We start from the raw sequence: 115,343 nt of genomic DNA, 5'->3' as shown, positions 1-115,343 counted from the left end.
AACTGACCGAGGCCCCCGACGCCGACGCCCCCTACCGTCCGGCGCCCGTGACCGCCGACACCCTCGCCTACGTCATCTACACCTCCGGCTCCACCGGCCGCCCCAAGGGCGTCGAGATCGGCCGGGGCGCCGCCTCGCTGCTCCTCGCCGAACTGGAGGGTGTCGGCGCCGCCACCGGCGAGGCCCGCCGCGTCGGCTGGAACGCCTCCCCGTCCTTCGACGCCTCCGTGCAGCAGTGGGTACGCCTCTGCCGCGGCGACACCCTCGTCATGATCGACGAGGAGACCCGCCGCGACCCGTCCCTGCTGGCCGCCTTCATCGACGCGCAGGGCCTCACCGACCTCGACATCACCCCCTCCCACGCCGACCCCCTGCTCGACCTGCTCACCCCCGACGGCGGCCCCCGACCGCTGACCCTGCTCGTCGGCGGCGAGGCCATCAGCCCCGCCCTGTGGGACCGCCTGGCCGCCGCCCACACCTCCGGCCTGCTGCGCGCCCTCAACGTGTACGGCCCGACCGAGACCACCGTCGACGCCACCGCCGGCTGGATCGACCGGCCCGGCCTGACACACATCGGCACCGTCCTGCCCGGCCTGCGGATGCGCCTCCTCGACGAGAAGCTGACCCCCGTCGCCCCCGGCGAGGCGGGCGAGCTGTACCTCGCCGGACCGCGCGTCGCCCGCGGCTACCGCAACCGGCCCGTCCTCACGGCCGAACGCTTCGTCGCCGACCCCGCCACCGACTCCGGCGACGGCGGCCGCATGTACCGCACCGGCGACCGCTGCCGCCTCCTCCCGGACGGCCGGCTCGCCTACCTCGGCCGCGCCGACGGCCAGATCAAGCTGCGCGGCCACCGCATCGAACTCCCCGAGATCGAGGCGGCCCTCGCCCGCCAGGACGGCGTCGCCGAAGCCGCCGTCGTCCTCGGCGAGGACGCCTCCGGCAGCCCGGCCCTGATCGCCTACCACCGGGGCGGCGACCCCGAGGCCCTCCGCACCGGCCTCACCGCCACCCTCCCCGCGTACATGCTGCCCGCGGCCTTCGTCCCGGTGGAGCGCTTCGCCACCACCCCCAGCGGCAAGCTGGACCGTTCCGTCCTGCCGACCCGCATCGAGGCGCCCGCCGCCGCCGCGGAGGACACCGCCCCCGGCACGGCTCTGGAAGGCCGCGCCGAGGAGCTGATCGGCCGCGTGTGGAAGGAAGTCCTCGGCGCCGCCTCCATCGGCCCCGACGACAACTTCTTCAAGCTGGGCGGCCACTCCCTGCTCGCCATCAAGCTGGTCTCCCGGGTCCGCGCCGAACTCTCCGTCGCCCTGCCGGTCAAGGCCGTCTACGCCAACCCCCGGCTGCGCGACCTCGCCGCCCACATCGAGGAACTGACGGCCGCGCGGGACGCCTGACCGCCGGCCCGACCGGCGCCCCGGCCCTCCGTCACCGGCCCACCCCACCCGTTCCGCCATACACGAGGAGCAGCAACCGTGATCCCCCTGTCCTATGCCCAGCGTCGGCTGTGGTTCCTGAACCGCCTGGAGGGTTCTTCGGCGGCCTACAACGCGCCTGTGGTGCTCCGGCTCGATGGGCGGCCGGTGGCCTCGGTGGTGGAGGCGGCGTTGCGGGATGTGGTGGAGCGGCACGAGGTGCTGCGGACGGTGTATCCGGCGGTGGACGGGGAGCCGTATCAGGAGATCGTGGCGGACGCGGTGGTGCCGGTGGAGGTCGTCGGTGTCACGGCGGACGAGATCGACGCCCGGGTGACGGAGTTCGCGCGGCTGCCGATCGACATCACCCGCGAACTACCGCTGCGTGTACGTCTCTTCGAGAGTGGCGGTGGGGGTGTCGGCGAGACCGCCGGTGAGCGTGTCGCCGAGAGCGACGGCGAGGGCTCCGGCGGTGCCGTCCTGGTGCTGTCCGTGCACCACATCGCCACCGACGGCTGGTCCGTGGGCTTCCTCCTCCGTGACCTCGACACCGCGTACACCGCCCGATCCGAGGGCCGAGCCCCCGAGTGGGAGCCGCTGCCGGTCCAGTACGCCGACTACGCCCTCTGGCAGCACGACATGCTCGGCGACCCCGCCGACCCCGACAGCACCGCCCACGAGCAGCTCGCCCACTGGCGCGGCGCCCTGGCCGGCATCCCCGACGAGACACTGCTCCCCGCCGACCGCCCCCGCACCGCCGAACCGACCCACGAGGGCGCCGCGGTGACGGCGGAACTCGACGCGGACGTCCACCGCGCGCTGGCCGGTGTCGCGAAGGACCAGCGGGCCTCCTTCTTCATGGTCGTCCGGGCCGCCCTGGCCCTCGCCCTGCGGGCCGCCGGAGCCGGCACCGACCTCGTCGTCGGCACGGCCGTCGCGGGCCGCCCCGAGGAGGACCTGCACGAACTGGTCGGCTTCTTCGTCAACACGCTCGCCCTGCGCACCGACCTGTCCGGCGACCCCACCCTCGCCGAACTGCTCGGCCGGATCCGGGACACCGACCTCGCCGCGTTCGCCCACGAGGACCTGCCCTTCGACCTCCTGGTCGAGGACCTCAACCCCGAGCGTTCCCTCGGGCGGCACCCCTTCTTCCAGGTCATGGTCAGCGCCCAGACCCACCAGGAGAAGGCCCTGGAACTCGGCGGCATCCCCGCCACCCTCATGGAAGCCGACCTGGCCACCGCCAAGTTCGACCTCAGCTTCCACTGCCTGGAGCGGAGCGACGCCACCGGCGACCCCGGCGGGCTCACGCTCGTACTCCAGTACGCCACCGAGCGGTACGACGAGCCCACCGCCCACCTCCTCCTCGGCCTCTTCGGGCGCGCGCTCACCACGCTCGCCGAACGGCCCGAGCACACCCGGCTGAGCGACATCGCCCTGCCGACGGAGGACGAGCGCACAGGACTCGACCGCCGCCACCGGGCCCTGGTCGAAGCCGCCACCGCGGCCGAGGCCAGGGCGGAGGCCGAAGCGGAGGCCCTTCGCCTCCGGGGCGACAGCGCCCGGACCAAGGGCTCCGGTCCCCGGACCGCCGACCCCCGGGTGGAGATCCTGCGCGGCCTGTTCGCCGAGGTGCTGGGGCGGGACGAGGTCCTGGAGGGCGACAACTTCTTCAAGCTGGGCGGGCATTCGCTCCTCGCGGGGAAGCTGACGAACCGGATCCGCGGTGCCCTCGGGCTCCAGGCGACCATCAAGGACGTGTTCCTCGCGTCGACGCCGGGGCAGTTGCTGCGCCGGCTCGACGAGCGGATCGGCGGTCCCGCCCGGCCGGCCCTCCGCCCCGTACCGGAGGCCCTGCGTCCGGCCCGGATCCCGCTCTCCTATGCCCAGCGTCGGCTGTGGTTCCTGAACCGCCTGGAGGGTTCTTCGGCGGCCTACAACGCGCCTGTGGTGCTCCGGCTCGATGGGCGGCCGGTGGCCTCGGTGGTGGAGGCGGCGTTGCGGGATGTGGTGGAGCGGCACGAGGTGCTGCGGACGGTGTATCCGGCGGTGGACGGGGAGCCGTATCAGGAGATCGTGGCGGACGCGGTGGTGCCGGTGGAGGTCGTCGGTGTCACGGCGGACGAGATCGACGCCCGGGTGACGGAGTTCGCGCGGCTGCCGATCGACATCACCCGCGAACTACCGCTGCGTGTACGTTTCTTCGAGAGCGACGGCGAGAGCGACGGCGAGGGTTCCAGCGGAGCCGTCCTGGTGCTGTCCGTCCACCACATCGCCACCGACGGCTGGTCCATCGCCGGCCTCCTCGGCGACCTCGACACCGCGTACACGGCGCGCGCCGAGGGCCGTGCCCCCGAGTGGGAGCCGCTGCCGGTCCAGTACACCGACTACACCCTCTGGCAGCGCGACCTCCTCGACGGCGAACACGGCCTCAAGGAAGCGCAGTTGGAACACTGGCGGAAGGCGCTGGACGGCATCCCCGGCGAGACCCGGCTCCCCGCCGACCGGCCCAGGCCCACCGAGCCGAGCAACCGGGGCGCCGTCGTCACAGACGAGCTCGACGCGGCGGCCCACCGGGCGCTCGCCGGTGTCGCGAAGGAGCAGCGGGCCACCTTCTTCATGGTCGTCCGGGCCGCCCTGGCCCTCGCCCTGCGGGCCGCCGGAGCCGGCACCGACCTCGTCGTCGGCACGCCCGTCGCCGGACGGTCCGAGGAGGCGCTGCACGACCTCGTCGGCTTCTTCGTCAACACGCTCGCCCTGCGCACCGACCTGTCCGGCGACCCCACCCTCGGCGAGCTGGTGCGCCGGATCCGGGACGCCGACCTCGCCGCCTTCGCCCACGACGACCTCCCCTTCGACCTCCTCGTCGAGGACCTCAACCCCGAGCGCACGCTGGGCCGTCACCCCTTCTTCCAGGTCATGGTCAGCGCCCAGGACGCCGAGGGCGACAGCACGGTCACCCTCGGCGGGATCCCCGGCACGCTCGACGGCGCCGACCTCGGCAGCGCCAAGTTCGACCTCGCGTTCCACTGCGCCGGCACCCAGGGCGCCGAGGGCGAGGCCGGACCGCTGCTCATCGGACTCCAGTACGCCACCGACCTGTACGACGAGCCCACCGCCCAGCTCCTGCTCGGGCTCTTCCGACGGGCTCTCGCCACCCTCGCCCGGGAGGACGGCGACACGCCGCTGAGCGCGGTGCCGTGGGCGACCGACGAGGAGCGGAAGGCCCTCGACGCCCGCCACGAGAGCCTCGCCCGGACGGCCGCCACCGCGCCCCCGGCGGGCGACCGGCAGCGGGGGAGCGGCCCCGGTACGGCGACCGCCGACCCCCGCGAGGAGATCCTGCGCGGCCTGTTCGCCGAGATCCTGGGACGGGACGAGGTCCTGGAGGGCGACAACTTCTTCAAGCTGGGCGGGCATTCGCTGCTCGCGGGGAAACTGACCAACAGGATCCGCGGTGCCCTCGGGCTCCAGGCCGCCATCAAGGACGTGTTCCTCGCGCCGACACCCGGCCAGCTGCTGCGCCGGCTCGACGAGCAGGGCGGCGGACCCGCCCGGCCCGCGCTCCGCCCCGTACCGCAGGCCCTGCGGCCCGCCCGGATCCCGCTCTCCTACGCCCAGCGCCGCCTCTGGTTCGTCAACCGGCTCGAAGGGCCCTCCGCCACCTACAACATCCCCGTCGTCACCCGGCTGCGGCGCCCCGTCGAACCCGACCCGCTCGACGCCGCCCTCGCCGACGTCGCCGCGCGCCACGAGGTGCTCCGCACCGTCTACCGGGCGGCGGACGGCGAGCCGTACCAGCTGGTGCTCGACGACGCCCGTCCCGTACTCGACCGGATCCTGGCCACCGGGGACACCGAGGTGCGGTCGGCCGTCGACAGCGCCGTCGGACACGTCTTCGACCTCTCCGCCGAACTCCCCTTCCGCGCCACGCTCGTCACCGGCGACGACCGGCAGCAGACCCTGGTGCTGCTGACCCACCACATCGCCGGCGACGGCTGGTCCACGCCGTGCCTGCTCGCCGACCTCGACACCGCGTACACCGCCCGCGCCGAGGGCCGTGCCCCCGAGTGGGAGCCGCTGCCCGTCCAGTACACCGACTACACCCTCTGGCAGCACGACCTCCTCGACGGCACCCACGGACTCGCCGAGGCCCAACTCGCCCACTGGCGCACCGCCCTCGCCGGGATGCCGCCGCTCATCGCCCTCCCCACCGACCGGCCCCGCCCCCTGGAGAGCGACGGCTCCGGCGCCCTCACCGGCTTCGACGTCTCCGCCGCCACCCACCGGGCCCTGCTCCGCTGCGCCCGCGCCCAGGGTGCCACCCTCTTCATGGTCGTCCAGGCCGCCCTCGCCGCGCTCCTCGCCCGCCACGGCGCCGGGACCGACGTGGCCCTCGGCACCACCGTCGCCGGCCGCGCCGACGACGCCCTCCACCCGCTCGTCGGCTTCTTCGTCAACACACTGGTCCTGCGCACCGACACCTCCGGCGACCCCGCCTTCGCCGACCTCGTCCGACGGGTCCGGGAAGCCGGGCTCGCCGCCTACAGCAACCAGGACCTGCCCTTCGACCGGCTCGTCGAGGACCTGAGCCCGCAGCGGTCCGCCGCGCACGCGCCGCTGGTCCAGGTCATGCTCCAGGTCCACGCCGCCGTCACCCCGGCGGGACCCGCGGCGGCGTCGGGCGCGTCCCGCCCGTCCGCGCTGGAAGGCGAGCCGGTCGGCTTCCGGGGGACCGGCGCCAAGAGCGACCTCACCTTCGCGCTGACCGAGCGCGCCGAAGCCGACGGCACGCCCGCCGGACTCGCCGGCGCCCTGGAGTACGCCACCGCCCTCTATGACGAGGAGACCGCCCGGCTCCTGGCCCGGCGCCTCGTCGAGACGCTCGACGCCTTCGCCGCCGACCCCGGACTCGCGCTCTCCGCACCGGAGTACGCCACGCCCGCGCCGCTCGGCGCCGGGACCGTCCTCGACGAGCGCGGCCGCCGGGCGCCCGTACGGGTACCGGGCGAGGTGTACGAGCCGAACCCCGGCGGCGGGCTGCGCGCCACCGGCCGCAAGGCGTACGCCTCCGCCGACGGCTCCCTCCGTACCGTCGCCACCCTCACCGTCGCCGGATATCCGGTCGAGCCCGGCCGCGTGGAGGACGTCCTCCTCGGCCACCCGGCCGTGACCGGCGCCGTCGTGGAGGTCCGCGACGACCGCCTGTACGCCACCGTCACCCGGGCCGCCGGCGCGCGCGCCACCGGGGAGGAACTGCTCGACTGGGCCGTCGAGCGGCTGCCCGAATACCTCGCACCGGCCCGGGTCGAGTGCACCGGCGACCCGCACTCCGAGCACCCCGGGTCCGGTGCCGACGGACCCGCCGACGGGACGACCGCCGGCCCCGGTGCGGACGCCTCCGCCGAGGCGCGGGAGGAGCGGCTGCTCGGACTCTTCCGGGACGTGCTCGGCGGGCGGCCGCTCGGCAGCCACGACAACTTCTTCAAGAACGGCGGGCACTCGCTCCTCGCGGTCCGCCTCCTCAACCGCATCCGCGGCGAGTTCGGGCAGGACCTCACCCTCAGGGACGTCTTCCGCAACCCCACCGCCGCCTCCCTCGCCCGCCGCCTCGCCACCCCCGCGACCGACACGGCCCCGAGCCGCCCGGACCCGAACGACCCCAGGCCCCCGAAGCCCCTCATCCCGACCCCGGGCCGCCCCGTCCCGCCCGCCCCGGCCCTCAAGCGCCGCACGCGAGCGGGGAGCCGGCAGGGGCGCTGACCCGGGGCCGACCGCCTGAGGGCCGCAGAGCCCAGGCCCACCGCCCCGAGGCTGACCCCAGGCTCATCACCCCGAGGCCGCTGACCCCAGGGCCCATGAGGCCCGCCCGTCGACCCTTGGCCCCACCCGGCCACTGCCTGTCCCGGGCCCACGAGGCCCGCCGTCCCCCCGGCCGCATCCGGCCACTGCCCGTCCCGGGCCCACAAGGCCCGCCGCCCACCCTCCCGGCCCCACCAGGTCACCCACCCTCCCCGGACCCACAAGGCCCGGCGACTCCCGGGTCCACGCACCCCGTGGCATCCCCGCGCACCGGCAGCTCCGGGCGGCACTTCTGCCGCCCGGAGCTGCCGCGTCTACTGCCCCGGGAGCGCCCGGGTCGCACCTAGCGTGGACGGCACGGAGGCGAGAGGAACCGTTCGCCCCGGTCTCTCGGCCCCAGTCACCGGAGGAAGTCAGCATGGCCCCCAGAACGGAAGACCTGCTCGACGGCGGACCCTCTCCCGCCCCCGCCCCGCCCGTGCTCGACCTGATCGCCCGGCAGGAGCGCACCCGCCCCGACGCGGTCGCCCTCGTCCACGCCGACGCGCGGCTGACGTACGCAGAGCTCGGCGCCGCCGTCCGTGCGCGGGCCGCCCTGCTCGCCGCCGACGGCGCCGGTCCCGGCCGGCTCGTCGCCCTGCACCGGCCGCGCGGCATCGACGCGATCGTCGGCCTGCTCGCCGTCCTCGCCACCGGCGCCGCCTACCTGCCGCTCGACGTCCAGGCGCCCGACGCCCGCAACGAGGCCATCCTCAACGACGCCTGCGGCGCGGCCGCGCCCGCCCCGTCCGAGGTGGCCCGGCACGGCGAACTGGTCCTCGGCGGACCCGGCACCGACGCGGGCGCCGCCTACGTCATCTACACGTCCGGCTCCACCGGCGTCCCCAACGGCGTCGTCGTCGCCCACGACTCCCTCGCCCACTTCATCGCCGGCGCCACCCCCGCGTACGGCATCGACGCCGGCTCCGTCGTCCTCCAGTTCAGCCCGCTGCACTTCGACGCCAGCGTCCAGGAGGTCTTCGCGACGCTCGGTGCGGGCGGCACGCTCGTCCTGCGCACCGACGACATGCTCGACGTGGCCGAGCTCCTCGCCGGCTGCGCCCGGCACGGCGTCACCCTGCTCGACCTGCCCGCCGCGTACTGGCACGAGCTGGTCTACGTCCTCACCACCGGTTCGGTCCGCCTCCCGGACTGCCTGCGGACCGTCATCATCTACGGCGAGGCCGCGCTGCCCGAGCGGATCGGCCAGTGGCGCGGGCTCGTCGGCGACTCCGTACGGCTGCTCAACGCGTACGGGCCGACCGAGACGACCGTCGTCGCCACCGTCGCCGACCTCACCCGGCACGAGACCGGGCCGGTGCCGATCGGACGCCCGCTGCCCGGCGTGCGGGCCGCGATCGTCGGCGGCGAGCTGTGGCTCCTCGGCGGCGGCCTCACCCGGGGCTATCTGCACCGGCCCGAGCTGAACGCCCGCCGCTTCACCGAGCTCGACGGCGAACGCGCCTACCGCACCGGCGACCTCGTCACCCTCGGCGCGGACCGGCAGATCCTCTACCACGGGCGCCTCGACGACGAGGTGAAGATCGGCGGCCAGCGCATCGACCCCGCCGCCGTCGACTCCGTCCTCGCCGGGCACCCCGCCGTCCGGGAGGCCGCCGTCGTCGCCCAGCAGGACACCGACGGCGTCAAGCGGCTCGTCGCCTTCGTCGTCACCGAAGGCGGCACAGGCGCCGAGGAACTGCGCACCCACGTCCGGGACCGGATGCCCGCCGCGGCCGTCCCCACCGTCTCCGTCGTCGTCGCCCTGCCCCGCACCAGCTCCGGCAAGATCAACCGCAAGGTGCTGCGGACCACCGACCCCCGGCTGCCCGTCGTCCATGAGGAGCCGCTGCCCGCCGAGGACCGCGTCCCGCTCTCGCACGCCCAGCGGCGCCTGTGGCTGCTCGACCAGCTCGACGGGCCGTCCGGCGCCTACAACATGCCGATCGTCCTGCACCTGGACACGGCCCCCGACCGGGCGGCGCTCGCCGCCGCCGTCGCCGACCTCGCCGAACGGCACGAGGTGCTCCGTACGGTCTTCCTCGCCCCCGAGGACGAGCCGTACCAGCACATCCTCGCCCCCAGCGCGGTCCGGCTCCGCACGGTCGACGCCCCCTCGGCCGAACTCCCGGGCCTGATCGCCCGGTTCACCGCCGAGACCTTCGACCTCTCCCGCGAACTGCCGCTGCGCGTCGCCCTGTTCCTCCCCGAGGACGGAGCCGCCGGCGCCACCCTCGCGGTCCTGCTCCACCACGTCGCGGGCGACGGCTGGTCCCTCACCCCGCTCATGACCGACCTCGCCCGCGCCTACACGGCCCGCGCCGAGGGCCGTGCCCCCGAGTGGGAGCCGCTGCCCGTCCAGTACGCCGACTACACCCTCTGGCAGCACGACGTCCTCGGCGACGCCGACGACCCGGACTCCGTCCTCGCCCAGGGCCTCGCCCACTGGCGCGGCGCCCTCACCGGACAGCCCGCCGTCACCCCGCTGCCGCTCGACCGGCCCCGGCCCGCCGTCCGCGACCACGCGGGCGCCATGGTGGAGACCGCCCTCGACGCGGACGTCCACGCCCGCCTCGTCCACCTCGCCGAACAGCACGACGCCAGCCTCCTCATGGTCCTCCAGGCCGCCCTCGGACTGGCCCTGCGCGCCACCGGCGCGGGCGATGCCGTCGCCCTCGGCACCCCCGTCGCCGGCCGCGACGACGAAGCCCTCGACGAGCTCGTCGGCTTCTTCGTGAACACCCTCGTGCTGCCCACCGACACCTCGGGCGACCCCGCCTTCGCCACCCTCCTCGCCCGCGTCCGCGACACCGACCTGGGTGCCTTCGCCCACCAGCGGATCCCCTTCGACCTGCTCGTCGAACACCTCAACCCGCCCCGGCACCCCGGCGTCCACCCCCTCTTCCAGGTGATGCTCACCCTGAACGCCACCGGACCCGACCAGGGCGCCTTCCCGTTCGGCCCGGTCACCGGCCGGTTCGCCGAGGAGGACGGGCCCGCCACCACCAAGTTCGACCTCACCGCGGCCTGCGTCGACATCCGCGACGCCGACGGAGCCCCCGCCGGACTCCGCCTCGGCCTGGAGTACGCCCGGGACGTCTTCACCGACGAGCAGGTGCCCCGGATCCTCCTCACCGCCCTCGAACGCGCCCTGCGCACCGCCGCCGCCGACCCCGGCACCGCGCTGCCGGACGAGGCCCTCGTCCCCGCCGCCGACCGCCGCGCCCTCGACGAGCGCCGCGCCCGCGCCGGCGACACCGAGACGCCCGCCGACACCGCCGCGACCGGCGAGGGCGCCGACGCCGAACTCGTCGACACCCTGTGCGCGATGTTCGCCGAGGTCCTCGGGCTCGACCAGGTCGGCCCGCACGAAGGCTTCTTCACCATCGGCGGGCACTCCATGAGCGGCGTCCGCCTCGCCAACCGCGTCCGCGCCCGCCTCGGCGCCGACATCCAGGTCCGCGACCTGCTCCTCGCCCCCACCCCCGAAGCCCTCGCCCGCCGCATCGCCGCCGTCACCGCCCCCGCCGGCGGGTCCGCCACGGCCGACGGCGCCCCCGCCGCCCCCTCCCGGCCCCGGCCCACCCCGCGCGCCGACCGGCCCGACCGCGTCCCCCTCTCGTACGCGCAGCGCAGGCTCTGGTTCATCGACACCCTCGAAGGCCCCAGCGCCTCCTACAACATCCCGCTCGTCCTGCACCCCGCCGAGCCCCTCGACCCCGCCGTGCTCGCCGACGCCCTCGCCGACGTCTCCGACCGGCACGAGGTCCTCCGCACCCGCTACCGCGCCGTCGACGGCGAACCCCACCAGGAGATCCTGACCGGCGTCCGGCCCGCCCTCGACCGGCGCACCGTCCCCGCCGACCGCCTCGCCGACGCCGTCGCCGAAGCCGCCGGACACGTCTTCGACCTCGCCGAGGAGATCCCGCTGCGGGCCGCCCTCATCAGCCGCGAGGACACCGGCGCCGACAGGTCCGGGCAGGTCCTCGGCCGCGAGGACGACAGCACCGACGGGCCTGGGCAGGCCCTCAACCCCCAGGCCCCCGGCACCGACGCTCCCGGCCAGGTCCTCGTCCTGCTCGTCCACCACATCGCCGCCGACGGCTGGTCCACCGGGCCGCTCCTCGCCGACCTCGCCGCCGCCTACACGGCCCGCGCCGAGGGCCGAGCCCCGGAGTGGGAGCCGCTGCCCGTCCAGTACGCCGACTACACCCTCTGGCAGCACGACCTCCTCGAAGGACCCGGGGCCGACGCCCACCGCGACCACTGGCGCACCGCCCTCGCCGGCGCCCCCGCCGCCCTCGAACTGCCCGCCGCCCGCCCCCGGCCCGCCGAGGCGACCCACCGGGGCGACCGCGCCCCCGTCACCGTCGACGCCGCCACCCACGAGGCGCTGGAGAAGCTCGCCCGCGACAGCGGCGCCACCCTCTTCATGGTCCTCCAGGCCGCCCTCGCCGCCGTCCTCACCCGGCACGGCGCGGGCACCGACCTGCCGCTCGCCACCATGACCGCCGGCCGCGACGACGAACTCCTCGGCGGACTCGTCGGCTTCTTCGTCAACACCCTCGTGCTGCGCACCGACACCTCCGGCGACCCCGCCTTCACCGAGCTCCTCGACCGCGTCCGGCGCACCGACCTGGCCGCCTACGCCCACCAGGAACTCCCCTTCGACCGGGTCGTCGAGGACCTCAACCCGGTCCGCACCACCGCCCACCACCCGCTCGCGCAGATCGTCGTCCAGCTCCACCACGACTACACGCGGGGCGTCCCCGGCGCGGACACCGCCGCGCGCCTCTTCCGCGAGGACGCGCCCGACCTCCTCACCACCGTCACCACCAAGTTTGACCTCACGTTCGCCCTCGACGAGCGGCGCGACGCGGACGGCCGGCCCGCCGGTCTCGCCGGCGGACTGGAGTACGCCACCGACCTGTTCGACGCCTCCACCGCCGCCCTGCTCGCCGCCCACCTGGAGCGGACCCTGCACGCCGCCGCCGCCGACCCCGGCGTACGGATCGGGGAACTGCCCCTGCTCACCGACGCCGACCGCTTCCGGCTCGTCGCCGACTACAACGACACCGCCACCGTCCTGCCCGAACGCGGCACCGTCCACGGGCTGATCGCCCGCCGCGCCGCCCGCACCCCCGACGCGCCCGCCCTCCTCACCGACGACGAGACCCTCACGTACGCCGGTCTCGACGCCCGCGCCGACGCGCTCGCCGCCCGGCTGCGCGCCGCCGGAGTCCGGCGCGGCGACACCGTCGGCGTCCTGCTCGGCCGGGGCGTCCCGCTGATCGTGACCGCCCTCGCCGCCCTCAAGACCGGCGCCGCCTACCTGCCGCTCGACCCCCGCCTGCCCGAGGCGCGGATCCGGCTGATGCTGGAGGACAGCGGGGCGCGCCTCGTCGCCACCGACGGCGAGCACACCCCGCCGGAGGGGACGCCGGTGCTGCGCGTCGACGCGGGCGGCACCACCGACGCGGTGAGCGCGGTGGACTCGGCGGTGGACCCGTCGGAGCCCTCGGCCTCCGAGGACGACCTCATGTACGTGATGTTCACCTCCGGCTCCACCGGCCGGCCCAAGGGCGTCGGCGTCACCCACCGCAACGTCGTCGAACTCGCCGCCGACCGCGATCTCTCCCTCGGCCCGGACCGGCGCATGCTCGTCCACTCCGCGACCGGCTTCGACGCCTCCGTGTTCGAGATCTGGGCCCCGCTGCTGGGCGGCGGCAGCCTGGTCCTGCTGGCCGGCGACGGAACGGACCTCGAAGAGACCGCCCGCGCCGTCCGCCGCCACGGTGTCACCACCGCCTACTTCACCGTCGGCCTCTTCCACGTCATGGCCGACGAGGGACTCGACACCCTCCGCCGGCTGCGCGAGGTGTGGACCGGCGGCGACGTGGCCTCCCCGGCCGCCGTCCAGCGCGTCCTCACGCACTGCCCGGACACCGTCCTCGTGCACTCCTACGGCCCCACCGAGACGACCTTCGCCTCCCACAACCAGTGGTTCACGACGAAGCCCGGCGAAGGGCGCGTCCTGCGCGGCGCCGGACTCCACCTCGGGCGGCCGATGGACAACACCCGCAGCCACGTCCTCGACGAGCACCTCCGCCCCGTCCCGCCCGGCGTCCCCGGCGAGCTGTACGTGGCGGGCGGACACGTCGCGCGGGGCTACGTCGGGCGGGCCGGTCTGACCGCCGAACGGTTCGTCCCCGACCCCTTCGAGGGCGACGGCAGCCGCATGTACCGCACCGGCGACCGCGTGCTGTGGACCCCCGACGGCGAACTCCGCTTCCTCGGGCGGGCCGACGGACAGATCAAGCTCCGGGGCGTGCGCATCGAGCCCGGCGAGGTCGAGCGGGTGCTCGCCGCCCACCCGGCGGTCGGCCAGGTCCTCGCCGTCGTCCGCGAGGACCGGCCCGGCGACAAGAGCCTCGTCGGATACGTGGTCCCCCGCGCGGGCGACGCCGTCACCGAGGCCGAACTCCTCGCCGAGGCCCGCGCGCTGCTCCCCGAACACCTGGTGCCGTCGGCGGTCGTCGTCCTCGACGCCCTGCCGCTCACCGTCAACGGCAAGCCCGACCGGGCCGCCCTGCCCGCCCCGCACCGGCCCGCCGCCGACCCCGGCGGTCGCGCCCCGCGCAACGCCCGCGAGGAAGTCCTCTGCGCGCTGTTCGCCGAGATCCTCCAGGTCCCCGAAGTCGGCATCGACGACAACTTCTTCACCCTCGGCGGGCACTCCCTGCTCGGCGTCCGCCTCGTCAACCGGATGCGCGGCGTCCTCGGCGTCGAACGCACCGTCCGCGACCTGTTCCGCGCGCCCACCCCGGCCGGGCTCCTCGGCTCGCACGGGGACTCCGGTACGGGAGACGGCGACGCCTCCGCCCTCGGCGTGCTGCTCCCGCTCAGCACCCGGGGCACCCGCCGCCCGCTGTTCTGCGTGCACCCCGGCACCGGCGTCGGCTGGGCGTACGCCGGCCTCGCCCGGCACCTCGGCGACGACCAGCCGCTGTACGCCCTCCAGGCCCGCTCCCTCAGTGACCCCGGCCACCGGCCCGGCAGCATCGAGGAGATGGCCGACGCCTACCTGGAGCGGATCCGCGGCATCCAGCCCTGGGGCCCCTACCGGCTGCTCGGCTGGTCCTTCGGCGGCCTCGTCGCGCACACCGTCGCCGTACGGCTCCGCGAGGCGGGGGAGGAGGTCGAACTCCTCGCGCTCATGGACGTCCACCAGACCGGACCCGGCAGCGTCTCCGTGCTGCCGCCCGAGGAGCGCGCCGCCGCCGAGCCGCCCGCCGACCTCGCCGAGGCGATGGAGCGGATCCGCCGCGAGGACCCCGTCCTCGCCGGCTTCACCGCCTCCGAACTCCGTGCCGTGCTCCGCGCCTCGGAGACCCACGCCGGACTCATGGCCCGGCACGTCCCCGGCGTCGCCGACACCGACCTCCTGTTCTTCACCGCCCGCAGGCCGGCCGAACCGGAAGGCGCGCTCGCCGCCACCTGGATTCCCTTCACCGAGGGAATCATCGAGAACCACACCCTGGAACACGGACATCTCCAGATGGCCGAACCGGAACCACTCGCACACATCGGAAGCATTCTCGCGGAGAAGCTCTCCGCACTCCAGAAGAAAGAAATGAGGACTCAGTCATGAGCGATTCCATCAACCCGTTCGACAACGCCGAGGGCACCTTCCACGTCGTCGTCAACGACGAGGGCCAGCACTCCCTGTGGCCGACCTTCGCCTCCGTGCCGGCCGGCTGGATCAGCGTCTGGGGCCCCGGCGAGCGAGGCGAGGCCCTGGAGTTCATCAGCGTGAACTGGGACGACATCCGCCCGCGCAGCCTCGTCGCCCAGTACGCCTGACCCTGCCGTCCGCCCTCACCGAGCACGCCCCGACCAAGCTCCGAGCACGCTCCGTGCACGCCCCGAAGGCGCCGCGCCCCGCATCCCAAGAAGCGGGGCGCGGCGCCTTTTCCATGCCCTTTTCCCGAGCCTTCCCCCGGCATTTTCGGATGCGAAAGTGCCGGTCGTTGCTGCCGCTCGGACTTCCCCTTCCGGAACCTTCGGAAAATTACTCTTCAGGCATGAAGATTCTCTTGAGCGGAACCGCCTCGGATTCCCATACATGGAATCTCGTGTACCTCCGGCTCTTCCTGGAGGAACACGGCCACGAGGTCGTCGGCCTCGGCCCCTGCGTCGACGCCGAACTGCTCGCCGGCGCCTGCCTGCGGCACACCCCCGACGCGGTGGTGCTCAGCAGCGTCAACGGGCACGGCTACCGCGACGGCCTCGACGCCGTCCGCGCGCTCCGCGCCGAACCCGCCCTCGCCGCACTGCCCGTGGTCCTCGGCGGCAAGCTGGGCGTCGTCGGACGCCGCCAGGACGAAGAGCTCCAGCGCCTCCTGGACGCCGGCTGCGACGCCGTCCTCGGCGACGACACCGACGCCCTGCGCGCCTTCCTCGCCGCCCCGGCCCGCAGGGAGGTCCTGGCATGACCGCCGACGCCGCCACCGGCGCCTCCGGCGCGGGCTTCGGGGCCTTCGTCGCCGCCGCCTCCGCCGCAGGCCGGCTCGTCGTCCAGCCCCGCATGGGCTTCGGCGACCCGGAGCTCATGCGGACCGGCCTCGCCCGCACCCGCGCGGCGACCGCCCACACCGCCGGCACCCTCACCGTCGACAGCTACACCCGCGTCGGCGCCCTCGCCGCCGCCCGCGCCGCCGTCGCCGACGGAGCCCGCCTCAACGGCTACCCCATCGCCGCCCACTCCCCGGACACCACCCGCGCCGTCCTCGCCGGACTCCGCGGACCCGACTTCCCGGTCCAGGTCCGGCACGGCTCCGCCCGCCCCGAGGCCATCATCCGCGCCCTCACCGACGTCGGCCTCGACGCCACCGAAGGCGGCCCCGTCTCGTACTGCCTGCCCTACGGCCGCACCCCGCTGGGGGAGTCCGTCGCCGCCTGGGTCCGCGCCTGCGAACTCCTCGCCGAACGCAGCGCGGCCACCCCGCACCTGGAGAGCTTCGGCGGCTGCCTCCTCGGCCAGCTCTGCCCGCCCGGCCTGCTCGTCGCCATGAGCGTCCTGGAGTGCCTGTTCTTCGTCCAGCACGGGCTGCGCAGCGTCTCCCTCAGTTACGCCCAGCAGACCGACGCCACCCAGGACGAGGAGGCGCTGCGGGCCCTGCACCGGCTCGCCGCCGAGTTCCTCCCGGCCGGCGTCGAACACCACGTCGTCCTCTACACGTACATGGGCGTCTACCCCCGCACCGAGAGCGGAGCCCTCCGGCTCCTGGAAGCCTCCGCCCGCCTCGCCGTCCGCTCCGGGGCCGGGCGCCTCATCGTCAAGACCGCCGCCGAGGCCCACCGGATCCCCACCGTCGACGAGAACGTCCGCGCCCTGGAGACCGCGGCCGCCGCGGCCGCGCTCGCCGGCGCCCCCACCCCGGACACGGCCCCCGAGGACAGCGAGATCTACCAGGAGGCCCGCACCCTCGTCGAGACCGTCCTCGGCCTCCACCCCGACCTCGCCCGCGCCCTCCCCGCCGCCTTCGCCCGAGGCCTGCTCGACGTGCCCTTCTGCCTCCACCCCGACAACGCCGGCCGCTCCCTCGGCTACATCGACCCCGCGGGCCGCCTCCGCTGGGCCCGCACCGGCGCCATGCCCCTGCGCCCCGACACCGGCGCGGACACGAGCCCGTTCACTTCGGCCGGACTGCTCAAGGCCTTGCGGTACGTGGCTGATCGGTACGACGGCGACGGCGACGGCGACCGTGACCGTCGCGAGGACGCCGGCGACCGGCGCGACGGTCCGGGAGACCGCCGCGACGGCCCCGACGGCCGCCGCGACGGACCTGGCCGGCCGACCGCGACCGCGGTCACCGTCTGACCCGCACGACGCCCGACCCCTACCCGCCCCCACTCCGCCCGGCCGTGCGGCCCGACCGCCCGACCTCGGCCCCGAACTCCGCCCGACCGCCCGCACCCCCGCCCCTCCCGTACGAGATCAGGAGTCCGCCATGGACCAGCCCGCACCCTTCTCCGCCGCCCCGGCCGGCCCGCCCCCGCTCGGTGAGCACCTGCGCTCGCCCGAGCTGCGGGCCGCCATGCTCGTCCAGCAGGAGGCCCTCCAGGGCGCCCGCGACTACCTGCGCGGCCAGGGCTTCACCGAGCTGCTGCCGCCGCTCGTCGGACCCGTCACCGACCCGGGCGGGCGCGGCGCCAAGGCCCTGGACGTCGACTACTACGGGCACCCGTACAAGCTGATGACCAGCGCCATCCTCTACAAGCAGGCGTCCCTGCGCGGCTTCCCCCGGCTCTTCTACATCGCCCCCAACGTGCGCGTGGAGCCCGAGGAGACCGCCACGACCGGCCGGCACCTGGTCGAGTTCCACCAGATCGACGTCGAGATCGCCGACGCGGGCCGCGAGGAGGCCCAGGAGATCGCCGCCGGGCTCCTCACCCACGTCACCGAACACGTCTGGACGACCATCCCCGAGGTCCTCACCGGACTCGGCCGCATGGAGGCCGACTTCGGGGACATCCGCGCCGGGAAGTACGACGTGCGCACCCACGAGGAGGCCGTGACCCGGCTGCTCTCCCTCGGCCACCCGCAGAACCCCGACGGCGAGATCGACTGGGCCGGCGAGCGCATCCTCTCCCTGGAGAGCGACCGCCCGTTCTTCGTCGACGACTACCCCAAGGGCTCGCGCGGCTTCTACGACCGCGAGGACCCCGAGCGCCCCGGCGTGCTCCGCAACTTCGACCTGATCGCCCCGCACGGCTACGGCGAACTGGTCTCCGGCAGCGAGCGCGAGGCCGACTACGCCACCCTCGTCACCCGGATGCGGGAGAGCGGCGAGAACCCCGCCAAGTACGCCTGGTACCTGAAGGAGGCCCGCGAGGGCATCCCGTCCAGCGCCGGCTTCGGCATGGGCCTCCAGCGCCTGGTCCGCTTCCTCACCGGCTTCGACGCCCTGTGGCAGGTCAGCGCCTACCCGAAGCTGCCCGGAGTGGTGACCCCGTGACGATCATGATCCCGGCGGCTCCCGCCGTTCCCGCCGTTCCCGCCGTTCCCACCGTGAAGCCGATGGACGACGACTCCGCCTCGTCCGTCCCGCTCACCTCGTACGCACCGCTCACGTCCCCGGTGCTGCCCGCCCAGCCCGCCTCACGCGTCCCGTCCGTCCCGTCCGGGCTCTCCGCCCCCGGCTTCCCCGAGGAGCAGGTGCGGACGCGGGCCAGGACCGGATCCGCCGCCGTCTTCCCGGACCCCGCCGCCTACGGCGCCCGCCTCTTCGGCCCGGCACCCGCCGCCCACGGCGGGGACGCCCTGGACCGTACGCGGATCGTCCCGCCCGTCTTCATGCCGGAGCGCCTGGAGAAGCTCATCGACCTCGCCCGCGAGCCCGAGTTCGGCGACGTCGACCTCACCGCCCGCGTCGGCGGCTTCACCGCCCGGCTGCCCCTCTACCTCTCCGCGTTCGGCTCCACCCGGGCCGGCAGCGGCGACCTCGCCGTCCACGCGAGCCGCCAGGCCGCCCGCCTGGGCATCCCCATGGTCATCGGCGAGAACATGGTCCCCGTCCACGGCTACCGCAAGGCCGGCGACGCGACCCGCTCCGCCCTGCGCGCCCGCGTCGAGGCCTACCTGGAGGCCGTGCCCGACGGGGCCGGCGGCATCGTCGTCCAGCAGTCCACCGAGGACGCCGACTCCGAGGTGTGGAACCTCCTCTACAGCGACCCCGCCTTCCGCCCGCTCCTGGAGACGGGCCGTCTCGCCTTCGAGCTGAAGACCGGCCAGGGCGCCAAGCCCGGGCTCGGCGGCATGACCGTCGTCGGCCGCGCCGAGGCCGAGCAGCTCGCCCGCCGCTTCACGGTCCGGGAGGTCTTCGGCGAGGACGCGCCGCAGCGGCTCCGTTGCGCGACCCCCGGCACGTTCACCGAGGAGATCCTGCGCCAGCAGCTCCGCTTCATGCGCAACAACTTCCCCAAGGCCCGTACGTGGGTGAAGTTCCACCCCGGCCGTGACATCGACCGGGCCGCCCGTACCGCGTGGGCCGCCGGAGCGGACGCCGTCACCGTCGACGGCGCCGAGGGCGGTACCGGCTGGGCACCCGGAGTCTTCCTGGACCAGGTCGGACTGCCCCTCGCCGAGTGCCTGCGCCGGATCGGCCGCCCCGACGGCTGCCTCCTCGCCACCGGCGGCGTCTGGGAGGGCGGCCGGGCCGTCCGCGCCCTCGCCCTCGGGGCGAACGCCGTCGGCCTCGGCCGCGCCGCGCTCGTCGCCGTCGACGAGGACCCCGAGCACGGCCTGGAGCGCCTCGTCGAGGCCCTCGCCCTCGAACTCCGGCTGCTCATCAGCGCCCTCGGCAAGTACACGCCCGCCGCCCTGGCCCCGGACGACCTGTGGGACCCGGCCCAGGGAGCGGTCCCGTGTTGAGGCCGCCCCGGCGCGGCGCCTCCCGCACCGTGCACGCGCGTTTCTCGGTACGGGAGACCCCCGGCGTCACCGTCGGAGCGCCCGGCCCGCTGCCGTACGGCGTCGACGGCACCGCCCGCCGCACGGCGCAGCGCGCCCTCAGCGAGGCCGGCCGCGGCTACCTCGGCGGCCACGTCGAACTCCGCGCCCCCCGGGGCCTCGCCCCCCGCGTCCTGCGCAGGGCCACCGACCGCGCCGTGGCCCTGGCGGTGGCCGCCACCCTCCACGGCGCACCCCCGACCACCCGCATACGACTCCGACCCCGCACCTGACGGGGGGCACCTGCTCCGGCACCAACCCGGGCCTTCCTGCCCCCCAACCAACCCGGACCCCTCGCACCAACCCGGGCCCTCCTGCTCCCGCACCAAACGGGCCCCTCCCACCAACCGGTCCCCACTGCCCACCCCAGCCGGCAGCCGCCCCGCCCACAGAAAGCCGACCCCATGGCCACGCCCCTCGCCGATCCGCCCGCGCCCACCGTCGACTGGCGCCGTATCAGCAGCCTCGTCGTCGGCCAGGCAGCCGTCCAGGCGGGCAGTTTCGCGCTCCTCATCGCCATGAGCTGGACCGCCGTCCAGCTCGGCGGCCGAGGCGCCGTCACCGCCGTGACCCTCGCCGCCACCCTGCCACGCGCCCTGCTGCTCCTCTTCGGCGGCGCCCTGACCGACATCCTCGGACCGCGCGCCCTCCTGTTGCGCGCCACCAGCGTCCGCCTCCTCGTCCTGGCCGCCGGCACCGTGGTCACCGCCACCACCCACACCCTGTGGCCGCTGATCGTCATCGCCCTCGTCGACGGCATCCTGCTCGGCCTCACCGGCCCGGCCTCCGGCGTCCTGCTGCCCCACCTGGCGCCCCAGGAACAACTGGGCCGCGCCAACTCCCTCTATTCCATGGTGCTGCGCCTCGCCCCCATCGCGGGCTCCCCGCTCGGCGCCTGGCTCGTGGTGGTCGGCGGGCTGCCCGGCGCGATGACGGCCACCGCCATCGGCTGCGCCCTCTGGCTCGGCTGCGCCGCGCACGTCACGCACGACATGCGGCGGCCCGAGGCCGCAGGGAACGGCGGCCCGTCGCTGCTGAGCCGCTCGGGCGACGGCTTCCGTCTGCTCGCCGCGCACCCGCGCCTGCGCTGGATGTTCGTGGCGTGCTTCGCGATGGACCTGGCCTTCCTGTGGCCGGCGGAGGTCGCGCTGCCGCTGCGCGCCGCCGACCAGGGCTGGGGCGTGGGCGCGGTCGCGTTCGTCCTCGCCGCCTTCAGCGCGGGGGCGCTCGCCTCGGCCGCGCTCGGTGCCGCGCTCGCCCACCGCATCCCGACGCACCTCAAGCTGGTGGTGACGGGCACCGGACTGGCCCTCGGCATGGGCGCGATGGCCCTCGTTCCCTCGCCGGGGCTGCTCGCCGGGGCGGCCGCCGCCGTCGGCCTGCTCTCGGGCCTCAACGGCCCGGCCCTGGTCACGGCCTATCAGCAGGCCGTGCCCGAAGGCCGGATGGGCGCCGCGATGTCGACCTTCGCCCTGTCCGGGATCGGCGCGGCGCCGCTCTCGCTCGCCGTCTTCACCCCGGTATCGATGCACCTCGGGGTGACCGGCACCTGGCTGCTGTGCGCCGGCCTCGCCCTGGTCTCCCCGATCGCCGCCGCCTTCGCGCTGCGCGCCGACGCCACGGGGAAGGCCGCCGAACGGCGCACCGAGGACCGCATCCGTACCGCACCGGAGACCACCGCCACGTCCGTGTGAGGCAGACATGACCCCGCAGACCCCCGCAATTTCACCCACCCAGCACGCACCCGAGCCCACCCGACAGGAACCCGGGCCCACCCTGTACGCACCCGGGTCCACCCTGCACGCCCCCGGGCCCGCCCTGTACGCCCCCGGGCCCGCCGACCTCTACGTCCCTCCACCCGACCTGTCGGTTCCCTCTCCCCAACCGTCCGCCCCTTCTCCCCCTCTCCTCCGTCCGTCCCCGCTCCCGCCGCTGCCCTCGGCGCCGGTGCTGCCGCCCGGGCCCCGGGCGGGCCGCCCGCAGCTTTGGCTGGTCGCCACCGAGGTGCACGAGGACAGCGCCGCCCGCTACGCCTCCCTCGTCCTCGACGCGGAGGAGCTGGCGCGGGCAGGGGAGTTCCGGCGGCCGGGCGACCGCGCCACGTACCTGTGCGCGCACGTCGGCCTGCGCCGGCTGCTCGGCGCCCACCTCGGCGTCGCACCGCGCGGCGTCACGGTGGAACGGGCGCCCTGCCCCTGCTGCGGCGAGCCGCACGGGCGGCCGGTGCTCCCGGACGGGCGGCTGCACTTCTCGCTCTCCCACTGCGAGGGGATGAGCCTGATCGCCGTCGCGACCACCCCGGTGGGCGTGGACATCGAGCGGATCCCGGCCCCGCACCTCGTGGCCGAGCTCTCCGAGGTCCTCCACCCGGACGAGTCCGCCGAACTGGCGGCGCTCGCCCAGGACCGGCGCCCGGCGGCCTTCGCCCGGGTGTGGACGCGGAAGGAGGCGTACCTGAAGGGGACCGGGGTCGGGCTCGGCGCCGACCCCTCGGCGGAGTACGTCGGCTCGGGCCCCGTCCCGACCGCCCCGCCCGGCTGGCTCCTGGCCGACGTGGCCGTTCCGTCGGGCCACCAGGCGGCGGTGGCGGTCCGTCGGTGACGCCCCGGCGGTGACGCCGCCGGTGACCGCCGCCCCGCCGGTGGCCCCCCGGCGGGCCCCGCCCACCGGCCGTCCTGCCCATCGGCGGGGCGGCCGGGCGCGGACCCGGGCGCGCAGGGGAGCGCGGCGGCGCGCGCGGGTCGAACTCCTGACTCACGGCCGCCTGCCCGAAAGGATGAACGGCGCCCGTCGTCGGCGTTTCTCCCTGGTGCCGCCGTCACCCTGCTGACGTGCGTAAGGAGCGCGAGTACACGGTCCCGCCCCAGCGGACGAGCCGCCGCGCGGCCGTCCCTTCCCCGCCTGCCCTGGGCCCGCCCCGGTATCGGCCCGCGCCGCCGCCGCTGCGGGACCGTACGCGGTACTGGATCGACCGGACCGTGGTGAAGGGCATGACCACCGTCGCGGGCTGGCTGGCGCTGGCCTGCCTGGTCGTGGTGGCACCGGCGAGCGCCCTCCTCGTCTGGACCGACAGCCGTTCGCCCGACACGGTCCAGGGCAAGGTGGAGACCGTCTGGCGGACCGTCGGCCAGACCCTCAGGCTCGGCGGCGAGGTCGGCCCGCCGCTGCGGATCATCCTCTCCGTCCTGCTGGCCCTGGTCTCCCTGCTCTACGTCTCCACGCTCGTCGGCCTCGTCACGACCGCGATCACGGACCGCCTGACCGAGCTGCACCGGGGCCAGTCGACGGTCGTGGAACGCGGCCACTCGCTGGTCCTCGGCTGGTCCGAGCAGACCCCGACGCTCGTCGCCGAACTGCTCGCCGCGCACGCGCAGCGGCGGCACGGCGCGGTCGTGGTCCTCGCCGACCGCGACAAGCTGGACATGGAGCGGGAGTTACGGGCGGTGGTCACCGCCGTCGGCCGCCGCCGCGTGCGGCTGCTCTGCCGACGGGGCCGCCCCGCCGACCCGGCGGCCCTCGCCCGCGTCAGCCCGTCCGCCGCGGGGGCGGTCGTCGTGCTGCCGCCGGACACCCCTGAGGCCGACACCCAGGTCGTCAAGACCTTGCTCGCGCTGCGGGCCGTGGTGGGCGACGCGCGCCCGGTACGGGTCGTGGCGGCGGTCCGGCAGACCCGGCACGTGGCCACCGCCCGGCTCGCCGCCGGGCCGGGCGCGGTCGTCCTCGACGTCGACGGCATCGCGGCCCGGATCCTCGTCCAGTGCGTCCTCGAACCCGGGCTGGCGCTCGTCCTGGAGGACCTGCTCGACTTCGCCGGCGCCGAACTGCACGTCCACCGTGTTCCCGGGCTCGGCGGCCGGACCTTCGCCGAGCTGCGGGCGGCCTGCGCGGACGCGTGCGTGGTGGGTCTCGTACGCCCGGACGGCTCGCCGCTCCTCAACCCGCCGCCGCGCACCGTCCTCGCCCCCGGCGACGCCGTCGTCGTCCTGGCCGAGGACGAGACCCCACCGACCTGGACCACGACCCCGGCACCACCACCCCCGCCACCCCTTCCCGTAGAGCCGGTAATGCCCGTAGAGCCCGTAGAGCCCGTAGAGCCGGTAATGCCCGTAGAGCCCGTAGAGCCCGTAGAACCCGCAGAGCCCGTGAAGCCCACAGAGCCCCTGAAGCCGGCCAGGCCCGCGACCGGTGAAACGGCCGCGAAGCCCGCAGTCACCGGAGCCCCCGCCGGCGCCCGCGTCCCCGCCCCCCGCCGCGTCCTCGTCCTCGGCTGGAACCGGCGCGGCCCGGAGATCGTCGACGGCCTCGCCCGCAACGGCTGGGAGGCGACCCGCGCGGAGACCCTCCCCGCCCCGGACTCCGCCCCTCACGTGCTCGTCCTCGGCGGACCCGACGGGCACCCCGACCCCGACGAGCACACCCTCGTCACCCTCCTTCAACTCCGCGCCGCCGAGCGGGAGTCGGGCCGACGGGCCCCGACCGTCGCCGAACTGACGGACGCCCACCACCGTCCCCTCGCCCCGGGCGGCCGACACACGGACCTCGTGGTGGGCGGACGGCTCGTCGGCCTGCTCATGGCGCAGGTCTCGCAGACCACCGAACTCGCGTCGGCCTTCGACGAGCTGTTCTCCCCGACGGGCAACGCGGTCCGTCTCCGCCCCGCCACCGACTACGTCCCCGTCGGCACCGAGGCGTCTTTCGCCACGCTCGTCGAGGCCGCCGGCCGCCAGGGCGCCACCGCACTCGGCTACCGCACCGGCGTCTCCCGGACCCCGCTCCTCAACCCGCCGAAGACCGCGGCTCGCCGCTGGTCGCACGAGGACACCCTGATCGTCATCACACCGGCCTCTCCCTGAGCGGCGGGGAACGGCCCGGCGCGCCGCGCGTCGCCACCGGCCGCTACCGGTCCAGCAGGCCGCGGGCGGCGCGGGCGATGTGGGTGCGGGAGATGCCGGCCTCGTCGAGCAGCTCGGCCGTGGTGCCGGAGCCCGGCAGATGGGTGACCGCGAGGTGGGCGAAGGCCGGCTGGTGACCGCCCGGGGCGAGCGCGGACAGCACGGCCTCGCCGATGCCGCCCTCGGGGTGGTGGTCCTCGGCGACGACGAGGGCACCGGTCTCGCGGGCGGCCCGGACGAGGGTGTCGGTGTCGACCGGCTTGACGGAGTAGAGGTCGATGACACGCGCCTGGACGCCGTCGGCGGCCAGCTCGTCGGCGGCGGCGAGACATTCGTGCAGCGTCACGCCCGCGCCCACGAGGGTGACCCGGTCCCCTTCGTCCTGCCGCAGGGTCTTCGAGCCGCCTACCGGGAAGGTCTCGTCGGACGCGTACAGGACGGGATACGCGCCACGCGTGGTGCGCAGGTAGGAGATGCCGTCGAGGTCGGCCATGGTGGCGGTCAGGGCCGCCGCGGAGGTGGCGTCGCTGGGGTAGAGCACCGTGGAACCGAGGACGGCGCGCATCATCGCGAGGTCCTCGACGCCCATCTGAGAGGGCCCGTCCGCACCGATCTCGACGCCGCTGTGCGTCCCGCACAGCGACAGGGTGATCTGCGAGACGGCGGCCATGCGGATGAAGTCGTGGGCACGGGTGAGGAACGCGGCGAAGGTCGTGGCGTACGGGCGGAAGCCGCGCACGGCCATGCCGACGGCGTCGGCGATCATCTGCTGTTCGGCGATGTACGTCTGGAAGAAACGCTCCGGATGGGCCTTCTGGAAGTCCTCGGTGTGCGTGGAGTTGCCGACCTCGGCGTCCAGCGCGACCACCTCGGGGCGGGCGCCCAGCGCGGCGAGGGCCGCGCCGAACGCGACCCGGGTCGCGACCTTGTCCCCGACCTCGTAGCGCGGCAGCTCCACCGGCCCCGCCTCGGGCGTACCGGCGCCGGCGCGCGGGCTCGTGGCCGAGGCGGCCGGCGGCCGCGGGCCGCGTACACCCAGGTGGCGGACGCCGCCCAGCTCGGCGACGGCCCGCTCGGCCATGTCCTTGGGCAAGGGCTTGCCGTGCCAGCCGTTCTTGTCGGCGACCTCCGACACGCCACGGCCCTTGACCGTCCTGGCGACGACCACGGTGGGTGCCGTTCCGTCCGCGGCCACGGTCAGGGCCCGGTCGACCTCCGCCAGGTCGTGGCCGTCGACCACGAGAGCCCGGCAGCCGAAGGCCTCGACGCGCCGGGCGTACGCGTCGGTGTCCCACTCCAGCTCGGTGGGACCGCTCTGGCCGAGGCGGTTGACGTCGATGAGGGCGACGAAGTTCGCGAGCCGGTGGTGCCCGGCCTTGTCGAGCGCTTCCCAGACGGACCCCTCGGCCATCTCGCTGTCGCCGCACAGCACCCACACCCGGTACGGCTGCCGCTCCAGGTCCCGGCCCGCGAGCGCGATCCCCACCCCGTACGCGATGCCCTGGCCGAGGGAGCCGGTGGCCAGGTCCACCCAGGGCAGGATCGGGGTGGGGTGCCCCTGGAGGCGGTGGCCGAAGCGCCGGTAGGTCGTCATCAGCTCGTCGTCGTCGATCGCGCCGGCCGCCTTGAACATCGCGTACAGAAGGGGCGACGCGTGCCCCTTGGAGAAGATCAGGTGATCACCGGCCGGGTCGTCCGGAGCCGCCCAGTCGTAGCGGAGATGGCGGGTCATGAGCACCGCCATCAGATCGGCCGCCGACAGGCTGGACGTGGGGTGACCCGAGCCCGCCGCCGTGCTGGCGCGCACCGAGTCGACCCTGAGCTGTTGCGCCAGTTCGAAGACCTGGGTGAGGTCGCTGTCGGGTCCGAGCGTGACGGTGGGGGGCGCTGCGGTCATGACGAAGGTCCCTTCCTGCGGGGCGGGCGGGCGCGGCGAGTGGTCTTCGGCCACCGGGTCAGGGGTTCCCGGCCGCACACGGCCGATCACGCCCGGCGCGCGACTTGGGCCGCTCGGGTGCGGCGTTGACCCTTTTGCGTCTGCTCGGGGTGCTCGGGTGGTATGCCTCGCTCTTCGGCAGGAAGGCGAATGAACCACCCTTCCCGCGATGAGTTCGTGGCGTGCTACCGGTCCACCCTTCAGACCCGTCTTTCCGGAGGAACGGCAGATGACCCCCTTGACCCCTCTCGATCTCGACCTCGGACCCCAGACGCTGATCGTGGCGCGGCTCGCGGCGGGCGTTTCGGAGGTCCGGCTCGCCGACCGGACGCCCTGCCCGGAATACGCGGTGGCCGACCTGCTGGGGCACCTGACGGGCCTGTCCGTGGCCTTTCGTGACTCCGCCCGCAAGGACCTGGGCCCCAGCACGGCCGTCCCGCCCGGCAGCACCCGGCCGATCCTGCCGGCCCAGTGGCGTACGGAGCTGCCCCGGGTTCTGGCGGAGCTGGCCGAAGCCTGGAGGGATCCGGGCGCGTGGACGGGATTCACCCGCGCGGGCGGTGTGGACCTGCCCGGCGAGGTCGCGGCGATGGTGGCCGCCGACGAACTCGTGATCCACGGATGGGACCTGGCCCGGGCCACCGGTCAGGACTACGCCCCCGACCCGGCCGCGCTGCGCGCCTCGCACGCGTTCCTGCTGGCCGCGGCCGAGGAAGAGGACAGCGGCGGCATCTTCGGCCCCGTCGTGCCCGTCCCGGAACGGTCCCCGCTGTTGGACCTCACGGTGGGCCTGAGCGGCCGCGACCCGAACTGGACGCCGTCGTCCGGCGCGCGGGACGACGGCTGACGCCGTCAGGTCCCTCCGTCTCTTCGCGCGGGGAGATCGACGACGGACACGACGCACACGAACAGAGGCCCGGCACGCCGGGGGGACGGCGGCGGAGGTGATCCTGGATACGGGCGGTGTGGAAACCGTGAAGTGGGGAAAGGCGGAGTACGAGGTGCCCAGCGCGCCCGCCCATCCGTACGAGAGGAGTTCCGGGTCCATGACGGACGCCATCACCGCCGAGCGCGCGGCGCCGGAACCCGTGCTGTCGGCGAGTGCCGTGTTCGACGGCACCGCCGACGGCGGCGCGATCGGGGCCGCCCGCGCGTTCACCGTGGACTTCCTCACGGCCGCGCCGGCCGTCCGGCACCGACCGGTGACGCAGGACCGAGTCGACCTGGCCATGCTGGTGGTCAGCGAACTGGTGACCAACGCGGTCCGGCACACGTCCGGCCCCTGCCGACTCCTTCTCGAGCTGCGTCGGGACGCTCTGGAGATCTCGGTGTTCGACCGCGCGACCGCCGCTCCCGTACCCCGTGGGCACGACCCGCGCCGGATAGGTCAACACGGCCTTGAGATCGTCCTCGCCGTGTGCGAGAGCGTGGCCGTGGAGCCGGACCCGCAGGGCAAACGGGTCCGGGCCCGCCTCGCGCTGCTGCCGGCGGACGCCGGGACAGACGCCTGACGGACCGGCTCCCGACGGACGACCGAATCCCGACGGACCGGCTCCTGACGGACGACCGACGCGTGACGGACGACCGACTCCTGACGGAACGGCGCCCGCGCGCCCACGCGCGGGCACCCTCGGGGAGACGCCGTCCCCAGGTCAGCGCCGCTCGTCGGAGGTGCGGCGCACCCGCCGTCGCAGGGAACGGCGTTCGTTCTCGGTGAGGCCGCCCCACACTCCGGTCACCTGACGACGCTCACGAATCCGATACGGGATCGGCACATCCATCCCGCGCGCGCGAGGTGTGACCGGGGCGTGACGGGTCAGGTGGAGAGCGCACCGCTCGCCACGCCCCCGCAACAGGAGGACCCCATGCCCCAGCACCCCGTCACGCCGCTTCCCTCACCGCGAACCCTCAAGCGGCCCATGCCGATGGAACTCCTCACGCCGGACGCCGCGATCCCGGTCGACACCACCGTCGGCTACGCGTCCCGCGATCCCCACGCGCTGAGCATCGCCTTCCACCTCCCGGGCGCCAGTCCCCTCGTGTGGTGGCTGGACCGGGAGATGGTCCTCACCGGATCGCACACCCCCACCGGCGGGGGAGAGGTGCACCTGCGCTCCACCCCCGGCGGCGACTTCCTCATCAGGCTCGGCAACCCCGGGGACTGCGCGACGGTCCGGTGCGACCAGGACGCGCTCACCCGCTTCGTCCACGAGACCTTCGCTCTCGTCCCGCGGGGCACGGAGGACCACCACATCGACTGGCAGCCGCTGCTCGCCTCCCTGAGGGGCTGAAAACCGACGCCCCGGTCGGCGATCCCGCCCCCATCCGTAAATGATGCGCATGGTCTTCCGTTCCCCGGGTAGGCGGGCTGCCACGGCGCCGCGAATCCGGGTCGGGCTGAGGACGAGAGGGGAACGGTGTGACGGTCACCACGATGTCGACCACCAACGTTGAGGTCGGGGCGGGGACACTGCCGGCGGTCCCGGACCCGCCGTCGGTCGCGCCGAAGGACGCGCGGGCCCTGTCGAAGGTCTTCTTCCGGCGGCTCACGGTGCTGGAGGAGGGGACCCACGAGTACCAGTACGCGCGCAACACCCTCATCGAGATGAACATGAGCCTGGTCCGCTACGCGGCCGGGCGGTTCCGTCACCGCGCCGACGAGATGGAGGACATCGTCCAGGTCGGCATGATCGGCCTGATCAAGGCGATCGACCGCTTCGAGCTCTCCCGGGAGGTCGAGTTCACCACGTTCGCGGTCCCCTACATCGTCGGCGAGATCAAGAGGTTCTTCCGGGACACCTCCTGGGCGGTCCACGTGCCCCGCCGTCTGCAGGAGGCGCGTGTGGAACTGGCCAAGGCGACCGAGGAACTGAGTACGCGCCTGGGCCGGATGCCGACGGTCAAGGAACTGGCCGAACTGATGAGCCTCACGGAGGAGGAGGTAACCGAGGCGCGGCTGGCCTCCAACGGTTACAACTCCGCCTCCCTCGACGCCGCGCTGAGCGGCGAGGACGAGGCCGGGGACGCGTCGCTCGCCGACTACATCGGCAGCGAGGACCCCGCCATGGAACTGGTGGAGGACTTCCACGCCCTCGCCCCGCTCCTCGCCGACCTCGACGAGCGCGACCGGCAGATCATCCACCTGCGGTTCGTCGAGGAACGCACCCAGGCCCAGATCGGGGAACACCTGGGCTGCTCCCAGATGCACGTCTCCCGCCTGCTCTCGCGCACGCTGAACCGCCTGCGGGAGGGCATGCTCGACGGCAGCCGCTGATCAGGCGGTTCCTCGGCAGCAAGCGTCGCCACCGGTCACGCTCCGCGCATCGCAGGTCTCTCCCAGCGGTCGATTTCTTCCGCCGGCAGTGGGCAGTCGCCAAGGCGAGAGCACGACCAGACGGAGGCCGCTCATGCGTGGGAACGGCGAGGGCAGGGCGGGGTGCGACGGGCACACGCCCGGCGGCACCCGGTCCCGCCACCGGACCGGCGGTCCGCCTCGGACGGGGACGTAAGGGCGGCTCCCCATGAGCGAACGCGGACGCGGACGCCGGGGCCGGCGGCGTACGCACCCCACCTGGGCACGCTTCCGTGACGTCGGACTCTGGGAGATGGCCCTGGGTTTCGCGGCGCTCGGATTCCTGACGCTGGTGCCGCTCCTGATCGTCGTGTCCGCGGCGGACCCGTCGAGCGGGCGCGGCTTCGCGCAGTGGCTGGGCGACGGGCTGGGCGTGTCGGCGCCCGCCCGCGCCGAGATAGGGCACCTGTTCGCACCACCGGGTCAGGTGCGGCACACCACGACGGCGTTCGGCATCGCGGTGCTCGCCGTGTTCGGGGTCTCCTTCGGCACCATGGTGCAGTCCGGGTACGAGAGGGTGTGGGAGCTGCCGCCGGCCCACTGGCGCGCCAGGTGGCGACAGGCGGTGTGGCTGGCCGTCCTGATCGGGGTCCTCTTCGGGTCCGCGAACTCCCCGGTGTGGCGGGACGCCCCGGCCCGCGGTGTGGTCACCACCCTGGTCGGCACCCTCTTCTTCTGGTGGTCCCAACGGATACTCCTCGCCGGCCGGGTCGGCTGGGGTGCCCTGCTGCCCGGGGCCGTGGCCACCATGCTGGGGCTGCTCGGGCTCAGGATCTTCTCCCGGCTGGTCTTCTCACCGTTGATCGCTTCGGGCGCCGTCGCCTACGGGGCGTTCGGGACCTTCCTCGTCGTCCAGTCCTGGCTGGTGGGCGTGGGCGTCGTCGTGTTCGGCGGAGCGCTGGTGGGCGCGGTGCTCCACGACGCCGTCGTCCACGCCCCGCGTACGCCGCCGCGGCACGGGTGACCGGCGCGGACGTCCCGTACGGACACCGCTCGCCCGGGGTCCCGTACGAACACCGCTCGCCCGGGGAGAGGCCGGAGCTGTCTCAGGCGGGGTGGCCGGGGTCGAGATCCCGCACGGCCCGGTACCGGAGCAGCGGGGGAGGGGGGTCCGCCGTCGGGGGGCCCACCGCCACGGGGGCCAGGAGGAAGCCCACGTGGTCGCCGCCCTCGACCTGTGCTTCGATCCGGCCGGTGAACCAGGTGGTGAGCCCCTCGAGGACGGGGCTGTCCCCTTCTCCCGGATGCCAGGCGACCTCGGCGAACTTGTCCACCCGGTCGCCCGTCTCCCCGCCGAACAGCTCGGCCGGCGCACGGTCCTCCTCGTGGAGCAGGTGCACGGTGAGGTGCTCGGCGTCGCGGGCGACGCGGTAGGTGCGGTTGGCGGTCGACAGCCACACGACGAACCTGGGCGGGTCGATGGAACACTGCGAGGCGAACCCCACCAGGCAGCCGGCCCGCCGGCCTCCGGACGCGGCCGTGACCACGTACATCGGGCCGTCGAGCGCATCGGCGAAGTCGGAGAACCCTGCCACCGTGCCTCCTTGATGCCGAACGGGCCCGACGGGCCCGGCCGGGTCCGTCGGACGGTCCGGGTGGTCCTTGCCCCTACGAGCCCTGCCCGGCGCGGACGCCCTCGGCGATGCGCTTGCCGACACCCGCGTCGATGTTGCTCCAGTACGTGAAGGCGCGGGCCAGGACCGGTTCGCTCACGCCGTCGAGGAGGTGGCCGACCACGTTGTCCACGAGCCGGTCGCGGGCCGCGTCGTCCAGGACCTCGCGCACGAGGGTGCCGGCCTGCCCCCAGTCGTCGTCCTCGGGATGCGTGACGTACGCCGCCCGGGTGATCTCGCCGTCGGCGGTCCAGCTCGGCGGGTTTCCGTACTGGTCGGTGTCCGCGGCGGGCCCGCCCTTGGAGTTCGGCGCGTACACCGGATCGGAGGTCTTCCGGTACGCCATCGCTCCGTCCTTCGAGTACGTGTGGACGTCGACGACCGGTGCGTTCACCGGAAGCTGCTGGTAGTTGGTGCCGATGCGGGCCCGGTGGGCGTCCGCGTACGAGAAGAGCCGGCCCAGCAGCATCCGGTCCGGGCTCGGGCCGATACCGGGGACGAAGTTGTTCGGCTGGAACGCCGCCTGCTCGATCTCGGCGTGGTTGTCGGTGGGATTGCGGTCCAGGGTCATCCGGCCCACCGGGATGAGCGGGTAGTCGCCGTGCGGCCAGACCTTCGTGAGGTCGAACGGGTTGAACCGGTACCCCGCCGCGTCCTCGTACGGCATGACCTGCACGTGCAGGGTCCAGGACGGGAAGTCGCCGTCGCGGATGTGCTCGAACAGGTCCCGCATGTGGAAGTCCGAGTCGGCGCCCGCCATGCGGTCCGCCTCGGCCTGCGGGAAGAACTCGATGCCCTGGTCGGTCTTGAAGTGGTACTTCACCCAGAAGCGCTCACCGGACGCGTTGATCCACATGTACGTGTGCGAGGTGTAGCCGTTCATGTGGCGCCAGGTCCGGGGGATGCCGCGGTCTCCCATCAGCCAGGTGACCTGGTGCGCGGACTCGGGTGAGAGGGTCCAGAAGTCCCACTGCATGTCGTGGTCGCGCAGGTTGTTGTCCGCCCGGCGCTTCTGGGACCGGATGAAGTGCTGGAACTTCATCGGGTCCTTGACGAAGAACACCGGCGTGTTGTTGCCGACCATGTCGTAGTTGCCTTCGGACGTGTAGAACTTCACCGCGAAGCCGCGCGGGTCCCGCCAGGTGTCCGGGCTGCCGCGCTCGCCGGCGACCGTGGAGAACCGGGCGACCAGATCGGTGCGGGTCCCCGGCTGGAACAGCGCGGCCTTGGTGTAGCGGCTGACGTCGTGGGTGACCTCGAAACGGCCGAACGCCCCGCTGCCCTTGGCATGGGGCTGGCGCTCCGGGATGCGCTCCCGGTTGAACTGCGCCATCTGTTCGATCAGGTAGGCGTCCTGGAGGAGGACCGGACCACCCGGTCCCACGGTGAGCGAGTGTTCGTCGCTCTCCACCGGGGCACCGGAGTCGGTCGTCGTCGCGGGTCGGCTCTCGGTCATTGCTCTGCCTTTCGTCGTCACACACGCCCACCTCACCCTCGACCCGCGTGACGAAACCCGCTACCGGAGAAATCGTGCCGCGAGCCCTCCCCGCGCGGCGGGACCGAGGGGCGAGCCGGGGATCACCGCACCAGCTCGGACGCCAGCAGGTCCATGAGCAGCCCGTCGTGCCAGCCGCCGTCCGTGTCCCGCTCGTACTGCCGCATCACGCCGACGGGCCGGAATCCCGCCTTCTCGTAGCAGCGGATCGCGGCGACGTTGTCGGCCGCCGGGTCGATGACGAGCCGGTGGTGGCCGAGGTCGTCGACCAGATGGCGGGCGAGGGTGCGGACGGCGTCGGTGCCGAGGCCCTTGCCGTGCACCGAGGGGTCGAGGTAGAGGTCGATGCCCGCGTGCCGGTAGTCCGGTTCCTCCTCGGCGTACCACTGGATCATTCCGACGATCCGGCCGTGGTGGAGCACCGTCAGGCAGTGGCTGTCCGGATCCGCGAGGTCGGAGGCCACCTCCGCCGCCATGTCGTCCCCGCCGCGCCACCGTGCCCGGACCTCGGGGGTGGCCCGGATGGCGGCCAGGGCGGGGACGTCCTCGGGGCCGGAAGGGCGCAGGACGATGCCCGCACCGCGCAACTCGTTCATGCGCACCAGCCTGCCCCGGGGGCCGCCCGGTGGGCTACCCGGTTTGCGGCGGTCTCCCGGGCCGCTCGGCGGTCCGAGGGACGGCGCCGCCGCCCTGGGCGCCGGGCCCGGCCCCGCACCCGTCGTGCCGGGCGCCGCCGTGCGGGCGATCCTGGGGGCATGGGTGGCCCGTTCCCGCGACGGCTGCCGCCCGCCTACCGGGCGGCGGCGCGCGGGGCGCTGCGCGTCACGATCGCCGCCGGGGCCGGGTTCTACACGCTGCTGTACGGCTTCGACCTGGCGGTCGGCGCCACGTACGCGCTGTTCGGCGCCATCGCGATGGCCGGGCTGTCCCGTCTCCCCGGCTCCGGGCGGCAGCGGGCCATGCTGCTGGTGGGCGTGGTGCCGGTGTGCTGGGTGCTGATCACGCTCGGCACGTACCTGTCCGTGCGGACGTGGAGCGCGGTGCTCGGGATGCTGGTGGTCGGGTTCGCGCTGGCGTTCATGGCCGTCGGGGGACCGCGGTTCGCGGGCGCGGCCACGGGGCTGCAGCTGATGTACATCCTGCCGTCCTTCCCTCCGTACGACCCCGGCTCGCTGGGCGAACGACTCGCGGGCACGACGTTCGGACTCGCCCTGCTGGTCGTCGCCGAGAGGACGCTGCTGCCCGAGCCGGCGGCCCTGCCCTACCGCGAACGGGCCGCCCGGGCCGCCGACGGCGCCGCGCACTGCGCGGACCGGCTGCGCACCGCCCCGTACACCCTTCCGGAGGCCACCCTGCGCACCGCCCGGGCGCTGAGCACGGGGCTTCGCTCCTCCCAGGTACCGGAGGCGGAACGACCGGCCGGCGCGGGGCTACGGCAGCGGGCACTGGCCCACACCGGCCTCGCGACGCGCACCCTGCTCGGCAGACTGACGGTGCTGCCGCCGCCCCCTCCGGGCGCGGTGCCGCCGGCGGACGCGTCGGACGTACCGGAAGGGGCCGGTTCCGTGGTGCCGACGGGCGCGGAGGCGAAGGGACCGGACCCGTTGCGGGCGGTCGCGGACGTGGCGCGGGAGACGGCCGCCCGGCTGCGGGGCCGCGCGCCCGACGGGCGCGCGCATACCGGCTTGCGGCGGGCGCGCCAGGCGCTGACGGCGACCGAGGACGCCTCTCCCACCGCGCTGCGCCGCGACGCGGCCCTCCTGGAGGTGGCGGACGCGGCGCTCGCGATGTCGACGGCGGCCGACATCGCCGTACGGGGCCGGGCGGCCGACGCACCGGCGCCGGGCCGGTTCTGGTACGCGCGGCAACGGGCACCTCGGCTGTGGTGGCGGCGGCTGTCGGGCCACGCGGGCGGCCGGTCCGTGTTCTTCCAGAACGCCGTACGCATCAGTCTGGCCCTGGCGGCCGCCCGGCTGATCGCGGGCGTCGACACGCTCCCGCACGGCTTCTGGGTGCTGCTGGCGACCCTGACCCTGACGCGGACGACGGTCCGGGAGACCCGGACGACGGTCCGGAAGGCGCTGACCGGCACCCTCGTCGGCGCGCTGGTCGCGGCGACGCTGCTGGCAGGCGCCGGCACCGACATCGAGGTGTACGCGGTGGCGCTCCCGCCGCTGATGCTGGTCACCTTCACGCTGGGCCCGGTGAAGGGCGTCGGCTGGGCGCAGGCGCTGTTCACCGTGGTGGTCGCGCTGGTCTTCGCGCAGCTGGCACCGGCGACCTGGCAGCTCGCCGAGTTCCGGCTGCTCGACGTGCTGACCGGCAGCGCGATCGGCGCCGTCTTCGGACTGCTGGCCTGGCCGCGCGGCGCCCACGACGCCTTGCGGCGGTCGGTCGCGGTGCTGCTGCGGATCGCCGCGGAGATCGTGGTGGCCACGACGGCGCAGATCGCGGCGGGCGGGCGGCGCGAGCCGGTGGTCACGGCGCCGGGGCACCGCAGCCTGCGACACGCCCTGGTCATGGCGGAGTCGGCGTACGCGCAGTACCAGAGCGAACCCCAGGGCCCCGGCCCGCCGCCGGTCCGCCCGGACTGGCAGGCCGCGCTGATCGCCGGACACCACACGCTGTGGGGTGCCGACCGGCTTCTCGTACCGGCCGAGCCGGTCGTGATGCCGCCGCTGGCCCGGGAGGCCGCGGAGTGCGTCATCCGCGCCGGCGACCGGGTCGCGGCGGGCATGCTGCTGACCTCCGCCCGCCTGGACCCGACCGGGGACACCGCGGAGACATCGGCACCGCTCCACGCCCCGACGGCCTCCGCCACCCTGGCCGCCGACCCGCCGGGCGCACCGCGCGCGTACTACGCGACCGTGTCGTGGCTGGCCGCACTGACGACGGACCTGGACCGGCTCGCGGCGGGAACCGAGACCGAAGCCGACGCGGGTACGGGTAGCGGTACCGGTACCGACAGCCACCCCGGCAGGGCTCGCTGAGCCGCTGCTGTCCTGTTCAGGTCCCGTCGACGAGGTGCTGGATGCCGGGGGCGTAGAGGTCCGCGAGGCGTTCGGGGGTGGTGTGGGCGGTGGCGCCGTCGGGGCGATGGAGGCTCAGGGTGGCGCCCAGGCCGAGGAGTTGGCCGGCGACGAGTTCGGCGCGCAGACGGGCGTCGGGGCCGGTGAGGAGGCCGGTGAGCCGGTCGGTGACCTGCTCGCGGAAGCGGGCGCGGAGCAGGGTGCGTTCGTCCTCGATGCCGAGGGAGAACACGACGCGGAGGAGGGGGTCGCCGCGGAGCCGGTCGCGGAGGTCGACCATGGTCAGGACGAGGTGCCGACCGAGGTCGGGGAGCGGGGCGGCGAAGAGTTCGGTGGCGGCCGGGCGGAAGTCGACGACCGTGTTGAACAGGGCCTCCTTGGTGCCGAATCGTTTGACGATGAGGGACGGGCTCACCCCGGCGGCCGTGGCGATGCCGCGCATGGTGACCTCGGCGTAGGGCTTGAGCGTGAACGCCCGCCGTGCGGCGCGGATGATGGCCTCGCGTCCGGTCTCCGGGCCCGCTTCCCCCGGTTCGGCGGGGGAGTGCGCGGCATCGCCTGCGGCGGGCGTGCCGGAGGGGTCCGCTCCGTCGGTGGCCGGGGTGGTGGGCTTGTCGGCGGTGCTCATGCGTTCCCTCGGGCGGCAGGGGTGGGCGGTGACACCGGGACCGTACCGTCCGGGCGGTCGCCGTCGTGCGCGGCGTCCCGGCTCGGGCGGTCGGACGGGAGGAAGAGGGTGGCGACGAGGGCGGCGAGGGCCGCTCCGGCCGCGACCAGGAAGATCAGCAGATAGGCGTGGAGCGTCGGCGCGGTGCGGCCGGCCGTCACGAAGGTCACGTGGGCCAGTACGGCGGTGACCACGGCGCTGCAGCAGGCCTGGCCGACGGAACGCATCAGCGTGTTGAGACCGTTGGCCGAGGCGGTCTCGCTCACCGGCACGGCCCGCATCACGAGGGCGGGCAGCGCGGAGTAGGCGAGGGCGGTGCCGCAGGAGACCACGGTGGCGCCGGCGACGATCGGCCACAGGCTGTGGCTGGTGAAGAAACGCACCACGTAGCCGAGGCTCATGACGACGGCCCCGAGCGCGAGTGCCGTACGGGGGCCGTACGCGGCGGAGATCCGCGCCGAGAGCGGGGACAGGGCCACCATCGAGAGTCCGCCGGGCAGCAGGCACAGTCCGCTGACGACGATGGACGCGCCGAGGCCGTAGCCGGTGCTCGTGGGTTCCTGTACGAGCTGCGCGGTGACCAGGGAGTTGGCGTAGAACGAGAAGCCGATGAGCAGCGCCGCGAGGTTGGTGAGCAGCACGGAGGGCCGGGCGGACACCCGCAGGTCCATGATCGGGGACGCGGTGCGCAGCTCGTACCAGCCCCAGAGCAGTCCGACGGCCAGCGAGGCACCGAGCAGGCCGAGCGTCAACGGCGAGGTCCAGCCCCAGCCCGAGCCCTGGGTGATCGCCAGGAGCACACCGACCAGCAGTCCCGTGAGGCCCAGCGTGCCCGGTACGTCGAAGCGGCCGGGGGAGCGCACGGCCGACTCCGGCACGATCCACAGCACGAGGAGCAGATCGAGCAGGCCGAGCGCGGCGGATGCCCAGAACATGGCGTGCCAGTCGAAGCTCTCCGTCACGACGGCGGCCAGGGGCAGTCCGATGGCCGCGCCGATGCCGAGGGTGGAGCTCATCAGCGCGATCGAGGGCAGGACGCGTGCGGCGGGGAGCTCGTCGCGGATGATGCTGATGCCCAGCGGGATCACGGCGAGAGCCGTGCCCTGGAGGGCCCGGCCGGTGATCAGCACACCGATGTCGGAGGAAACCGCGCAGAGCACGGAGCCGAGGGTGAGCACCCCGAGCGAAGCGAGCAGCACCCGGCGCTTGCCGTACATGTCGCCGACCCGCCCGAGTACGGGGGTGAACACCGCGCCGGTGAGCAGGGTGACGGTCACGAGCCACCCCGCGGCGCCCGCGCTCGCCCCGGTCAGCTCGGGCACGTGCGGCAGGAGCGGCACGACGAGGGTCTGCATGACGGCGACGACCATGCCGCAGAAGGCGAGGACCGGGACGATGAGCCGGGAGGGGGCGGGGGCGGGCGTCGTACCGGGCGCGGATGTGGATATCGCGGGGGTCATCGTGCTCCAGAGGCGGTGCGAGAGCCGGGGAAGGGCTGGGGGTGCACATCTGTTCACCCCGAGGGTAAACAAGTGTGCACCCCCTGCCAAGCCCGACGGCCGCGGCGCCTCTGGCGCTGCCCCTCCACAACTGACGGGGACGCCCCTGACCTGCGCGTTCCTGCGGTGTCACTGGCCTCGGCCCGTGGGGCCGCGACGCGTTCGCGTCGCTGGCGTCGCTCAGGCCTCGCCGTCGACCGCGTACGCCTGCGTCCCCGCCCTCAGGTTCGCCTGGGCCTTGCGGTAGGCGCGGCGGCTGGGGACCTCGGCTTTGGCGTTCCCCTCGTCGCGCCGTGTGGTCAGGGCGGTGAGGGCCTGGCGGGCTTCTTCCGGGGTCCAGTGGTCCAGGTCGATCTCGCGGTGCTGCCGGGCGGCTGTCTGGATCTCCAGGAAGGAGTTGGCCGATGCCGCCGCCTGGGCGGTGCGTTGGGGTGCGTTCACGGTGGTCAGGACGGCGCCCAGGCCGGAGGAGAGCAGGGCGAGGATGCCGGCGGGGGTCGCTCCGGCGGAGTCGACGAGGGCCGTGGTGCCGGCGACGGCGGCGAGCAGGGTGGCGGGGATGCCGAGGAGGAGGTTCACGGCACGCCAGCGCTTCGTCTCCTCGAACTGGCACTGCGCGCTGTACATGGCGCTCTCTTCGATCCGCCGGAACTCGGCCTCGATGGCCCGACGGCGGCGCGTATCGGTGTCGGCGCCGGGGCCGACCGGATCCTCGATGTCCACAGGTCCACGCTACCGGCGGTGTCCTGCCGCCGGTGCGTAATCGCCGTCATCCCTACGGGAGTTGGAGTCAGGGGCGTCGCTCCGTGTAGGCGGTCAGGGCGGTCCGGGCCGGGTGGTGCGGGTCCAGGGGGTCGATGACCGTGTGCCATTGGGACAGTGTGACCCGTTCGTTGGCGGGGAGGGACGCCTCCAGTTCCCCCGCCGGGACGCGGTTGAGGAAGCGCAGAGGTACGGGGGGTGCGTCGAGGTCGACCTCGAAGGAGCCGGACGGTACGGGCACCGCGACGAACCCCTGGAGGGTGCCGCCGGAGGCGGTGAGGAGCATCCAGTACCGGCTGTTCGACGCGGCGGACCCGGCATCCGCGGCGCCGAGCGATCGTACGGTCACCGGCTGGCAGAGCGGGCCGTCGGTGCGGCGTCGGGCGGGTGGCGAGGGATGGTCGTCGATCTCCAGCTCGACCTGGAGCAGCCCGCTGCCGGTGACGGTGAGGGCGGCGGCCACCGGCCACGCCTCCAGGAACTCGCCCTGTTCGGAGCGCTGTTCGCCGGAGGACGCCTGGAGTGCGAAGTCGGAGTCGAGGTTCCTGCGCAGGGTGACCGGTGCGATCGGCCCCACGCCGGTGAGCCGCGCGGCTGCCAGACGCGCCGGGTGGCGCAGCGCGCGGTCCGACTCGCCCAGTGCGTCGGCCAGCTCGGCGAGGACACGCCGGGTGGTGGCGGGCAGCCGCTCGGGTTGCGCGGCGAGCAGGCCGCCGAGCAGGCTCGCGGCCTCCCGCCCGTACCAGGGGCCGGTCCGGCCGGTGCGGAGACCGGCTTCGAGGACTTGGAGGGGGCCCGCGAGCGAGGAGACGGCCGGGGTGAACCAGTGGCGCAGCTCGCCGTCGGGCGGCGGGACGGGGACGGCGGGTGTCGAAGTGCCCGTCTCCGCGTGCAGCAGGGAGAGGGCGGAGCGGGCGGCGGCGTCGACGCGCTCCCAGGGGAGGCAGTGGAAGAGCCGTGGTGGCGGTGCGGTCTCACGGCCGAGGCGGTGCAGAAGGAAGTAGCGCAGGGCGAGGCTCTCGGCGCGCAGCCCGTCGACGACGTCGGGGCCGGCCGGGGGGTCGGCCCACTGCTCCTCCAGGCGGGAGACCAGTGCGGCGCCCCGCTCCGAGACGCCCACGGGCGCGCCGAAGTCGTCGAGTTCGACGACGGTGGTCCCGTCGGGCGCCCGCAGGGCCAGGGAACGGCCGAGTGAGCCCGCCCGTTCGACGACCAGGCTGGTACGTGTCCAGGACCGGGTGCCGAACCGTGGCATCGTGCGGGCGTCGGCCCGTTCGTCCCCGTCGTTGATGCGGCCCAGGGAGGGCGGCTGCCCCGGCGCCCCGGGCCGGACCCGGGCGATCCAGTCGCTGAGGGGGCGGTGCGGGGGCGAGGTGTGCCCTTCGGGGAGCGGCGTCGTCATGACGCGGCCTCCTCGCAGCGTGCGCGGAGCGCGACGGCGACCGGGCCGAGTCTCTGGACGGCCTCGCCCACGGCGGGCGCGCCGGCGTCGGCGACGCACTGGGACCAGAGCGTCGCCAGACGGTGCCAGGCCTCCTCGTCGAGCGAAGAGACCAGATCGGCCGGCAGTGCCCGCGCCCATGCCCGCAGGGGTTCGTCGTCCACGTCCGCGCTGTCCCAGCGCAGCCGGAACTTCAGTCCACGGAGGAGGACTTCGGCGCGGACCAGGGGATCGGCCGAGGTGTTGGCGGGGACGATCCGGCGCCCGCCCCGGGCGTCGGCGAGGTCGTCGAGCGCCTGGCCCAGCGGGTCGAGGACCAGGTTCCTCCGGGGATCGTAGAGCAGCGTGTTGACGGTGAGGTCACGCTGCCTGCTGTCCTGGAGGAGGTCCGTGCCGGTGGCCGGGAGGGTGGTGCCGGCGAGGCCGAGGCCCCGGTAGTCGAGGCTCGGCCCGGCGGTGCGGGCGACCGGGTCGAGGACCGTGCAGACGAGCGTGTCGGGGCTGAACCGCTGGGGGTGTTCCGCCCCGGTGCCCTCGCTTTCCAGGACGCGCCGGGCCGTCTCGGTGAAGGCCCCGGCGGGTGCGGTGCCGGTGAGGTCCAGGTCGTTGACCTCGTGCGGGGCGCCGCCGGCCAGCAGGTCGCGAGGGGCGCCTCCGCTCACCCAGGTGTGGTGGCCGGCCTCGGCGAGGCGGGCGAGCAGGTCCGGGGCGAAGTGCGGGGCGTGGGGGCCGTGCAGCAGGGCCCGGAGACGGTCGGCCAGACCGGGCTTCAGGTCGTCGGGGCCGTGGATCCGCTCCGGGGCGACCTGCCGGCCGGGCGGCAGGCCCGTGCGGACCAGGCTCGGCTGGTCGGCGGGGGCGGTGCTCCGGTGCGGGGGACCCCCGGCGTGCTCGTCGCCGGCGAGGAGCAGCCGGTCGTCGGCCGGGGTGGGCGCCGCCGTGGCGGTGCACAGGAAGCCGAGCACGCGTCGGCCTTCGACGGTGTCCCCGGTCAGGATCGGCCGGGCGGACGCGCCGGCGGGTGCCTGCTGGGGGAGTGTGGGCGTGGGGCACGTCACCCCGCGCCGATCCCGGTCCATCGTGCGGTGCCTCCTTCGATGCGCAGGGTGAGCGGTACGCGGACGGCCCCGCCGAGGGAGTAGGAGCGGCCGAGGCCCGATTTGGCCTTCGGGCCCAGGACGGCGGCGTCCTGGAGCTGCTGCGGTGTGCAGGGCGTGGCCTGGCCGGGATCGTCCGCGCACTCGCCGAGGCTCGGGTAGACCAGTTCGCCGCCGGTGGACAGCCGCATGGGGTGGGTGCGGATGGCGCGCAGGACGGTCCGGGTGCCGTCGGCGGCGCGGATCCAGGCGTGTTCGGCCGCGCTGCACGGGTCGCAGAGCGCGACGAGGCGGTCGGTGTCGCCCCGCAGCGCCGCTTCCTCGATGCCGCGGGCCAGCTCACGTACGGCCGTGGGCAGTTCGACGCCGTGGTCGTCCTCTCCTCTCACACCCTCCGCCGGCTGCGGGGCCGCTGCCGGGGGAGGCCCGGCGGCGGCGGATTCGGCGGGGGTGAGGGCGAAGTGGCTCACGCCACGGCCCAGGACGTGCTTCCGGCCGCCGGAGGTGAGGGTGAGCGTGCCGGTGCCGGGCTGGGAGTGGTCGCCGGAGGAGTAGTCCGGGTACACGGGCTCTTCGAGACGGACGACCCTGCCGGAGGCCCCCAACGCGATGCCGAGCATGCCGCTGCCGAGGTAGGTCCACCGCCCGTCGCGCAGATAGTAGGAGGCGGTCCGTTCCGGGTACATGACGTTGCACCCCGGCAACGCGCCATAGGTGACGGTCAGTCCGTCGCCGGCCCACTCCAGCGAGTTCACCTGGCGTCCCTCGGACACCAGCGTGTGCCGGAACGCCGTGTCGGAGGGAATGGCACGGCGGGGTGCGGCGGTGGTGACGTCCTCGGTGAAGACGTTCTCCATGCCCCCACAGACCCCGCCCGAATCGTGGTTCGCCCAGGCCAGGCCCCTGCCGCCGGGCTGCCGCCGCGCCTGGGTGAGGGTGGTGCGCCCCCTGTCCGGCAGCAGGGGCCGGACGGTGCCGTGCCGGTCCGCGATGCCGAGGGTGCCTTGCCCGCGGAGGACGTCCGGCGCGTCGGGGAGGTGTGAGAACAGGGTGACGTCGTCGGTCCCGCCGGCCGCCAGTTTCGAGTACGGGTGCTGGCGTTCGGACAACGCGATGCGCCGTGGGTTGCCCTGGGGCGGGAAGAGCAGCAGGGAACTGCCGTCGTTGCTGAGGCTGACGGCGTCGTCGCCCAGGAAGCCGATCCCGCTGCACGGGCAGGGCCGTTCGGTCTTCCGCCCGCTGCGCACGTCGAGGAGGTGGATCTGCCCCGTGTCGTACGACATGTCGGAGTCGATCCACGCCAGGCGGCTCGCGTCGGGCGACCAGACGAGCCGGGACGGCCAGGACCGGCTGCCCGCGACGGGCGAGTCGACGGGCGTCGCCTCGGCGGCCCGCCACGTCCGGCCGGCGGAGTCCGCCAGCATGACCGCCATGGCCGAGGGCTTCTCGTACCGCAGGTAGGCGAGCACGGGGTGCTGCCGGTCGGGCTCCCGGCCGGCGGGGGCCGACGACGTGGCGGAGGGGGCGGGGGGTGCGCCGCCGCCGGAGGTGCACCCGGCGGCGGCGAGGAGCGCGGCCAGCACACAGGGCAGGATCCTGCGGGGGCGGTGTCCGGTGCGGGGCATGGGGCGGCTCACTTCGTCTCGGCGCAGAGGTCGACGTAGGGGTGGCGGTCACCGATGTGGGCCTGCCATTCCTGGGGGCTGAGGTCGGCGCCGCCGGTCCACCGGCAGATCTGCTGACGCCAGTCGATGCCGCCCACCCGCCAGAGTTCCGCGGGTCCCGCGGGGAAGTATGCGGTCTCGTCCGGGCGGACCACCCCGGCAAGGAAGTCGCCGTCCGGCGACCAGGACAGGCCGATGACGTCGCGGGCGGTCTCGGCGCGCAGGGACGGCAGCGCGGGCAGGCCGGTGCGGGTGTCGTGGACGAGCACCTTGCCGTCGACCGCGACGGCGACACGGCCGCCGTCGTGCGACAGGGCCATCGCCGTCGGCGCCTCGGCGGTCTCGGGCAGGATCGAGGGCTCGCCGGTCTCGTTGAGGTCCGCGTCGCGGTAGCGCACGGTGTTGCCCCCGGTGAGCACGGCGACGCGGGAGCCGTCGCGACTCCAGGCGAAGAGCCGGGCGCCGGGGAGGGTGGCCGTGCGGACGACGGTACGGGTCGTCAGGTCGATCAGGACGAGACGGGGGACGCCCGGCCCCTGGTCCTCCAGGGCGATGGCCCGGGTGCCGTGCACGACCAGACCGGATCCCGCCGTGAGCCCGACGGTGCCGAGGGGCTGCCAGGTCCGCGTGGACCAGATCACCAGGGGGCCGGTCGCGTGCCGGGCGACGAGCAGTTCCGCCTCCGGGACGAAGGCGACGTCGGTGAGGAAGCGGGCGCCGGAGTCGGCGGCGGCCCCGTCCAGGGCGGGTTCGTACAGGATCCGCGGCTCGGAGCCCTGCCCCGTCCACACGGCGGCGGCCGCCTTGCCTCCGCTGCGGCCGACGGCGGCGACGAGGCCTCTCGTCATGGCACCGTCCCGGAAGAGGAAACGGTCGCGCAGCGGGTACCGCGCGACATGCTCGTACTTCTGCATCGCGGAGTTCAGCGAGATCTTCGGGGCGGCGCCGGGTTCCACCGTGTAGACGCTGTCGGAGCCGGTCTCCTCGCCGTGTGCGATCAGCAGCAGCCCGTCCGGACCGAAGGAGGCGATGTCCGCGTCCGAGGCGGGGCTCAGATGGAGCATCTTGGGCCGGTCGTCCAGCACGTTGACCCGTCCGCCGCGCCCGCCCGACACGACGGTGGACAGGTTCCCGACGGCGGCCGTGACGGCGGGGCCGCCCAGCGGCACTTCGAGATGTCGGCTGCTGTTCCGGCTGGAGGAGCCGCCCACGGGGACGAGGGCGGTGCCGTCGCCTCCGGCGATGACCACGCTGCCCGCCTGCGCGCCCAGGGCGGTGGGCTGGTCGGCGAGCCCGCCGACGGGATAGGACAGGGTCCGGCGGCTGCGCCGGTCCCAGGCCTGCACCCCGCCCGGGGTCGCGAGCAGCACCGCGGAGTCGCTGGCGTCGATCTGCAGGGCCTTGCCCTCGACCTCGCTCGCCTCGATCTCCGTGGTGAGCCCGCGCGAGTCGAGTCCCATCGCCATGACGCTGCCGTCGGAGAGCAGCAGCAGGGCCTTGTCCTCGTCCTGCGGCTTCCCGAGGGTGTCCGGTGGCGGGCTCGGGACGGCCGTGGCGTCGATCACGGAGCCGACGAAGCCGCGGACCAGTCGGCCGCCCGAGACGGAGTCCTGGGTGCGGAGGCAGGAGAGCTCCTCCAGCGTCGTCGTGTCGTACTGGGCTACCGCACCGTCGTTCAGCACCTCCACCAGCCGCACCCCGCTGTGCGCGAACGTGTTCGCGACGGGCCTGGCGTTCTTGTCGCCGCACGAGGGCGCCGGGAGCCGGCCCATGAGCCGCGGGACGGGCTGGAGCACCGAGAAGACCGACACCGCGGACTCGTCCCGGGCCGCGAGCAGCCCGCTCCCGTCGTCGAACACCAGGTCGGCGAAGCGCCCGCCGACCCTCCCGAGGCTCTTGCCGGTGAGGAGATCCCAGGACTTGAGATACGGGTCGTTCCCGGCGGTGTACAGGCGCCCGTGCCGGTCGTCGACGGCGATGCCGCGCACGCTCTCCGGGCTGGCCTGCCACGACAGCCGGACCCCGGCGTTGGCCTCCAGTACGTCCCGCATGGCCAGCACGGCGCGCGGGGTGTTGGGCTCCACCGTGTACCCGGCCAGGCCCAGCAGGGCGGCCAGCCTCGGATCGCTCTGCCGCAACTGCATCGCCTCGGCGGCGAGGTCGGACGCCAGCGCCCTGCGCGACTCGGCCTCGCTGCCCGTGCTGATCACGTTGACCAGATACAGGCTGAGCAGGACGAGCACGGAGAGCACGCCGATCGCCGCGGCGCTCCACCGCTTGACGACCGGGAAGTCCCAGACCCGCGCCATGCGGGCGGCCTCCTGGACGGTCGACGCGTAGAGAAGACGGTCCATGGTGCCGCCCGCCAGGGCCCGGCGGGCCTCGTCCCGGTCGGCGGCGGGCAGGACGACGTTGGCACCCTCCCCGGCGGCCCTCAGCTTGGCCCGGTAGCCGCCCACCGACACCAGCGCGGCGGGCTGCTTCGCGTCCAGGCCGCCGATGAGCGCGGTACGCGGGTTGATCCGGCGCAGCGTGGACGGCCGTAAGAGGCGCCCGGCCCGGCCGGCCCGTTCGGTCTCGTCCAGCAGGACGGCGAAGGCACAGCCGAGCGAGTTGTCCTCCACCATCGCCACCACACCGTCCGCGTCGGTCAGCGACCAGAGCACGGTGGTGGCGGGCCGCTCGCCGCCGCTGCTCCACGCGTCGCGCAGCGACTCCTGGAACCGCGAGTCGCCACGGAACCCCGACATGCGGCGGGGATCGGGGAGGAGCCCGGGCGGTCCCGACGGCAGCACGGCGACGCCGAGCGTGCCACGAACGCCGCCCCGCCCGTCGTCGAACAGCACGGTCGCCTCGGCGACCGGCCGGGACTCCGGCAGCGCGCCGTCGAGCGCGAGGAGCCACGCCAGGGCGGGCAGTGCCAGGTCCCGCCCGTCCGGCGGGACGCCGTCCATCAGACGGCGCAGACGCGTGGCGTGACCGACCTCGGTCCCGTCCAGGAGGCCCCGCAGGTCGACCGGCTCGTGACCCGGATGGGCCCCGCACCCCCGCAGCCACATCAGCCCCACGGCCAGTTCGTCGGCGCTCCCCTCCGCGTCGCCGACCAGCGCGAGCCCCATGGCCGCGGAGGCCCGCAGCGCCTGCGCGGCAGCCGGCTCCTCGGCCGCGAAGGGCCCCCGCCCCACCAGCGCCCGCACGGTCGACGCCGCCGCCGCACGAGGTGTCAGCAGCTGGTGCAGGGGCGTGACCTGATCCCGCAGCACCCGGAGGGCCGCGACGTCCTCAGCGGCCACCCGCTCCCTGACATACGCGAAAGCGGGCTGCCCGGCCGACAACAGGGCGTGCCTGACCTTCTCGCGGTCCTTCAGCCCCGGCATGCGCGTCAGCAGAACCCCGACATCCATCGCACCCCCCGCCGCGCCAGAACCCCGCCCACTCACCGATCCCCAGCTCCCCCCGAGCCGCCCACGGCTCCTCGGGCCGCCCCCGGCACGAGTGGGGCGACGGCCCAGCGGCGCCATTGTGACAACGGGAACGCCCTGGGATAAGCCGGATTGCGAGATCTTTATCCGGAGCGTGGGCGGCGCCACCGAACCCCTCGCCGTGACCGAGGCCAACGCGCAGATCATCATGAAGCGGGCGATGGAACCGTACGGCCCGCCGGTCGAGTGCTGACCCTGCCGGCCCGCCCGGAGGCAGGGAAAGGCGCAGTTCAACGCGAGTGTCCACGGGCTCCGTTCGTACCTCGCCAGTGACCAAACCGGACAAGGCCACCCACACCGTCGAGGTGGCTTGACCCCACCTGTCCGAGCCTGCATCGTTCCCGACCGTATGCCCGCCGTCAGACCGGCGGGCCCGTGTGAGGGGACACTCGAACCGCATGTCAGACATAGCCGCGAGACGCCGGACCAGCCGGCCGTCTCGCGTCCGTACGAAGGGTGTGGCCGGCCGGGGGGCGGTGGTGCTCGCCACCGCGCTCGCGCTCGGCATGGCCGCCGCGCCGCTCGCGGCGGCGGCAACGCCCGTCACCGCCGTCACCGCCGCCACCGGCCCTGCCGCCCACCCGGCCGCCGGGCAGCCGAAGGGCGCCACCGGCATCGACAAGGCCGTGCAGGACGCCCTGCGCAAGGCCAAGGAGACCGGCAAGCCCGTCACCGTGGACGCCCTGACCACGGAGTCGGCGGAGACGGTCGCCAGCCCCAACGGCCACCGGCTCATCACCAAGACCCACGCCCAGTCCGTACGGGTCAAGCGCGACGGCCACTGGCGCACCCTGGACCCGACGCTCGTCGCGGGCCCCGGGAACACGGTCGTCCCGCGGGAGACCGGCGCCCGTCTCGCGCTCTCCGGCGGCGGTACCGGCCCGCTGGCCACGATCACCACGCACGACGGCAAGCAGTTCGCCGTCACCGCGCCCTTCGCCCTGCCGAAGCCCGTGCTGAGCGGCGCCACCGCCACGTACGCCTCGGTGCTGCCCGACGTGGACCTGACGGTGACCGCGCTCGCCGACGGCGGCTGGCGCGAGGTCGTCGTCGTGAAGACGGCGAAGGCGGCGGCCGATCCGCGGATGAAGACGCTGCGCTTCCCGGTGCGCACCACCGGCCTGAACCTGTCCGCCGACCCCGCCGGAAACATCGTCCTCAAGGACGCCCGCGGCAAGGCCCGGCTGCACGCCCCCACCCCGTTCCAGTGGGACTCCAGCTACGCCGCCCCGACCTCGCGCTGGACGACCGCGAAGACCGCGAAGACCGCGGCGGGCCCGGCGAACGCGGCCGCGGCCGCTCCGCTGGCCGGTGTCCGCTCCTCGGCCGAGCAGCCGGGTGACGGAGCGAACGTCTCCACCATGAAGGTCCGGGCGAGCGCCGACGCGCTCGTCCTGACGCCCGATCCGAAGACCTTCGGCAAGGGCACCGGCCCCTGGTACCTGGACCCGACGATGAGCGCCCAGGCCAACCGCCAGGTCAACGCCCAGGTCCAGGAGAACCACCCGACGACGTCGAACGTCAACACGCTCTCCAGCCTGGGCGTGGGCTACTGCGGCTACTCGGACTGCACCGGATACGGCCGCTACCGCTCGTACTTCCAGCTCGGCATCCCGTCCCAGCTGTACGCCGACGGTTCGCACGGCACCGCCCAGATCGCGAGCGCCACGCTGAGCGCCTCCGTGGTCAGCTCCGCGGCCCCGGGCACCAACAAGGGCATCGCCCTGTGGAACACGCCGATGATCCCCGGCGGCGCCACCTGGAACAACCAGCCCTGCGGCACCGGCTACATGAACGGCTGCGACAAGGTCGGGACGCAGTGGATCACCGGCAACGGCACCATCTACTACGACGTCAAGTGGTGGGTGCAGCGGGCCGCCGACCAGAAGTGGTCGAACTGGACGGTCGGCTTCTCGGGTGAAGACGAGAACAACATGTACTACCGTCACCACCTGGGCGCCGACCCCGTCATCGCCATCGAGTACGACATCGCGCCGACCATCTGGTACCCGCGCACCACGCCGACGCCCGGCTTCGCCGACAGCGGCAGCTACAACGACTGCCAGACGCCCGGCGGCGGCTACGCCTGGTACAACCCGGGCTGGGTCGGCGCCAACCAGTACGTCAAGCTGAAGGTCAACACCTGGTCGCCGATCGGCTACAACCAGCTGTACACCAACTTCCACATCTGGGACGACAACGACTCCAACTGGAGTGTCCGGCAGGACGTCGGCCCGACCGGCAGCTACGGCGAGGTCGAGTACTGGGCCGGCACGTTCGCGGACGGCCACCAGTACGGCTGGACCGCCAACGTCAGGGACGGCTGGCTCTCCTCCGGTGACACCCCCTGGTGCTACTTCCGCGTCGACAAGACGCCGCCGGCGCTCACTGTCGGCTCCACCGACTTCCCGGCGAGCGGCACCGTCAACGTCGTACCGAAGCTGAAGATCAACGACACCGGCACGTTCCACGTGAACGTCACCGACCCGGCGCCGGGCAGCGGCCTGAACGCCTCCGGCCCCGCCTGCTTCCGCTGGACCACCGACCCCACCCCCGTCACCGGCTGGAAGTGCTCCGACCCGGGCGTGGTCCGGGGCTCGAGCGGCAACTTCTCGTTCACGCCGCGGATCTGGGGCACCAACATCCTCTTCGTCCAGGCGATGGACGTGGCCGGCAACTACAGCCAGCCCTTCCCCTACACCTTCTACGTGCCGTGGGACCCGGCCAAGGGTGCCGCCGTCCCCGGTGACCTCGACAAGGACGGCCGCGGCGACATCCTGAAGCCGGACACCGCGGGCAACCTGATGCACATGACGGCGGACAGCGATCCGACCATCGCGCAGGCCGCCCTGCTCGGTCTCGCCCCGCAGGGCACCACGTGGAACGACGTGCAGACCACGCACCGCGGCGCGCTGCGCTCCATGGGCGTCGACGACGTCCTCGCGCACACCATGGCCAACCCGGCGCTCAAGGGGAACCTCTACCTCTACCCCAACAAGGGTGACGGCACGTTCAACACCTACACGACCGTGGACAAGCCGACGACCTGGGCGGCACCGGACGGCACCCCGCTCGACGCGGCCCCGGCCGGATGGGTGCCGGACTGGTCCGAGGCGACGCAGATCCTCGCTCTCGGCGCGCCCAAGGCGACGCTGAACGACTTCGACGGCGATCTGGCGGCCGACCAGACGGCCGTGCTCGCGGTCGAGCGCGGCAACCTCTGGCTGTACCGCTCCAACAGCATCAACAGCCTCGACGCGGACGCCGTCCTGGTGTCCGGCACCGGGAACTGGGGCAGCTTCGAGCTCCTCAACCCCGGTTCGGCGAGCGGCAAGGCCCAGCCGACGCTGTGGACCCGCAGCCTGACCGACGGCACGCTCCGCTCGTACCCGATCGGCACCCGGGCCGACGGCCGGCTGGACCTGTCCGCGCTCGCCAACCCGACGGGTCCGGCCTCGTCCGTCATCGGCAGCGGCCTGACGACCACCGCCTTCCCGAAGGTCGGCACCGTCGGCGACGCCACCAAGGACGGCCTCGCCGACCTGTGGGCCGTCGCCGGCGGCAGCGAGAAGCTGATCTTCTGGCGCGGCAAGACCGCCACGGGCGCGGCGGCGGGCACCGTCACCGGCTTCGAGGCCCCGGCCGAGCTCGGTGACACCACCGCCCCCGTGGACCGCATGCGGCTCTCCTCGGGCACGTCCGGCAAGACGCCGGACGCGTACGGGAAGTTCCCGGGCACGGTCAAGGGCGGCGTCGCCTTCACCGCCGACACCGTCAACGGCGCCCCGGCGACGGTGGCGACGTTCAACGGCACGGACGGCGCGATCGAGTCCGACGGGCTGAAGGTCGACACGACCAAGTCCTTCTCGATCTCGCTGTGGACGAAGGCCAACGCGCTGACGGACGGCGTGGTCATCAGCCAGGACAACACCCAGGCCAGCGGATTCATGGTGTGGCCCGCCACCATGGGCAACGGCTACGTCAACTGGCACCTCGGCATGGCCACCGCGGACAACGGCGGCTGGCCGTACGACACCACGGACGTGCGCAGCAGCGCGGCGCGGGTCCAGGTCGGCGCCTGGACGAAGCTGACCATCAGCTACAACGCCACGACGGGCCAGATGTCGCTGTACGTCAACGACGCGCTCGCCTCGACCGGCGTCCACACCTCGAAGCTGGCGGCGGCCGGCTCGCTGGTCCTGGGCCGCTACAAGTACCAGGGCCGGGGGAGCAACTTCTACAACGGCTCGATTGCCGACGTCGTGGTCCACGACGAGGCGGTCGACCCGGCGAGCGTGGCCGGCCCGGTCGTCTCGGACATGGCCCAGGGCGTCTGCCTCGACGTCGACGGCGGCGTCTCGGCCGACGGCCGCGCGGTCCAGGTGTGGGGCTGCAACGGCTCGCCCGCACAGGCCTGGAAGGCCGCCGGCGACGGCAGCCTCCAGATCCTGGGCCGCTGCCTCGAAGTCGGCGGCAACGGCCCCTGGGGCAACGGCACCCAGGTCCAGCTGTGGACCTGCAACGGCGGCGCCAACCAGAAGTGGTTCATGCGCCCGGACGGCTCGATCTACCACCCGGGCTCGGGGCGCTGTCTGGACCTGCCGGGCGGGGCGACGGCCAATGGGACGCGACCGCAGCTGTACGACTGCAACCAGACGCGGGCGCAGAGGTGGCACACGGTTCCGGTGACGTGACCGGGTCCGTGAACCCCTGAGAAGAGAGTGAAGGCCGGTGTCCCTTGAGGGGCACCGGCCTTCACGCGTTCCTCACACGTCCTGCGCCGTCACGTGCGCAAGCCAGCGTTCGGCCCACCGGCGCTGCTCGGGCTCCAGCCAGTCGAAGTCGACGGCGATACGGCGGGCGTGGTCGCGGAGTTCCGTGAGGCGGACGGGATGCGAGACGGTGGTCGCGCCGATGCCGTCCTGCCAGTAGCCCCCGTCCATCAGGACGTCTGCGCCGAGCGACATCATGACGAAGGCGGGGTTGTTCGCTCCCGCACCCAGGATCCCGTTCTCGCAGCCCGCACCCGCGATGTCCCACTCGTCAGCGAGCGCCACCCGTACCCAGCGCCAGGACTCGAGCTCGGTGTCGCCGGAGGCGTCCTGCACGACGTCGACACCGACCAGGAACTCGATGCGTCCGTCGGCCCCCGCGGAGAACAGTCCGCTGTCGCGGGCCAGCCGTTCCCACTCCTGGTTGAAACGGGTCCCCAGGTCCTTCTCGCCGTGTGCGAGAAGGAATCCTTGCCGACCGCTCTCCGGGCCGAGGCTGCCCATGAAGGAAGCCACGAGCACGGGGGGCAGGTCGACTCGCGTCTCCATGACCCCGCGAACGGCGAACCCGGCGGCGGACAGCCTGTCCACCGCCTCTTGGGCCAGGTTCATTCCACATCCCTTCTGGTCGAACAGGCGGGCGGGCCGTCCTGTGGACGGCCCGCCCTTTCACTTTCTCATGTCACGTGCGCAGGTCAGATGCGACGTGCGTAATGGAAGAGCGTCGGCAGACCGTAGTTGTGCACTCCGTTCTTGAGCGGGAACCAGGCGATCTCACCAGTGTTCAGATTCCGCATGACGCGGATCTGGTTGTTCGCCGGCATACCGATGTTGGTTCCGTCGTAGATGGGTGAGCCTCTCCAGCTGCCCCAGCCGCGGGCGTTCGACGAGTTCTGGAAGAAGTCCGGCCCGTTGCTGTTGACTCGCTGCACGGCACTCGGGTTGTTGGCGACCTCCCGGGCGAGCCTTTCGTGGTTGCGGGTCAGGAGCTCGTAGTTCTCGAAGTGCTCGTGCCACTCGTCACTACGGGCCTTGACCGAGCCCTCGCTGTACGGGTCGTCCGCGAACGCCGGGTTTTCCGCCGTCTTGCCGTCACCGAGGTTGTCCCGGGTCGGGCCGCAGTTGTGGACCAGGAGCGGGGTCACTCCCGCCAGCACGTAGTAGGTGTGCAGGCGGTCGACCGTGAGGTCGTACGTGACCACGGACTGGTGGTAGTTGCGGACGCGAGTGACCGTGATCAGTGTGCCGTCGGCCGTGCGCAGCTGGTGCCCGGTGGCCAGCTCGCTCGCCTCGGTCCAGCGGTGCGCCGTGGCGTCCCAGAAGGGATGGTGCCACGTCGTCGTCAGCTTGCTCGCCGTGCCGCCGGCGGAGGTCACGACGAGGTCGGTGAACTCCTTGTCGTCGGGAGTAGTGATGAGCCGCTCGACCGTCTCCGCGCGGGTCACGCCCGTCTGCGGGTCGGTGGCGAGGACCCGGTCGCCCTCCTTGACCTGCTGGATCGGCTTGCTGGTGCCGTCGGCGAGCTGGACCGGCGTGCCGGCCGGGAAGCTGTGCGGACCGCCGATGGGGCAGGAGCCTGCTTCGTCGGCCGATTTGGCCGCGTCGTCGGCCGCCTTCTTCTCGGCCGCGACTGCCGCGTCCTCGGCGGCCGCCGCCTCGTCGGCGGTCTTGCGTGCCGCGACCATGGCGTTCTCCGCCTCGCGGGCGATCTTCTGAGCGCCGCGGAAGGCGTCGTACGCCTTCTCGCCCTCCTTCCAGAGCTTGAACGCCCTGATGCCTACCTTCACCGCCTTGAAGACCTTCGACCAGGGGACGAAGTTCAGGGCGGTGTTGATGCAGCCCATGACGTCGCCCTTGGTGAAGCAGTCGCGCGCGTCGTTGAAGCCGATCAGGTCGCCGACGACGTCGACGATCTTGCTCATCAGCTCTTCGCGTTCCTGCTTCGCCTTGGCGAGGGCCTCGTCGGCGGCCTGCTTCTGGCGCAGTGCCTCGGCAGCGGCGGCCTGCTTGGCGGCGTTGTCGTTCTTGGCCTGCTGGGTTGACGGGGTGGTACCGGTGTCGGTGGGGCTGCCACCGCCGCCCCCGCCGCCCTCCTGCTGCTCGAAGTAGCGCTGCCAGGCGGCGCCGCTCATGCACCGGCCGCTTCCGTCGTCAGCGGGAATGCACGTGCCGCTCGCGTCCGACTTGTCGATCGGGTTGTTGTCGGCGTACGCGTAGCCGTTCCAGGACTGCGGGTCGCCCTCGCTGAAGACCGGATCGACCGACAGGAAGCGGCCTGTGACCGGGTCGTACTGCCGGGCCCCCAGTGTGGTGAAGCCGGTGTCCTCCAGGGTGCCGCCGACGAAGCCGCGGCTGCCCGCCCAGACGCCGGTGCCCGGCTGGGTGCCGCGCGCGTTGCCGAAGGGGTCGCTGGGGCGGCGGGCCGTAGCGAGGGTGCCGGCCTCGAACTGGACGCCGTTGGTGCCGTGCGGGTCACCTGCCTGGTAGTACAGCTTGCCCGTGCCGGCCTTGGTGACGCGGGTGATGGACAGGCCGCCGGGCGCCGGATAGGTCCGGGTATCGGACAGCGCGCCGGTCGCCGTGTCAAGGGTGACCTCGTCGGCGCCGATGTACAGCGTGGTCTTGCCCGGGGAGCGCCGGATCAGCTGGCTGCCGGAGGCGTCGTAGAGGTAGCTGGTAGTGCCCTTGCCGGCGGTGTCCTCGACGGACTCCAGTCGGCCTTCGCCGTTCCAGTTGATCTTCTTGGTGCCGGACGTGTCGGTGACGGCCGTGGTGTTGCCCGAGGCGTCGTACTGGTACGTCGCCGTCTTCACGTCCGTGCCGACGGTCGTCTTCGACGTGGTCAGAGCGTGCGGACCGCCGGTACCGCCGCCCGTGTTCGGTGCGGTGGTCGAGGTGTTGGGACCGGTGGCGAAGGTCTGGTCGACCGTCTGGTCCTTGGCCGTCGCGCCGGTGGGGTCGTGCCGGACCAGCTTGGTGCGGTTGCCGGTCAGGTCGTACCCGTACGACTGCCAGTACGGCGACGGGCCGCCGATCCGCCCGGCGGCGTCGGCCGCCGTCGGCTCGGTCGGGTTGGCGCAGCCGCCGATGCCCGAGACCGACGGGGCGGGCGCCGTGCTGGTGCCGCCGTTGTCGGTCCAGGCGGCGCTGAGCCGGCCCAGGTAGTCGTACGTGAAGCACTGCGTGTCGACGCTGGTGCCGTCCTGCACGTTGCGGGCCGAGGTGAGCGAGCCCGCCTTGTTGTAGGTGTACGTCGTGAAGTCGACGTGGTTGCCCGCGAGCTGGCTGTCCAGAGTCGACTGCGTGACCCGGCCGGTGCCGGCGTCGTACAGCTGGGTGGAGACCACCTGGGAGCCGTACGGACCCACCGTCGTGCGCGTGGGCCGCCCGAACGCGTCGTACTGCACATCGGTGACCAGGGCGGACTTGCCGCTGGAGCCGATGAAGTTGCCGTCGACGTCGTAGGAGTTGGTCAGCCGCTCGGCGGTCATGCCGCCGGCGGCGGGCAGGGTCGTGGTCTTCGGCAGTCCGAGGACCGGGGTGTACGTCATCGACGAGTTGTACGTGCCTGCGAGGGCGCCCTCACCGGCCGGGATCGTCACCGACGCGCCGGTGGGGCGGTAGCCGATGTCGTAGCCGGTGACCGTCGACTTGTACGCCTGACCGTTCACGAAGCGGGTGGCCGAGTCCGGCTTGCCCTTCGCCTTGGCGTCGTACGTCCACTCGAGGGCCTTCTTCGCCGGGTCGGTGGTGTCCGTCCCGTCGTACGCGGCGGTCTGCCGCCCGAGCAGGTCGTACGTCTGGCTGACCGACTTCCCACGCGCGTCCGTGGCGGTGGTGAGCCGGCCGCCCGCATCGTACGTACTGCGCGTCTCGCCCGAGTCCGGGTCGGAGCTGCTGGTCACCTGACCGAGCACGTTGTAGGTGTAGCGCCACTCGTGGCCGGAGGAATCCTTGCGGAGCACCACGTGGCCGGAGTTGTCGTAGGAGGTGGTAGTGGCGTCATACGCGCCGGTCGGCGTGTTCGCCCTGTACTGCCTGACCTCCGTCGTCCGCCCCAGCGCGTCCGCGATCGACGAGCTCGCGAACCCGCCCGGCGGCGGCGTCACGTCGATCCGATCCGCGCCCGCGTACGTCGTCGTCGACCGCCACTGCTCCTGCCCGTACGACACGAACTTGCTGACCGTCACCCGGCCCAGTGCGTCGTACTCGTTCCAGGTCTGCGCCGGAATCTGCGAGTCCTGCGGCACGAAGACGACCGAGGTCGGACCCGAGTCGTTGTTGAAGTACGACGGGGTCGTCTGGACCTGGCGGCCCTGGGTGTCGAAGATCGCGTCCGAGATCAGCCGGCCGACGGAGCCGAACGGCGGCTGCGCCTGGGTCTGCCGCACTCGGCCGAAGCCGTCGTGGATCTGGATGCTGGTGCCGTAGCTGCCGTCTTCACGCAGGTTCTGCGTGGTGATGGCGGCCGGGCCGTCGCGGTCGACCTTCAGGTCGTAGGCGAACTTCTGGTTCGGGCTCTGCGTGGCCTTGTCGCGGCCGGGCTTCCACACCGCGACCAGGCGGCCGAGGGAGTCGTACTCCTCGTCCGTGAAGCGCCCGTTCTCGTCCACCGCGCGGGTCGGCAGGCCGCGGCCCGGGTCCATCGTGGTGGTGGACGTCCAGCCGAGCGGGTTGGTGACCGCCACGGAGGTCGGCAGCGCGCCCTCGGCCGGCGTGTACGCCGTCGTGGTCGTCGCGCCGTCCGGGTGCGTGGCGTCCTTGGTGTTCGGGTCGGTCGTGGAGACCTGGCGGCCGTACTTGTCGAAGGCGGCCTTCGCCGTGACCCGGTAGTTCGCCGAACCGTCCGCGTTGTACGAGCTCAGCACCTCCGAGGAGGTCTGCAACGCGCGGTCGCCGACCGTGCCGAGCGGCTGGTTGTCGAACAGGTTGCGGGTGTCCGCGATGGTGTTGGCCGCGTTCGGCGTGGCGCCGCACGGTCCGGCCAGCGTCAGGACGCGGTACGGGAGCTCGATCAGCAGCGGGTTGGCGCCGGAGGCGTAGGACGTCTCGGTGCACTGGCGCTGTTCGGGCTTGGTGACGTCACCGTAGACGTCGACCTTCAGCACGCGCGCGGCGTGCGCCGGGTCAATGTCGTAGGTGACCTCGCGCTTCGTCTCGCGCCAGGTGCCGTCGGCGAGCCGGGCCCGCTCCCGGACCTGGGCGGTGTTGACGAAGCGGGCGGTGACCTTCGGCAGCCCGGTCACGGACGGCGTGTGGGTGGAGGTGACGTCGGAGCGCCACGGGGTGCTCAGCTCGCCGCTGAGGACCTTGGCGCCGGGCGCGACCGACTCGAAGGTCTGGGTCTCGCGGACGAAGCCCGCGTACTCCTCCTCGTCGGTGATGGTGCCGCCCCAGGTGTCGGTCACCTGGCCGCCCATGCCGCGCAGGAAGGTGGCGACGGACTTGCTCTTGGGGCCGTCGGTGCCGTTGCCGGTGGTCGTGGTGACCGTAGCGTAGCCGCGGAAGTTGTCGTACGTCCGGGCGTCGTCGTCGGCGAACTCGGAGTCGTTGCGGTGCCAGGCGGCGCCGCCGCCGTACTCGTACTCGGTGACCCGGGCGACACCGGAGGTGACGCGGGACTCCTGGGTGATCGAGCCGACCAGGTACTTGTTGAACCAGTCGAGTTCAGGCTTGGCGTTGGTCGGCGAGCCCGGCTTGACCCACTTGACCGGCATGCAGGCCATGGTGTTGGTCTCGGGCGCGGCGGGCATGGTGCCGGCCTTGCGCGAGCACTCCTCCGGCTTGTAGCCGACGTTGATGCGGCCGCCGGTCTCGGTGACGATCTCCGTCATGCGCGGACGGTTGAACCGCGAGGCGGTGACGGTGACCTCGTCGACCCGGTTGGGCTTCTGCATGCCCGTGAAGGTGACCGGGGGCAGGTCGAGCGCGCTCAGTCCGTTGGAGCCGGTGCGCTTGATCGACTGGAGCCACATGGTGGGGCTCTGGGTGGCGTCGTCGGGGTACGACCAGCCGTGGGTGAGCGTCCAGGTGTCGACGGTGCGGTAGCCGGTGCCGACGAGGGCGTCGGCCTTCACCTCGGCGAGCCGCTTGGAGGTCCAGAAGGTGGGACCGTAGACGGTGCAGGTGCCGCCGCTCGCGCAGCTCTGGTCGAGCGGCGTGTCCTTCCAGCGGCTCTGGTTGGCGAGGGTGCGGTCCGCCGGCTCGCAGCCGGTCGTCTCGAAGCAGCGCTCCAGGGCCTTGAAGGTCATCACGACGGCGGGCTTGAGTCCGCCCTTCGCGGCGATCTGCTCGGGCAGGCGCTGGCCGTAGGAGACCGTGCGGGGCTGGGAGGCGCGCTGGTACTTGGTGCGCGCGCCGGTGCCGTTGTTCTGGCCGCCGCCACGGGCGTACCAGTTGTCCTCCTGGTCGTACGTGTAGTTGATCAGGTTGCCGTGGAGGTCGACGATGTAGTCGAGGTTCCACTGCCAGCCCATCTGACACCACGAGGCGAGTCCGGTGGAGGAGCTGTTGCAGGGGTCGCCGGCCTTCGGGTGGTACACCGGGACGGTGTTGACCGAGTTCGAGGCCGGATCGCTGCCGTCACCGCCGGGCAGGTGGTTGGCGCCGAAGTAGTACTCGGTGCCCTCGGTCGTGGTGACCTTGAAGCCCTCGCCGTTCCAGGCGCCGTTGTTCAGGCCGGTGAGCGGGGTGATCTTCGTGCCGTCGTCGCCCTGGAGGCGCAGCACACCGGTGGCGTCGTCCTTGACGACCTGACCGGAGTGGCCGGCCAGGTTGAGGCTGAGGGTCTGGCCCGCCCAGCACTCGTCGCCGGACATGTCGATGCCGGCCTTCAGACACGGCTTGTACTGCCGCGAGATGAAGCCCGGGGTGTAGGCCCAGCCCTCACCGGCCCAGGGAGCCTGCGAGTTGGACGCGGCGGTCATGCCGTCGACGGTGGAGGAGTCGTAGCCGAGCATGACGCTGGGCGCGGCTCCGCCGATCGCGGTCGGCATGGAGAAGGTGTAGCTGTACGTGAAGTTGCCGGCGTTCGATCCCGCGCTCCACGACATGGAGGGCGAGAGCGGGGTGGCCGCGAACGAGCCGCCCGAACCGGACGCGGCCGGCTCGGCGGCGAGCACCATGGCGCCGGACGCCTGCGACACGGCGAAGGAGCGCTGGGCGCCGCTCGCCGTGCTCGTCTCCGTGGTGCCCGTCGCGGGCAGGGTGACGTCGGCGGTCAGCTTCCCGGTGAGCGGATCCAGGGTGGACGGGACCGGCGTACGGGTACGACAGCCGGCCTTCGCGGGGGTGGTCAGCGCGCAGGCGGGCATCCGCACGAGGCGGGCGCGGTCGCGCCAGGCACCGGTGCCCTGCAGCGTGGTGACGTCGAGTTCGACGCGGACGGCGCGCCCGGTCTCGACCGCGGGCGAGGCGCCGCGCACGGTGATCAGGTTGCCGAACGCGCCGGCGGCCTTGGCCGTGGCCGCGTCGCTGACGGTGACGCTGACGGAGGCGGCGCCGGCGTCCGCGGTGACGCTGCCGGCAGCGCTGCCGGCGACCTTCTTCGCGCCCTGCGCGGACCTGGCGGACTTGGCGGACGCGACGGACTTGGCCGGCTTCGCGGCGCCGAGGTCGGCTACGGAGACTGGCAGGCGACCGGCGCGTATCGCGGCGGCCTTGCGGCCCGCGCCTGGCGCGTGCGGCAGGGTGATGGTGGCCGTACCGGTCGGCACCGGCTTGCGGGCGGGGCGCCAGCGGCCGGCGCCGGGGGCGGGGGAGGCGGAGGCGCCGAGCTCGCCGGAGTCCGTCGCGCCTTCGACGGACTTCGTCTGGGTCAGCTTCGTGTTCGGCGGCGTCCACACCTTGGGGTGGGGCCCGCGGTCGGCCTGCGCCTCGGGGACCGTCACCAGGGACAGCAGGACCGCGAGCACCGCGGTCAGGACCACTGACACCGATCTACGTCTGTGTCTGGACCACGTCGGTGGCTGGGCATACCACGCCCTCATGTCAACTCCAGAGCTTTTAGGGCAGCACAAAACGACGCCCGGCCGGATCCGGCGGGGCGTCACCGCGCGGGAAATGCGACGCGGTCATCCGCACCCTAGGGATCAACACGCCTCCAACACCACGTTTCATCAGCGGATTTGATGGCCCCTTTACTTTGCTGAAAACGGTTGATCAAGGGATATCGCGGGAATCTACCGACTGGCCGCACCCTCCGGACGGTGGGTGCGGCCAGTCCCTGCTGGGTGGCGTCTCGGTTCGCCCAGATCGCGGCGCCCAGCTGCCCGGCGACAGGGAGCCGATCTGCCCAACGCCCCCGGCCGCCGTTCAGGGTGGCCGATTAGAAGCGAACGAATATATGGATTTGCATACCCCCTGGAGGTATGGGGGACGCATGGGTCATGGACAACATGAACTGGCATTTGCAAGGTGAGTGGTTCGATGTCTGCAGCTGCTCCCTGCCCTGCCCATGCACCTTCGCCCAGGCGCCCACGAACGGTGCCTGCCTGTTCACGCTCGTGTGGCAGGTCCACGAAGGGCACTTCGGGGACGTGCGGCTCGACGGCCTCGCGGTCGTGGCGCTGGGCGAGTTCACCGGCAACATGTGGGCGGAGGACACGGACGCGCGGATGAGCGTGATGTTCTACATCGACGCCACGGGGACCCCCGCCCAGCGCGACGCGCTGGAACAGATCTTCCGGGGCAACGTCGGCGGGTGGCCGGGCACCTTCGGCTCGCTGATCGGCGAGGTGCGCGAGGTGCGCCACGCCCCGATCACCTTCGACGCCGCCGAGGACCTGGAGTACTGGCGCGCGAGCGTGTCCGACCAGGTGAGCGTGGGCGCGAAGGCACTCACCGGCCCCACCGCCGACCCGGCTCGGCGCGTCCAGCTGATCAACGCTCCGGGAGCGGAGGTCGGGCCAGGGCAGGTGGCGACATGGGGCGTCGTGGAGGCGGACCGGGCCGAGGGGTTCGCCTTCTCCCGCCCGTACCGCGGCGGTTCGAGCAAACACTTCCCCTTCGACTGGCGGCCCGAAGCCTGAGCACTGCGGGGCGCGGGGCCAGAGCGGAGAGACCGCTCCCGCGCCCCGCGCTCTCCACTCCAGGTACCCGAGGGGACGCGTCACAGCACCTGTGACCACGGCCGATAGCTGCCCACGCGCGCCCCCGCTGTCCGCACCCTCCGCCCGCACCGACGGAGTACCGGCCGCCGCAACCCCCTGCACTCGGCAGGCAACCTCCTCGACACGTTCACGACGTGGCCAGGGTCCCCAGTCCCCGCCCGTTGACGGGTGTAGCTGGCACCCGGGCCGATCGGGGGCGCACTGGATGGTCCGGGAGTCCTCGTCCGGCGAGAGTTTGGGCCATGAACACGTACAAGGCCCTGATCGCCGCTCTTCTCGTTCCCCTCGGTGCCACCTTGGGCGTCGCCCCGGCCGCTTCCGCCGTCACCCTGCCCGCTCAAGTCGCCGCATCGGCCGCCGCTCCCGCCGTGTCCGTCAGCCCGGAGGAGGCCGCCGCCGCCGCGTTCCGCTCCCCTGAGGCGGCCCTGGGCCGGGTGGCCCACCCGCTGCGCACGACCGATCCCCGCGGTGGCCTGGCCGACCTCCGCCCGTTCGGCCGGATGGTCGGCGACGCTCGCGTGGTGGGCCTGGGCGAGGCCACCCACAGCTCGCACGAGTTCTTCACCGTCAAGCACCGGGTCTTCCGGTACCTGGTCGAGGAGAAGGGCTTCCGGGCCTTCGCCCTCGAAGCCCCGTGGAGCACCGGACTGCGGCTCGACGCCTACCTCCTGCGGGGTGAGGGTGACTTGAAGCAGATCATGGACGAGGAGTTCCAGGGAACGTACCGGTGGTGGAACAACGCCGAGTACCGCGATCTGCTCCAGTGGATGCGTGCGTACAACGTCGAGCATCCGAAGGACCCGGTCCGCTTCGTCGGCGACGACGGCGGGTTCGCCGGTGCCGGCCTGTACGACAAGGTAAGCGCCTACGCGGCCGAGGCCCGCCCCGAACTCACCCCTCGACTCACCGAGCTCTACCGGGGCCTGCGGCCCACCACTGACGCCGAGACGTATGTCAATGACTACCTGTCGAAGCCGATGGCCGAACGCAAGGAGCTCGCTGAGCGGGCCGGTCGGGCGGTGGACCTGCTCAAGCAGCGGCCCGGCACGGGCGCGGATGCCGAGGCTCATGCCTGGGCCGTCCAGCACGCCACCGCGATCCACCAGATGACCACCATGTTCGCCTTCGACTGGGACGACCCCCAGGCCATCCCCGACATCATGCTCTACCGCGACCGGATCATGGCGGAGAACGTCGCCTGGTGGCAGCAGCGGACCGGCGACAAGATCGTGCTCGCCGCCCACAACGGCCACATAGCCCTTCGGACCTACGTCCCGGGCGCCTATCCGAAGGTCCAGGGCGGCTTTCTTCGCGAGCGGTTGGGCGGCGACTACCTGAGCGTCGGCCTCACCTTCGACCGGGGCTCGTTCAACGCCTTCGGCCAGGACGGTGGCGTCCACCGCTTCACCGTCGGCTCGTCCGCGCCCGGCACCGCCGAGCACACCCTCGACCGGGTGCGGTACCGCGACTTCGTGGTGGACCTGCGGAATGCGCCGGCGGCGGCCCGCGCCTGGCTCGCCGCGCCGCGCACCGTCAAGAACATCGGAGCCACCTACCCCGGCATCGCGGACGCCCCGCAGATCCGGCTCGCGGAGTCGCACGACGTCGTGATCCACCTCCAGCGGGTGGAGGCGGCCCGTATGCTCAAGTAGCACGCGCCGCGCCGCGCGACGCGTGCTTGCCTACCCGCCCTACCGCTGCTCGCCGCCGCCGAGGTACCGCCGGAAGAAGGCGGCGATGTAGGCAGCACCGGCCTGGCGCTGAGCGCCCTCGGCCAGCTGGGGCGCTGCTCTTGGTGGCCGCGTCGGCGGCGAAGGTGAGCGCCTCACGGCCGACCTGCCCGTCGCAGGTGCCGCGGACCACGGCCAGCGGCGTCTTCGTGATCTCGTACGCGGTCATGTCCTCGGTCATGATGTTGTAGGCGGGGGCCAGTGCCAGCACCGCCCCGATCCTGACACCGGCGGGCAAGCGGTCCTTCTGCCGGTCGGCGGCCTGCCAGGTCTCGCCCGCGCCGTCGCGCGAGTGGCCCATGGTTGATCAGGTCGCCCCGTACGGAGGCGTTCTCGTCGTTCGCCAGCGCGGCGGCGTCGCGGGCTTCCTGCGCCGTGCGGTCGGCACAGGTCTCGTGCCAGCCGTGCGGCTGGACGACGAGCGGGCGCGGGGTGGTTCCGAGGGCCTTCGGGTAGGGGACGGTCGCGGCCATCTCCACCGGTTCCCCGGTCCCCGGTAGGCCTGGTCCCCCAGGTTGTACGTGACGGTGGCGACGTCCCCTGTAGAGACCTCCCGGGTCGGATGGACGGGGGTCGCGGCGGACGCCGGGGCCGCGCATCTTCTGGCGTGCGACCACGTCATGGACGGGTGCTGTCGGCCTAGACCTCCAGCTGAACGGCCCCGCCAAGATGGACATCGGGCTGTCGGCCCGGGACCGCCCTGCCGGTGGCCCGCGCATCACACGCGGGCCACCGGTGGAATGTCAGGGTGTCAGGCGGTAGGCGCGTAGCACGGTCTGCTCGGCGGTGGCGCCGTCGGCGGTGCGTGCGGTGGCCTTCAGCGAGACGAAGCCGGCGGCGCCCGGCGGCGGGGCGACGGTGACGCGGTAGCCGCCGTCGCCCGGAGCGACCGGGGCGTCGCGCCAGGTGGCGCCGTCGTCGAAGGAGACCCGCACACTCAGGCTCACCGTGGCCGAGGCCGGGGCGCCGCTCTGACGTTCGACGGTGGCGAGCAGGGTGTGCTGCCTGCGCGGCGCTTGGTTGTACGGGTCAACAGGCGCGGTGAAGCGGACGGTGTCGACCGGCAGCGCCGTGCTGCGGGTCCGGCCGCCGGGCCCGGGGGCGACCGCGGCCGAGCGGAACGTCCAGACCGCCTCGACGGTGCCGGACAGCGTCGCCCAGGGTTCGGCCCTCACGGCCTTGGCGGTCAGCCGGTAGGCGGCGTCGGAGGCCGGCACGGCGAAGCGTGCCTGCTCCCGGTCGCTGACGCCGACGCTCTGCCCGTCGCGTTCCAGTTCGAGGCGGACGGTGTCATCCAGCAGGTGCGGCCACGGCGAGCCGACGTGGCCGGCGGAGGCGTCGCTGAACAGCTGCGGGGCCAGGGTGAGATAGCCGTCGCTGGTGTGGGCCATGGTGGTCGCGCCGTTCTTGCCCGGGGCCAGGCCCGGGCCGATGACGGCGGCGTTCCAGCGTTCCGCGCAGGTCCCTCCGGCGGCGCAGCGCACCGTGCCGCTCTGGCTGATGGCGGTGCGGACCATGTCGCCGCCGGGGCCGGCGGTCTGACCGAAGGCCGTCTCGCGGAGCTGGTCCCGCACGGTGAAGTGCTCGGTGCGGGTGGCCGGCAGCGCGAAGGTGGGCTCGGCGATGCTGAGGCCGCCGAGGCCGGCGGCGGACGCGAAACTGCTGAAGTCGCCCGCGGTGCCCGGGCCCTGGGCGAAGTAGCGGGTGTTGAGCGTGGCGAGTTCGTCGGCTTCGACGGTCAGGGCCGGTTCGGGCAGCCGGCCGGTGGTGTGCACCAGCAGGTCGTAGCGGTCCGGCAGCCGGCCGTCGTGCGTGGCCGAGCCCTGCTGGAGGCTCTGCGTGACGAAGTCGAGACGGCCGGCGGTGGGCCGGGCGGTGGGGACGACGTACACGTTGCCGGGCAGGGTCAGGACGGTGATCGAGTCCGTGCAGTCGCCTTCGGCGGCGCTGCCGGAGGTGCGGTAACAGTAGCCCGCGGAGAGCGACCGGCCGGTGGTGGCGCGGCCGGGGACGGTGACGGTCAGCTGACGGCCCTCGCGGGCGTCGACGGCGAGGCGGGTGTCGGCGCGCAGCTCCAGCTCGGGCTGCAGGAACAGGGTCGAGGTGCGGCTGGCGGTGCCCGAGGCGGGGGTGACCAGCTGTCCGCCGAGGTTGTAGCGGCCTTCGGGCACGCGCGCGGTGGCGGTGCCGCCGGCGAACTCCAGCGGGTAGGCGTCGCGGGTGTCCAGGTTGACCAGGCTGATCATCGACCGGGTGTTCCAGGTGCCAGGCCCGACCGGCGCCCCGTTGCGGTCGACGGCCGTCACGGTGACGTCGTGCCGTACGGCCTCACGGGTGAGCGCGTAGGCGGTGGTGACGGCAGCTCCGCCGGGCCCGCTCGCGCGCACCCGCCCGGTCAGCGACGCCCCCGAGGGGACACGGGCCGGATCGAGGGTCACGGTGGCCGACGCCTTGGCGCCCGCGGGCACCGTCAGGTGGGCGGGGGAGACGGTGAACACGCCGGCCGCCGCGGTCGTCTCGACGGCCAGTTCCAGCGTGACGGGCGCCCCGCCGTCGTTGTGGTACTCGACCGTACGGGTGAGCGGCTCGCCGCCGGGCGGGCCCTCCAGCTGGATCCCGGTGCCCTCGGCGGTGGCGGACACCTCCTGCGAGGTGGCCCGGGCGAGGTCGACGCGCCCGGCGCCCTGCTCGTACGCGCCCTGGCCGGCGGCCGGTGCCGCGGAGGAGGTGAGCGCGGCCTTGAGCTGCGGGCCCTTCCACCGCGGGTGCTGCTGGGCGAGCAGGGCCGCGGCCCCGGCCACGTGCGGGGCCGCCATGGAGGTGCCTGAGATGGCCGTGTACCGGTCGCCGACCGGATCCTGCCCGTTCGTCCCGGCGGCCCGGGCGGCGACGATACCCACGCCCGGCGCGGTGAGGTCCGGCTTGACGGCCTGGTCGCCGACGCGCGGACCCCGGCTGGAGGTCGGGGCGAGTGAGCCGTCCCGGTCGACGGAGCCCACCGTCAGCGCGGCGTCGGCCGACCCGGGGGTGCCGACGGTGCCCGGGCGGCCGCTGTTGCCGGCGGCGGCGACGAACAGGGTGCCGTAGCGGGCGGAGAGCGTGTTGACGGCCTGGGCCATCGGGTCGGTGCCGTCGGTCGGGGCGCCGGTGAGGCTCATGTTGACGATCGGCGCCCGGGCCGCGGCCCATTCCATGCCCTGGAGCACCCAGGACTCCTGGCCGTTGCCCTCGTCGTTCAGCACCCTGCCGACCAGCAGCTCGGCGTCAGGGGCGACACCCTTGAACCGGCCGCCGGAGGCGGCCCCGGTGCCGGCGACGATCGAGGCGACATGGGTGCCGTGCCCGTCCGGGTCGGCGGTCACCGGCGCGTCGGCGGGCCCGGTGAAGTCGGAGGTCTCGCCGAGGGAGCCGGCCACGTCGGGATGGCCTCGGTCGATGCCGCTGTCGAGCACCGCGACCTTGACGCCCTTGCCGGTCCAGCCGGAGCTCCAGGCCTGCGGGGCGTTGATCTGGGCGGTCGAGCGGTCGAGCGCCGCGGTGACCTTGCCGTCCAGCCAGACCTTGTCCACGCCGCCCACGCTGCCCGTGCCGCCCGCGCTGCCTGCGCTGCCCGTGCCGCCCGTGCCGGCTGCGGCGAGCCCGGCGCCCGGCCGCGCGACCAGCCGCCACAGCTCGCCCGCCCGCGCCTTCGGGGCGCGCAGGGCCGCGCCGTGCACGCTCTCCAGCGTGCGTACGGCGGTGGCACCGGCCGGCGGCGCGGCCGCGGCCAGGCCCGGGCCACCGGCGTGCTCCGAGCCCAGGATCAGCGGCAGTTCGGAGGTGTGCGCGTCGTCGTAGCCCTGGGCGATCAGCCCGGCGATGTCGAACAGCCGGGGGTCCAGCCGCCCGGAGCGCAGCGGCTCGACCGCGTCCGAGGGGACGAGGACCGGCGAGCCGGGGGTGCCGGAGCGCTGGACGAAGGTCACGTCCTCGCGCCCCGGTCCGGGCCGCACGCCGGCCAGCGCCACCGAGCCGTCGACACCGACCCGGGCGGTGACCGTGTCGCCGGTGATCAGCGTGACCTGGACCGGCCGCCCGGGCGCCCGGCCGTCCGCTTCTGCCGCGGGCGCCGGCCCGTCCGCTTCCGCTGCGGGCGCCGGACCAGGGGCGGCCCAGCTGGCCGGGGCGGCCAGCGTCGCGACCAGCGCCGCGCCCAGCACGGCGGTCGGCCACCGCCGGGCAGTCCCTGGCGCTTGCCCACGCCTGCCGTACCTGTGGGTTCCTCGCACAGTTGTCCTCTCGTTGGGGCGGCCCGCGAATCCCGAGGCCGCTCACCGGTTCTGGCAAGGAATCGACGGAACGGAGGGCACGGGAGGATGTCATCCGCTGAGAAACGGAGAAACGGAGAAACGGAGAAACGGAGAAACCCGGACATCTCCCAGCCCCCTCGCGGCCGGTGGATCGTCTCGCCCCGCGAGACCGGCGAACTTTTTCCGCCGCCCGTGACATCCCGCCGCCGGGTGTGCTCCGTCGGAGTGGGCAGAGACGAACGGAGGGCACACCCTGTGCGTAGCGCAGACCTGGAGGAGTTCCGCGGCTTCGCCGAGGACCGGTTGCCGCACCTGCGGCGGACCGCGTACCTGATGTGCGGCGACTGGCATCACGCCGAGGACATCACGCAGACCGCACTGACCAAGCTGTACGCGGTGTGGGGCAGACGGCACCGGATAGCCAACGTGGAGGCCTACGCCCACCGCGTGCTGACCCGGACCTGCATCGACCACACCCGGCGGCGTTGGCGGCGGGAGGACCCGACACCCGCGCTGCCCGACCGGCCCGGCCCGGGCACCGACCCCTCGCTCGGCCTGCAGGTCCGCAGCGCGCTCGCCGCCCTGCCGCCACGTCAGCGGGCCGTGGTCGTCCTGCGGTACTGGGCCGACCTGGACATCGCGGACACCGCCAAGGCCCTCGGCTGCACCACCGGAACCGTCAAGAGCCACACCGCCCGCGCGCTCACCAAACTGCGCACCCTGCTCGGCGACACCGACCCGTTCGACGAACTGGCCACCGCCCCGACCCCCCTGAAGGAAATGCTGTGACACACCACGACGCCCTCGACCCGCGGGACGAACTGGGCACCCTCCTCGCGGCCGGCCTCGGCGCCGAACCGCCGCTGAGCCCCGGCACGGTCGACGCGGCGGTCGCGGCCGGACGCCGCCGCCGCGGCACCCGACTGGCCGTCCGCGCCGGCGCCTCGGTGGCCGCCACCGCCGCCCTGACCGCCCTGGTGGCAGCCGGGCTCCCCACCGCCGCCGACACCCCCGCCCCGGGCAACGCGGTCGCGGCCGCCGACCCGCTGACCGGCCCGCTCACCCTGGCCGGCTCCGCCGGCGCCACCCCCCAGCCGCTGCGCCCGGACTCCTTCGGCACCGGCAACGGCCGCGCCACCGAATGGACCAGCGACCACCTGGGAACCACCCTGGCCGGGCTGCTCCCGGCCGGCGGCAAGACGGTGCGCGCCGGCGACATCCCGGGCCGCACCTTCCGGGTCGCCTGGCAGTCCCCGGCCGGCGCGGTGGACTTCGTCGGCGGCGCCGACCGCACCGCCGACGCGCCGAAGGTCCCGCTCTGCGCCACCATCGCCCTGCCCAAGGTCTCCCCGCGCCCCGGCGTGCCCAGCCCGCAGGAGGTCGCCCCGCGGACCGACTGCCACCTGGTCGAGCTGCCCTCCGGCGCGCGCGGAGAAGCCGTGACACTGACCCTCCCGCAGAGCGGCCGCACCTCCCTGTACGTCCGCCTCCAGCGCGCCGACGGCCGGACGGTGACGCTCCAGCAGTGGGCCGACCAGCCGGCCGCGGGCCTGGACACGGCCGCCCTGCTGGCGATCGCCGACAACTCCGCCTGGCGCTTCTGACCCGCCACCTTCACCGGTGGGCGGCCCGGTACGGCCCGCCCACCGGCCTTGACCCGCCCTCGCCCCTGCAGGCGCGCGGCGAACCGGCGGCCATCCCGCCTTGCTCGTGAGGCGGGATGGGCCGGCAAAGGATCCCTTCAAGTCAAGGAAGTCGCTGCCGAGCCGGGCGACGACCGTGACGTCACTGAGTCGCCCGTTCCCGCAATGCGGCACGTCGCAGCCGCTGCCCGTCTTCACCGCCCCGATGCCCCGGCGGCACCGGCGGCAGAGTCCCGGCCCTGCCCCTGTGGAACACGCCCTCTTGGGAGCCGCTGCGGGACATGGTGGTGCGCTGCTTCGCCCCCGACCCGGCTCATCGGCCGTGGACGGAGCCCCCCTGTCAGGCGACTTGACAGGCCGCCTGAAGAACTGCAACCCGCCCCCCGCGAGATGGCCCAACTACCCGCCGACGCCGCTTACGAGGGAGTCAGCAGACTGACCGCGCACCTGGACAGCGGGCTCGAGGTGCTCGCGTACCTGCCAGCCCATGCCACCGCCGGTCCCGCCTACGAGGACGAATATCGACGGGGAGATCCGCGAGCGCCTGGCCCGGCAGGGGGCCGCCGTCGTGGTCGTTCCCTTCGACCCGCCCCTCGTGGGCGACCGCGCACTCCAGCTGGGCCGCCTCAAAGCCCGTACGGCCACGGCCCTCATCGACCTCGCCCGCGTGATCATGAACGAGGACTGACCCGCGGTCCGCTGTCCCGCATGGAACCCCCGCGCCCGGACGTGGCTCGAGGCGCTCTGCCCAGGGCCCGGCAGGCAGCGCCCTCGCTGCTCCGGGGCGGGCGCCGCTCGAGCGGGGTGTTCCGGACGGTACGAATTGGCAGGTCACGGGAACGCGCCGTTGGCGCTACGCATCCTTAAGACTGGACCAAGAGGTGTGAGCCATGCAGCCCTCGACAGAGAAGTGAGCACCACCATGAGCGCGTCGCCGGTCATCGCCTCAGTACCCGATACGCGCGGAAGAGCCTGGGCCTACGCAACGGCGTCGGCGTTCGCCGGAGGACTCCTTCTCGGTGTCCTGACCAATGTGGTTCAGGGCTGGCTTCCGGGTGCGTGGAACCAGATCGCCAACTCCGGTGCGGTCTGGTCCGTCGCCGCGTTCGTCGCGGGCGCGTTGCTGCCCCGGAAGGTCGGCTTGACTGCGGCCGCCGTCGCGGGTCTCTTGGCCGAGTCCGGTCTCGTCGTCGGCTACTACGGCTATGCGGAGGTCGCGCGCGACGGTGTGGGCTCCCTGTTCGCTCCTCTCATCTGGCTCGCCATGGCGTTCGTCGCCGGCCCCCTCTTCGGGGTGGCGGGCTTTGGATGGCGAGGCATCAGGCCGCGCCACCGGGTCACCCCTGCTCATGGGCCGCACAGGCGTGATCCGCGCATCACGTGGGAGACGTATCCGCGCATCACGTGGGAGACGTACGCGCACGTCATGCCGACGCGCCGGAGCGGCCGCGGAGCCTCATGGATGCCGTCTTCACCCGCCAGACCGAGCTGACCCTGTCCCTGGAGTTCGACGCGCTCGTCGCGGCTGCGTGAAGCCGCGGGGGGCCTGGCAGTCGCCGGACGCATCCGCTCCGTGCGTGAATGCTCTGCTTCAACGCCCGACGGTGTGGGCATGGTGCCCCCGCGCACCCTGCGGCCCGGAACTATGGTGTCCCGCCACATACGCCCCTGACCTGGCCATTCCTGCGGTGTGGCGACACGACAACGTCCCCGTCACCCCGCTCGGAGGTGGTGCACATGGCCGCCGCGACACACGCCCCCACGCTCTCTCGGTTCCCTCAAGCGCATCGTCGCCGCGTCCTTCATCGGCACCACCATCGAGTGGTATGACAACTCATCCGAGCAGCGCTAGACCGTGTCCGTAAAGTCGGTGGCTTGTTGCCCCGTTCGTGGTGCGTCGACATGAACTAACGGATGAGTCGTGGGCGTTGACCGCTCCGTTGCTGGCGCCGGGACGGATGGGTCGGCCTGTGCGGGACCGGCGCCAGGCCGTGAACGGGATTTTGTGGAAGCTGTCCACGGGTTCCGCCTGGCGTGACCTGCCGGAGCGTTACGGGCCGTGGAAGACGGTCTACGAACGCTTCCGGCACTGGTCCGCCGACGGCACCTGGGACCGCCTCCTGGCCCACGTCCAGCAGCATTCCGAGGCCGTCGGGACCGTGGACTGATCGATCGTCTGCGTGGACTCGACCACGGTCCGGGCCCCTCAGCACGCGGCCGGGGCCCGAAAAGGGGGACCTGGGAAGGCGAGGCGCTCGGCCGGTCGCGGGGCGGGCTGACCAGCAAGATCCACCTCGCCTGCGACGGCCACGGCCGGCCCCTCGCGTTCACGATCACGGGCGGGAACGTCAACGACTGCACCCAGTTCGAAGCGGTCATGGACCGGATCCGCATCGCGCGGCCGGGGCTGGGCAGGCCCCAGGCCCGGCCTGACCGTGTCGTCGCGGACAAGGGCTACTCGGCCCACAAGATCCGTGCCTACCTGCGACGACGCGGCATCGCCTGCACGAACCCGGAGCGGGTCGACCAGATCAATGGACGTATCCGCCGCGGCGAGATCCTCTGCCGCCTCGACAAGGCCGCCTACCGGCGGCGGAACGTCGTCGAACGCTGCTTCAGCCGGCCAAGCTCCACCTGTGCGCGGACGGCCGCTGCCGCCCGCTCTCTGATCGTCACGTCGGGACAGCGGGCGGAATGCGCGCAATTCGTCCCGGTGCTGGAGAAGATCCGCGTCCCGCGACTCGGTCCGGGTCGGCCCCGCAAGACGCCCGACAGCCTGGCCGCCAGCCGTCGCGACTCGCTATGACAAACGCGGCTACGTCTATCTGGGCACCGTCACCGCGGCAGCCCTCGTCATCTGGCTCCACGCCGGACCGCTCCTAGCATCCCCAGCGGCCGCCCCAGCCGGGCACTTGCCTGCCGCCGCGGCTCCCCATACCGGTACGGGGAGCGGAGCCGCGGCCTTGCGTCAGCCGGTACGAGGGGACGCCGACGCACGGCCACCACCCGCGCAGGCGAGCCCCGGCAGCCGCCCGCATGAAGGACACGACCAAGAGGAAGATGCTTACCGGCGCGGCCAGTGTCAGCCCCACAGCCCATCCCGGAAGCACCGAGTGCGGCTCCGCAACGGTGTCGATGAGCGCACCGCCCGCCGCGGCCAGGGAAGTGAGCACAAGTAGTGGCCGAAGCCCCAGAGAGACGCCGTGCGGTTGTCGCTGAGGTCGTAGTGCCCCAGGAACCCGAAGTCTGGCCACCACAGCAAGAACGCGAGCCCCGTGCACAAGACTGCCGGCAGCACCGGCGGCAATGAGCGTCCCTCGCCCCCGCCGCCTTGTTGTACGCCTCGGACGCCCCGAGCATCATCTCGCCCAGGGGCACTCGGGACAGCTCACGGCGCCGCTCTCCGTCGCCTTGATGGAGCCGCGCGCTGGGATGGCCCCGGACAGCGCGCCTACCTCCAGCACGACACTGGCTGCCCCCCCGCCTGCGCGGGGACGGTCCGCCGATCAGAACGGGCAAGGCGCCCCGAAGTTCCGCTATCGGGGCGCCTTGCTGATGAACCTACGTCAGTCCGTGACGTATCCCTCCGTCCACTCGTCCTTGTCGATTTCGAACTCCTCGACATAGAAGCAGTCGGGCTCGTCCCTAAACCCCGGGAGATCCCTGGCCTTCCGGACTCGGATTTCGGCCACTTCTCGGCTCGAATACGTGCCGAGGAGTTTCACGTCGTCTCCGGCTTCCTCATCCGCCCAGAAGTCTCCGGGTTCCGCGAAGTGGCGTGGTTCCGCGCCTTCCTCGTTACTGTGGTGGACGTGCCAGAGGAGGTAGACGCTTCCTTGGCCTGCCATGGCGATCAGGACTCCTCTCAGTGACTCAGTTTCGGGAAAGGTACTTCCGTACCTTGTTGTAGATGCTGCCCGGGCCCTTCTTGTACGGAGGCCGATAGCCACCGGACTTCATGACGCGGTCCGTGGCGGCGTCGAGGGACTCTCCTGCCCTCCTGCGCTGGCCCCTCGCGAAGCTCGGCACGTCGTTCGCCTTCGCCTTCCCCGACTTCCTGGCCTCTCGCCACAGCGCCCGTAGCTTGTTGTACGCCCAATGCCTGCCTCGCCAGAGGGCGTATCCGGCGATGGACACCAGAACAGCGATGCCGATGACGGCGATGACCGTTCCCAGGCTGACACCGAGGCCCGCTCCCGCCACAAGGGCTGCGACCGCCATGCGCCCGTCGAGGTCCAGCATGTTGATCGGGTCGCCGCACACGTAGTCGTAGCTGTTGCAGCTGCCGCCGTGAATTGGGTCCGTGGAGAGGAACCGTCCGGTGACGGGATCGTAGAGGCGGACGCCCATGAGGGTGAGACCGGTGAGGGTCTCGCTGGAGCGCTGCATGCCGCCGAGCCAGTTGTACCGGCTGTCGGGTTGCTCGGTGCGGGAGTTGCCGTACTCGTCGTTGTCCAGAACGATCGGCGCGTCGGCGGGGTTCAGCGGAAGCTGAAGGGCGATGTCCCCATGGATGTTGGTCAGTTGCAGAGCGGTGTCGCCGCTGCCGCCGGTGACCGCGGCGAGCCGGCCGGAGGCCGAGTCGACGTAGCGGCTGATCGAGCCGTCGTTGACGTTCTCGGTGATCCAGCGAGGTGCGTCGTCATCGCTGCCGTAGTGGTTGACCTTCCCTTCGGTCTGGGACCAGGTGCCATCGGTGTTCTCGTCGACCGTCCAGGAACGCGGTCGCTGCTCCGCGTCCAGCTGCCACGTCTGACGGCGCCCGCCTGCGACCTGTTGGTGGACGAGGTCGTTGGCGAAGTACCCGATCTGGGTGCCTGGCAGCGCGGTGGTGCGTCCGAAGGCGTCGTAGGCATAGCCCGGGTCAACGAGCCGGTCCGCGCTGTCGTAGGAGTGTGCCGTGGCCGTACCCCCGCCCGTCGGGCATGAGGCCCCGGCAGTTCCCGTGGCCGTTGTCTGCGACGTGCGGTTGGACCGTCCGTCGAAGGCGTAGGTGCGCCGTGTGCACAGGTCGCCGACGGTATCGGCGACGCCGGTCAGGCGCCCGATGCCGTCGTAGGTGTATTCCTGGGACGACCAGCCGTTGTGGCGGGCGACCTGGCCGTGGACGGACCTGTCGACCGAGTCCGCATACACGATCTGCTGATCGCTGTCACGTGTGTAGACGCGGGACGACGTGGCGCCCGTGCTGTCTTCCCCGACGGTGAGGGTGTAGCCGCCGGGGAGCTTTTCGGTGGCGACTGAACCATTGGCGTCGTACCGGGCCTCGAAGGTGCCTGCGATGGAGTCGGTCGTCGAGGTGGCGAAGCCGCGGGGGTCGATGGCGGAGTCGTAGGTGTAGCTCACCGTGGAGGGGGCGGAGTCGCTGCTCTTGACCGGGCGGTCGAGCAGGTCGTACTCGGTGCGGGTCACGCCTCCGTCGGCGTCGGTGTACGAGATCTGGCGGCCCAGCTTGTCGTACTCCTTCGTGACGGTGCCGCCGGTCGGCGAAGTCGTCTTGACGGCCAGGCCGGTGGCCGGGTCATACTCTGTCGTCGACTCCGGAACAGCTTGCCCGACTCCACCAGTCACGACGGTCGAGGTCGGACGGCCGGCCGCATCGTACGTCCGCATCGTGGTGCGGGTGCTGCCGTTGGCGGTCTCGGTGACCTTGGTCGGGTTGCCCCACCAGTCGTACTCGGTGGTCGTCCTCGGCAGCTCGGTCGGGTTGGAGCCACCACCGGCGACGGCGCCGGCAGGGCCAGTCGAGCAGAGCAGGTCGGCCCATTCCGGACGGCCCTGGCACGTGCCCGTACCGGTTCCGGACCAGTAGGACAACACCCTGGTCGCCGCGTCGGATCCCGTCGCGTCGGAGGGACGGTACTGAGTGGCACGTCCCTGAGTGTCGTACGTGACCGACTCAGTGGTCGCGAGCCCGCCGGGGTCCTTGACCGTCTTGACTGGCACGCCCCTCACCCAGTCGTAGCTGACCTGGGTGACTCTCTTGTCGGACATCGTCGTGGAGCCCAGGACCTGGGCTCCACCGGTGACCTTGGTGATCTGGTGCTCGACCGCTGCCGTGCCGTCCGTCGGACGGCCGGCGTCGTACTCATTGACGGTCCAGGAGCGCGCCACGGACGATTCGCCGTCCAGGGTGACGCGGTGCAGAGGGCCGAACTCTTCGAGTTCGCGGATACCCTTGGTGTCGTAGTCGGATTCTGTGGAGAGCAGGTCGGCGCGGTCCTTGGCGGGCAGGCCGATGATGCCGAGGTCGGTCAGCGTCGCCTGGTCGGCGGCGGTGCCGCCCAGGGCGAGTGCCCGGTTGCCGGCGGTCAGCTGGCGGACGGTGTTGCCGAAGCGGTCGTATTCGGTGGTGGTGATATTGCCGCCCGGGTCGACCGTGTTCACCTGGCGCCCGGAGGCGTTGGTGTACGTGATCGTCGCACGGCGGTAGTCGCCGGCGGTCAGTCCGTCGCCGGAGTTCGCCGCGGGGACGGTGTCGGCCGGGAAGACGGCGGTCGCGTCGGTGGGGGCGTCGGTCTGCCCCCAGGCGTCGACGTCCGAGACGCCCAGCTTGTAGGGGGCGTTGGTCCCGGTCAGCGGCACGTCGTAGACGATGCTCGTCGCCGCCGTGCCGGACACGACGTCCTTGCTGCCCTGCTGGAGGGCGAAGCGGCTGGCCTTGGTCAGCATGCCTTCACCGGCGGTGGCGGCGTTGCCCGCCTTGCCGTACGTGAACGACCACGGGAGCTCGCCGGGCGGGGCGAGTCCGGTGACGCGACCGACGCTGTCGTAGCTGTAGGCGGTGGTCAGCGCGGGGCTGATCTGCGGGTTGTACGTCTCGCGCAGGCGGCCGGAGGTGTCGTACGCGTACTTCTGTACGGTCTTCGAGGTCGCCGTGGTCGCACCGGGCTCGGTGGACCAGGCCCGGATCTCCTTCACCTGGCCGGCGAAGTCACCGAGGACGCTCCCGGTCGCGGTGGTGATGTTCGCGTAGACGAACTCCAGCGCGCGGCAGCCCTTCGTGGACGGCGTCGCCGTGCAGGTCGTGGCGGAGGCGGCGGAGGTCGGGGCGATGACCAGCTTCGGACGGGCCAGCTTGCTGGTACCGACCGTCACGGCCTCGGAGATCACCGTGGTGGTGGACTGCGCGAGGCCGTCCAGGGTGCTGGAGGCGACCTGCCACGTGGTGGCGGCCGGGTCGGGCTTGGTGAAGACGGTGACCGTGCCCTCGGTGTCCTTCAGGGTGAACGAGCCCGTCAGCGAGCCGGTCAGGGTGAGGTCCTCGGAGCCCGGTTCCGGCTTCCAGCCGCCGCCGCTCTTGGCGGTGAAGCCCAGCTCCTCGCCCTCGGCATCGACCAGCGCGACCGAGGTCGCCGTCGACTTCTTCAGGTAGGACCAGTCCGACTCGGTGATCTCCGCGGTCGTGCCGGAGGTCCACTGCGGACCGAAGATCGCCGCCTGACCGTCCTGCTTGGCCCCCGCGTCGGGGCGGCGCGAGGAGGCGGAACGCGACACCGACAGCCCGAACAGCGACGTGTCCGTGGCCGACAGGTTGTAGTCACCGGTCAGCAGGTTCACCGAACCCGGACCGGCCTCCTCCGACGGAGCGGTGCCCGCGTTGCGGTCCACGGTGATCTCGTTGTCCGGCGAGTACACGGTCGTCGAACCGTCCGTGAACGCGGCGCGGACCTCGATCGGTCCGTCCTCGGCCAGGGTGTCCGTGATGTTCCACGTCAGCCCGGCAGGCTTGCCGTTCGTCACCGCGACCGGCCAGCCGGAGACGGTGTTCGAGCCCTGCCGGACGTCGGCGACCGGCACGTTCTTCCACGTGTCCGTCTCACCGCGGCGGTACTGGTAGGTGACGCCGGTGTAGGACGTCAGGCCCTCCGCCGACAGGCCGACACGCCGGGCCGGGCGCTCGCCCTGGCCCGGGGTCAGCAGCGCCGCACCCGAGCCCGCGTAGAAGACGTGGGACGCCTCGGTCGAGGTGTTGCCGGCGGGGTCCTTCGTGCGGACCGTCACCGTGTGCTTGCCGGCGGGGAACGTCAGCGTCTTGGACAGCGCGGCGCCGGTCGTCGTGGCCGCCGCCCAGGCGCCGGAGTCCAGCTTGTACTCCACCGACGCCACATCCGTGGCCGGCGGGGTGAAGGTGAAGGCGCCGGAGAAGCTGCCGTTGGCGTCCGGGGTCCCCGACCACGTGTTCGCCGGGAAGTCCGTCGACGCGACCGCGCTGGTGGCGGGCTTGGTGGTGTCGACGGTGAAGTACACCGACGGCGTCCAGTTCGACCAGGAGCTGCCGTCGTTGATGCGGCCCTTGAACCAGTAGGTGTGGCCGTTGACCAGCTTGCCCGGCGGCACCTGGAACGAGACCGTCTTGTTCTGCACCGGGTCGTAGGTGCCGGAGTCGTACACGTCCAGGTTGGTCGTGCCCTCCCACAGCTCCCACTTGTAGCGCAGGAAGTTGGTCTCGGCGTCGCTGGCCGTGTAGACCATGTCCGGCGTGGTGGTGGTGACCCAGTTCTTGCCGCCGGAGGCGCTCCCTGGGGTGACCTTCATCGGGTTCCCCGCCACGGGGATCGTGTTGTACGTGACCGACACGTACGGCGTGTTCGAAGCCGCGTTGCCCGAGTTGAACCGCTTCCACGAGTACGGGTCCGACTCGTTGGTCGCCTTGATGCCCATCGAGTTGGTGCCGTTGCCGTTCGCCGCCCAGGCGACGGCGAGATTCTTGATGTCCTGCGACACCCAGCCGTCGGCGCACGAGGACGAGAAGCCCTTGGTCGCCGTCGAGGTGGCCCACTTGGTGGTGAAGCCGGGCTGGTTGGTCCAGCGTGTGGCGGTCGTGGCGTGCGGGGTGTCCCACACCTCCCAGCTGGACGGCGTGCAGGACCAGGAGTGGGAGTTGAACAGGTTGAGCTTGGCGCCCAGGATCTGCTTGCCCGAGATCCCCGTCATCGGGAAGTGCAGGAACGAGCGGGCGATCTGGCCGGCGCCGTTGTTGCCCAGCTTCAGCTCCGTCGACGCCGACATGTCGGTCGTGTAGCCCTGCTGGACGAACGTGTCGAAGCTGGCGCCGATGTTGACCGCCGGGTCCACGGTCACCGGGTACTTCGTCGCCGGGTCCGCCAGGAACTTCGCGTCCGGCGTCAATGTCAGGTCCACCCGGCTGCCGCGCTGGGTCACCTTCAGGCCCACGTCCGCGCGGCGGGTGTGCTCGCCCGACTTCGCGTCGACGGTCGCGTCCCACATCACCGGCGCCGGAAGCAGACCGACCTGCTTGCCCGTCTTCGCGTCGACGAACGTCACCGAACGGTCCGCGTTCGCCCGCGCCTTGACGCCCTTCGCGTTGAGCGTCAGTGTCACCGAACCGTTCGCCGCCACGGCGGAACGATTCTTCAGCTCCAGGAACTGCTCGAAGCCGGTACGCGTCGACTCAATGACCAGGTCCGTCGCCGTCAGCGCGTCCTCGTAGCGGGCCGTCGTCCCCGACAGCTTCGGCTCCGGCAGCACCCCCCGCCACGACAGGCCCAGCTCACGGCCCTCACCGGCGGCCAGCGTCACCAGCGGAACCTCCGCCGTGCCCGCCTTGCCGGACGCGCCCGACGCACGCACCTTCGCCGCCTGCGCGGCCGGCGTCTTCCCGCCGAGCCGCAGCCCCAGCGGGTGGCCCTTGGCCGCGATCACGCCGTCCCGCTTCACCAGCTCGACGTCGATGTCCCGCCACTGCTCGTCCGCCCCGTCACGGAAGCGGACCGGGCCGGACGCACTGTCCGTCGTCACCGTGCCGTCGGGATTCGCCCAGGTCGTCGTCGACTCCGTGCGCTCCGACAGCGCCTCCACCCGCTTGCCCGACAACCGGGCCGCGACCTGCGCCGACGGCAGATCCGCCGCCTCCGTCGCGTACGCGGGCCTCTCGACCGCGGTCTCCCGCGACGAGAGCGCCACCGCCTGCCCGGTCGTCGCGACGACCACCGCGGCCTCGAAGGCCATCAAGCCGGCCACGGACAGCGCGATCCGAGGCAGCGCACCCCGGCGCAGCCACCTCGACCCCCCGCCCCATCTGTCCGGCAGATCCATACGTTCGTTCACTGCTCGATCCCTCCCCTGGAAAAGCGTGCTCAGGTCACGTGCTGGGGGGAGGACACGACGGAGAGCCGGCTGCCGACTGCAGTCGCGCCTAGCCGCCGACTCTCTGCTCCACTGCGTCACCACCCCGGCACCGAACGCGACGCTAAATGTCTGTGGATCACCGGCACAGGTCCGAGCGCGCCACGCACGGGACATCTCGCGCCAAGCACGGGGACGAATTACCGACCCCAGGAAAAAGCGGTCACCCGACTGACATACAGTCACCGCTCGTGTCATCGCTTACGCATCCGGGGACCACGTCCGCCGCCTTCACCCGCATCAACGCCAGGGCCGCTGATCTTCTCGGCATCCCCAAGGTCGCCTACGCCAACCTCCTGGGCATGGATCCCGAGCACCTGGAAGGTGACCAATACCGGCCCCCGGCGTCTACGAACATCCGTCTCTGGGAGCTGATGGTCACCAAGGCCCCCTGGACCGAGGTCACCCAGCTGATGATGGAGCAGACGGTCTTCGGGCAGCTCGGAGTGTGGGACTACCTGTTGACCTCCGCGCCCACCCCGATCGAAGGGCTCCGCGACGCCACCGAGTTCCTCGTCGGCGTCGCGGACGCCGGCAGCGAGACCATGTTCGTGAGCCAGGATGACGGGGAGATCACCCTCAGCCATGTGAACGCCGCCGACCTCAGCTATACCGCCGCTTCGGCCATCCGTGCGTACGCACTCGCCATCATCCGCCAACGGCTCGGTGCAGCCCTGCGGAAGGAACTGGTTCCCGTCCGAGTCGCCCTCGCCACAGAGGCGCCCCGTCACCATGACGTCCTGCACGCCCTCTACGGCACTCGAAACATCGACTTCGAGCGCCCGGTCAGCTCCATCACTTTCCACGCCGACGACCTGCAGGGCCCGATGCCACAGTTCCAGCCGGGCCTGTCCGCCGTGCTGCGCAGACACGCCGAACTGACCATCGCCGCGGCCATCCCCCTGCACAGCTGGCTCGACCTGTTTCGCATGGCTGTCAAGGACGCAGAAGCCGGCCCCGACGGCGCGACGCTGGCCGCGACGGCATCCCGCCTGACTGTCAGCCCGCGAACACTCCAGCGCCGCCTCGGTGAGCACGGTACGACCTGGACGGCCGAGATCGAGGACATGCGTCGCGTAAAGGTCACCCAGTTGCTCAATGCCACGGACTTGCCCGTCGACGCGATCGCCCAACGCAACGGCTACGCCGATGCCCGTACCCTCCGCCGCGCCGTACTCCGCTGGACTGGACACACACCTATGGCCCTGCGCCAGCAGACCAAGCCAGCCACGTAAGCCCAAGAGGGTGGTGGTATTTCCTGGAACGTGCACAGTGACGACCAGAACACGTGACACCTTCGGGTGGAGGAAGGGCTGAGCCGGCTCGTGGGCGACTACCTGTTCTCCAGCACGGGAAAATGGAGTGCTGCTTCGAGAACGGGGGTGATGGGTGTGGGCGATGTAGCGGGAGTCCCGGCTCCGATGGGCGGCCACTCAGAGTGATCGGCTTCCATAGGGCCAGCCGCCGATGCGGGCTGAATCGGCACACCCCAGGCTGCGCGGAGAGCCGCGTGGCAGCCACAGCTGACAACCGCGGGGCGTGATCAGCCGAACAGCCGGGAACCGAGCGGGTGTCGACCGTCGAAGCCGGGGAGGATCAGGAAGGTCGCGCTGGCGGTCGTGGTGGTGAATCGCAGCAGGGCGTCCGAGGTTTCCATGTGGGCGAGGGTGGCGGTGAAGGTCCGCAGGTCGTTCTGGAAGCTGATGAAGAGCAGGCCGGGGGCGGGATCGTCGGTGCTGTAGGAACGGCGGAGCATGAGGCCGGTACCGACCACGACGGGGTTCGCTCTGCGCACGTGGGCGTCGGCGGGGACGAGATAGCGTCCGTCCGGTGTCTTGGCGCCGAGGTCCGGGCCCAACGCGACGGGGCCGCCCGAGAGGGGGACGCCGCTGGCCCGGCGCCGTCCGAAGACCGCCTCCTGCTCGGGCACGGACAGGGCGGCGAACCGCGACAGGTCGAGTTCCATGCGGCGCAGTACGGCGAGGGTGCCACCGGCGACCTGGGGAGGGCCGGCCAGCCACAGGTCGCGTTGTTGCTCGGCGCTCGTGTGCGGGCCCACGATGCCGTCGATGAAACCGAGCGGATTGCGGGGCGCGGTCAGACCGTCGGCGACGGGCACGTTCGCGCCACGGCGCGCGGACTGCCGCCAGCGTTCGCGGACGCGGTCTCCGGCTTGGGCCAGGAGCGCGGCGGCGACGACCGGGAGGAGCAGCGCGTCACCGGCACAGATCTGGATCAGCAGGTCGCCGCCCCGGGCCCGTGGCGCGATCCGCTCACGGGAGAACCGGGGCAGGTCCACCGCGCCGGGCAGCGAGCCACCGGCCATGCGGACCAGCCGGGGGCCGACGCCGACGGTCACGGTGAGGTCGCCCGGCGGCAGGCCGAGGAGCCGTGGGTCGGTCCCCGCGACGAGTGCGCGGACGGCCTGGCCGAGTTCGGCCAGTAGCGGACCGGGAGCGACGTCGGCGCCGAGGTCGGCCACCAGCGCCAGGAGGTTCGCCTGGGCCGGCTGCGGGAGGACGATGCCGGCCTGATGGCGTCCGGTCGGCGACACCTCCGCGCCTGGGGCGGGGGAAGGGGGCCCGTTCGGCCGGGCCGCGGGCGCTTCGCACCCCGCGGTGAGCCCCGTGGCCGCCGCGGCCCCGGCGACACCGATGAACGCGCGGCGTGACGGACGGGAGTCGGCTCGGTGCATGGGGTGCAGAGTGCCACACCGGAATCGCCCGTGTGGGTCAACCTGCCTTTTTCGGGCTGGAATCGGGTGGTGTCATGCCAGGATCGGATCATGCCTCGATTAGCTCTTCGCGTGCTGGTGACCGTACTGGGCACGCTGACGCTTGTGACCGGTTGCAGCGACGGCGGTGGTGGTGGTGACAGCGACGGCAGATCGGGGGAAGGCCGACGTCCGAGCGGTGCGCAGGTGACGATCCGGGTCCCCGGCGATGCCCCGACGATCTCGGCCGCGGTGTCGTTGGCACACCCCGGTGACCTGGTGCTGGTCGCTCCGGGCACCTATCACGAGTCGGTGAGGGTCTCCACGCCTCGCGTCACTCTCCGCGGTGAGTCCCGGGACGAGGTCGTCATCGACGGACGGTTGCAGCAGCCGAACGGTGTCGTCGTCGCGGCTCCCGGGGTGGCCGTGGAGAACCTGACCGTGCGGAACAACACGCAGAACGGCGTGCTGGTCACCGGTTCGGCGAAGGCGGCGGCGGCCGGGCTGCCGGGGCGAAGCGGCGGCTACGACACCGGTGACGAGCCCGTCACCTTCCTGACGTCGTTCCTGGTCTCGCACGTGACCGCGACCCGCAACGGGCTGTACGGCATCTACGCGTTCTCCGCCCAGAACGGCGTCATCGAGCACTCCTACGCGTCAGGCGGGGCGGACTCGGGGATCTACGTGGGACAGTGCAAACCCTGCCGCATCGTGGTGCGGGACAACATCGCCGAACTCAACGCGGTCGGTTACGAAGGCACGAACGCCGGCGGGGACATGTACGTCGTCGGCAACCGTCTGGTCGGCAATCGGGTCGGCCTGACCACCGGCTCCAATCACCAGGAGAAACTGCTCCCGCAGCAGGGCGCCGTCATCGCGGGCAATCTGATCGCCGCCAACCAGCAGCCGGCCACCCCGCAGCAGGCCGACGGCGGGTGGGGCATCGGCGTCGGCGTCGACGGCGGCAGCGACAACCGGTTCGTCCGCAACCGCATCGCCGACAACGGCAACGCGGGGCTGGTGATCACCGCGACCGCCGACATCCCCGCGGTCGGCAACCAGATCACGGACAACACGTTCACCGGCAACGGCGTCGACGTCGGCTGGACGTTCCCCACCGCGGCACGGGGACGGGGCAACTGCCTGCACGGCAACGACCTGCGGACCACCGTGCCCGCCCGGCTCGCGGCCATGGCGTCCTGCCCACTGCCGTCCACGACGTTCTCGCCGGCCGGCCGATGGGCGTCGCCGACGGCCCCCGGTGGCATCCCGTTCACCGAGGTGGCGGCGCCTCCTCCACAGCCGCAGTTCCCCCACGCCCTGACCACGGGCGCCACCGTCGTCCCGGCGGTGCCGGAGCTGCCGGACCTGGCGGGCGTCCCGCTGCCGTCAGCGTCCCTGCTCGCCGCGGGTGCCCGGGTGCGGACATCCTGAGCGGCTCCGCGCCCCGGGCGCCGGCAACAGCCCGGGACTTCCCGGCTTGCTATCCCTTCGGGGTGGCTTCGGGCACCGGCGTCACCGGCAGGAACGTGTGGGTGTCGAAGGCGATGTCCACCGGCTCGGGTGCGGAACCGACGCTGACACGGACCCGGTACATCGTGCCGTCCGAGCCCACCCAGTAGCGCACGTTGCCCGCCGTACCGGAGCGGTCAGGGGAGGACGGCCCGGTCATGACGTCCACCCGACGCCCGTCCACCTGGTCCCGCCCCCACCAGGCGGCGCCGTTCTGCGGCAGCAGTTCGGCGTTGTCCGGCCGGTCGTTGCCGAGACCGAGCGCGATGGTCAGCGAACTGTCCAGCGAACTGCCGGAGGACCGCAGCGGACGGCGGTACCAGCCCGTGCGGGGCGGCGAGGCCGGCGCGTACGCCGGGGCGTCCGTCATCGGGTGGACGAACACCGCGTCGGCCGTCCACTCGATCAGCCCTTCGCTGGACGTGCCGCGCCCGGTGCCGTGGACCACGCCGTAACCGACCTTGCTCCGGTAGTCGACCGACCCGGTGACGATCAGCCCGCCGGCGGTGCCCGGGACGGTGATCGTCACCGCGCGGCCACGCGCCTCGTAGTTGCGGAACCGCGTGATCGCCAATCGGTTCGCCTCGTCCGAGGTCAGTGCCCGCGGACCGCGGGGTTCGGCGTCACCACCGGTGAACAGGAACACGGCGCCCACCGCGACGGCCGCCGTGGCGATGCCGACGGCGACCCGGCGTGGCCGCGGCCATCGGCGCGGGCCGGTCGCACGGCCCGGCCGTGCTCGCTGGTATCTCCCGCTCCGCACACGGCTCGACGTGGACACTCTTCTTCCCCACCCTCTCGGCTCACCGGCACCATGTGCCCGCAGGCTGCCCGGCCGCGCCATCGGGTCACGGCCGAGCAGATCAGATGACTGCTGTTCGGTTCGTTCAGTGTTCCCGGGCGCGGCGTTTCCGGCTCACGAACGCGATGACCAGACCCGTGCCCAGCAGCAGGCCGACGAGGCCGATCAGCTGCGCCACCCCGGACGAACCGGTCTGCGCCAGCGAACCGGAGTCCCCGTAGTCCGGGGGCGGCGTGTGGGAAGGCGGCGTCGAGGCGGACGGCGAGCTCGGGGTCGGAGTCGGGGACGGCTTCGCCTTCGGGATGTAGACCCCGGCATCGATCGTGTGGTCGACGCCGCCCGGCTTGTTCGGTGCCGTGACCGGCGCGTAGCCGTTGCACAGCCTCCCGGTGGTCGGCGGCGTCACGTTGGAGTCGTGCGCCCGGTCGGCGCCGGCTCGCGGGAGCGTGAACCGTAGCTTGTCCGCAGTGGGCCGCCCAGGCACCCCGCTGGTGTCCGCGGTGCACACGTCGAACTGGACCGTGTACTTCGCACCGGGGACGAGCTGGTACGCGGCGCCGACACCACCGAAGTAGTACTCGCCGGCGGCATCGGTCCTGGTCGTGGCGACCTGTTTGCCGTTCGCGTCCAGCAGGTTGACGGTCGCCCCGGGCAGCAGCGGCTCCGCCGGGTCCTGGATCCCGTCGCGGTCGCCGTCGAACCAGACGAGGTTGCCGATCTGGATCGGGGCGTTCGCCGCCGCGTACGCGATGTCGCCGAGCCCGCCGGCCTTGCCGAACCCGTTCTGTGCCTGGCCGACGAACTGGTACGCGTTGGCGTTCGGGGCGTTGCCCGGGCCCGCACCGGTCGTGATGTGGTGGTAACCGGTGCCTGCCGTCTCGACGTTGACGGTCGGGTCGAACTCCGTGCTGACGACCCAGTCCTGCTGCGGGATGTAGGCCACGGAGCCCAGCGCGGTCTCCTGGTGCGGTCCCTGGAAGAAGTCGCCGGGGAAGTACTCGACGACATCGGCGTCCTGGCCGCCATTGTTGGCGGGGGTGGCGTGGTTGGGGCAGTTTTCGGTGCCTTCCCACGCGTATCCACCGGTGGGAACGGCACAGACCATGGTGATGTCGCCACCGGCCATGCCGAGTTCCGACGTGTTGTTCCCGGGACGGGGGTCGAGCCCCCTGGCGCTGAGCACGTCCATGAACCGGTCGCGGAACCCCAGGATCATCGAGCCGTCGCGGCCGAAGGCGAGGGAGGCGAGCTCCGGCTGCGGATCGATGAAGGCGTTGCCCGCCTTCCGTTCGTCCCACGTGGTCAGGGCGGTGTTCCATGGGTTCCAGCGGGTGGCCTGGGGAGCGGCACCCGCTGCGGTGAAGACGGTGCCGCGCTTGTCGGTGAGCGTGTGGGTCAGCACCGTGGTGAACCGCTTGCCGTCGTAGGCGTAGACGACGGCCTTCAGGTCCGTGCGCTGCTGTGTGCTCTCGGCGCTGCACACACCGCCGACGTACAGCGTGTTGTCGTGGGCTTCCAGGCCGAACGGCCGCCAGTCACCGGGGCTCGCGCACCCCGGGTCCGGGATGGGCGTGGTCGCCACGGGCGCCGCGGCCGTGGCCTTTGTCGCGTCGAAGCTCACCAGGCTGCGGGTCAGCAGGTTCACCGCGTACAGCGTGGAGCCGTCCTCCGAGAGGGCCAGGGCGCCGATGCTCTCCTTGCCCGGAGCGTCGGTGAATCCCGGATCCTTGTTCATGTCGGTGTCGTGCGGCGTCCGGGCGGCATCCGGCACCTGCGCGAACAGCTTCGGTGCGCCGGAGCCGCCGACCGGCACCGTGTAGATCGCGCCGGGGCCCTCCGGCCCGTACGGGGCGAACCGGCGGGCGAACGCGCTCTGGAACAGCCGGGTGCGGTACCTGTCGTAGGCCAGCCCGAACGTCGTGCCCACCTGAGCCTGCGTGGCCAGCGTTTCCGGACACGCCACCCCGGTGGGACAGGTGCCCCTGGTCTGCGTCCCGAACGCCACCAGGGCCCGGGTGTCCGCTCCGGTGGCCCCGTTCTGGACCGGCACGAAGTACCGTGAGTCCGGCAGTGCGTAGTCGGCCGGGTTCCACACGCCCGTCACCACCGAGGCGTTCGTTCCGCCGGAGACGTCCACGAACGACGTGAAGCTGTCGAAGTGGTTCTCCGCCGTCGACGCGGGCGCCGCCCGCAGATAGCCGTTGTACGGCGCGGGGACGCTGACGTCGACGCGGTACCGGCCGCCGCGCAGCACCGTCGACCGCGACACCACCACTTTTCCGGTGGTGTCCGTGACGCCGGTGACGGTGCGCCCGGCGGGGTCGGAGATCTTCACCTTCATGCCGCGTTGCGGCACGTCCATCGTCGCGTTGATCACGCCGGTACCGAAGAAGTCGCGCAGCACCTCGACCGTCAGCGTGCCGTCCTCGGGCGAGGCGGCGACTGGTCCGGCCGTCGCCCCCAGGGCGCCACCCGCCAGCAATAGAACAGATAACCCTACGCGCGCCAGCGGCCCCGCACGCCTCGGGACCGTTCGGTGCGAGTCACTGTCGAATCGGTTCATGGCATCACTCTCCATGCACGGAAAGGAAAAGGACCATCGCTGCCGGGTGGACCTCTTCGCGATGATTTCTTGAGGGGTTTACGGGCGAGCCGTAGAGGTCGCAGGTCAGGAAGGCGTACACAGGTCCAACACCGCGGGCGGAGCTTCCCTGCGTGTTCATACAGTGCAGTTCAACCGCGGCACCCTCCACCGTCGACCTCGCCGACCGCCGTCGTGAGCGGCGCGCGACACTCTAGGCGCAGACGCTTCGCCGCCACCAGCAGAATTCTGAAATCCATCGGAATCAGCGATATTCCTGAGCGTCCGAGAAGAGCGACCGAAAGAATATGCGAATTCGGCGCGATGGCCGAATCCGAAGCCTTTGTCTGCGCAATGAGCGCAGGTGCGCCATTTCCACACGACGACTTCCGGCCGTGACGCCTTCGACCGACAGACGGCCGATGCCGATCCCGCTCCCACACGTGAGCAGCCGCGCGGCGCCGGGGGGCAGGTCCGATCGGGATCCGCCCGGCGGGCACCGGGCAGGTGCACCACAAGGAGCGTGAAGGTGGCCAGCGCGACGTTGCGTGCCGCGGCGTCGAGGCCGTTCTCCGGCGACGGTACGGAGATCGCGACGCGCCGGGCGGTCCTCGCCGACGTCGCCGCTCCCCTGCTGTACGAACGGCTACCGATGCCCTCGTCGCGCGCCTGCGCGACCGCGGGGGCGACGCGGATCATGGCGGTGCCGTTCAACGTCTCCTGCGGCACCTGCTTCATGTGCCGACGGGGCCTTCACTCGCAGTGCGAGACGACCCAGGTCCACGAGCACGGCAGCGGCGCGAGCCTCTTCGGGTACACGAAGCTCTACGGCCAGGTCCCCGGCGGGACAGGCCGAGTACCTGCGCGTCCCCTTCGCCGACACGCTCCCGATCCGTGTTCCCGAGGGACCGCCGGACGAACGGTTCGTGTACCTCTCGGACGTCCTGCCGACGGCCTGGCAGGCGGTCGTCTACGCCGACGTCCCGCGCGGCGGCAGCGTCGCCGTCCTGGGTCTCGGGCCCATCGGCGACATGTGCACCCGCGTCGCCGCCCATCGCGGGGCCGGTCAGGTGATCGGCATCGACCTGGTGCCCGAACGGCTGGCCCGCGCCGCCGGCCACGGCGTACAGATCCACGACCTGTCCCAGTACGGAGACCAGCTCGTCGACGCGGTCCGCGACACGACCGGCGGCCGCGGCCCGGACTCCGTGATCGACGCCGTCGGCATGGAGGCCCACGGCAGTGCCGGAGTCAAAGCCGCGCAGACCGCGACCGGCCTGCTCCCGGACGCCCTGGCCTCCGCTCTGATGAAGAAGGCCGGAGTGGACAAGCTGGGCGCCCTGAAGCTCGCCATCGAACTCGTACGCCGCGGCGGCGTGAGCCCGGCGTTTCCGCACCCTTGCGGTGGGCAGGCGCGGAGGCGGGTCCGCCCCGCCCGGACATAGCAGGGAGCGGGGCGGACCCCCGGGTGCGCGCCGTGCTCGGCGACGTGGTCTTCCGTACGGACGTCCTGGCCGCCAGCGGTCTGGACGATCCCGCCTCCTAACACGGGATCATCGAGGAAGCGCGGAAGCTCATGGCCGAGGCCGTGGGCGCCGATCACGCCTTCTTCTCCACCTGCGGCGGCTCGCTGTACGTGAAGCCCGCCATGCTCTCGGTCGCCGGGCCGTACGAGGAGCCGGTGCTCGGCGGGACGCGTACAAGTCGGTGGTGTCGGGTCTCGTCGTGTCCGACATCCGTCCCGTGTCCAGAGCGGCCGGCCAACGCAAGACCTACCTCGACCAGGGCCGAACGCGGCCGGTCGGTCCGCTGAGCGCGACGGCGGGTCAGTCCCGGGATCTGCTCAACGAAACTCTCCCGTTCACAGGAGGTGTCCGCGCAGATGAACCGGCGAACTTGCAGGCGCAGCACCACATGTCTTCCCGCGCTGGGCAGATCAGCAGGAAACCGCAGGTAGGACCCATGAACCGGGTTCGGCCGCCTTCCGCAGCCCGGACCCTCAGCACCCTCTTCCGCTCGGGAGACGACGCCGGCACCAAGGAGATCACGGGGCGTCTGCTCGGCGGCCTGGGGTGACCTGATGCCTCCCGGTTCGACCTGGGAGGCATCGGGACCGCACGCGGGCAGCAGCACTTCGCGCTGCTGTTCTCCGGGGTGGCGAAGGGGGGGCGCACGCGTTCAACATCACGGTGCTGCCCCGGCAGCAGTTCCTGAGCGGGGCGAGCGGGGCGGGGGCGGGGTCAGCCGGCCGGCGAGTCGCTGACCTTGCCCACCGGGCTGATCTCCAGCTTCCCGCCGTCCTGGCCGTCAGTGACGGGGAGAGTGCCCGCCGGCCACCTCAGGGTGACGTGCTTGGTCTCGTTCGGGGGCGTCACCACGATGTCGGTCAGCTTCACGCCAGAGCCGCCGCTGTTGTTGACCGGGAACGTGATGTTGAAGGCGGCGGTCTCGCCCTCCTTGAGGAGCTGCGGCCGGGCCTGCTCGCCGTTGCGCTTCACGGAGAAGGTGTCGCCCTGGGACGTCTTCAGGTCGACACCCGCGAAGCCGCTGATGCGGCAGTTGCCGCCGCCGCTGTTCTTGAAGGAGACGGTGACGACGCCTTCCGTCTTGTCCGTGGTGTTGTCGGCGGCGGCGACCTCGAGCGCGTCGGTGCGGCAGATGTCGACCTTGCCGTGGCTGTTGCCACCGGTGCTGGTGTCGGTGCCCTGGCCGCTCCCGCCGGTGCCGGTGCCGGCGCTCTTGCCGCTCCCGCCGGTGCCGGTGCCGGCGCTCTGGTCCGCCTGGTCCGCCCCGCCGGTGCCGCCCGCCTTGTCCGCCGACGCGGTGGGGCTGGCCTGCGTGCTGTCCGACGCGTTGTCGTCGCCGTTGCAGGCGGTGAGCGAGAGTGCGGCCACGAGGCCGATGGCGGCGGCGACGGCCTTGCGGGTGTGCAGCATGATTCCCCCGGGATGCGGTGCGGTCTGTGCGGTCTGGGTGATGCCGTGGAGCGTAGCTATTTGTACCGCGCGGTAAGTTACGAACCGTCAGTGATCATGTCCGCGTTCAGTCACAGATGGGGCCGCGCTCCGGCGGCTAGGCCGTGTCCGTAAAGTCGGTGGCTTGTTACCCCGTTCGTGGTGCGTCGACAGGAACTAACGGATTGCGGGCGCCTGCGGTACACCAATCTTCGGCCCGTATCCGCGTCTACGGCGAAGCCGAGGGCAGCTCATTCGCAACGACCGAGGTCGGCACAGCGCCGCGCACTGGCTCCGGAGGCCGTGTCCTCTTTTCGCGTTTACCACAGGTCAGCGGCGGCCGAGGCGCTGCGGGACTTCGACATCACGACCGCCCGTGCCTGCGCCGCCGGAGGACTTGGGCCGGATCACCCGCTCTGGGACTACGTGCCTGACGGCGAGAGGGCGTACGTACGCCAGGAGTACGCCTCCTGGCAGGCGGTCGAGTAACACGGCCGTCCCCGGGTAACCCCCGCAGCGCACTCAGGCGCGAGCCGACCCGCTGGTGGGTCCGCGGCCTCAGGCGGCCTTGTACATGTGGGCCTGCCCGCCGCGCCACTCCACCCAGAGTGGATCGTCGAGCAGTGCCTCCGCTTCCTCCAGGCCCGCGCGCCGCAGGAACTCAAGGACATCCTTGTCATTGTGGGCCAGGCCGAGGATGCCGCCCTGGCGGACGGTGACTCGTCTCCCGCCCGAGGGCGAAGGCGGGTGCACGACTATAGGGGCGGGCTTCATATGTCCAGGATGCTCCGGGTCTGCCGGTGGGGCGAACTCCGGCACTGACACCCCTTCCTCGCCAACCGCCGGTCATCCGTCACATGACACAGAGCCTGCCCAGGCGAACCCCCGCAGCGCACGGTGGGGGCGCCCACCCGGCGCGACCCGCACGCCACGACGAGCGCCGCGCTCCCGGGCCTGCGCGACCGCCCCGCGCCGGATGCGGGGAGGGATCACCAGTGCCAGGGTGGAGGAAACCGGCAAGAAGGGACGATGACGGTGAGCGGCTCCAAGGACAACGGCGACCCGCGGGTCGACGAGCAGGCCCGCGAACGGTCGGCCGAGCAGCGGAACATCACCGCGCCCACCCCGCCGGACGTACGGGATAAGGCCGCGGATGACAACGAGAACGAGAACGAGAACGAGAACGAGAACGAGGACGGCGAGGTCGCGGAGGACGGCACGGAGCCGACGACGCCGTGATGGAGGGGCAGGTGCCTGAACGGTCAGGGCACCGGCGTGACCGGGGCTGCGGCGATGGGAACCGTGCGGTGGGCTGCCCCCGCTGCCGGGGCATCGTGGGGCAGCCGGGGGCGGGTCTGCCACACCGGACAGGTCGGCAAGCCGGTAGCCGGTAGGGCGGACGTGAGAGTGTGTTCGGCCACGCACGGGCGTAGTGTGGAAAGCGTCAGGAGGCGGGTGAACGCGCACGTGGGTGCGCTCCATTCCGACCCGGAGGGTCGGTTCTTCCGCTTGTCGAACGGCTGGGACTTCTGTTTCCCGGCTCAGGTCGTTGACGTCGCGCTCGTGACGGCCCCCGTCACTACCTGAACCCGACGTAATGGCCCCTTTTCCGGCCCGCACCCGCGTTGCAGTCCGGCCTGTGCGCTGGTACCTGCCGGTCCGGCGGAAGAAGCCCTTCATGCCTGTGGAGCACACCTTCGCGGACCGCGTTCTGGCCCTGAGCCTCCCGGCCGATCTCGACGTCACCAGCCGCGCCGCCGCCGTCCTGCATGCGCAGGCGCTGGTACAGGCCCACCGCCCGCTCGGCGTCCGCCTCTACCTGCCCCACGGTCCTGCCAGTACGGCGTCGCTGAGCGTGCTCGCGCGGCTGCGACGGCTGTGCGAGGCCCTGGGCGTGCCGTTGGTGGTCACCGACGGGCCCTGGCCGCCTCCGGCGGCCGTGGCGTCCCTTCAGCAGCTGTTCGAACTCACCGGCACCGACCGCGTCTTCCTCCAGACGCCCGGACCGTGACCGGGGCGGCGGCGGGCCGATCGCAGGCGCACGTCGTAGCGTCGTGCCGTCCGGGCCGGATCTGACGTCGGCCCACCATCAGGAGGCGAAGCAGGCAGTGTGTTCGGCGCTCGTCCACGCGGTGTACTCATGCCGGACGCAGGCGCGGACGGTGCCGGGCTCGTCATCCCAGATCGGATGCCGCGGCCGAACCCCACCGCCCGCGTAGACGCCATCGGTCATCCCGTCGAAAGCACACAGCGCCTCCGCGGCCACACCGGCCCGGTCCAGCGCCCGCTCGCCCTCGGGGCGTGCCGGTGTCGGACATGTGCTGCCGACGTCCCTGTGGTCGTCGGCAGCGCGGCCCTGAGGGCCGGTCGCCGACCGATCCATGCGAATGCCGGACTTCAACGCTCCGTAGTCAGCACCAATCCAGCACGGGAGCCAGAACCGCGTCGCCAAAACGCGGCGCACCACACAAAACTGACACGCGCCTCATCGCCCTGTCGAGAGCCGTTCGGCGGGGATCGACAGGCTCGGTTCGCGCGGGCAGGGTGACAGCCCTCACCCCCGCGTCCAGAACTGTGATGTCCGGCCACATACGCCCCTGACCTGGTCATTCCTACGGTGTGGCGACACGACAACGTCCCCGTCACCCCGCTCGGAAGTGGTGCACATGGCCGCCGCGACACACGCCCCCACGCCCCCCGGTTCCCGCAAGCGCATCGTCGCCGCGTCCCTCATCGGGACCACCGTCGAGTGGTACGACAACTCATCCGAGCAGCGCTAGGACCTGCGGCTTTGCCCCTGGTGGGGCGTGCGATCCAGCACCGAACCAGCACGGGGAAATGAGGTGCTGCTTCGAGAAGGGGGGCGATGGGTGTGGGCGGTGTAGCGGGCGCCCCGGCTCCGATGGTCGGGTCACAGAGAGCGATCGACTTCCAGAGGGTCAGCTGCCGATGCCGGTTGTATCGGTACACCCCAGGTCCTTCGGAACGGCCCGGCCGGAGTCCGGCGTCGGTACGCGGTCCACGGTCGGCCCCGTCCGAGGCCCCTCCAGGAGCCGCTGCGGACCGGTACACCCCAGGTACTTCGGAATGGCCCGGCGCGGCACCCGCTGTCCGTCGGCCTCCGGGGAGAACACCGCGCGGTGGGGGATAGCGCGGGAGGGGGTGCGGTGTGGGGGGAGGGGGAGGCCGGTGGCCTCAGTGCTGGTGCTTCCCCGTGCGCAGGTGGAGCGAGCGCAGGGCGGCTTCGAGGGCGAAGCGGTGCTCCGGGTCGTGGAGCCGTTGGCCGAAGTGGTGGTCCAGGTTCCGAAGCCGGTAGCGGACCGTCTGGGCGTGCACGCCGAGCAGTTCGCCGACCTGCTCCGCCGGGGCCCGGGTGGAGACGTGGACCCGCAGTGTCTCGACCAGCCGGTCGCGCCGGGTGCCGGAGAGGGAGTCCAGCGGGGCGAGTTCACGGGCGGCGAGGTGGTCCACCAGGGCGGTGTCGGAGAGCAGCCATAACGTTGTCAGGTGCTCGTCGCAGTGGACCACGGGGGCGTCCGGCACCACGCCCTCGTCGATGAGCTGGAGCAGCCGGCGCGCCCAGCGCAGAGAGTGGGCGGCCTGCGCGGAGGGCAGGGTCGGCCCGATGACGGCGTGCACGCCGCCCAGCGCGGACTCCAGCATCGCCAGCCGCTCGCCGGAGAGGGGCCCGGGGACGAGCAGGTGCGGTTGGGGCAGGGTGGGCTCGGCCAGCACGTCCCGGTCGAGCGCGGGCGGCAGCAGTTCGGCGGCCGGCGGGCGCAGGGCGACCAGGGTGCACTCGGCGGGCATCTCCCATCCGGCCTCCTGGCACAGCGCGGCGATGGCGCCCTGGGGCAGCGGCGCCCCGGTGACCACCAGGTGGAGGAGCTGCCTTCGCCGCGCCGCCGTGTCGGAGACGCCCCGGGCCTGGACTGCCAGATAGCCCTCGCGGGAGAGCGCCTCCAGATCGTCGACGTAGGCGAAGAGCGCGTCGGCGAAGGCCAGGATCAGGGTGGGGGAGAGGTTGTAGGTGCGGCCGATGTACTTGGCCCTGCGCAGCGCGATGCGGGCACCGAGGCGGTACGCGCCCTGGAGGGAGTCGAGGTCTCGGCCCTCGTACGCCTCGACCCGGCCGAACTTGCGCAGCATGTCGTCCCGGAGCGCCGACTTCACGGTGGGGTTGGCGACCCGTTCGACAAAGGCGGTCAGCGCCTGTTCGATGCCCTGGCGGATCGCGTCGGCGTGGGGTCCGGCGAAGAGGTGGGCGTATACGGGGTAGGTCCGCTGGACCTCGACCCCGATCTCCTTGATGAGGCTCGGGATCTCCGGGCGCATCAGTTCGGCGAACTCGCGGGGGAGGGGGTCGAGCGGTTCGCCGGGGTTCGTGGGTGGTGCGATGGCGGTCATGAACCGATCCCTTGCTCTCTGGGTGACCGGTGCGGAATGAGCACGGCGCCCAACCTGGCGTGGTGGGCGCCGCCGTAACCGTCAGGTGTGTACCAACGGGGACTGTTGAAGTTAGATCAACTGCTCGGTGCTGTACACAACTTGCGTAAGAGTTGTTGATTGGAGGGGGCACCGGTCCCGGGAGTAGGCCGGTTATCGCCCCCGGATGGCCGTTACTTGACGGCGGAGTGCCAGTTCCGGGACAGGTTCTTGCCCGCGTCTGGGGCGGCGAGACCGGGCGCGAAGAGGCCGGCGAGGTGTGTCTGGGTGTTGTTGAGGATGAGCTTGTTCTTGCCGGCGGCGGAGGGCAGCCCCGTCTTGAGGTTGACGGCCGCGTCGATCACGCCGAACCAGCCCAGGCCGCAGCCGCTCGCGCCGGGGACGGCGAAGCTGTCGTCGTACTGGGTGGAGCCGAGCAGGTTGAGGCGGCTCATCTCGCCTTCCTCGTTGGGGGAACCGTCGCCGTTGAACTGCTCGAAGCCGAACTCGGGCGCGTTGGCGTTCCTCGGCCGCAGCAGGATCGGGTTGGCCTTCGACCCGATGTAGCAGTTGTCGCCCAGGAAGGGGTTCTGGAGGCGGATGCGGACCGGGACGGTCACGATCGGCTGGTCGGTCACGACGCCCGCGATCTGGTCGAAGTTCGAGGGGGCGCCGGCCGACTCCATGGTGGCCGTGATCTTGTTGAGCTTGGCGTCCGACAGCTGCCGGCAGATGTCGGTGATGAAGGGGATGTCGCTCGGACACATCAGCCCCAGCAGCCCTCCGGGCACCGTGGCCGAGTCCGCGATCAGCGAGCTGCCCGAGGTCCCCAAGACCGTGGTGGTGCCGTCGATGTTCTGGACGGCGCCGAACTGGAGGTTGGTCTTCCCGGTGGTCACCGTCGTGTTCCCCAGCTTGATGGACCCGCTGAGGGAGTACGAGACGACGCACTGCGGGGTGGCGTCGATGCCGTCCGCGGCGAGCATCGCCGGGGCGTCCACCGGGCACCGGTCGAGCGGCGCCCAGCTGCCGTTCAGCTGCGGACCGGCGGCGGTCGCGGTGCCCACGGCGGCGAAAGAGCCGAGGGCCGTGAGCGCGGAGACGACGGCCAGCTTCGTGCGGGTGGAGACGAGGGGCATGGGGGTGCCTTCCTGGGAGACGGGTGAAGGTCGGTGAAGGTCGGTGAGGGGGCCGGGGCGACGGGTCAGCGCGCGGGCTTGGGGACCTGGTACGGCTGGCCGTCGTCGGTGCACTCGGGGTCGATCGGCGGGAACGGGTTGAGGATGTTGCAGGTCTGGCCCTGGATCTGCCGGACGTAGTTGCCGGATCCGGAGATGGAGGCGGTGAGCAGCCGGTCGAGGTTCTCGCCGCCCGTGCCGCACCCCTTGAAGGCCGGGATGGTGACCTCGCCGACGAGCGGTCCGCCGCCGGTGAGGAGGTAGCCCGTGGCGGGCTCGCCCCAGACGTACTGGCCCTTGCCCACCAGCACCATGTGGTCCCCGGGGTACGTCGCGGGGTCGGGCTCGGGGGAGGAGAGCGGCTTCTCCGTGCGGCAGGAGGAACCGACGTTCAGCCGCGTGCCGTTGACCCGGACGTCGAGGACGCGCAGCACCAGGGGGGCCCGGACGTACGTCTTGCTGATGTTGTACGGCAGGGCGAGGAGGGTGTCCGAGTAGAGCGTCAGGGGGCCCGTCTGCTCCAGCACCAGGGTGGCGGTGGTCGGGGCGAACCCGAAGGTCAGGAAGGTCGCCTTGAAGGGCGGGGTCTGCTTGCGCCCCTGGGTGGAGAAGTGCCCCACCGCCTTGTTGATCAGATGGGTCTCCGGCTCGTCCTCGGTTCCCCCGGTGATGATCTCCGGTTCGGCCTGTTCCATCAGGACGCAGGTCAGCGGTATGAGGGAGGCGCCCTCCAGCTTCCGCACGTTGGAGTATCCGGTGATGTAGGCCGACAGCGACATGGGCGTCGGCTCCTTGGTGAGGCAGGAGGGCGCGGCCGGCCGGGGCGCCGGGGTGCCCGGCGTGTCGTCGTCGGCCGCCACCGGGCCCCGTCCCGCGCGCGGGTCCTTCGAGGCCGGGCGTCCCGCGTCCTTCCCGGTGTCCCGCTCCGGGAGTCCCGGGGCGGGACGCGAGGGCGACGGGGTGCCCGGGGACGGCGGCTTCGTGCCCGGTTCCCCGGTGGGGGTGCCGGTGCCGACCGGGACCTCGGCCAGCAGCGTACGGCCGTCCGGGTCCGGGGCGGGGGCGCAGGTCACGGAGAGCGAGGCGGGGGCGGTGGCCGTGCCCTCGGTCGTGCTCAGGGCGAGGTCCACGCCGAACGCGCCGGCCGTGAGCGAGAGCCCGCCGGCGGTGCCGGGCGTCAGGGACGGCACGTCCCCGGTCGTGGTGAGCGCGAGCGGCCCCTCGGCCGGGACGGCGGCGGGCTGCCCGGTGCCGCTCCACGTCGCGTCGGTCCGCTGCTCGCCCTGGGCCACGCCGACCGTGAGCCGGGTCTCCGCCCGTACGGTGGCGGCCTTGAGCGCGGTCAGTTCGGCCACGGTGGTCTCGGGGAACTCCACCGTCGTGGTGACGTCGGCGGGCAGGAGCTCCTCGCCGACCGCGACATGCTCGGGGAAGGCGGCGGTGATCCGCACGGTCGCGGCGCCCTGACCCGAGGGCAGGGCGCAGACGTAGGGCAGCGCGGCGTCGACCTTCAGCGTCCCGGCGGCGACGGCCGAGGCCGGAAGCAGGGGGGCGAGCGCCACGAACGCGGCGATCGCCGCACCGCGCACGCGGGTGCGGGTCCGGGTGGGGCGAGGGGTGGGCCGGGGGCCGTTCATCTGGTGCTCCGCTCGGGGTCGTTCGCTGACGCGGGGGTGGTGCCGGGCCGGTGGGCCGGGGGTCAGGGGGCGGTGCCGACGATCGTCGCGATGGCTCCGCCGCCTGCGAGCTTGAGCTGGTACGCGGCCTTGACGATCACGCTGCCGCCGACCGGGAAGACGGCGCCGTCGGTGGACTGGGTGATCAGCAGCTGGCCCGCGGTGCCGTCGATGACCAGCCGGCCCGTCGCGTTGGTGTACGTGGCGGACGCCTTGCCCCGGGCCCGGAAGGAGAGGGAGCCGCCGGAGACCGTCAGGTCGATGGTGTCGACGTAGCCCTTGGTGACGCCGGTCGCGGCGGTGTGGTCCTGCGCCGTGAAGGTCCACGGGGTGGTGGCCGTGACGCTGACGGGGCCCAGCACGCCGGTGCAGGGCGTCGAAGCGGTGCCGAAGGTGAAGCTGCCGAAGGTGCCGACCTGCGCGGGGTTGCCCGTGGCGCTGTGGAGGGTGGCGGTGAAGGCGGACTTGGCGCAGTTCCAGGCGTTGACGTTGGCGCTCATGGCGACGTTCGTGCTGTTCGTCCCGGCGACGAGGGCGGGCGACGGGGTGACGGTCCACACCGTCGACGGCACGGCCGAGGCCGGAGTGACGGTCAGGACGAGCGCGGCCACGGTGGCGAGGGCGGCGAGCGCGGACCTTCTTCCGGTCGGCTTCTTCATGGCGCGGGGCCTCCAGGGGCGGGGCGGTCGGGAAACGCGGACAGACCCGCGTCCGCCCGGCCGGGGTCACCGGCCGGACGGACGCGGGGTCCTGAGCCCTTACGGGTTCGAGCCGACGATGGTCGGGATGCCGGCGCTCGTCTTGAAGAGGTACGTGCCCTTGAAGGTGGGCTTGGCGCCGACCGGGACGGCCGAGCCGCAGCCGGACGAGGAGACGACGGTGAGGTCGCCGGCGAGGCTGTTCACGGCGAGCGCGCCCGTGGAGTTGGTGTAGGTGCTGGTCGCCTTGCCCGTCACGCGGAAGTTGCAGGCGCCGACGGAGACGTTGGCGTCGACGTTGCCGACGTAGCCCTTGGTGACGCCGGTCGCGGCGGTGTAGTCCTGCGCCACGATCGTCCAGGGGGTGACCGGGACGGCGGTGACGGGGCCGAGGACGCTGGTGCAGGGCGCTCCGGTGGCACCGAAGGCCATGGAGGTGATGGTGCCGACGGTCGCAGGGTTGCCGGTGGTGCTCGCACCGCTGCCCGCACCGTTCGACTTCGTACACGTCATGGCGATGCCGTTGACCGTGAGGACGACGTTGCCGCTGTTGGCGGCGGTGATGCTGGCCGGAGAGGGGCTGACGGTCCAGACCGTCGAGGGCACCGCCGAGGCCGGCGAGATCGCGAGGGCGAGGGCGGCGGAGGCGCCACCGGCGACCACGGCGAGGTTTCTGATCGACTTCTTCATGACTCTGGGACTCTCCTTGGAGACGGACCGGCAGAGGGTTGGCCGCGACGGGGACGAGCGGCCGGCGGCTCGACTTTTCCCTGGCCGCGCCATCTGACGTTACTTGCGGGAAACTTGGCTGAACAATGGCGCCGACCATGATTCTTTGAAGAGGCTGATTGCCTGTCAGGCAGGTGAGTGGCGGGCGCAATCGTGTTGGTTCCCGGGTGCGCAATGTCGACGATTATGATCGATCATGAAGCGGTTGTGAGGCGAATTCGCAGTTCCGCCCCTCCGGCGGTTGCCGGGGAAGTCGCCACGCTCTTCCGGATGACAAAGCCAAGGGCGAGATTGTGCCACCGGTGACAAGAATCCGGCCTTCCGCCCCCCATTGCAGAAAACTCCCCACTCGCGTATTGCTCCGGGAGGTTACTGGGTCGTAGCGTTCGCCGGGCGGTGCCCCGCCGCAGGTCGGCGCAGCTCTGCGAGCCACCCTGCGGCGGATGTGCCGGCCCCGGTCTCCCGGCCGGGGCGGGCACGTCTGCAGGCGGACGCCCACTCCTCCCGCCCTCCGGTGCGGGAGACCCGACTGTCTCCCCGGAGACAAGAACCGACCGCACTTTTGTCTCCCCGATGACAAATAAAGAAGCGGATCAAGGATTTTGCGCCATGCCTATTGTCCGGGTGATCGTCACCGACTTACCGTGCGCCCGCGGTGCACACCCGACGCGGGCTTGCTGGAGGTGGAATGGGAATCGAAGTAGTCGTTGAGGGTCTGACCATGTCCTTCGGCAAGCAGAACATCTGGCAGGATGTCTCGCTGACCCTGCCGGCCGGAGAGGTCAGCGTCATGCTCGGGCCTTCCGGCACCGGAAAGACGGTCTTCCTGAAATCGCTCATCGGGCTGCTCAAGCCCCAGCGCGGCCGTGTCCTCATCAATGGCGTCGACATGGTCAGCAGCCCCGAGAGGGACATTTACGAGACCCGGAAGCTCTTCGGCCTCATGTTCCAGGACGGGGCGCTCTTCGGCTCCATGACCCTGTTCGACAACATCGCCTTCCCGCTGCGCGAGCACACCCGCAAGCGGGAGTCCGAGATCCGGCGCATCGTCATGGAGCGCATCGACCTCGTCGGCCTCCTCGGCGCCGAGGGCAAGCTCCCGGGCGAGATCAGCGGCGGAATGCGCAAGCGCGCCGGTCTGGCCCGCGCCCTCGTCCTCGACCCGCAGATCGTCCTCTGCGACGAGCCGGACTCCGGCCTCGACCCGGTCCGCACCGCCTACCTCTCGCAGCTCCTCATCGACCTCAACGCGCGGATCGACGCGACGATGCTGATCGTCACCCACAACCTGGACATCGCCGCCACCGTCCCCGACAACATGGGGATGTTCTTCCGGCGCAACCTGGTCACCTTCGGCCCCCGCGAAGTCCTCCTGACCAGCGAGGAACCGGTCGTCACCCAGTTCCTCGCGGGCCGCCGCGAAGGGCCCATCGGCATGTCCGAGGAGAAGGACGCCGCTACCCTCGCCGCCGAGGCCGACGCCGCCGCCCCGCACCTGACGGCCGGCCCCCGCACCATCGTGCCGCAGCTGGAACCCTCGCCCGGCCTCCCGCCGCGCGCCGCGGTGGCGCGCCGCCGGGAACGGGTCCTCGGCATGCTCGACCAGCTCCCGCCCGCCGCCCGCACCGCCATCCAGGACACCTACGCGCGCGGCGGCGCCGCCCCCGCCCTGACCGAGCCGGCCGCCGGGAGCGGCTCGTGATCGGCGGGGCGCTGCGGCAGACCGGACGCCTCTTCGCCCTCGCCGCCGAGGTGAGCCGGGCCGTCTTCCGACGCCCCTTCCAGTTCCGCGAGTTCGTCGAGCAGTTCTGGTTCGTCGCCAGCGTCACCATCCTGCCGGCCGCCCTCGTCTCCATCCCCTTCGGCGCCGTCATCGCCCTCCAGGTCGGCTCGCTCACCCAGCAGCTCGGCGCCCAGTCCTTCACCGGCGGCGCCAGCGTCCTCGCCGTCATCCAGCAGGCCAGCCCGCTCATTGTCGCCCTGCTGATCGCCGGCGCGGGCGGCTCCGCGATCTGCGCCGACCTCGGCTCCCGCAAGATCCGCGAGGAGCTGGACGCGATGGAGGTCATGGGCGTCTCGCCGGTCCAGCGGCTGGTCGTCCCCAGGGTCCTCGCCACCATGGGCGTCGCCGTGCTCCTCAACGGCATGGTCTCCGTCGTCGGCACCCTCGGCGGCTACTTCTTCAACATCGTCCTCCAGGGCGGCACCCCCGGCGCGTACCTCTCCAGCTTCTCCGCCCTCGCCCAGCTCCCCGACCTCTACATCAGCGAACTCAAGGCGCTGATCTTCGGGTTCATCGCGGGCATCGTCGCCGCCTACCGCGGCCTCAACCCGCGCGGCGGCCCCAAGGGCGTCGGCGACGCCGTCAACCAGTCCGTCGTCATCACCTTCCTCCTGCTGTTCTTCGTCAACATGGTGCTGACGGGCATCTACCTCCAGATCGTCCCGCCGAAGGGAGGCTGAGGCCGATGGCCTCCCCGTTCGCCTGGCTCGACCGGTCCGGTGACCAGTTCCTGTTCTACGTGCGCGCCCTGCTCTGGGTCCCCCGGACCCTGCGCCGCTACCTCAAGGAAGTGCAGCGGCTCCTCGCCGAGGTCGCCTTCGGCTCCGGAGGGCTCGGCGTCATCGGCGGCACCATCGGCGTCATGATCGCCATGACGCTGTTCACCGGCACCGTCGTGGGCCTCCAGGGCTACGCCGCCCTCGACCAGATCGGCACCGCCGCCTTCACCGGCTTCGTCTCCGCCTACTTCAACACCCGGGAGATCGCGCCGCTCGTCGCCGGACTCGCCCTTTCCGCCACCGTCGGCGCGGGCTTCACCGCCCAGCTCGGCGCCATGCGCATCAACGAGGAGGTCGACGCCCTCGAAGGCATGGGCATCCGCTCCATGCCGTACCTGGTCACCACCCGGATCATCGCCGGCGTCGTCGCCATCGTCCCGCTCTACGCGATCGGACTGCTCTCCTCCTACCTGGCCTCCCGCTACGTGACCGTCCTCTTCAACGGCCAGTCCCAGGGCACCTATGACCACTACTTCAACCTCTTCCTGTCCCCGACGGACGTCCTCCTCTCGGTGCTCAAAGTGCTGATCTTCAGCGTGATGGTGATCGTCGCCCACTGCTACTACGGCTTCCGCGCCTCCGGCGGCCCCGCCGGCGTCGGCATCGCCGTCGGCCGCTCCGTGCGCAACGCCATCGTGCTGATCAGCGTCACCGACTTCTTTCTGTCGCTGGCCCTCTGGGGCGCGACCACGACTGTGAAGGTGGCGGGGTGAGATGAGCGACCCACGCGGCGGGACCACCCGCCTCCGGCTCGCCGGAATCGTCTTCCTGCTGGTGCCCGCCCTGCTGGCCTGGCTCGCGGTCGCCGTCTACCAGAAGCGCTTCACGGACTCCGACCCGGTCGTCGTCGAGACCGGCAGCGTCGGCAACGAGATGCACCTCGGTGCCGAGGTCAAGCTCCGGGGCGTCGTGATCGGCGAGGTCCGCGCCATCGACGCCAGCGGCGAAGGCGCCCGCCTCACCCTCGCCATGAAGCCCGGCGCCCTGGACCACGTCCCCGCCGACGTCCGCGCCCAGATGCTGCCGACCACCCTCTTCGGCGAACGGTTCGTCGCCCTCGTCCCGCCCGAGACCTCCTCGGGCGGGAGGCTGGCCCCCGGCTCCGTCATCCCGCAGGACCGTTCCAGCAACGCCGTCGAACTCCAGCAGGTCCTCGACAACGTCCTGCCCATGCTCACCGCCGTCCAGCCGCAGAAGCTCTCCGCGACCCTCTCGGCCGTCTCCCAGGCCCTCGAAGGACGCGGCGAGAAGCTCGGCGAAACCCTCGCCACGCTCGACGCCCACCTGCGGAAGTTCAACCCCCAACTGCCCACGCTCAACCGCGACCTGAAAGAACTCGTGAAGGTCAGCCACCTCTACGCGGACGCCGCCCCGGACATCGTCACCGCGCTCACCGACTTCACCACCACCAGCGGCACCCTCGCCGAGCAGGAGAGCCGGCTCGCCGAGACCATCGGCGCCACCACCCGGACCTCCCAGGACCTCACCACCTTCCTGCGGCAGAACAAGGAGAACATCATCCGGCTCAGCGCCACCAGCCGGCCGACCCTGGAACTCCTCGCCGAGTACTCCTCGTCCTTCCCCTGCACCCTGCGCACCCTGGCCCAGTTCGTCCCCGCCATGGACAAGGCGCTCGGCAAGGGCACCGACCGGCCAGGACTCCACATCGAGGTCACCACCGTGCCCTCGCGAGGCGCGTACGTCCCCGGCCGCGACACCCCCTCCTACGGTTCCGGCGGCGGCCCCCGCTGCTACCCCGTGCCCTACCTCGGCACCTCCGTCACCCCCGCCGCGCGCTCCTCCGAGGCCGCCGCGCAAGACCTCGGCCCGGCCAACTCCCCGCAGGAGAACGACCTCGTCACCGAACTCCTCGCCCCCGCCGCGCGCACGGCCCCGGGCGACCTGCCCGACTGGAGCAGCCTGCTGGCCGGCCCCGCCTTCCGCGGAGCGGAGGTGACCTTGCGATGACGTCCCCGACCGATCACACCCGCCGCCCCGGCCTCACCGGCACGCTCGTCAAGTCCCTCGTCTTCGTCCTGGTCACGGCGCTCGCCACCGCCGTCCTCGGCCTCAGTATCGCCAACACCGGAGTCGGCTCGCGGACCCTCTCCTACAAGGCGCTCTTCACCGACGTCACCGGCCTCGTCAAGGGCGACTCCGTCCGCATCGCCGGCGTCAAGGTCGGCGAGGTCACCGACGTGCGCGTGGTCCAGCGCCGCACCGCCCAGGTCACCTTCACCGTCCGCGAGGACCGCGCCCTGCCCCGCTCGGCCACCGCCGCCGTCAAGTACCTCAACATGGTCGGACAGCGGTACGTCTCCCTGGCCCGGGGCAGCGGCGAGATCGCCGGCACCCTCCGGGACGGCGACACCATCCCGCTCGACCGCACCACCCCCGCCCTCGACCTGACCCTCCTCTTCAACGGCTTCAAGCCGCTCTTCGAGGGACTCTCGCCCGCCGACGTCAACGACCTCGCCGACTCCCTCGTCCAGGTGCTCCAAGGCGAGAGCGGCACCGTCGACAGCCTGATGCGGCACATCGGCTCCCTCACCCGGACCGTCGCCGCCAAGGACCAGGTCATCGGCCGGGTCGTCACCAACCTCAACACCGTCCTCACCACCATCAACAACCGCGAGGCCGCCTTCGACGACCTCGTCGTCACCCTCCAGAAGCTCGTCACCGGCTTCAACACCGACCGCAAGCCGCTCGGCCAGGCCGTCCAGGCCGTCGGCGACCTCGCCACCACCACCGCCGGGCTCTTCCAGGAAGGCCGCGCCCCGCTCAAGAAGGACATCCGCGAGCTCGGCCGCCTCTCCGGCACCCTCGGCGCGCACGCCCCCGACATCGAGGCCTTCCTCGCCCACACCCCCGGCAAGATGACCGCCCTCGCCCGCCTCTCCTCCTACGGGTCCTGGTTCAACCTCTACCTGTGCGAGGCACGCGTCACCGGCGTGGGCACCTCCGACGGCTCCAAGCCGCCGACCGGCATCGCCGTGACCGAATCGAGGTGCCGCGGATGAGCCCCCGCACCGGACTCAAGCCCGTGAAGGAGCGCAACCCGATCGCCGTCGCCGTCGTGGGCCTGGTCGTCCTCGCCCTCCTCGCCACCGTCGCCTACAACGCCGACCGGCTCCCCTTCGCCCGCGGCGGCACCGCCTACAGCGCCGACTTCTCCGAGGCCGCCGGACTCGACACCGGCGACGAGGTCCGCATCGCCGGCGTCAAGGTCGGCGAGGTCACCGGCGTCGCCCTCGACGGCCCCAAGGTCAAGGTCACCTTCGAGGTCGGCGACGCCTGGGTCGGCGACCGCTCCACCGCCGCCATCGCCATCAAGACCCTCCTCGGCGAGAAGTACCTGGCCCTCGACCCGCTGGGCTCCGCGCCCCAGAACCCCGGCACCCGCATCCCGCAGACCCGCACCACCTCCCCCTACGACGTCACCGAGGCCTTCCAGGACCTCAGCCGCACCAGCGACGCCATCGACACCAAGAAGCTCGCCGAGAGCTTCGAGACGATCTCCGACACCTTCAAAGACTCCCCGCCGCACGTGCGCAGCGCCGCCGAGGGCCTCTCCGCCCTGTCGAGGACCGTCTCCAAGCGCGACGCCGAACTCGCCCGCCTCCTGGAGAACAGCAACCGGTTCACCAAGACCCTCGCGGACAAGAAGTCCAGCTTCGAGATCCTCCTGGAGGACGGCGGCTCCCTCCTGGGCGAGCTCCGCAAGCGCCGCGAGGCCATCCGCTCCCTCCTCAAAGGCAGCCGCGCCCTCGGCACCGAGCTCAGCGGCCTCGTCGGCGACAACGAGCGCCAGCTCGGCCCCACCCTGAAGGCCCTCGGCCGGGTCACCGCGGTGCTGGAGAAGAACAGCGGCCAGCTCGACAAGACGCTCGCGCTCGTCGGCCCGTACTACCGGCTCGTCGGCAACACCCTCGGCAACGGCCGCTGGTTCGACAGCTACCTGTGCGGTGTGGTGCCCCGCACCTACCTGCCCGAGGGCTCCCAGCCCACGACCGGATGCATGCCGCCGAAGCAGAAGGCGGCCGCCCAGGGGAGCGGTGAGTGATGGCCAGAGCCAGAAGACCCCTCGTGGCGGGCGTCGCCCTCGTGGTGCTCGCGGCCGGCGGACTCGCCGCCGGGGGCGTCCTCGAAGCCGACGGCACCCGCGTCACCGCCTGGTTCGACCAGGCGGTCGGCGTCTACGCCGGCTCCGACCTGCGCATCCTCGGCGTCCGCGTCGGCGAGGTCGAGTCGGTCCGCCCGGAGGGCACCCGGGTCCGCGTCCGGCTCCGCCTCGACGAGGGGGTCCGCGTCCCCACCGACGCCCGCGCCGTCGTCGTCGCCCCCAGCATCGTCGCCGACCGCTACGTCCAGCTCACCCCCGCCTACAGCAGTGGCCCCGCCCTCGCCGACGGAGCCGAACTCCCCGCCTCCCGCAACCGGGTCCCCGTCGAGATCGACCAGCTCTACCGGTCCATCACCGAGCTCGGCGACGCCCTCGGACCCAAGGGGGCCAACGCAGAGGGAGCTCTCTCGGATCTCCTGAACACCGGAGCGAAGAACCTGAAGGGCAACGGCGCCGCCATCGGCACCTCCATCGAACAGTTCGGCAAGGCCACCAAGACGCTCGACGGCAGCAGCGACGACCTGTTCGCCGCCCTCGGCCAGCTCCAGACCTTCACCACCATGCTCAAGGAGAAGGACGGCGACGTCCGGACCGCCCAGGAACGCCTCGACGAGGTCGTCGGCTATTTCGCCGAGAACAAGGACGACCTCTCCGGCGCGCTCAAGGAACTCGCCAAGGCCCTCGCCCGGGTCAAGACCTTCATCAAGGAGAACAGGGGCGAGCTCAAGAAGAACGTGGGCCGGCTCGTGCCCCTCACCCAGACCCTCGTCGACCAGCGCGCCTCCCTCGCCGAGGCCCTGGACACCGCCCCGCTCGCCGCCGGCAACCTCGTCAACGCCTACGACCGGGACACCCGCACCCTCACCGGCCGCGCCAACCTCAACGAGATCGGCCTGGGCGGCCCCCTGCTCCCGCTGCCGGTCACCGGCGGCGGCGCGACGAGCGGCGGGAGGGAGGGGCGATGAAGCGCGCACTGCCCTCCCGCAGGGCCGCCGGCGCCGGAGCCGCCGGAGCGGTCGCCCTCGGCCTCGGCCTCGCGGCTGTCCTGGGCCTGCTGCCCGGCACCCCGTTCCGCTTCGACGGCGTCGAGGACCTGCCACTCCCCGGCGGCGCCGACCTCGGCTCCCACCCCTACACCGTCACCGCCGAACTCACCGACGTCCTCAGCCTCGTGCCGCAGGCCGCGGTGAAGGTCAACGACGTCGCCGTCGGCCGCGTCACCCGCATCGAGCCGGGCTCCGACGGCTGGACCGCCCGCGTCACCCTCAGGATCAACGGCGACGTCCGGCTGCCCGCCGACGCCAACGCCCGCCTGGAGCAGTCCAGCCTCCTCGGCGAGAAGTACATCCAGCTAGTCGCCCCCCTCCGCACCGGTACGAGCACCGGCACCGGCACCGGCGCGGACGGCGTCCGGCAGACCTCGGCCGGCCGGGACGACGGCCCCCGCCTGGCCGACGGCGCCGTCATCCCGCTCGCCCGCACCAGCCGCAACACCGAGGTCGAAGAGGTCTTCGGCGCCCTCTCCCTGCTCCTCAACGGCGGCGGCGTCAACCAGCTCAAGACCATCACCCGCGAACTCAACAAGGCCCTCGGCGGCCGCGAACCCGAGGTCCGCTCCATGCTCAACCGGGTCGACACCCTGGTGAAGAACCTCGACGAGCACCGCGAGGACATCACCGGCGCCCTCGACGCCCTCAACCGACTCTCCACCACCCTCGCAGGCCGCAAGGACGACATCGACACCGTCCTCACCGGCCTCTCGCCCGGCCTGAAGACGCTGGAGAACCAGCGTGGCTCCCTCATCACCATGCTGCGCTCCCTGGACACCCTCTCCGGGGTCGCCGTCTCCACCGTCAACTCCAGCAAGAAGGACATGGTCGCCGACCTCAAGGCCCTCGCGCCGACCCTGAAGGCACTCGCCGACGCCGGTGCCGACCTGCCCGACTCGCTCCAGGTCCTCCTCACGTACCCCTTCACCGACGAGGTGATGCGGGGCATCAAGGGCGACTACCTCAACACCTACCTGCACCTCGCCGCCGCCCCCGGCACCGAGGTCATCCCGCCTCTGATCCCCCGGGACGAGACACCGACCTCGCCCCCCACACCCCCCGAGGAGACGCCGGGCCCCGAGGAGCCGCCGGCCCCTGAGGAGGGCACCCTCCGGCAGGGCGGACGCGCCGCCACCGGCCTGCCGCTGCCCCCGGTCACCACCCCCGCGGACGGAGGCAACCGCCGATGATCACGCGTACCGTCTGGCTCAAGAACATCGCCTTCCTCGTCATCGCCGTCCTCGTCCTCGGCTACCTCGGCATCCGCTACGCCGACCTCGGCCGCTTCGCCGGGGTCGCCGACCACTACACCGTCCGGGTCCACCTGGCCCGCACCGGCGGCCTCTTCACCCACTCCGACGTCACCTACCGGGGCGTCTCCGTCGGCCGCGTCGGAGCCATCGACCTCACCGCCGACGGCGTCGTGGCCGAGCTCCGCATCAAGCGGTCCGCCCCCCGCATCCCCGCCGACGCGAAGGCCGTCGTGGCCGGGCTCTCCGCCGTCGGCGAGCAGTACATCGACCTCCGCCCGGAGAGCGACGGCGGTCCCTACCTCGCCGAGGGCGCCACCATCGACCAGATCGACACCCAGGTGCCCGCCCCCGTCACCGACGTCCTCGCCAGCATGAACGACCTCACCCGCTCCGTACCGCTGGACTCCCTGCGCACCGTCGTCGACGAACTCGGCACGGCGTTCGACGGCCACGGCGACGACCTCCAGGCCCTCCTGGACAACGGCAGCCGCTTCATCGAGGCCGCCGACCGCTCGCTGCCCGCCACGACCCGGCTCATCGACGACGGCGAAGTGGTGCTGCGCACCCAGGCCGACGAGAGCCGCGCCATCCGGGGCTTCGCCACCGGCGCCCGCGACCTCGCCGCCGCCCTCAAGGGCTCCGACGCCGACCTGCGCCGCGTCCTCGCCACCGCCCCCGAGGCCACCGGCCAGGTCAGCGGCCTGCTGCGCGACGTCGACCCCAGCCTCGGCGTCGTCCTCGCCAACCTCCTCACCACCTCCGACATCGCCGTCACCCGGCAGCGCGGCACCGAGGAACTCCTCGTCAAGCTCCCCGCGGCCGTCGCCGCCGGAGCCTCCGCCGTCCACGACGGCCGCCTCAACGTCGGCATGGCCGTCACCTTCTTCAAGCCGCTGCCCTGCACCTCGGGCTACGGCGCCACCCGCTACCGCAACGGCCTCGACCTCGGCACCGCGCCCGCCCTGAACACGGGGGCCTCCTGCACCGCCCCCGCCTCCTCGGGGATGAACGTGCGCGGCTCGGCCCACGCCCCCGGAGGGGGCACCGTCCCCGAGCCCGCCTGGCCCGGCTCGCTCCCCTCCGGCACCGCGCCCGGCGCCCGGACCACCCTGCCCGGCGCGCTCGCCCTGCCCGGCCAGGGCGCCGCCCCGACGGATCTGGCCGGCCTCCTCGGCCTGGACGACCGGAGCGGCCGGTGAAGCGCGCCCGCGCCGCCGCAGTCGGCGCCCTCGTCCTCGCCCTCGGCTTCTGCGGCACCGGCGCCTGGACCTACGCCCAGGCGCGTGCCGACGAGGAACTGGCCTTCGGCCGGGAGCGGGACACCGCGCTCGCCGAGGGCCGTGCCCGCCTCACCGTCCTGCACACCCTCGACGCCTCGACCCGCGCTAAGGCGGAGGCCGACATCCGGGCCTGGAGCGACGCCTCCACCGGCCCCCTCCACACCGAACTGGGCCGCATCCGGCCCGCCGTGGGGGCCTCCGCCCGCGCCACGATCACCGACGCCGCCCTCACCGCGCTCGACGCCCGGGCGGGGACGGCGAAGCTCATCGCGACCCTCCGCGTCGACGTCACCCCCCGGGGCTCCGCCGCCGCGACCACCGACCGCAAACGGCTCGAGGCCGTCCTGATCCGTACGGGAGAGGACACCTGGAAGGTCTCGGCACTGAGCGCGGTCCCCGTCACCCCCGCCGGGAAGGGAGAGGGCCGGTGACCCGACTGCTGAAGGAATCGACGGCCGACGACACCCCCGCCGACACCACCAGTACCACCGATACCGACACCACTGACACCACTGACACCACCAGCCCTACCGACACCGACACCGGTGCCGTATCCGCCGGGGAGGACTGCGGCGACGGGGCCCAAGAGGCGGAGCGGCGCCGCCCCTTCTCCTGGCGCGGGACCGCTGTCGTCGCGGCCGTCGTCGCCCTCCTCCTCGGCGGGGGTGCCTTCCTCTACGGGGCGCACCAGCTGCGGTCCACCCCGTCCGCGCAGAACCGGGCCCTCACCGACGCCGGGGCCACCGACCGCGTCGGCGGCGAGGTCGCCGAGGGCCTCGCCCGGATCTTCTCCTACACCCCGGCCGGTACCGAGACCGCCGAGCGCTCCGCCCGCACCGTCCTGACCGGCCGTGCGGCCCGCCAGTACGCGCAGCTGATCGCCCAGGTCCGCGCGAACCTGGTCGCCCAGAAGATCACCCTCACCACCCAGACCGTCCGCACCGGCGTGATCGAGCTCGACGGGGACCGCGCCCGCCTCCTCGTCTTCCTCGACCAGACCTCCCGGCGGGACGGAGGCGCGGTCACCTCCGCCGCCGCCCAGCTCACCGTCACCGCGCAGTTCCAGGACGACCGGTGGCTGATCACCGACATCAAGGCCCGCTGAGCCGCGAGCGGAAGAAGGAAGAACCCATGAAACGCCTGGTACGCACCACGAGGGGCAGCCGGCCCGCGCTGGCCACGGCCCTCGTGCTCACCCTCGTCGCCGGAGGCTTCGCGGCCTGGCAGGGCCAGAGCTGGTACGCCGCTGCCCACGACGACTCCGCCGCCTACGCGGCGCAGCGCGACCGGGCGCTCGCGGCGGGACAGCAGGCGGTGCAGAACCTCAACACGCTCGACCACCGGCGCGTCGACCAGGGCCTCGACCTCTGGGAGTCCTCCACCACCGGGGAGCTCCACCAAGAACTCGTCCAGGGCCGCAAGGAGTTCGCCGGACAGGTCAAGGAGGCGCGGACGGTGACCAGCGCCCGGGTGCTCTCCGGCGCCGTCACCGAACTCGACGACCGGGCGGGCCGCGCCCGGATGCTCGTCGCCCTGCGCGTCACCGTCACGACGCCCGACGACAAGAGCACCGACAAGGACAGTCGCATGTTGGGCGAGCTGACCCGCGTCGACGGCCAGTGGAAGCTCAGCGGCCTGGGCCAGGCCCCCGTGGGCGGTACGGCCTCCGGCGGCTGACCGGGCCCGTACCGAGAGAGCCGCCCCCGCCGAAAGGACTGACACGCACCATGTCGACGACCCGACACCACCTCAACCGCCAGCGCCGCCGCCAGGCCCTCGGCGACCTCGCGTCCCCGGCGCGCCCCGCCGGGGACGTCCTCACAAAACCCGCGGCGGACCGTGCGGGCGAACCCGGACGGAAGCCTGTACGCGAACGCGGACGGAAGCCCGGAGAAGAACCCCTGGAGGAGTCCGGCGGGGAGGGGACGCCGCAGGCCCGGAAGGCGTCGGGCGGGCCGCGTCCCCGCCGCGCCGCGCCGCTCGTGGTCCTCTGCGTCCTGACCCTGCTCCTCGGCGGCTTCGCCGGATGGGCACACAGCAGGGCGGGCGCGCTCCGCGGCGACCCGGAGCGCGCCAACACCGCCCTCACCGACCTCGCCCGCACCAGCGAGATCAAGGGCGCGACCGCCGAGGCCGTCGCCGCACTCTTCTCCTACGACCACGCCGCTCCGGACGCCTTCGACAAGGCCGAGAAGACCTTCCTCACCGGCAAGGCCGTCGCCCAGCACCGCACCCTCTTCGGCGGCGTCCTCGAGCAGGCCGCGCGGCAGAAGATGGTGATCACCACCACGGTCACCGACAGCGCGGTCGAGCGCATCGACGGCGACCGCGCCCGGGTCCTCGTCTACGCCGACCAGAGCAGCGTCGCCACGGCCGGCGTCAAGAAGGGCGCGAAGCCCCAGGACCAGGGCGTCTACGCGGGCGCCATGCTCGCGGTCGACGTCGTCCGGCGCGACGGCCGCTGGCTGGTCGAAAACATCGACACCTTCGGCCGCTAGACAGCGATCGGGCCATCACCTGGGCGAACGCGGGTGCGCCACCTGCCCGGCCGAGTGTGAGGACGAACGCGAGCGGGCGGCGGCGAATGTCCGCGGCGAGGCGGACCTTCGTGGTCGGTCCGCCGCGGGACCGTCCGAGGAGATGGCCGAACCGTTCACGGCGGAGCTCGACGAGGCCCAGAGAGGTGGGCATGGTGGCTGCGCGCACCTCGGACGGCGGAACTGTGGTGTCCCACCACATACGCCCCTGACCTGCCCATTCCTACGGTGTGGCGACACGACAACGTCCCCCTCGCCCGCTCGGAAGTGGTGCACATGGCCGCCGCAACACACGCCCCCACGCCCCCCGGTTCCCTCAAGCGCATCGTCGCCGCGTCCCTCATCGGCACCACCATCGAGTGGTACGACTTTTTCCTCTACGGGTCGGCCGCGGCGCTGGTGTTCAACAAGTTGTTCTTTCCGGAGTCAGATCCGCTGGTCGGGACCCTGTTGTCCTTCCTCACCTATGCCGTCGGGTTCGCGGCGCGGCCCTTGGGTGCGCTCGTGTTCGGGCATTATGGGGACCGGCTCGGGCGGAAGAAGCTGCTCGTGCTCAGTCTGCTGCTGATGGGTGGGGCGACGTTCGCGATCGGGCTGCTGCCGACGCATGCGACCGTCGGGTCCGCCGCGCCGCTGCTGCTCACCGCGCTGCGGCTCGTGCAGGGGTTCGCGCTCGGCGGTGAGTGGGGCGGGGCCGTGCTGCTCGTGTCCGAGCACGGGGACGCGCGGCGGCGTGGGTTCTGGGCCTCGTGGCCGCAGACCGGGGCGCCGGCCGGGCAGTTGCTCGCCACCGGCGTGCTCTCCGCGCTGACCGCGCTGCTGTCCGACTCCGCGTTCCTGGCCTGGGGCTGGCGGATCCCGTTCCTGCTCTCCGGCGTGCTCGTGATCGTGGGGCTCTGGATCCGTCTCTCGGTCGACGAGTCGCCCGTCTTCAAGGCCGCCCTCGCCGCCGCCGAGCAGCGCAAGGCGGACGCCGAGAGCCAGGCCGAGAAGATGCCGCTGGTCGCCGTCCTCAAGTACCACTGGCGTGACGTGCTCATCGCCATGGGCGCCCGTATGGCCGAGAACATCAGCTACTACGTCATCACCGCCTTCATCCTCGTCTACGCCACCACCCAGGTCGGGCTCTCCAAGCAGACCGCCCTCAACGCCGTCCTCATCGGATCCGCCGTCCACTTCGCCGTCATCCCGCTCTGGGGCGCCCTGTCCGACCGCGTCGGTCGGCGGCCCGTGTACCTCGTCGGGGCCGTGGGCGTCGGACTGTGGATGTTCCCCTTCTTCGCCCTGATCGACCAGGGGTCCTTCGGCAGCCTCCTGCTCGCCGTGACCGTGGGCCTTGTCCTGCACGGCGCCATGTACGCCCCCCAGGCCGCCTTCTTCTCCGAGATGTTCGCGACCCGCATGCGCTACTCCGGGGCCTCCATCGGCGCCCAGTTCTCCTCCGTCGCCGCCGGCGCCCCCGCCCCGCTCATCGCCACCGCGCTGCTCGCCGACTACGACAGCTCCACCCCGATCGCCCTCTACGTGATCGCCGCCGCCCTCCTCACCGTCGTCGCCATCGGCTGCGCCCGTGAGACCCGGCACCGGGATCTCGCCGAGGTTGCCGAGGATGGCGGTGAGGTCGGTGGTGCCAGCGGTGCTGGTGGTGACCGGGGGGCTTCCGCTGGCCGTCCCGTTCGCGCCGTCGATGGTTCTTGAGTGGTTCTTGAGTGGTTCTTGAGTGGTTCTTGCATGGAGCGACGGGCCCCTCTCCTTGTGGAGAGGGGCCCGTCGGTCGACCGGTCGGCGTTGTTCCTTATTCCTTGCCCACGCACGTCACCTTGTCCCGGGGCGTGTAGTGCGTCGAGAAGGTCTGGCGCTTCACCTCGGTCCCGTCGTTCTTGAAGACCCGGTCGACCTTGATGTCGAAGCCCTCCAGCGGTTCCTGGACCTCGCACTTCGGGCTCGGGTCCTTGCGCTCCGCCGGGGGCTTGATGTTGCTGCGCGGGCCCGCGACCGCCTCCACCGAGTCGTACTTCTTCGTGCCGAGGAAGCTGATGGTCACCGACGAGTCCGTCGAACTCGCCTTGATGTAGATCGGATGGCCCGAGTCGTTGCGGAACTTCAGGTCCAGCGTGCCCCACGCGACCGTCGCCTCGCGGCCGGCCGGGTAGCGCTCGATGTAGAAGGAGTGCGCGCCGTGCTCGACCGGCTGGACGCCGGCGAAGAACAGGGCGTTGTACATCGTCGTGGCCACCGCTGACACGCCGCCGCCCGGCGCCTTCTGGTACTGGCCGTCCATGATCATCGTGCCGTCCACGAAGCCGTTGGCCTTCGTGCGCTCGCCGACCGTGCGGTTGAAGCTCCACACCTCGCCCGGCTTCACCACCGAGCCGTTGATCAGCTCGACGGCCCGGCCGATGTTGGTCGTCCGGTACGGAGCGGCCGGGAAGTTCACCGTGAACGTCGACATCTGCTCCTTGATGCCCAGCGAGGCCAGGGACTTCGCCGACAGCTCCGGCTCGGTCACCTTCGTCGGCACCGGAGCCGTACGGGCCGCCGCGCCCTCCTTGGTGAGCAGCGGCTCCACCGTCCGATGGAAGGCGGTGGGCGACACCTCGCGGCCCGGGCGGCCGTCCTGCTCGACGACGACCTTCCCGTCCCGCACGCCGAGTCGGGCCTCGACCGGGGCGCCCGTGAAGGCGTCCAGCGGGCGGGCGACATCGGGGTCGCGCAGCAGCGAGGCGGTGTCGAGGGACGAGTTCAGGCGGCCGTCGGCCGACGTCACCTTCAGGTGGTCGCCGAGGGTGGTCGCGGAGATCGCGAGCCGCTTGTCGCCCGAAGTCAGCGTCACCGGGCCCGACATGGCGGGGGAGGCGAAGTCCTTCATGAAGCGGGAGACCTCGGCCGCCGTCACCTTCGGCTGCGTCACGGAGACCGGCAGCACCACGGGGGCCGAACCGCCGGCCGCGGGATAGGCGCCGCGCAGGGCGTCGACCGCCGCCGCCGTGTCGAGCGCGCGCCCGTCGCGCGGCTGGGTGGCGACGGCCTTGCCGTCCTTGAACGCCACGGCGCCCTCGCGGACCGTACGGTCGTGCTCCTTGGCGGTCGCGTCGACGGCCGCCCGTGCCTTCACGCCGTCGAAGGCGACGACCGGCTCGACGTCCCGTTCAGGGGAGGAGAAGAGGCGGCTGATCACGGTGACGGGGTCGCGCGACGGGTCCGCCGCCTTGTCGGCGGTGGCCGCCACGTCGACGGTGAGTCCGGCGGCCGCCGGGTCGACGGACGCGTCCGTGTCGCCGATACGGACCTTCAGCGGGTCCTTCCAGGCGGCGGGGGCGGCGGACGTCAGCCGGGCCGCGGCCTCGGCGCGGCTCAGGCCGCCGATGTCCACCCCGTCGACTCGGGTGCCCGCGGATATGTCGTCCCCGGCGGCGACGAGGCCTGCCACATACAGTCCTCCGGCGACGGCCGCGACCGCGCCGGTCGCGAGCGCCGCCTTGCGTATATGGCTGCGGCGCCCAGCGGGGGCCGCGGTGGCGTGGTCGGTCGTGGAGCGGCGCACACACCCTCCCGGTGCGTAAGGAGTCAGGGGTATCAGTACACCGTACGCGGAATCGGGCTTATCGGACTATGAGGATCATCTCACCGGAGCCAGGGGAGGAGAGGGAGTCGGAGGCGAAGTCGGAGTCGGAGTCGGAGGCGGCGCCCCCGCCCCCGCCCCCGTCTCCCGGCCCCGCCCGAGCCCCCTGCCCCTCCCCGCCACCCCCTACGCTGGATCCGTGCCCTCGTCCCCGCCCGGACCCCAGTCCGTCGACCGTGCCCTCGCGCTCCTCGACGCCGTCGCCGACGCCGACCGGCCCGTCAGCGCGAAGGCGCTCGCCCGCACGCTCGGCTGCGCCCTGTCGACCGTCTACCACCTGACCGGGCCGCTGATCGCCCGCGGCCACCTCGTCCGTACCCCCGAGGGGTACGCACCCGGGCCCCGTGTTCCCGCGCTCCACCGCGCCTACCAGCGGCATCACGGGCTCGGCGGCGGGGAGGTCGGCATCGGTGAGCTGCTCGGGCTGCTGCGCCGCACCTCCGGCGCCGAGGCCTACTTCACCGCCTACCGGGACGGGCGGATCACCGTCGTCGACACCACCGCCCCGGTCACCGACACCGCGCACCCCTTCGTCCCCGGCGCCGAGGCCCGCGCCCACGCCACCGCGCACGGCAAGGCCCTGCTCGCCGAGCTGCCCGCCGCGCAGCGCCGGCGGTATCTGGCCGTTCACGGCATGGCCCGGTTCACCGAGCGCACCATCACCAGCCCCGAGCGTTTCGAGGCGGAGCTCGCCCGGGTGCGCGAGCGCGGCTTCGCCGTCTCCGTGGGGGAGGCGGACCCCGCGTACACCTGTCTGGCCACCGTGCTGCCGGCCGCCCGTCGCGACGGGGTCGTGCACGCCGTCTCGGTCTCGCTGCCAACCGACGGGTTCCGGCAGCGGCACGGTGCCGTGCGCGCGGCCCTCGCCCGGGCCGTCCCGCTCTTCACCGCGGCCCTGCCCGGCGCCCCGTAACCGGCTTCTGCGTAACCGCCTCTCCGCGACCGCCTCTGCATAACCTGCCTCCCCCAGCCCGCCGATTCCGACCCTGCCGGAATCCCGGCCGCCCCGGCTGGCCGCGCGCCCGGTGGCGGCGCACCGTGGAGGCATGATCTTCATCGCCGTACGGTTCACCGTCACCCCCGAGCACGCCGACACCTGGCTCGACCTCGTCGCCGACTTCACCCGCGCCACCCGCGAGGAGCCCGGGAACCTCTTCTTCGACTGGTCGCGCAGCGTCGACGACCCGCACCAGTACGTCCTCCTGGAGGCCTTCGCCGACGCCGACGCGGGTGCGGCCCACGTCGCGTCCGCCC

At 72.6% G+C, this 115,343-nt stretch carries 74 protein-coding genes and 3 pseudogenes (2 of these 77 running past the window's edge); 48 read left to right on the top strand and 29 right to left on the bottom strand.

Going from position 1 to position 115,343, the window contains the following annotated elements:
• The 12 genes from ACZ3ZE_RS13080 to ACZ3ZE_RS13025 all read left to right on the top strand — a co-directional run.
• A protein-coding gene (locus ACZ3ZE_RS13080) for a non-ribosomal peptide synthetase (protein ID WP_467259000.1) crosses the window boundary here: on the top strand, positions 1-1,400 show its 3' portion. 475 nt of this gene lie to the left of the window's left edge; 1,400 of the gene's 1,875 nt are visible here — the last part of the coding sequence; its start codon lies beyond the left edge, outside the window; it ends in the stop codon at positions 1,398-1,400.
• Between the two features lie 78 nt (positions 1,401-1,478).
• Complete coding sequence (locus ACZ3ZE_RS13075; protein ID WP_467258997.1) at positions 1,479-7,181, top strand: condensation domain-containing protein; 5,703 nt, start codon at positions 1,479-1,481, stop codon at positions 7,179-7,181.
• 457 nt (positions 7,182-7,638) lie between these two features.
• A complete protein-coding gene (locus ACZ3ZE_RS13070) occupies positions 7,639-14,910 on the top strand; it encodes an amino acid adenylation domain-containing protein (RefSeq protein ID WP_467258994.1) in 7,272 nt (2,423 codons plus the stop codon).
• Positions 14,907-15,122, top strand: coding sequence for an MbtH family protein (locus ACZ3ZE_RS13065; RefSeq protein ID WP_467258992.1), 216 nt, complete (start codon positions 14,907-14,909; stop codon positions 15,120-15,122). Before ACZ3ZE_RS13070 ends, ACZ3ZE_RS13065 begins: the two co-directional genes overlap by 4 nt.
• 221 nt (positions 15,123-15,343) lie before the next feature.
• Positions 15,344-15,754: a cobalamin B12-binding domain-containing protein gene (locus tag ACZ3ZE_RS13060; RefSeq protein WP_361174155.1), complete on the top strand. Its 411-nt coding sequence runs from the start codon at positions 15,344-15,346 to the stop codon at positions 15,752-15,754.
• Complete coding sequence (locus tag ACZ3ZE_RS13055) at positions 15,751-17,142, top strand: methylaspartate mutase (RefSeq protein ID WP_361630132.1); 1,392 nt, start codon at positions 15,751-15,753, stop codon at positions 17,140-17,142. The genes ACZ3ZE_RS13060 and ACZ3ZE_RS13055 overlap by 4 nt, the downstream gene beginning before the upstream one ends.
• A 130-nt stretch (positions 17,143-17,272) precedes the next feature.
• Positions 17,273-18,280 carry an asparagine synthetase A gene (locus ACZ3ZE_RS13050; protein ID WP_361174161.1) on the top strand — a complete coding sequence of 336 codons (1,008 nt, stop codon included), beginning with the start codon at positions 17,273-17,275 and terminating at the stop codon, positions 18,278-18,280.
• Positions 18,277-19,695: a glutamate synthase-related protein gene (locus ACZ3ZE_RS13045; RefSeq protein WP_467258989.1), complete on the top strand. Its 1,419-nt coding sequence runs from the start codon at positions 18,277-18,279 to the stop codon at positions 19,693-19,695. Before ACZ3ZE_RS13050 ends, ACZ3ZE_RS13045 begins: the two co-directional genes overlap by 4 nt.
• Positions 19,689-20,006, top strand: coding sequence for a hypothetical protein (locus ACZ3ZE_RS13040; RefSeq protein ID WP_361174168.1), 318 nt, complete (start codon positions 19,689-19,691; stop codon positions 20,004-20,006). Before ACZ3ZE_RS13045 ends, ACZ3ZE_RS13040 begins: the two co-directional genes overlap by 7 nt.
• Before the next feature lie 171 nt (positions 20,007-20,177).
• Entirely contained in the window at positions 20,178-21,467 is a 1,290-nt protein-coding gene (locus tag ACZ3ZE_RS13035; RefSeq protein WP_467258986.1) for an MFS transporter, read from the top strand.
• 253 nt (positions 21,468-21,720) lie between these two features.
• Entirely contained in the window at positions 21,721-22,374 is a 654-nt protein-coding gene (locus ACZ3ZE_RS13030) for a 4'-phosphopantetheinyl transferase family protein (protein WP_467258983.1), read from the top strand.
• 230 nt (positions 22,375-22,604) lie between these two features.
• Entirely contained in the window at positions 22,605-24,626 is a 2,022-nt protein-coding gene (locus ACZ3ZE_RS13025; protein WP_467258980.1) for a CASTOR/POLLUX-related putative ion channel, read from the top strand.
• A 43-nt stretch (positions 24,627-24,669) separates the two neighbouring features.
• Here ACZ3ZE_RS13025 and ACZ3ZE_RS13020 read toward each other — a convergent pair whose 3' ends face one another.
• Complete coding sequence (locus ACZ3ZE_RS13020) at positions 24,670-26,562, bottom strand: transketolase (protein WP_467258977.1); 1,893 nt, start codon at positions 26,560-26,562, stop codon at positions 24,670-24,672.
• A gap of 268 nt (positions 26,563-26,830) precedes the next feature.
• Between ACZ3ZE_RS13020 and ACZ3ZE_RS13015 the strand changes: the two genes are divergently transcribed.
• The 5 genes from ACZ3ZE_RS13015 (at position 26,831) to ACZ3ZE_RS12995 (ending at position 30,917) form a co-directional block, all read left to right on the top strand.
• Entirely contained in the window at positions 26,831-27,448 is a 618-nt protein-coding gene (locus ACZ3ZE_RS13015; RefSeq protein ID WP_442305886.1) for a TIGR03086 family metal-binding protein, read from the top strand.
• A 199-nt stretch (positions 27,449-27,647) separates the two neighbouring features.
• On the top strand, positions 27,648-28,112 hold the full coding sequence (locus ACZ3ZE_RS13010) for an ATP-binding protein (RefSeq protein WP_363292778.1): 465 nt from the start codon (positions 27,648-27,650) through the stop codon (positions 28,110-28,112).
• Positions 28,113-28,466: 354 nt separating this feature from the next.
• Positions 28,467-28,892, top strand: a complete 426-nt coding sequence (locus ACZ3ZE_RS13005; protein ID WP_361626585.1) for an SsgA family sporulation/cell division regulator — start codon at positions 28,467-28,469, stop codon at positions 28,890-28,892.
• A 143-nt stretch (positions 28,893-29,035) separates the two neighbouring features.
• A complete protein-coding gene (locus tag ACZ3ZE_RS13000) occupies positions 29,036-29,875 on the top strand; it encodes an RNA polymerase sigma factor SigF (RefSeq protein ID WP_361174189.1) in 840 nt (279 codons plus the stop codon).
• A 247-nt stretch (positions 29,876-30,122) separates the two neighbouring features.
• The gene (locus tag ACZ3ZE_RS12995; protein ID WP_442305884.1) at positions 30,123-30,917 is read left to right on the top strand and encodes a ribonuclease BN; all 795 of its coding nucleotides are present in this window, start codon (positions 30,123-30,125) and stop codon (positions 30,915-30,917) included.
• Between the two features lie 82 nt (positions 30,918-30,999).
• Here ACZ3ZE_RS12995 and ACZ3ZE_RS12990 read toward each other — a convergent pair whose 3' ends face one another.
• The 3 genes from ACZ3ZE_RS12990 to ACZ3ZE_RS12980 all read right to left on the bottom strand — a co-directional run bounded on the left by ACZ3ZE_RS12990 (position 31,000) and on the right by ACZ3ZE_RS12980 (position 33,657).
• Positions 31,000-31,488: a flavin reductase family protein gene (locus ACZ3ZE_RS12990; RefSeq protein ID WP_442305883.1), complete on the bottom strand. Its 489-nt coding sequence runs from the start codon at positions 31,486-31,488 to the stop codon at positions 31,000-31,002.
• 73 nt (positions 31,489-31,561) lie between these two features.
• On the bottom strand, positions 31,562-33,022 hold the full coding sequence (locus ACZ3ZE_RS12985; protein WP_467258974.1) for a catalase: 1,461 nt from the start codon (positions 33,020-33,022) through the stop codon (positions 31,562-31,564).
• A 122-nt stretch (positions 33,023-33,144) separates the two neighbouring features.
• Positions 33,145-33,657, bottom strand: coding sequence for a GNAT family N-acetyltransferase (locus tag ACZ3ZE_RS12980; RefSeq protein ID WP_361174196.1), 513 nt, complete (start codon positions 33,655-33,657; stop codon positions 33,145-33,147).
• A gap of 159 nt (positions 33,658-33,816) precedes the next feature.
• Between ACZ3ZE_RS12980 and ACZ3ZE_RS12975 the strand changes: the two genes are divergently transcribed.
• Complete coding sequence (locus ACZ3ZE_RS12975) at positions 33,817-36,051, top strand: FUSC family protein (protein WP_361174199.1); 2,235 nt, start codon at positions 33,817-33,819, stop codon at positions 36,049-36,051.
• A 16-nt stretch (positions 36,052-36,067) separates the two neighbouring features.
• Here ACZ3ZE_RS12975 and ACZ3ZE_RS12970 read toward each other — a convergent pair whose 3' ends face one another.
• The 7 genes from ACZ3ZE_RS12970 to ACZ3ZE_RS12940 form a co-directional block, all read right to left on the bottom strand.
• Complete coding sequence (locus tag ACZ3ZE_RS12970) at positions 36,068-36,718, bottom strand: TetR/AcrR family transcriptional regulator (RefSeq protein ID WP_361174202.1); 651 nt, start codon at positions 36,716-36,718, stop codon at positions 36,068-36,070.
• The gene (locus tag ACZ3ZE_RS12965) at positions 36,715-38,217 is read right to left on the bottom strand and encodes an MFS transporter (protein ID WP_361174205.1); all 1,503 of its coding nucleotides are present in this window, start codon (positions 38,215-38,217) and stop codon (positions 36,715-36,717) included. Before ACZ3ZE_RS12965 ends, ACZ3ZE_RS12970 begins: the two co-directional genes overlap by 4 nt.
• 219 nt (positions 38,218-38,436) lie before the next feature.
• Positions 38,437-38,979, bottom strand: a complete 543-nt coding sequence (locus tag ACZ3ZE_RS12960; RefSeq protein WP_361174208.1) for an SLATT domain-containing protein — start codon at positions 38,977-38,979, stop codon at positions 38,437-38,439.
• 67 nt (positions 38,980-39,046) lie between these two features.
• A complete protein-coding gene (locus tag ACZ3ZE_RS12955) occupies positions 39,047-40,420 on the bottom strand; it encodes a hypothetical protein (RefSeq protein ID WP_361174211.1) in 1,374 nt (457 codons plus the stop codon).
• A complete protein-coding gene (locus ACZ3ZE_RS12950) occupies positions 40,417-41,538 on the bottom strand; it encodes a hypothetical protein (protein WP_361174214.1) in 1,122 nt (373 codons plus the stop codon). Before ACZ3ZE_RS12950 ends, ACZ3ZE_RS12955 begins: the two co-directional genes overlap by 4 nt.
• Positions 41,514-43,181, bottom strand: a complete 1,668-nt coding sequence (locus ACZ3ZE_RS12945) for a hypothetical protein (RefSeq protein ID WP_467258971.1) — start codon at positions 43,179-43,181, stop codon at positions 41,514-41,516. Before ACZ3ZE_RS12945 ends, ACZ3ZE_RS12950 begins: the two co-directional genes overlap by 25 nt.
• A gap of 8 nt (positions 43,182-43,189) precedes the next feature.
• Entirely contained in the window at positions 43,190-46,597 is a 3,408-nt protein-coding gene (locus ACZ3ZE_RS12940) for a WD40 repeat domain-containing protein (RefSeq protein ID WP_467258968.1), read from the bottom strand.
• A gap of 503 nt (positions 46,598-47,100) precedes the next feature.
• Here ACZ3ZE_RS12940 and ACZ3ZE_RS12935 point away from each other — a divergent pair.
• Entirely contained in the window at positions 47,101-51,396 is a 4,296-nt protein-coding gene (locus ACZ3ZE_RS12935; protein ID WP_467258965.1) for a ricin-type beta-trefoil lectin domain protein, read from the top strand.
• 72 nt (positions 51,397-51,468) lie between these two features.
• Here ACZ3ZE_RS12935 and ACZ3ZE_RS12930 read toward each other — a convergent pair whose 3' ends face one another.
• Positions 51,469-52,086, bottom strand: a complete 618-nt coding sequence (locus ACZ3ZE_RS12930; protein ID WP_467258962.1) for a hypothetical protein — start codon at positions 52,084-52,086, stop codon at positions 51,469-51,471.
• Positions 52,087-52,169: 83 nt separating this feature from the next.
• Positions 52,170-59,408: a polymorphic toxin-type HINT domain-containing protein gene (locus tag ACZ3ZE_RS12925; RefSeq protein ID WP_467258959.1), complete on the bottom strand. Its 7,239-nt coding sequence runs from the start codon at positions 59,406-59,408 to the stop codon at positions 52,170-52,172.
• Positions 59,409-59,861: 453 nt separating this feature from the next.
• Between ACZ3ZE_RS12925 and ACZ3ZE_RS12920 the strand changes: the two genes are divergently transcribed.
• Entirely contained in the window at positions 59,862-60,503 is a 642-nt protein-coding gene (locus tag ACZ3ZE_RS12920) for a DUF1326 domain-containing protein (protein ID WP_361174294.1), read from the top strand.
• 323 nt (positions 60,504-60,826) lie between these two features.
• Positions 60,827-62,236 (top strand): erythromycin esterase family protein, encoded by a 1,410-nt coding sequence (locus ACZ3ZE_RS12915; protein WP_467258956.1) that lies wholly within the window; start codon positions 60,827-60,829, stop codon positions 62,234-62,236.
• Here the strand turns inward: ACZ3ZE_RS12915 and ACZ3ZE_RS12910 are convergent.
• Both ACZ3ZE_RS12910 and ACZ3ZE_RS12905 read right to left on the bottom strand, forming a co-directional pair.
• The gene (locus ACZ3ZE_RS12910; RefSeq protein ID WP_467258953.1) at positions 62,229-62,615 is read right to left on the bottom strand and encodes a hypothetical protein; all 387 of its coding nucleotides are present in this window, start codon (positions 62,613-62,615) and stop codon (positions 62,229-62,231) included. The two genes, ACZ3ZE_RS12915 and ACZ3ZE_RS12910, sit on opposite strands and share 8 nt — an antisense overlap.
• Before the next feature lie 442 nt (positions 62,616-63,057).
• The gene (locus ACZ3ZE_RS12905; protein WP_467258950.1) at positions 63,058-66,513 is read right to left on the bottom strand and encodes a S8 family serine peptidase; all 3,456 of its coding nucleotides are present in this window, start codon (positions 66,511-66,513) and stop codon (positions 63,058-63,060) included.
• Between the two features lie 345 nt (positions 66,514-66,858).
• On the opposite strand from ACZ3ZE_RS12905, the gene ACZ3ZE_RS12900 reads away from it, so the two are divergent.
• From ACZ3ZE_RS12900 to ACZ3ZE_RS12880, 5 genes and pseudogenes are all read left to right on the top strand, one after another.
• Positions 66,859-67,392 (top strand): SigE family RNA polymerase sigma factor, encoded by a 534-nt coding sequence (locus ACZ3ZE_RS12900; protein WP_361626525.1) that lies wholly within the window; start codon positions 66,859-66,861, stop codon positions 67,390-67,392.
• The gene (locus ACZ3ZE_RS12895; protein WP_442306213.1) at positions 67,389-68,207 is read left to right on the top strand and encodes a hypothetical protein; all 819 of its coding nucleotides are present in this window, start codon (positions 67,389-67,391) and stop codon (positions 68,205-68,207) included. The genes ACZ3ZE_RS12900 and ACZ3ZE_RS12895 overlap by 4 nt, the downstream gene beginning before the upstream one ends.
• Positions 68,208-68,733: 526 nt before the next feature.
• Positions 68,734-68,934 carry a hypothetical protein gene (locus ACZ3ZE_RS12890; RefSeq protein ID WP_363292793.1) on the top strand — a complete coding sequence of 67 codons (201 nt, stop codon included), beginning with the start codon at positions 68,734-68,736 and terminating at the stop codon, positions 68,932-68,934.
• 222 nt (positions 68,935-69,156) lie between these two features.
• Positions 69,157-69,738 (top strand): DUF6518 family protein, encoded by a 582-nt coding sequence (locus ACZ3ZE_RS12885; protein ID WP_467258948.1) that lies wholly within the window; start codon positions 69,157-69,159, stop codon positions 69,736-69,738.
• Positions 69,739-70,135: 397 nt separating this feature from the next.
• Positions 70,136-70,869 (top strand): annotated as a pseudogene (locus tag ACZ3ZE_RS12880) (IS5 family transposase); the annotation flags it as partial.
• 943 nt (positions 70,870-71,812) lie between these two features.
• On the opposite strand, the gene ACZ3ZE_RS12875 reads toward ACZ3ZE_RS12880, so the two are convergent.
• Both ACZ3ZE_RS12875 and ACZ3ZE_RS12870 read right to left on the bottom strand, forming a co-directional pair.
• Positions 71,813-72,094, bottom strand: coding sequence for a DUF7336 domain-containing protein (locus ACZ3ZE_RS12875; RefSeq protein ID WP_361174247.1), 282 nt, complete (start codon positions 72,092-72,094; stop codon positions 71,813-71,815).
• A 25-nt stretch (positions 72,095-72,119) separates the two neighbouring features.
• On the bottom strand, positions 72,120-78,230 hold the full coding sequence (locus tag ACZ3ZE_RS12870; RefSeq protein ID WP_467258945.1) for a DNRLRE domain-containing protein: 6,111 nt from the start codon (positions 78,228-78,230) through the stop codon (positions 72,120-72,122).
• 356 nt (positions 78,231-78,586) lie between these two features.
• Here ACZ3ZE_RS12870 and ACZ3ZE_RS12865 point away from each other — a divergent pair, with 356 nt between their 5' ends.
• The gene (locus ACZ3ZE_RS12865; RefSeq protein WP_467258942.1) at positions 78,587-79,630 is read left to right on the top strand and encodes an AraC family transcriptional regulator; all 1,044 of its coding nucleotides are present in this window, start codon (positions 78,587-78,589) and stop codon (positions 79,628-79,630) included.
• A gap of 308 nt (positions 79,631-79,938) precedes the next feature.
• Here the strand turns inward: ACZ3ZE_RS12865 and ACZ3ZE_RS12860 are convergent, their stop codons facing one another.
• Positions 79,939-81,090 (bottom strand): Dyp-type peroxidase, encoded by a 1,152-nt coding sequence (locus tag ACZ3ZE_RS12860; RefSeq protein WP_467258939.1) that lies wholly within the window; start codon positions 81,088-81,090, stop codon positions 79,939-79,941.
• A 90-nt stretch (positions 81,091-81,180) separates the two neighbouring features.
• Between ACZ3ZE_RS12860 and ACZ3ZE_RS12855 the strand changes: the two genes are divergently transcribed.
• Positions 81,181-82,542 carry a right-handed parallel beta-helix repeat-containing protein gene (locus ACZ3ZE_RS12855; protein ID WP_363292390.1) on the top strand — a complete coding sequence of 454 codons (1,362 nt, stop codon included), beginning with the start codon at positions 81,181-81,183 and terminating at the stop codon, positions 82,540-82,542.
• A 49-nt stretch (positions 82,543-82,591) separates the two neighbouring features.
• Here ACZ3ZE_RS12855 and ACZ3ZE_RS12850 read toward each other — a convergent pair whose 3' ends face one another.
• Both ACZ3ZE_RS12850 and ACZ3ZE_RS12845 read right to left on the bottom strand, forming a co-directional pair.
• Positions 82,592-83,275, bottom strand: a complete 684-nt coding sequence (locus ACZ3ZE_RS12850) for a hypothetical protein (protein ID WP_467258936.1) — start codon at positions 83,273-83,275, stop codon at positions 82,592-82,594.
• 232 nt (positions 83,276-83,507) lie between these two features.
• Entirely contained in the window at positions 83,508-85,904 is a 2,397-nt protein-coding gene (locus ACZ3ZE_RS12845; protein ID WP_467258933.1) for an SdrD B-like domain-containing protein, read from the bottom strand.
• A gap of 796 nt (positions 85,905-86,700) precedes the next feature.
• On the opposite strand from ACZ3ZE_RS12845, the pseudogene ACZ3ZE_RS12840 reads away from it, so the two are divergent.
• A pseudogene (locus ACZ3ZE_RS12840) lies at positions 86,701-87,379 on the top strand (zinc-binding dehydrogenase); the annotation flags it as partial.
• A gap of 55 nt (positions 87,380-87,434) precedes the next feature.
• A pseudogene (locus ACZ3ZE_RS12835) lies at positions 87,435-87,749 on the top strand (ornithine decarboxylase); the annotation flags it as partial.
• 494 nt (positions 87,750-88,243) lie between these two features.
• Here the strand turns inward: ACZ3ZE_RS12835 and ACZ3ZE_RS12830 are convergent.
• Both ACZ3ZE_RS12830 and ACZ3ZE_RS12825 read right to left on the bottom strand, forming a co-directional pair.
• The gene (locus ACZ3ZE_RS12830) at positions 88,244-88,939 is read right to left on the bottom strand and encodes a DUF4232 domain-containing protein (RefSeq protein ID WP_467258930.1); all 696 of its coding nucleotides are present in this window, start codon (positions 88,937-88,939) and stop codon (positions 88,244-88,246) included.
• A gap of 576 nt (positions 88,940-89,515) precedes the next feature.
• On the bottom strand, positions 89,516-89,731 hold the full coding sequence (locus ACZ3ZE_RS12825) for a hypothetical protein (RefSeq protein ID WP_467258927.1): 216 nt from the start codon (positions 89,729-89,731) through the stop codon (positions 89,516-89,518).
• A gap of 255 nt (positions 89,732-89,986) precedes the next feature.
• Between ACZ3ZE_RS12825 and ACZ3ZE_RS12820 the strand changes: the two genes are divergently transcribed.
• Both ACZ3ZE_RS12820 and ACZ3ZE_RS12815 read left to right on the top strand, forming a co-directional pair.
• Complete coding sequence (locus ACZ3ZE_RS12820; RefSeq protein WP_467258924.1) at positions 89,987-90,196, top strand: hypothetical protein; 210 nt, start codon at positions 89,987-89,989, stop codon at positions 90,194-90,196.
• A 439-nt stretch (positions 90,197-90,635) separates the two neighbouring features.
• A complete protein-coding gene (locus ACZ3ZE_RS12815; RefSeq protein ID WP_467258921.1) occupies positions 90,636-90,968 on the top strand; it encodes a hypothetical protein in 333 nt (110 codons plus the stop codon).
• A 78-nt stretch (positions 90,969-91,046) separates the two neighbouring features.
• On the opposite strand, the gene ACZ3ZE_RS12810 is transcribed toward ACZ3ZE_RS12815, so the two are convergent.
• The 6 genes from ACZ3ZE_RS12810 to ACZ3ZE_RS12785 form a co-directional block, all read right to left on the bottom strand.
• Complete coding sequence (locus ACZ3ZE_RS12810; protein ID WP_467258918.1) at positions 91,047-91,358, bottom strand: hypothetical protein; 312 nt, start codon at positions 91,356-91,358, stop codon at positions 91,047-91,049.
• Positions 91,359-92,152: 794 nt separating this feature from the next.
• Positions 92,153-93,364 carry a PucR-like N-terminal domain-containing protein gene (locus tag ACZ3ZE_RS12805; RefSeq protein WP_361179276.1) on the bottom strand — a complete coding sequence of 404 codons (1,212 nt, stop codon included), beginning with the start codon at positions 93,362-93,364 and terminating at the stop codon, positions 92,153-92,155.
• Positions 93,365-93,576: 212 nt separating this feature from the next.
• A complete protein-coding gene (locus ACZ3ZE_RS12800; RefSeq protein WP_361626498.1) occupies positions 93,577-94,521 on the bottom strand; it encodes a hypothetical protein in 945 nt (314 codons plus the stop codon).
• A 65-nt stretch (positions 94,522-94,586) separates the two neighbouring features.
• Complete coding sequence (locus ACZ3ZE_RS12795) at positions 94,587-96,197, bottom strand: DUF6801 domain-containing protein (protein WP_467258915.1); 1,611 nt, start codon at positions 96,195-96,197, stop codon at positions 94,587-94,589.
• 62 nt (positions 96,198-96,259) lie between these two features.
• Entirely contained in the window at positions 96,260-96,895 is a 636-nt protein-coding gene (locus ACZ3ZE_RS12790) for a hypothetical protein (RefSeq protein ID WP_467258912.1), read from the bottom strand.
• 99 nt (positions 96,896-96,994) lie between these two features.
• Positions 96,995-97,624: a hypothetical protein gene (locus tag ACZ3ZE_RS12785; protein WP_361179268.1), complete on the bottom strand. Its 630-nt coding sequence runs from the start codon at positions 97,622-97,624 to the stop codon at positions 96,995-96,997.
• Between the two features lie 727 nt (positions 97,625-98,351).
• On the opposite strand from ACZ3ZE_RS12785, the gene ACZ3ZE_RS12780 reads away from it, so the two are divergent.
• The 14 genes from ACZ3ZE_RS12780 (at position 98,352) to ACZ3ZE_RS12715 (ending at position 112,165) form a co-directional block, all read left to right on the top strand.
• The gene (locus ACZ3ZE_RS12780) at positions 98,352-99,365 is read left to right on the top strand and encodes an ABC transporter ATP-binding protein (RefSeq protein WP_361179266.1); all 1,014 of its coding nucleotides are present in this window, start codon (positions 98,352-98,354) and stop codon (positions 99,363-99,365) included.
• Positions 99,362-100,126 (top strand): MlaE family ABC transporter permease, encoded by a 765-nt coding sequence (locus ACZ3ZE_RS12775; protein ID WP_046907541.1) that lies wholly within the window; start codon positions 99,362-99,364, stop codon positions 100,124-100,126. Before ACZ3ZE_RS12780 ends, ACZ3ZE_RS12775 begins: the two co-directional genes overlap by 4 nt.
• 5 nt (positions 100,127-100,131) lie before the next feature.
• On the top strand, positions 100,132-100,938 hold the full coding sequence (locus ACZ3ZE_RS12770; protein ID WP_046907540.1) for an MlaE family ABC transporter permease: 807 nt from the start codon (positions 100,132-100,134) through the stop codon (positions 100,936-100,938).
• A 1-nt stretch (position 100,939) separates the two neighbouring features.
• Positions 100,940-102,193, top strand: coding sequence for an MCE family protein (locus ACZ3ZE_RS12765; RefSeq protein ID WP_361179263.1), 1,254 nt, complete (start codon positions 100,940-100,942; stop codon positions 102,191-102,193).
• Positions 102,190-103,245, top strand: a complete 1,056-nt coding sequence (locus tag ACZ3ZE_RS12760) for an MCE family protein (RefSeq protein ID WP_361179261.1) — start codon at positions 102,190-102,192, stop codon at positions 103,243-103,245. Before ACZ3ZE_RS12765 ends, ACZ3ZE_RS12760 begins: the two co-directional genes overlap by 4 nt.
• Positions 103,242-104,288 (top strand): MCE family protein, encoded by a 1,047-nt coding sequence (locus ACZ3ZE_RS12755; protein ID WP_361179259.1) that lies wholly within the window; start codon positions 103,242-103,244, stop codon positions 104,286-104,288. The genes ACZ3ZE_RS12760 and ACZ3ZE_RS12755 overlap by 4 nt, the downstream gene beginning before the upstream one ends.
• Positions 104,288-105,313 carry an MCE family protein gene (locus ACZ3ZE_RS12750; protein WP_467258910.1) on the top strand — a complete coding sequence of 342 codons (1,026 nt, stop codon included), beginning with the start codon at positions 104,288-104,290 and terminating at the stop codon, positions 105,311-105,313. The genes ACZ3ZE_RS12755 and ACZ3ZE_RS12750 overlap by 1 nt, the downstream gene beginning before the upstream one ends.
• On the top strand, positions 105,310-106,587 hold the full coding sequence (locus ACZ3ZE_RS12745) for an MlaD family protein (RefSeq protein WP_361179254.1): 1,278 nt from the start codon (positions 105,310-105,312) through the stop codon (positions 106,585-106,587). The genes ACZ3ZE_RS12750 and ACZ3ZE_RS12745 overlap by 4 nt, the downstream gene beginning before the upstream one ends.
• Positions 106,584-107,849, top strand: a complete 1,266-nt coding sequence (locus tag ACZ3ZE_RS12740) for an MCE family protein (RefSeq protein WP_467258907.1) — start codon at positions 106,584-106,586, stop codon at positions 107,847-107,849. The genes ACZ3ZE_RS12745 and ACZ3ZE_RS12740 overlap by 4 nt, the downstream gene beginning before the upstream one ends.
• The gene (locus ACZ3ZE_RS12735; protein WP_361179249.1) at positions 107,846-108,361 is read left to right on the top strand and encodes a hypothetical protein; all 516 of its coding nucleotides are present in this window, start codon (positions 107,846-107,848) and stop codon (positions 108,359-108,361) included. The genes ACZ3ZE_RS12740 and ACZ3ZE_RS12735 overlap by 4 nt, the downstream gene beginning before the upstream one ends.
• 5 nt (positions 108,362-108,366) lie before the next feature.
• Entirely contained in the window at positions 108,367-109,035 is a 669-nt protein-coding gene (locus ACZ3ZE_RS12730) for a hypothetical protein (RefSeq protein WP_467259282.1), read from the top strand.
• A gap of 26 nt (positions 109,036-109,061) precedes the next feature.
• Positions 109,062-109,607: a nuclear transport factor 2 family protein gene (locus ACZ3ZE_RS12725; RefSeq protein WP_361179244.1), complete on the top strand. Its 546-nt coding sequence runs from the start codon at positions 109,062-109,064 to the stop codon at positions 109,605-109,607.
• A gap of 50 nt (positions 109,608-109,657) precedes the next feature.
• Complete coding sequence (locus ACZ3ZE_RS12720) at positions 109,658-110,428, top strand: hypothetical protein (RefSeq protein ID WP_467258904.1); 771 nt, start codon at positions 109,658-109,660, stop codon at positions 110,426-110,428.
• 315 nt (positions 110,429-110,743) lie between these two features.
• Entirely contained in the window at positions 110,744-112,165 is a 1,422-nt protein-coding gene (locus tag ACZ3ZE_RS12715; RefSeq protein WP_467258901.1) for an MFS transporter, read from the top strand.
• 97 nt (positions 112,166-112,262) lie between these two features.
• On the opposite strand, the gene ACZ3ZE_RS12710 is transcribed toward ACZ3ZE_RS12715, so the two are convergent.
• Entirely contained in the window at positions 112,263-114,011 is a 1,749-nt protein-coding gene (locus tag ACZ3ZE_RS12710) for a VanW family protein (protein WP_467258898.1), read from the bottom strand.
• A gap of 217 nt (positions 114,012-114,228) precedes the next feature.
• On the opposite strand from ACZ3ZE_RS12710, the gene ACZ3ZE_RS12705 reads away from it, so the two are divergent.
• On the top strand, positions 114,229-115,002 hold the full coding sequence (locus ACZ3ZE_RS12705) for an IclR family transcriptional regulator (protein ID WP_363292397.1): 774 nt from the start codon (positions 114,229-114,231) through the stop codon (positions 115,000-115,002).
• 133 nt (positions 115,003-115,135) lie between these two features.
• On the top strand, positions 115,136-115,343 hold the 5' portion of the coding sequence (locus ACZ3ZE_RS12700; protein ID WP_361179230.1) for a putative quinol monooxygenase. Its footprint extends 113 nt past the window's final position; only the first 208 of its 321 coding nucleotides appear in the window; the start codon lies at positions 115,136-115,138; the stop codon falls past the right edge of the window.

Source organism: Streptomyces sp. NPDC023157 (assembly GCF_055560575.1).
Note: the sequence above shows the minus strand (reverse complement) of the source record. Positions and strands in the feature narration are given on the sequence as shown.

Bases quoted from the DNA above. Each gene is read 5' to 3' on its own strand.
- ACZ3ZE_RS13070 (WP_467258994.1), top strand. From the start codon at position 7,639: ATGGCCCCCAGAACGGAAGACCTGCTCGACGGCGGACCCTCTCCCGCC.
- ACZ3ZE_RS13065 (WP_467258992.1), top strand. From the start codon at position 14,907: ATGAGCGATTCCATCAACCCGTTCGACAACGCCGAGGGCACCTTCCAC.
- ACZ3ZE_RS13060 (WP_361174155.1), top strand. From the start codon at position 15,344: ATGAAGATTCTCTTGAGCGGAACCGCCTCGGATTCCCATACATGGAAT.
- ACZ3ZE_RS13055 (WP_361630132.1), top strand. From the start codon at position 15,751: ATGACCGCCGACGCCGCCACCGGCGCCTCCGGCGCGGGCTTCGGGGCC.
- ACZ3ZE_RS13050 (WP_361174161.1), top strand. From the start codon at position 17,273: ATGGACCAGCCCGCACCCTTCTCCGCCGCCCCGGCCGGCCCGCCCCCG.
- ACZ3ZE_RS13035 (WP_467258986.1), top strand. From the start codon at position 20,178: ATGGCCACGCCCCTCGCCGATCCGCCCGCGCCCACCGTCGACTGGCGC.
- ACZ3ZE_RS13020 (WP_467258977.1), bottom strand. From the start codon at position 26,562: ATGACCGCAGCGCCCCCCACCGTCACGCTCGGACCCGACAGCGACCTC.
- ACZ3ZE_RS13015 (WP_442305886.1), top strand. From the start codon at position 26,831: ATGACCCCCTTGACCCCTCTCGATCTCGACCTCGGACCCCAGACGCTG.
- ACZ3ZE_RS13010 (WP_363292778.1), top strand. From the start codon at position 27,648: ATGACGGACGCCATCACCGCCGAGCGCGCGGCGCCGGAACCCGTGCTG.
- ACZ3ZE_RS13005 (WP_361626585.1), top strand. From the start codon at position 28,467: ATGCCCCAGCACCCCGTCACGCCGCTTCCCTCACCGCGAACCCTCAAG.
- ACZ3ZE_RS13000 (WP_361174189.1), top strand. From the start codon at position 29,036: ATGTCGACCACCAACGTTGAGGTCGGGGCGGGGACACTGCCGGCGGTC.
- ACZ3ZE_RS12995 (WP_442305884.1), top strand. From the start codon at position 30,123: ATGAGCGAACGCGGACGCGGACGCCGGGGCCGGCGGCGTACGCACCCC.
- ACZ3ZE_RS12985 (WP_467258974.1), bottom strand. From the start codon at position 33,022: ATGACCGAGAGCCGACCCGCGACGACGACCGACTCCGGTGCCCCGGTG.
- ACZ3ZE_RS12980 (WP_361174196.1), bottom strand. From the start codon at position 33,657: ATGAACGAGTTGCGCGGTGCGGGCATCGTCCTGCGCCCTTCCGGCCCC.
- ACZ3ZE_RS12975 (WP_361174199.1), top strand. From the start codon at position 33,817: ATGGGTGGCCCGTTCCCGCGACGGCTGCCGCCCGCCTACCGGGCGGCG.
- ACZ3ZE_RS12970 (WP_361174202.1), bottom strand. From the start codon at position 36,718: ATGAGCACCGCCGACAAGCCCACCACCCCGGCCACCGACGGAGCGGAC.
- ACZ3ZE_RS12965 (WP_361174205.1), bottom strand. From the start codon at position 38,217: ATGACCCCCGCGATATCCACATCCGCGCCCGGTACGACGCCCGCCCCC.
- ACZ3ZE_RS12955 (WP_361174211.1), bottom strand. From the start codon at position 40,420: ATGACGACGCCGCTCCCCGAAGGGCACACCTCGCCCCCGCACCGCCCC.
- ACZ3ZE_RS12950 (WP_361174214.1), bottom strand. From the start codon at position 41,538: ATGGACCGGGATCGGCGCGGGGTGACGTGCCCCACGCCCACACTCCCC.
- ACZ3ZE_RS12945 (WP_467258971.1), bottom strand. From the start codon at position 43,181: ATGCCCCGCACCGGACACCGCCCCCGCAGGATCCTGCCCTGTGTGCTG.
- ACZ3ZE_RS12940 (WP_467258968.1), bottom strand. From the start codon at position 46,597: ATGCCGGGGCTGAAGGACCGCGAGAAGGTCAGGCACGCCCTGTTGTCG.
- ACZ3ZE_RS12935 (WP_467258965.1), top strand. From the start codon at position 47,101: ATGTCAGACATAGCCGCGAGACGCCGGACCAGCCGGCCGTCTCGCGTC.
- ACZ3ZE_RS12930 (WP_467258962.1), bottom strand. From the start codon at position 52,086: ATGAACCTGGCCCAAGAGGCGGTGGACAGGCTGTCCGCCGCCGGGTTC.
- ACZ3ZE_RS12920 (WP_361174294.1), top strand. From the start codon at position 59,862: ATGGACAACATGAACTGGCATTTGCAAGGTGAGTGGTTCGATGTCTGC.
- ACZ3ZE_RS12915 (WP_467258956.1), top strand. From the start codon at position 60,827: ATGAACACGTACAAGGCCCTGATCGCCGCTCTTCTCGTTCCCCTCGGT.
- ACZ3ZE_RS12910 (WP_467258953.1), bottom strand. From the start codon at position 62,615: ATGGGCCACTCGCGCGACGGCGCGGGCGAGACCTGGCAGGCCGCCGAC.
- ACZ3ZE_RS12890 (WP_363292793.1), top strand. From the start codon at position 68,734: ATGCCACCGCCGGTCCCGCCTACGAGGACGAATATCGACGGGGAGATC.
- ACZ3ZE_RS12875 (WP_361174247.1), bottom strand. From the start codon at position 72,094: ATGGCAGGCCAAGGAAGCGTCTACCTCCTCTGGCACGTCCACCACAGT.
- ACZ3ZE_RS12860 (WP_467258939.1), bottom strand. From the start codon at position 81,090: ATGCACCGAGCCGACTCCCGTCCGTCACGCCGCGCGTTCATCGGTGTC.
- ACZ3ZE_RS12855 (WP_363292390.1), top strand. From the start codon at position 81,181: ATGCCTCGATTAGCTCTTCGCGTGCTGGTGACCGTACTGGGCACGCTG.
- ACZ3ZE_RS12830 (WP_467258930.1), bottom strand. From the start codon at position 88,939: ATGCTGCACACCCGCAAGGCCGTCGCCGCCGCCATCGGCCTCGTGGCC.
- ACZ3ZE_RS12825 (WP_467258927.1), bottom strand. From the start codon at position 89,731: ATGAAGCCCGCCCCTATAGTCGTGCACCCGCCTTCGCCCTCGGGCGGG.
- ACZ3ZE_RS12820 (WP_467258924.1), top strand. From the start codon at position 89,987: ATGACGGTGAGCGGCTCCAAGGACAACGGCGACCCGCGGGTCGACGAG.
- ACZ3ZE_RS12815 (WP_467258921.1), top strand. From the start codon at position 90,636: ATGCCTGTGGAGCACACCTTCGCGGACCGCGTTCTGGCCCTGAGCCTC.
- ACZ3ZE_RS12805 (WP_361179276.1), bottom strand. From the start codon at position 93,364: ATGACCGCCATCGCACCACCCACGAACCCCGGCGAACCGCTCGACCCC.
- ACZ3ZE_RS12800 (WP_361626498.1), bottom strand. From the start codon at position 94,521: ATGCCCCTCGTCTCCACCCGCACGAAGCTGGCCGTCGTCTCCGCGCTC.
- ACZ3ZE_RS12795 (WP_467258915.1), bottom strand. From the start codon at position 96,197: ATGAACGGCCCCCGGCCCACCCCTCGCCCCACCCGGACCCGCACCCGC.
- ACZ3ZE_RS12790 (WP_467258912.1), bottom strand. From the start codon at position 96,895: ATGAAGAAGCCGACCGGAAGAAGGTCCGCGCTCGCCGCCCTCGCCACC.
- ACZ3ZE_RS12785 (WP_361179268.1), bottom strand. From the start codon at position 97,624: ATGAAGAAGTCGATCAGAAACCTCGCCGTGGTCGCCGGTGGCGCCTCC.
- ACZ3ZE_RS12780 (WP_361179266.1), top strand. From the start codon at position 98,352: ATGGGAATCGAAGTAGTCGTTGAGGGTCTGACCATGTCCTTCGGCAAG.
- ACZ3ZE_RS12770 (WP_046907540.1), top strand. From the start codon at position 100,132: ATGGCCTCCCCGTTCGCCTGGCTCGACCGGTCCGGTGACCAGTTCCTG.
- ACZ3ZE_RS12765 (WP_361179263.1), top strand. From the start codon at position 100,940: ATGAGCGACCCACGCGGCGGGACCACCCGCCTCCGGCTCGCCGGAATC.
- ACZ3ZE_RS12760 (WP_361179261.1), top strand. From the start codon at position 102,190: ATGACGTCCCCGACCGATCACACCCGCCGCCCCGGCCTCACCGGCACG.
- ACZ3ZE_RS12755 (WP_361179259.1), top strand. From the start codon at position 103,242: ATGAGCCCCCGCACCGGACTCAAGCCCGTGAAGGAGCGCAACCCGATC.
- ACZ3ZE_RS12750 (WP_467258910.1), top strand. From the start codon at position 104,288: ATGGCCAGAGCCAGAAGACCCCTCGTGGCGGGCGTCGCCCTCGTGGTG.
- ACZ3ZE_RS12745 (WP_361179254.1), top strand. From the start codon at position 105,310: ATGAAGCGCGCACTGCCCTCCCGCAGGGCCGCCGGCGCCGGAGCCGCC.
- ACZ3ZE_RS12740 (WP_467258907.1), top strand. From the start codon at position 106,584: ATGATCACGCGTACCGTCTGGCTCAAGAACATCGCCTTCCTCGTCATC.
- ACZ3ZE_RS12725 (WP_361179244.1), top strand. From the start codon at position 109,062: ATGAAACGCCTGGTACGCACCACGAGGGGCAGCCGGCCCGCGCTGGCC.
- ACZ3ZE_RS12720 (WP_467258904.1), top strand. From the start codon at position 109,658: ATGTCGACGACCCGACACCACCTCAACCGCCAGCGCCGCCGCCAGGCC.
- ACZ3ZE_RS12715 (WP_467258901.1), top strand. From the start codon at position 110,744: ATGGCCGCCGCAACACACGCCCCCACGCCCCCCGGTTCCCTCAAGCGC.